At 37.2% G+C, this 115,343-nt stretch carries 100 protein-coding genes and 1 riboswitch (1 of these 101 cut by a window edge); of the genes, 61 read left to right on the top strand and 39 right to left on the bottom strand.

The genetic code is table 11. The features are described 5' to 3' along the window. Window positions 1-95 precede the first annotated feature (95 nt). Window positions 96-734: a YfbR-like 5'-deoxynucleotidase gene (locus tag AC1RFD_RS16910; RefSeq protein WP_081010946.1), complete on the bottom strand. Its 639-nt coding sequence runs from the start codon at window positions 732-734 to the stop codon at window positions 96-98. 172 nt (window positions 735-906) lie between these two features. Between AC1RFD_RS16910 and AC1RFD_RS16905 the strand changes: the two genes are divergently transcribed. Next, window positions 907-1,347, top strand: a complete 441-nt coding sequence (locus AC1RFD_RS16905; RefSeq protein WP_066038415.1) for a hypothetical protein — start codon at window positions 907-909, stop codon at window positions 1,345-1,347. A 418-nt stretch (window positions 1,348-1,765) separates the two neighbouring features. Here AC1RFD_RS16905 and AC1RFD_RS16900 read toward each other — a convergent pair whose 3' ends face one another. From AC1RFD_RS16900 to AC1RFD_RS16880, 5 genes are all read right to left on the bottom strand, one after another. After that, on the bottom strand, window positions 1,766-3,607 hold the full coding sequence (locus AC1RFD_RS16900; RefSeq protein ID WP_492475111.1) for an FtsX-like permease family protein: 1,842 nt from the start codon (window positions 3,605-3,607) through the stop codon (window positions 1,766-1,768). Then, complete coding sequence (locus AC1RFD_RS16895; RefSeq protein ID WP_054549053.1) at window positions 3,597-4,358, bottom strand: ABC transporter ATP-binding protein; 762 nt, start codon at window positions 4,356-4,358, stop codon at window positions 3,597-3,599. Before AC1RFD_RS16895 ends, AC1RFD_RS16900 begins: the two co-directional genes overlap by 11 nt. 103 nt (window positions 4,359-4,461) lie before the next feature. Further along, window positions 4,462-5,448 carry a sensor histidine kinase gene (locus AC1RFD_RS16890; protein ID WP_492475110.1) on the bottom strand — a complete coding sequence of 329 codons (987 nt, stop codon included), beginning with the start codon at window positions 5,446-5,448 and terminating at the stop codon, window positions 4,462-4,464. After that, window positions 5,445-6,134 carry a response regulator transcription factor gene (locus tag AC1RFD_RS16885; protein WP_066038418.1) on the bottom strand — a complete coding sequence of 230 codons (690 nt, stop codon included), beginning with the start codon at window positions 6,132-6,134 and terminating at the stop codon, window positions 5,445-5,447. The genes AC1RFD_RS16890 and AC1RFD_RS16885 overlap by 4 nt, the downstream gene beginning before the upstream one ends. 120 nt (window positions 6,135-6,254) lie before the next feature. Further along, complete coding sequence (locus AC1RFD_RS16880; RefSeq protein ID WP_492475109.1) at window positions 6,255-9,116, bottom strand: hybrid sensor histidine kinase/response regulator; 2,862 nt, start codon at window positions 9,114-9,116, stop codon at window positions 6,255-6,257. 456 nt (window positions 9,117-9,572) lie between these two features. Between AC1RFD_RS16880 and AC1RFD_RS16875 the strand changes: the two genes are divergently transcribed. Next, window positions 9,573-10,589, top strand: coding sequence for a GGDEF domain-containing protein (locus AC1RFD_RS16875; protein WP_492475108.1), 1,017 nt, complete (start codon window positions 9,573-9,575; stop codon window positions 10,587-10,589). Window positions 10,590-10,633: 44 nt separating this feature from the next. Here the strand turns inward: AC1RFD_RS16875 and AC1RFD_RS16870 are convergent, their stop codons facing one another. Together AC1RFD_RS16870 and AC1RFD_RS16865 are read right to left on the bottom strand one after the other, a co-directional pair. Continuing rightward, a complete protein-coding gene (locus tag AC1RFD_RS16870) occupies window positions 10,634-11,803 on the bottom strand; it encodes a response regulator (protein WP_492475107.1) in 1,170 nt (389 codons plus the stop codon). 36 nt (window positions 11,804-11,839) lie between these two features. Next, the gene (locus AC1RFD_RS16865) at window positions 11,840-12,025 is read right to left on the bottom strand and encodes a putative motility protein (protein WP_004229797.1); all 186 of its coding nucleotides are present in this window, start codon (window positions 12,023-12,025) and stop codon (window positions 11,840-11,842) included. A 296-nt stretch (window positions 12,026-12,321) separates the two neighbouring features. Between AC1RFD_RS16865 and AC1RFD_RS16860 the strand changes: the two genes are divergently transcribed. From AC1RFD_RS16860 to nhaC, 8 genes are all read left to right on the top strand, one after another. Beyond that, complete coding sequence (locus tag AC1RFD_RS16860) at window positions 12,322-13,086, top strand: 3D domain-containing protein (protein WP_066038421.1); 765 nt, start codon at window positions 12,322-12,324, stop codon at window positions 13,084-13,086. Between the two features lie 161 nt (window positions 13,087-13,247). Next, a complete protein-coding gene (locus tag AC1RFD_RS16855) occupies window positions 13,248-13,799 on the top strand; it encodes a superoxide dismutase family protein (RefSeq protein WP_054549059.1) in 552 nt (183 codons plus the stop codon). A gap of 290 nt (window positions 13,800-14,089) precedes the next feature. After that, the gene (locus AC1RFD_RS16850) at window positions 14,090-15,079 is read left to right on the top strand and encodes a TAXI family TRAP transporter solute-binding subunit (RefSeq protein ID WP_492475106.1); all 990 of its coding nucleotides are present in this window, start codon (window positions 14,090-14,092) and stop codon (window positions 15,077-15,079) included. A 124-nt stretch (window positions 15,080-15,203) separates the two neighbouring features. Further along, window positions 15,204-15,719, top strand: coding sequence for a DUF1850 domain-containing protein (locus AC1RFD_RS16845; RefSeq protein ID WP_492475105.1), 516 nt, complete (start codon window positions 15,204-15,206; stop codon window positions 15,717-15,719). Next, a complete protein-coding gene (locus tag AC1RFD_RS16840; protein ID WP_281217017.1) occupies window positions 15,716-17,758 on the top strand; it encodes a TRAP transporter permease in 2,043 nt (680 codons plus the stop codon). Before AC1RFD_RS16845 ends, AC1RFD_RS16840 begins: the two co-directional genes overlap by 4 nt. Window positions 17,759-18,006: 248 nt before the next feature. Beyond that, on the top strand, window positions 18,007-18,150 hold the full coding sequence (locus AC1RFD_RS16835; RefSeq protein ID WP_167444843.1) for a hypothetical protein: 144 nt from the start codon (window positions 18,007-18,009) through the stop codon (window positions 18,148-18,150). 205 nt (window positions 18,151-18,355) lie between these two features. Beyond that, the gene (locus AC1RFD_RS16830; protein WP_054549062.1) at window positions 18,356-19,465 is read left to right on the top strand and encodes an amidohydrolase; all 1,110 of its coding nucleotides are present in this window, start codon (window positions 18,356-18,358) and stop codon (window positions 19,463-19,465) included. A gap of 278 nt (window positions 19,466-19,743) precedes the next feature. After that, window positions 19,744-21,192, top strand: coding sequence for a Na+/H+ antiporter NhaC (gene nhaC / locus AC1RFD_RS16825; RefSeq protein ID WP_048393453.1), 1,449 nt, complete (start codon window positions 19,744-19,746; stop codon window positions 21,190-21,192). Between the two features lie 55 nt (window positions 21,193-21,247). Here the strand turns inward: nhaC and AC1RFD_RS16820 are convergent, their stop codons facing one another. Next, complete coding sequence (locus tag AC1RFD_RS16820; RefSeq protein ID WP_326141409.1) at window positions 21,248-22,489, bottom strand: hypothetical protein; 1,242 nt, start codon at window positions 22,487-22,489, stop codon at window positions 21,248-21,250. Between the two features lie 80 nt (window positions 22,490-22,569). Here AC1RFD_RS16820 and AC1RFD_RS16815 point away from each other — a divergent pair, with 80 nt between their 5' ends. Next, window positions 22,570-23,682, top strand: coding sequence for a mandelate racemase/muconate lactonizing enzyme family protein (locus tag AC1RFD_RS16815; protein WP_004229770.1), 1,113 nt, complete (start codon window positions 22,570-22,572; stop codon window positions 23,680-23,682). Window positions 23,683-23,693: 11 nt separating this feature from the next. Further along, window positions 23,694-24,377 (top strand): hypothetical protein, encoded by a 684-nt coding sequence (locus AC1RFD_RS16810; protein ID WP_004229769.1) that lies wholly within the window; start codon window positions 23,694-23,696, stop codon window positions 24,375-24,377. A gap of 63 nt (window positions 24,378-24,440) precedes the next feature. Here AC1RFD_RS16810 and AC1RFD_RS16805 read toward each other — a convergent pair whose 3' ends face one another. Next, window positions 24,441-25,151 carry a Fe-S oxidoreductase gene (locus AC1RFD_RS16805; RefSeq protein ID WP_492475104.1) on the bottom strand — a complete coding sequence of 237 codons (711 nt, stop codon included), beginning with the start codon at window positions 25,149-25,151 and terminating at the stop codon, window positions 24,441-24,443. 119 nt (window positions 25,152-25,270) lie between these two features. Here AC1RFD_RS16805 and AC1RFD_RS16800 point away from each other — a divergent pair, with 119 nt between their 5' ends. Beyond that, entirely contained in the window at window positions 25,271-25,702 is a 432-nt protein-coding gene (locus AC1RFD_RS16800; RefSeq protein ID WP_103117362.1) for a DUF4395 domain-containing protein, read from the top strand. 260 nt (window positions 25,703-25,962) lie between these two features. Here AC1RFD_RS16800 and AC1RFD_RS16795 read toward each other — a convergent pair whose 3' ends face one another. The 3 genes from AC1RFD_RS16795 to AC1RFD_RS16785 all read right to left on the bottom strand — a co-directional run bounded on the left by AC1RFD_RS16795 (window position 25,963) and on the right by AC1RFD_RS16785 (window position 29,072). Further along, the gene (locus tag AC1RFD_RS16795) at window positions 25,963-26,925 is read right to left on the bottom strand and encodes a DMT family transporter (protein WP_103117363.1); all 963 of its coding nucleotides are present in this window, start codon (window positions 26,923-26,925) and stop codon (window positions 25,963-25,965) included. 176 nt (window positions 26,926-27,101) lie between these two features. Beyond that, window positions 27,102-28,331 carry a peptidase T gene (gene pepT, locus AC1RFD_RS16790; protein ID WP_048393267.1) on the bottom strand — a complete coding sequence of 410 codons (1,230 nt, stop codon included), beginning with the start codon at window positions 28,329-28,331 and terminating at the stop codon, window positions 27,102-27,104. 90 nt (window positions 28,332-28,421) lie between these two features. Next, window positions 28,422-29,072 carry a lysoplasmalogenase gene (locus AC1RFD_RS16785; RefSeq protein ID WP_103117364.1) on the bottom strand — a complete coding sequence of 217 codons (651 nt, stop codon included), beginning with the start codon at window positions 29,070-29,072 and terminating at the stop codon, window positions 28,422-28,424. Between the two features lie 132 nt (window positions 29,073-29,204). Here AC1RFD_RS16785 and AC1RFD_RS16780 point away from each other — a divergent pair, with 132 nt between their 5' ends. Next, a complete protein-coding gene (locus tag AC1RFD_RS16780; RefSeq protein WP_492475103.1) occupies window positions 29,205-30,884 on the top strand; it encodes a hypothetical protein in 1,680 nt (559 codons plus the stop codon). Window positions 30,885-30,925: 41 nt separating this feature from the next. Here the strand turns inward: AC1RFD_RS16780 and AC1RFD_RS16775 are convergent, their stop codons facing one another. After that, on the bottom strand, window positions 30,926-31,351 hold the full coding sequence (locus tag AC1RFD_RS16775) for a hypothetical protein (protein ID WP_054549068.1): 426 nt from the start codon (window positions 31,349-31,351) through the stop codon (window positions 30,926-30,928). A 204-nt stretch (window positions 31,352-31,555) separates the two neighbouring features. Continuing rightward, entirely contained in the window at window positions 31,556-32,287 is a 732-nt protein-coding gene (gene chrR, locus AC1RFD_RS16770; RefSeq protein WP_048393273.1) for a class II chromate reductase ChrR, read from the bottom strand. A gap of 368 nt (window positions 32,288-32,655) precedes the next feature. On the opposite strand from chrR, the gene scpC reads away from it, so the two are divergent. Beyond that, entirely contained in the window at window positions 32,656-34,179 is a 1,524-nt protein-coding gene (gene scpC, locus AC1RFD_RS16765) for a succinyl-CoA:acetate CoA-transferase ScpC (protein ID WP_048393275.1), read from the top strand. A gap of 73 nt (window positions 34,180-34,252) precedes the next feature. Here scpC and AC1RFD_RS16760 read toward each other — a convergent pair whose 3' ends face one another. Further along, on the bottom strand, window positions 34,253-35,734 hold the full coding sequence (locus AC1RFD_RS16760) for a DASS family sodium-coupled anion symporter (RefSeq protein WP_492475102.1): 1,482 nt from the start codon (window positions 35,732-35,734) through the stop codon (window positions 34,253-34,255). A 195-nt stretch (window positions 35,735-35,929) separates the two neighbouring features. Then, on the bottom strand, window positions 35,930-36,562 hold the full coding sequence (locus AC1RFD_RS16755; RefSeq protein WP_066038431.1) for a glycerol-3-phosphate acyltransferase: 633 nt from the start codon (window positions 36,560-36,562) through the stop codon (window positions 35,930-35,932). 155 nt (window positions 36,563-36,717) lie between these two features. Beyond that, window positions 36,718-36,831: riboswitch (SAM riboswitch) on the top strand. Window positions 36,832-36,947: 116 nt separating this feature from the next. Between AC1RFD_RS16755 and AC1RFD_RS16750 the strand changes: the two genes are divergently transcribed. The 3 genes from AC1RFD_RS16750 (at window position 36,948) to AC1RFD_RS16740 (ending at window position 40,415) form a co-directional block, all read left to right on the top strand. Beyond that, window positions 36,948-38,249 (top strand): O-acetylhomoserine aminocarboxypropyltransferase/cysteine synthase family protein, encoded by a 1,302-nt coding sequence (locus AC1RFD_RS16750; protein WP_054549070.1) that lies wholly within the window; start codon window positions 36,948-36,950, stop codon window positions 38,247-38,249. Window positions 38,250-38,581: 332 nt separating this feature from the next. After that, window positions 38,582-38,965 carry a hypothetical protein gene (locus AC1RFD_RS16745; RefSeq protein WP_048393282.1) on the top strand — a complete coding sequence of 128 codons (384 nt, stop codon included), beginning with the start codon at window positions 38,582-38,584 and terminating at the stop codon, window positions 38,963-38,965. 463 nt (window positions 38,966-39,428) lie between these two features. Then, the gene (locus AC1RFD_RS16740; protein ID WP_066038433.1) at window positions 39,429-40,415 is read left to right on the top strand and encodes a homoserine dehydrogenase; all 987 of its coding nucleotides are present in this window, start codon (window positions 39,429-39,431) and stop codon (window positions 40,413-40,415) included. A 59-nt stretch (window positions 40,416-40,474) separates the two neighbouring features. Here the strand turns inward: AC1RFD_RS16740 and AC1RFD_RS16735 are convergent, their stop codons facing one another. Beyond that, window positions 40,475-40,705: a MerR family transcriptional regulator gene (locus AC1RFD_RS16735; RefSeq protein ID WP_004229745.1), complete on the bottom strand. Its 231-nt coding sequence runs from the start codon at window positions 40,703-40,705 to the stop codon at window positions 40,475-40,477. Between the two features lie 155 nt (window positions 40,706-40,860). Here AC1RFD_RS16735 and AC1RFD_RS16730 point away from each other — a divergent pair, with 155 nt between their 5' ends. From AC1RFD_RS16730 to AC1RFD_RS16715, 4 genes are all read left to right on the top strand, one after another. Further along, window positions 40,861-41,724, top strand: a complete 864-nt coding sequence (locus tag AC1RFD_RS16730) for a DMT family transporter (RefSeq protein ID WP_066038434.1) — start codon at window positions 40,861-40,863, stop codon at window positions 41,722-41,724. Window positions 41,725-41,800: 76 nt separating this feature from the next. Further along, window positions 41,801-42,493, top strand: a complete 693-nt coding sequence (locus AC1RFD_RS16725) for a response regulator transcription factor (protein ID WP_048393287.1) — start codon at window positions 41,801-41,803, stop codon at window positions 42,491-42,493. Beyond that, window positions 42,471-42,626 (top strand): hypothetical protein, encoded by a 156-nt coding sequence (locus AC1RFD_RS16720; RefSeq protein ID WP_155483369.1) that lies wholly within the window; start codon window positions 42,471-42,473, stop codon window positions 42,624-42,626. Before AC1RFD_RS16725 ends, AC1RFD_RS16720 begins: the two co-directional genes overlap by 23 nt. Window positions 42,627-42,642: 16 nt before the next feature. Beyond that, window positions 42,643-44,853 (top strand): sensor histidine kinase, encoded by a 2,211-nt coding sequence (locus tag AC1RFD_RS16715; RefSeq protein ID WP_054549073.1) that lies wholly within the window; start codon window positions 42,643-42,645, stop codon window positions 44,851-44,853. Window positions 44,854-44,889: 36 nt separating this feature from the next. Here AC1RFD_RS16715 and AC1RFD_RS16710 read toward each other — a convergent pair whose 3' ends face one another. After that, window positions 44,890-46,038, bottom strand: coding sequence for an acyl-CoA dehydrogenase family protein (locus tag AC1RFD_RS16710; protein ID WP_288582871.1), 1,149 nt, complete (start codon window positions 46,036-46,038; stop codon window positions 44,890-44,892). A gap of 309 nt (window positions 46,039-46,347) precedes the next feature. On the opposite strand from AC1RFD_RS16710, the gene AC1RFD_RS16705 reads away from it, so the two are divergent. From AC1RFD_RS16705 to AC1RFD_RS16690, 4 genes are all read left to right on the top strand, one after another. Then, a complete protein-coding gene (locus tag AC1RFD_RS16705) occupies window positions 46,348-47,427 on the top strand; it encodes a metallophosphoesterase (RefSeq protein ID WP_288582869.1) in 1,080 nt (359 codons plus the stop codon). Window positions 47,428-47,531: 104 nt separating this feature from the next. Then, entirely contained in the window at window positions 47,532-48,368 is an 837-nt protein-coding gene (locus AC1RFD_RS16700) for an undecaprenyl-diphosphate phosphatase (RefSeq protein ID WP_175400802.1), read from the top strand. A gap of 294 nt (window positions 48,369-48,662) precedes the next feature. Then, complete coding sequence (locus tag AC1RFD_RS16695) at window positions 48,663-49,955, top strand: globin-coupled sensor protein (RefSeq protein WP_288583048.1); 1,293 nt, start codon at window positions 48,663-48,665, stop codon at window positions 49,953-49,955. 215 nt (window positions 49,956-50,170) lie between these two features. Further along, the gene (locus AC1RFD_RS16690; RefSeq protein WP_004229713.1) at window positions 50,171-51,133 is read left to right on the top strand and encodes a 2-hydroxyacid dehydrogenase; all 963 of its coding nucleotides are present in this window, start codon (window positions 50,171-50,173) and stop codon (window positions 51,131-51,133) included. Between the two features lie 38 nt (window positions 51,134-51,171). Here AC1RFD_RS16690 and AC1RFD_RS16685 read toward each other — a convergent pair whose 3' ends face one another. After that, window positions 51,172-51,972, bottom strand: a complete 801-nt coding sequence (locus AC1RFD_RS16685) for a TIGR00266 family protein (protein ID WP_004229711.1) — start codon at window positions 51,970-51,972, stop codon at window positions 51,172-51,174. A 401-nt stretch (window positions 51,973-52,373) separates the two neighbouring features. Here AC1RFD_RS16685 and AC1RFD_RS16680 point away from each other — a divergent pair, with 401 nt between their 5' ends. The 5 genes from AC1RFD_RS16680 to AC1RFD_RS16660 all read left to right on the top strand — a co-directional run bounded on the left by AC1RFD_RS16680 (window position 52,374) and on the right by AC1RFD_RS16660 (window position 58,659). Continuing rightward, complete coding sequence (locus AC1RFD_RS16680; RefSeq protein WP_288583045.1) at window positions 52,374-52,529, top strand: hypothetical protein; 156 nt, start codon at window positions 52,374-52,376, stop codon at window positions 52,527-52,529. Between the two features lie 22 nt (window positions 52,530-52,551). Further along, a complete protein-coding gene (locus tag AC1RFD_RS16675) occupies window positions 52,552-54,030 on the top strand; it encodes an aldehyde dehydrogenase family protein (protein WP_004229708.1) in 1,479 nt (492 codons plus the stop codon). A gap of 26 nt (window positions 54,031-54,056) precedes the next feature. Next, window positions 54,057-55,229 carry a saccharopine dehydrogenase family protein gene (locus AC1RFD_RS16670; RefSeq protein ID WP_054549077.1) on the top strand — a complete coding sequence of 391 codons (1,173 nt, stop codon included), beginning with the start codon at window positions 54,057-54,059 and terminating at the stop codon, window positions 55,227-55,229. A 9-nt stretch (window positions 55,230-55,238) separates the two neighbouring features. Continuing rightward, the gene (locus AC1RFD_RS16665; protein ID WP_048393298.1) at window positions 55,239-56,432 is read left to right on the top strand and encodes an acyl-CoA dehydrogenase family protein; all 1,194 of its coding nucleotides are present in this window, start codon (window positions 55,239-55,241) and stop codon (window positions 56,430-56,432) included. A 127-nt stretch (window positions 56,433-56,559) separates the two neighbouring features. Continuing rightward, window positions 56,560-58,659: a beta-propeller domain-containing protein gene (locus AC1RFD_RS16660; protein WP_492475101.1), complete on the top strand. Its 2,100-nt coding sequence runs from the start codon at window positions 56,560-56,562 to the stop codon at window positions 58,657-58,659. Window positions 58,660-59,087: 428 nt separating this feature from the next. Here the strand turns inward: AC1RFD_RS16660 and AC1RFD_RS16655 are convergent, their stop codons facing one another. After that, window positions 59,088-60,497, bottom strand: a complete 1,410-nt coding sequence (locus AC1RFD_RS16655) for a polysaccharide deacetylase family protein (RefSeq protein ID WP_048393300.1) — start codon at window positions 60,495-60,497, stop codon at window positions 59,088-59,090. A gap of 338 nt (window positions 60,498-60,835) precedes the next feature. Between AC1RFD_RS16655 and AC1RFD_RS16650 the strand changes: the two genes are divergently transcribed. Then, on the top strand, window positions 60,836-61,588 hold the full coding sequence (locus AC1RFD_RS16650) for a threonine/serine exporter family protein (RefSeq protein ID WP_288583040.1): 753 nt from the start codon (window positions 60,836-60,838) through the stop codon (window positions 61,586-61,588). A gap of 12 nt (window positions 61,589-61,600) precedes the next feature. After that, window positions 61,601-62,077, top strand: coding sequence for a threonine/serine exporter family protein (locus tag AC1RFD_RS16645; protein WP_081010948.1), 477 nt, complete (start codon window positions 61,601-61,603; stop codon window positions 62,075-62,077). Between the two features lie 46 nt (window positions 62,078-62,123). Here the strand turns inward: AC1RFD_RS16645 and AC1RFD_RS16640 are convergent, their stop codons facing one another. Beyond that, window positions 62,124-64,145 carry an EAL domain-containing protein gene (locus AC1RFD_RS16640; RefSeq protein WP_054549078.1) on the bottom strand — a complete coding sequence of 674 codons (2,022 nt, stop codon included), beginning with the start codon at window positions 64,143-64,145 and terminating at the stop codon, window positions 62,124-62,126. A gap of 186 nt (window positions 64,146-64,331) precedes the next feature. Between AC1RFD_RS16640 and AC1RFD_RS16635 the strand changes: the two genes are divergently transcribed. From AC1RFD_RS16635 to AC1RFD_RS16620, 4 genes are all read left to right on the top strand, one after another. Further along, complete coding sequence (locus AC1RFD_RS16635; protein WP_048393305.1) at window positions 64,332-65,228, top strand: DMT family transporter; 897 nt, start codon at window positions 64,332-64,334, stop codon at window positions 65,226-65,228. A 66-nt stretch (window positions 65,229-65,294) separates the two neighbouring features. Further along, window positions 65,295-67,016, top strand: coding sequence for an ABC transporter ATP-binding protein (locus AC1RFD_RS16630; protein ID WP_048393307.1), 1,722 nt, complete (start codon window positions 65,295-65,297; stop codon window positions 67,014-67,016). Next, window positions 67,016-68,848, top strand: coding sequence for an ABC transporter ATP-binding protein (locus tag AC1RFD_RS16625; RefSeq protein ID WP_492475100.1), 1,833 nt, complete (start codon window positions 67,016-67,018; stop codon window positions 68,846-68,848). The genes AC1RFD_RS16630 and AC1RFD_RS16625 overlap by 1 nt, the downstream gene beginning before the upstream one ends. 347 nt (window positions 68,849-69,195) lie before the next feature. After that, the gene (locus AC1RFD_RS16620) at window positions 69,196-70,065 is read left to right on the top strand and encodes a GNAT family N-acetyltransferase (RefSeq protein ID WP_233436290.1); all 870 of its coding nucleotides are present in this window, start codon (window positions 69,196-69,198) and stop codon (window positions 70,063-70,065) included. Between the two features lie 266 nt (window positions 70,066-70,331). Here AC1RFD_RS16620 and helD read toward each other — a convergent pair whose 3' ends face one another. Then, window positions 70,332-72,557 carry an RNA polymerase recycling motor HelD gene (gene helD, locus AC1RFD_RS16615; RefSeq protein WP_492475099.1) on the bottom strand — a complete coding sequence of 742 codons (2,226 nt, stop codon included), beginning with the start codon at window positions 72,555-72,557 and terminating at the stop codon, window positions 70,332-70,334. 157 nt (window positions 72,558-72,714) lie between these two features. Between helD and AC1RFD_RS16610 the strand changes: the two genes are divergently transcribed. After that, window positions 72,715-73,431 carry a glycerophosphodiester phosphodiesterase gene (locus AC1RFD_RS16610; RefSeq protein ID WP_326141418.1) on the top strand — a complete coding sequence of 239 codons (717 nt, stop codon included), beginning with the start codon at window positions 72,715-72,717 and terminating at the stop codon, window positions 73,429-73,431. 91 nt (window positions 73,432-73,522) lie between these two features. On the opposite strand, the gene AC1RFD_RS16605 is transcribed toward AC1RFD_RS16610, so the two are convergent. After that, window positions 73,523-74,545, bottom strand: a complete 1,023-nt coding sequence (locus tag AC1RFD_RS16605; protein WP_054549082.1) for a DUF2804 domain-containing protein — start codon at window positions 74,543-74,545, stop codon at window positions 73,523-73,525. A gap of 182 nt (window positions 74,546-74,727) precedes the next feature. Between AC1RFD_RS16605 and AC1RFD_RS16600 the strand changes: the two genes are divergently transcribed. Together AC1RFD_RS16600 and AC1RFD_RS16595 are read left to right on the top strand one after the other, a co-directional pair. Then, on the top strand, window positions 74,728-75,222 hold the full coding sequence (locus tag AC1RFD_RS16600) for an amidase domain-containing protein (RefSeq protein ID WP_492475098.1): 495 nt from the start codon (window positions 74,728-74,730) through the stop codon (window positions 75,220-75,222). Between the two features lie 97 nt (window positions 75,223-75,319). Next, complete coding sequence (locus tag AC1RFD_RS16595) at window positions 75,320-75,892, top strand: nitroreductase family protein (RefSeq protein ID WP_048393315.1); 573 nt, start codon at window positions 75,320-75,322, stop codon at window positions 75,890-75,892. A 58-nt stretch (window positions 75,893-75,950) separates the two neighbouring features. On the opposite strand, the gene AC1RFD_RS16590 is transcribed toward AC1RFD_RS16595, so the two are convergent. The 3 genes from AC1RFD_RS16590 to AC1RFD_RS16580 form a co-directional block, all read right to left on the bottom strand. Next, complete coding sequence (locus tag AC1RFD_RS16590) at window positions 75,951-77,333, bottom strand: dipeptidase (RefSeq protein WP_054549083.1); 1,383 nt, start codon at window positions 77,331-77,333, stop codon at window positions 75,951-75,953. 277 nt (window positions 77,334-77,610) lie between these two features. After that, window positions 77,611-78,354 carry an SDR family NAD(P)-dependent oxidoreductase gene (locus tag AC1RFD_RS16585; RefSeq protein ID WP_048393318.1) on the bottom strand — a complete coding sequence of 248 codons (744 nt, stop codon included), beginning with the start codon at window positions 78,352-78,354 and terminating at the stop codon, window positions 77,611-77,613. A gap of 18 nt (window positions 78,355-78,372) precedes the next feature. Beyond that, entirely contained in the window at window positions 78,373-79,128 is a 756-nt protein-coding gene (locus AC1RFD_RS16580; RefSeq protein WP_048393320.1) for an SDR family NAD(P)-dependent oxidoreductase, read from the bottom strand. A 192-nt stretch (window positions 79,129-79,320) separates the two neighbouring features. Between AC1RFD_RS16580 and AC1RFD_RS16575 the strand changes: the two genes are divergently transcribed. After that, on the top strand, window positions 79,321-80,451 hold the full coding sequence (locus AC1RFD_RS16575; protein WP_066037049.1) for a LuxR C-terminal-related transcriptional regulator: 1,131 nt from the start codon (window positions 79,321-79,323) through the stop codon (window positions 80,449-80,451). A 303-nt stretch (window positions 80,452-80,754) separates the two neighbouring features. After that, complete coding sequence (locus AC1RFD_RS16570; RefSeq protein ID WP_036078118.1) at window positions 80,755-81,303, top strand: RNA polymerase sigma factor; 549 nt, start codon at window positions 80,755-80,757, stop codon at window positions 81,301-81,303. Window positions 81,304-81,409: 106 nt separating this feature from the next. Here the strand turns inward: AC1RFD_RS16570 and AC1RFD_RS16565 are convergent, their stop codons facing one another. From AC1RFD_RS16565 to AC1RFD_RS16545, 5 genes are all read right to left on the bottom strand, one after another. Further along, complete coding sequence (locus tag AC1RFD_RS16565; RefSeq protein ID WP_009371643.1) at window positions 81,410-81,856, bottom strand: MarR family winged helix-turn-helix transcriptional regulator; 447 nt, start codon at window positions 81,854-81,856, stop codon at window positions 81,410-81,412. A gap of 23 nt (window positions 81,857-81,879) precedes the next feature. After that, window positions 81,880-82,284 (bottom strand): transcriptional regulator Spx, encoded by a 405-nt coding sequence (spx, locus tag AC1RFD_RS16560; RefSeq protein WP_004225558.1) that lies wholly within the window; start codon window positions 82,282-82,284, stop codon window positions 81,880-81,882. A 437-nt stretch (window positions 82,285-82,721) separates the two neighbouring features. Beyond that, entirely contained in the window at window positions 82,722-84,293 is a 1,572-nt protein-coding gene (locus AC1RFD_RS16555) for an ABC-F family ATP-binding cassette domain-containing protein (RefSeq protein WP_054549086.1), read from the bottom strand. Between the two features lie 34 nt (window positions 84,294-84,327). After that, window positions 84,328-84,513 carry an SE1832 family protein gene (locus tag AC1RFD_RS16550; protein ID WP_004225556.1) on the bottom strand — a complete coding sequence of 62 codons (186 nt, stop codon included), beginning with the start codon at window positions 84,511-84,513 and terminating at the stop codon, window positions 84,328-84,330. 192 nt (window positions 84,514-84,705) lie between these two features. Continuing rightward, window positions 84,706-85,752, bottom strand: coding sequence for a PseG/SpsG family protein (locus AC1RFD_RS16545; protein ID WP_259949330.1), 1,047 nt, complete (start codon window positions 85,750-85,752; stop codon window positions 84,706-84,708). Between the two features lie 318 nt (window positions 85,753-86,070). On the opposite strand from AC1RFD_RS16545, the gene AC1RFD_RS16540 reads away from it, so the two are divergent. The 5 genes from AC1RFD_RS16540 to AC1RFD_RS16520 all read left to right on the top strand — a co-directional run bounded on the left by AC1RFD_RS16540 (window position 86,071) and on the right by AC1RFD_RS16520 (window position 93,459). Further along, complete coding sequence (locus tag AC1RFD_RS16540) at window positions 86,071-86,901, top strand: oxidoreductase (protein WP_048393330.1); 831 nt, start codon at window positions 86,071-86,073, stop codon at window positions 86,899-86,901. Window positions 86,902-87,029: 128 nt separating this feature from the next. Further along, window positions 87,030-87,584 carry an NADPH-dependent FMN reductase gene (locus AC1RFD_RS16535; RefSeq protein WP_054549088.1) on the top strand — a complete coding sequence of 185 codons (555 nt, stop codon included), beginning with the start codon at window positions 87,030-87,032 and terminating at the stop codon, window positions 87,582-87,584. Between the two features lie 112 nt (window positions 87,585-87,696). Then, window positions 87,697-91,479 carry a DEAD/DEAH box helicase gene (locus tag AC1RFD_RS16530; RefSeq protein ID WP_492475097.1) on the top strand — a complete coding sequence of 1,261 codons (3,783 nt, stop codon included), beginning with the start codon at window positions 87,697-87,699 and terminating at the stop codon, window positions 91,477-91,479. A 1-nt stretch (window position 91,480) separates the two neighbouring features. Continuing rightward, window positions 91,481-92,233 carry a hypothetical protein gene (locus tag AC1RFD_RS16525; protein ID WP_115674308.1) on the top strand — a complete coding sequence of 251 codons (753 nt, stop codon included), beginning with the start codon at window positions 91,481-91,483 and terminating at the stop codon, window positions 92,231-92,233. 155 nt (window positions 92,234-92,388) lie between these two features. Then, window positions 92,389-93,459, top strand: a complete 1,071-nt coding sequence (locus AC1RFD_RS16520) for a glycosyltransferase family 2 protein (protein ID WP_054549091.1) — start codon at window positions 92,389-92,391, stop codon at window positions 93,457-93,459. A 235-nt stretch (window positions 93,460-93,694) separates the two neighbouring features. On the opposite strand, the gene AC1RFD_RS16515 is transcribed toward AC1RFD_RS16520, so the two are convergent. Next, the gene (locus AC1RFD_RS16515) at window positions 93,695-95,884 is read right to left on the bottom strand and encodes a DNA topoisomerase III (RefSeq protein ID WP_288583016.1); all 2,190 of its coding nucleotides are present in this window, start codon (window positions 95,882-95,884) and stop codon (window positions 93,695-93,697) included. A 374-nt stretch (window positions 95,885-96,258) separates the two neighbouring features. Here AC1RFD_RS16515 and AC1RFD_RS16510 point away from each other — a divergent pair, with 374 nt between their 5' ends. The 14 genes from AC1RFD_RS16510 to AC1RFD_RS16445 all read left to right on the top strand — a co-directional run bounded on the left by AC1RFD_RS16510 (window position 96,259) and on the right by AC1RFD_RS16445 (window position 110,234). After that, on the top strand, window positions 96,259-96,876 hold the full coding sequence (locus AC1RFD_RS16510) for a TetR/AcrR family transcriptional regulator (protein ID WP_036078131.1): 618 nt from the start codon (window positions 96,259-96,261) through the stop codon (window positions 96,874-96,876). A gap of 120 nt (window positions 96,877-96,996) precedes the next feature. Next, window positions 96,997-98,139: an acyl-CoA dehydrogenase gene (locus AC1RFD_RS16505; RefSeq protein WP_036078132.1), complete on the top strand. Its 1,143-nt coding sequence runs from the start codon at window positions 96,997-96,999 to the stop codon at window positions 98,137-98,139. Between the two features lie 43 nt (window positions 98,140-98,182). After that, complete coding sequence (locus tag AC1RFD_RS16500; RefSeq protein WP_048393347.1) at window positions 98,183-99,817, top strand: AMP-binding protein; 1,635 nt, start codon at window positions 98,183-98,185, stop codon at window positions 99,815-99,817. 15 nt (window positions 99,818-99,832) lie between these two features. Further along, a complete protein-coding gene (locus AC1RFD_RS16495) occupies window positions 99,833-101,191 on the top strand; it encodes an acetyl-CoA carboxylase biotin carboxylase subunit (protein ID WP_048393349.1) in 1,359 nt (452 codons plus the stop codon). Between the two features lie 66 nt (window positions 101,192-101,257). After that, window positions 101,258-101,470, top strand: coding sequence for an acetyl-CoA carboxylase biotin carboxyl carrier protein subunit (locus AC1RFD_RS16490; protein WP_004225532.1), 213 nt, complete (start codon window positions 101,258-101,260; stop codon window positions 101,468-101,470). Window positions 101,471-101,484: 14 nt separating this feature from the next. Then, entirely contained in the window at window positions 101,485-102,402 is a 918-nt protein-coding gene (locus AC1RFD_RS16485) for a hydroxymethylglutaryl-CoA lyase (RefSeq protein ID WP_115674314.1), read from the top strand. Beyond that, the gene (locus AC1RFD_RS16480; protein ID WP_048393353.1) at window positions 102,399-103,181 is read left to right on the top strand and encodes an enoyl-CoA hydratase; all 783 of its coding nucleotides are present in this window, start codon (window positions 102,399-102,401) and stop codon (window positions 103,179-103,181) included. Before AC1RFD_RS16485 ends, AC1RFD_RS16480 begins: the two co-directional genes overlap by 4 nt. A gap of 53 nt (window positions 103,182-103,234) precedes the next feature. After that, a complete protein-coding gene (locus tag AC1RFD_RS16475; RefSeq protein ID WP_004225528.1) occupies window positions 103,235-104,773 on the top strand; it encodes an acyl-CoA carboxylase subunit beta in 1,539 nt (512 codons plus the stop codon). A 45-nt stretch (window positions 104,774-104,818) separates the two neighbouring features. Further along, complete coding sequence (locus AC1RFD_RS16470; RefSeq protein WP_492475096.1) at window positions 104,819-105,472, top strand: VanZ family protein; 654 nt, start codon at window positions 104,819-104,821, stop codon at window positions 105,470-105,472. 326 nt (window positions 105,473-105,798) lie between these two features. Continuing rightward, window positions 105,799-106,524, top strand: a complete 726-nt coding sequence (locus tag AC1RFD_RS16465; protein ID WP_492475095.1) for a hypothetical protein — start codon at window positions 105,799-105,801, stop codon at window positions 106,522-106,524. Between the two features lie 24 nt (window positions 106,525-106,548). Then, window positions 106,549-107,043 (top strand): Cys-tRNA(Pro) deacylase, encoded by a 495-nt coding sequence (gene ybaK / locus AC1RFD_RS16460; RefSeq protein ID WP_288583003.1) that lies wholly within the window; start codon window positions 106,549-106,551, stop codon window positions 107,041-107,043. A gap of 119 nt (window positions 107,044-107,162) precedes the next feature. Beyond that, a complete protein-coding gene (locus tag AC1RFD_RS16455; RefSeq protein WP_103117381.1) occupies window positions 107,163-107,798 on the top strand; it encodes a YczE/YyaS/YitT family protein in 636 nt (211 codons plus the stop codon). A 101-nt stretch (window positions 107,799-107,899) separates the two neighbouring features. Continuing rightward, complete coding sequence (locus tag AC1RFD_RS16450; RefSeq protein ID WP_009371628.1) at window positions 107,900-108,976, top strand: hypothetical protein; 1,077 nt, start codon at window positions 107,900-107,902, stop codon at window positions 108,974-108,976. A gap of 58 nt (window positions 108,977-109,034) precedes the next feature. Then, the gene (locus tag AC1RFD_RS16445) at window positions 109,035-110,234 is read left to right on the top strand and encodes a glycine C-acetyltransferase (RefSeq protein WP_016992223.1); all 1,200 of its coding nucleotides are present in this window, start codon (window positions 109,035-109,037) and stop codon (window positions 110,232-110,234) included. 131 nt (window positions 110,235-110,365) lie between these two features. On the opposite strand, the gene AC1RFD_RS16440 is transcribed toward AC1RFD_RS16445, so the two are convergent. The 6 genes from AC1RFD_RS16440 to AC1RFD_RS16415 all read right to left on the bottom strand — a co-directional run. Next, window positions 110,366-111,562, bottom strand: a complete 1,197-nt coding sequence (locus AC1RFD_RS16440) for a CaiB/BaiF CoA transferase family protein (RefSeq protein ID WP_492475094.1) — start codon at window positions 111,560-111,562, stop codon at window positions 110,366-110,368. After that, window positions 111,559-112,719 (bottom strand): alpha-hydroxy acid oxidase, encoded by a 1,161-nt coding sequence (locus AC1RFD_RS16435; RefSeq protein WP_492475093.1) that lies wholly within the window; start codon window positions 112,717-112,719, stop codon window positions 111,559-111,561. Before AC1RFD_RS16435 ends, AC1RFD_RS16440 begins: the two co-directional genes overlap by 4 nt. A 14-nt stretch (window positions 112,720-112,733) precedes the next feature. Next, entirely contained in the window at window positions 112,734-113,513 is a 780-nt protein-coding gene (locus tag AC1RFD_RS16430; protein ID WP_492475092.1) for an enoyl-CoA hydratase/isomerase family protein, read from the bottom strand. 13 nt (window positions 113,514-113,526) lie between these two features. Then, window positions 113,527-114,198 carry a methionine ABC transporter permease gene (locus tag AC1RFD_RS16425; protein WP_048393370.1) on the bottom strand — a complete coding sequence of 224 codons (672 nt, stop codon included), beginning with the start codon at window positions 114,196-114,198 and terminating at the stop codon, window positions 113,527-113,529. Further along, on the bottom strand, window positions 114,191-115,216 hold the full coding sequence (locus AC1RFD_RS16420; RefSeq protein WP_492475091.1) for a methionine ABC transporter ATP-binding protein: 1,026 nt from the start codon (window positions 115,214-115,216) through the stop codon (window positions 114,191-114,193). The genes AC1RFD_RS16425 and AC1RFD_RS16420 overlap by 8 nt, the downstream gene beginning before the upstream one ends. A gap of 107 nt (window positions 115,217-115,323) precedes the next feature. After that, window positions 115,324-115,343 carry the 3' portion of a MetQ/NlpA family ABC transporter substrate-binding protein gene (locus AC1RFD_RS16415; protein ID WP_048393373.1) on the bottom strand. The gene runs 811 nt beyond the window's last position, so 20 of the gene's 831 nt are visible here — the last part of the coding sequence; the start codon falls outside the window, past its right edge; the stop codon is at window positions 115,324-115,326.

Raw genomic sequence — 115,343 nt, 5'->3', positions numbered from 1 at the left:
CTCCATTCAATCTCTCCTCATTATACGACTTTTTGCGGAAAATAAAAAAAGCCTTCCGTGAATTTTTCAATCGGAAAACTTGTACATGCACCCTATTAGTTTGATGTTAATACTTCATTTGTTAATGCTTGAATATCGATATGTGTTTTTTCCTTTACTGCATCCTTTAAAATTTCTGTGCGGAAATAGTGGACGGTCGCTTCAAGTGGAATTGCCAACAGTTTTGAAAGGGCTGATTGATACATATAGACAAATTCTTTGTCAGTATTACCGCGCTTTAATTCTGCGAAAGCCTCATAAAACTGGTCGAGTTTATCCGCAAATTCAAGCAGCCGACCCTCTAAAGTCTGATCCTTTCCTTCTTTCATCCGTTCAAAGAAAATAGCCTGAAATTCTTGAGGGATTTCATTGATAATGAATTTTTCCATCATCTTTTCTTCCACATGTGCGAGCATTTGCTTTAACTCTGGGCTAGCATGTTTTACTGGTGTCTTAATGTCACCAATAAACACTTCCGCAAAGTCATGATTGATTGTCTTTTCATATAAAGATTTCCAATCAACTGTTGCACCGTGCATTTCTTCTAACGTTGCGAAAAACATCGCATATTGGGACACTTTCCAAGAATGGGCTGCCACGTTGTGCTCTTCAAATTTGAAGCGACCAGGGCAACGAATAATACGCTCTAAATCATTAAGGCTTGTAAAAAATTGGTGAATACCTATAAAAATCACTCCTTTTTGTTCTATAAGTGCATGTTACTATAAACAATACCCTCTTTATACGTTTTTCAAACAATTTAACAATGATTCAGGCTGTGTTTACAAAGGATTCACAATTGCTGATAAAGTAAATTCAGCTTGAATGCTATAATGAAGGGGACTGATGAAAAGGGGAGTACACAGTATGTTTTCCATTTATACACTTCTTCTTTATATACATATTTTAAGTGCTATTCTTTCGATTGGGCCTTTGTTCGTTGTGCTAACCATTGTAAAAAAAATGCGCATAGCTTCCATGGATGACATGCCACCATATATAGAAGCCTTTAAGGGGTCCATTACGCTGGTCAAACATTCAGGGCATGTACTAGTAGCCTCTGGTATTTTGTTAATGTGGCATGCGGGCTATCATTTGAATACCTCGTGGATTGTATTAACCTTCCTCGTGATGTTTGCATCGATCGTATTTCTAGCAAGGGCGTTTAAACCGACGTTGCGTACTTTTAACACACCAGCATTTAATCATCTACAATTTGTTTCACTGTTGCATCGTAAAACCTGGATGTATATAGTATTATTGCTTATTATGCTATGGCTGATGGTAGCAAAGCCCGTTCTTTGGTAAAAAAGATAATGTCATCTGCAGAAAAAGACCTTTTCACAAGGCTGAGGTTGATTTGCGTTCCGCCAGTGTCCTTTCCAGGGGGCGTCCGATGAGCCGCTTCACTCACTTACGTTCGCTCCAAGGTCTCATCTGCGACGCTAAATCCCCTAGGAGTGACGCTGGTTCCTCTCCAATCAACCATTCTACAGAAGTGTTTTTTCCTTAGCAGCAGTAGCGATCAAATAGCCCATTATTTGAATTATGGCTTTTATTTTCAATGAGGAGAAGAGATGAGTGACGACACTCCTCACTAAGATGAGTAGTTAACACCTTCACTTTATTTGAAAAACTTTGTTAAAAGCTTTTCATAAAGATTCTATTAATTGGTTTGTTTTTCAACACTATGAAAAAATCGCACCCCTTAAGGAGTGCGATTTTTTTAGCTTACTAAGCGTTTAAAATAACTTTTTCGAATTAATACATAGCTAATGAGGAAAAGCACAAAGAAACAACAAGAGCTAGCTATGGAAACTTGTAAAAATGCTGTAGAAACCATTGTTTGTATAGCAAAAAGTGTAATTAGCAAGAGTGTAATAGCTATGGTGAATGGTACAAAAATAAGAATCGCCAATTCTTTAGTGATAATGGTAGCTAATTCATTTCTAGAAAGTCCTAACTTACGTATACCAATATACTTTTCCTTCTCTTGTTGTAATGTTGTTTGTAAATAGAAGTACAATATACTCATGGCTGCACTTAAGAAAATTAGACTTAACATGGAGCCGATAAAGAACATGACGCTTTTAACAAACATCTCTGTGTTATATAAATCAATTTTGGATGTTACATAACGTTCTCCAGGTAAAGAGGGTAAGTCACTGGTAATAATTTTTGCCAAATCTGTGTGGGCTGTCCAATCTTCCAGTTCATAGATATACGTTTTATAAATAGGGTAGTCAATGGTTTTGTAAATGTCATCAGGTACAATGAAATAACTTTGTTGGAAGCCGGTAGATAGTAGATTTTGCTCATGGGTGCTGGCTAGTTTGAAAGATTTTATATACAGATCGCTGGCATTATTTGTTGTAGGCGCTACATCTCGACTGCCAGCGACGGCAATAAATTCATCTTTACTTAGTTTGTTGTCCTGATGCTGGATCAGGTTATAATCCGATAACGCCATATGGCCAATGCGTTGATCTTCGTTTGATTTAAATTCAATAAAATACTTGTGAGCTTGAACCGTTGATAAAGTATCTTCAAGATAATCAAGATCAGCCTTTACCATGTTGTCATCAGCTTTTGGATCAGCAATATATTGAAAGCTATATGGATAATTTTCTTCACTAGTCTTTTTTACATTGTAATAAGAGCTAAATAAAATACTTGTACATAGAAAGACACCGCTTAATAGGATAGTAATTAGAAACAGCATATTTGCATGTGATTTCATTTTTGCATTTAAATTGGACGCCAAAAGCATATTTGTTTTTTGAAGATAGGCAGGAGACTTTTCATATATTTTTAAAAACAAACGAAATCCTTGTGTAATAACTAAATAAATCGTACTAAGAATGCTAATAAAAAATAACAGATAATAAAGGACACTTAAAGTGTCTACAATGGAATGATCGATTTTTAGCAAGTAAGCTAAAGTGGCAGACATCAAAATACTTAGTATTAATAACCCATAATGAGGCTTAATAGATTTCTCGATAACTGTATCGCTTTTTAAAAGTTGGATAGACGCTTCTTTATTAATGAACCTCGTAACAACTGTCGATATTACAACAAATAAAATCAGAAATAATCCTATGGTTATGCTGATTGCTTGAAGAGGCATGTACATACCGAATGTTTCTGCCTTTAAAATAACTTTTGCACCCATTAAGAAAAGAGGTGTAATAACAAGACCGAGAACGATAGCCGCCAGAATAGCTAAAATGCCAATTAACAGATTTTCACGGAAGACCAGCTTACGAATCTGCTTCATGGAAGCCCCAGTAATCATAAATATTCCTAAGGTCTTGGTCTTCTTACGTAAAAATGCTGTGATTGAATAGGTAATGTAAATAAAAGAGAATAAATAAACGAGCATACTAGCTAGCATTAAAGAAATTCCAAGTGTAGAGTTTGGATCTAGGCTTTTCAGATTTGGATGAAAGACGATAACAGAAAATAGAAAGAAAATAATAATAGAAAACATACTACTCAAGAAGTAAGAAACATACGTCCATTTGTCACGTAAAATATTTTGAATCACAATATGATTAAAGCTCATGCTGTCCACCACCTAGAAAAGCAAGCGTGTCCATAATTTCCTGATAAAAATGCTTGCGGTTGTTGCCTCGATGTATTTCGTTATATAATTTCCCATCTTTAATAAAAATAATGCGATTGGCAAAGCTTGCTACATAAGGATCATGTGTCACCATGAGAATAGCCGTATCAAGCTCTTGATTAATTGAGGAAAATAAGTTCATGACATCATTGACAGCCTTTGAATCCAAGTTTCCTGTAGGCTCGTCTGCTAACAATAAACTTGGCCCATGTATAACGGCACGAGCGATGGCTACTCGTTGTTTTTGTCCACCTGAAATTTCATAAATACGTTTCGACAATAGTTCCTCGATACCAAGAAATTGAGCGACATCCTTTAAACGTTGAAGCATTTTTGAAGCAGGTATGCTATCTAATGTTAATGGCAATAAAATATTTTCTTTCACTGTTAATGTATGCACAAGATTAAAATCCTGAAATACAAAACCTAGTTCAGAGCGTCTAAATTTGGCGAGCTCCTCATCATTTAATGCGTAAGGATTATGATTGTTTATGAAGATATCGCCAGCGGTAGGACGATCAATAGTGGATACACTATTTAAAAATGTTGTTTTCCCACTACCTGAAGGTCCCATGACAGCTACAAATTCCTGTTGTTGTAGCTGAAAATCGATACCGTTTAACGCTTTATAGGTGATCTCACCGATGTATTCCTTGTGCAAATTGGTTACTTGTAGTATTGTGTTACCCAAATTAAAACAACTCCTTTATGCTCATTAGATAACTTTAGTATAGAAAAGGAGCGGCACATAACCTATTTCTCTTGATGACGTGAAGATGACAACTTTGTCATCTTCATTTTTTAAGACTATTTGAAAAATTAATGGAAAAAGTAGTGACATGCTCAGAAGATTGTAAAGTGAAGGGGTGCTCTAGTGTAGTTAAAATCTTTTTCACTAAATATAAGCCTATACCTGTTGCTTCACCACTCGTTCGCCCCTTCATACCTGTATAAAATAAATCAAAGACTCGTGCTATTTCACTAGTAGGGATCGTCTCACCAAGATTTTTTATGTGCAAAGCCGTGTTGTCATAATGGATATGAATGGTGCTTGCCATTTCACTATATTTAATGGCGTTATTTAATACTTGATAAAGTACAATTTTTAACCACTTTCGATCTGAATAAATGATTTGGTCTTCAGCGAACGTCAGCTTTGGAAAAACTTCTCTTATGATAAAGAAATCCTTCAAATCATTGATGACTTCTTGCACGAGTCCTTTTAAAATAATAGGTTCAATTTTTAAATCAGCTACTAAATGAGATGTGCGCTCATACGTTAATAACTGATTGAGGGTAAATGTCAATTTATTGCACTCTTTATTGATGGTATACCATTGCTGCAATTCATCAGTGGTCTTGTTGGGTGTAGCTTGAACGATTAATTGAATAACTGACAAGGGTGTCTTCATTTGGTGTGCAAAATGTGATAAAACTAGTTGCTTCTCATGTGCTTGTTCTTCCAATCTTTGCTGTTGGGTTAAAAATAAATACTGTATTTGCCTTAGCTTTTCACTATAGTATTGCTCAATAGCTGCACGTGGTTCAAATAAATGAAGTTCATCCTGTGTGTTGATATTTTTTTGTAAATGATGATAAAACTTTCTTCTTCGATAATAACGACCAAGTAGCCACAGAATAAATAGAAAGCTGACAAGAAAAACAAAGTAGGCATAGTGTGAGGATAGGTCATCTAATACATAAATTATCCAAGGTAATAGGAGGAAGCTTATGCTATAGAGAATAATGATACTAAGATGATCTCGAAAGAATAGCTTCATTCACTTTCCTCCACCAATTGATATCCAAGACCACGGATCGTTTTAATCTCAAGTTTAGAGTGTACGGCTTCCAATTTTCTACGTAATCGACCAATATTCACAGACAAAGTATTTTCCTCAACAAAGGTTTCATCATCCCAAATAGCACTTAAAAGCTTTTGACGCGGCACTACATTAGGGTAAGCTTCGAATAATAACTTACTAAGCTGCATTTCTTTTAGCGTTAACAGGCTCTCTTTGGCTTTTGTTTGAAGACGAACTGTATCTGGATTTAATGTAGTATTGGCTATAGTTATGGTTGTTGTCTCGGTTAAAGCATATTCACCATAGGTACGCCGAAGTAGTCCATTTACTTTTGCCATGAGGACATCCAATGAAAAGGGCTTTGTGATAAAATCATCGGCACCATTTTCAATTCCATATACTTGATCAATATCATTTACTCTGGCAGAGACAATGATGATGGGACATGTTGAGAGTTGACGGATTTTCCGAGACCAAAAATAGCCATCGTAAGTCGGGAGATTGATATCCATAATGACCAGGTGTGGTTGTATAGTATTAAATTCTTCAATAATGTGTGGAAATTGTTGTACAGTAAAGCATTCAAACTGATACTTAGCTAAATGCTCGACAATCAGTGAAGCTATATTTGCATCGTCTTCTATTATGTATATTTTGTACATACCTATCGATCCTTCCTTTATTCTATATGTATACTGTACCCTCATTTCGAAAAATCTATATGTAATTGGAAACTTGAGAAAAGAGTCACTACAAAAATGGCGTTGTAATGACTCCTGTTTTTAATCTTTAGGTATATGGAAAGTAACATTTGTACCTTGGTTTATAGTACTTTGAATTTGTAATTGTTGGCCATAAATTCTTTTAAGGCGTAGATTTGTATTTCTTATCCCTATACCAGAGCTTGTCCCTTTGTAATCTTCTTGCAATTCCTCTAATAGAGTGGGGCTAATTCCCACACCATCATCTATTACGCTAATGGATACATAAGTTGTGAAATCTTTAATACGAATACAAACAGTACCGCCTTCTTCTTTCTTTAATATACCGTGTCGAATGGCATTTTCAACTAACGTTTGTAAAGAAATTGGAGGAATTTCAATTTGTATCGTTTCATCAATATCCCATTCAATCTGAATTAATTCTCCAAATCGCTGCTGTTTAATGTAAAGATACGAACGAACTAAATCGAGCTCATGCTGTAGTGGTACTACTCTTTGAAGATTTCTGACATCGAAGCTGGCATGTAAATATTCACCAAAGTGATGCATTAAATCGATCATTCTATCTGTATCAATAGTACTAAGTGAGGCAATGGTATTAAGTGTATTAAATAAGAAGTGTGGTTGGATTTGAGATTGCAGCCAAGCACTTTCTAAATGTAGACGTTGTTGAATACTATATTTTAAATCAATTAAAGCTCGACTTCTTACTTTTAGCTCTAATGCATTAATAGGTTTTGTTACATAATCATTAGCACCATAGGCAAAGCCTGTATAAACATCTTCAGGGTGCTTTCTTATCGTCAATAATAAGATAGGTAATTCCAGCAATGAGTATTGTTTTCGTATTTTTTGAATTACAGCATAGCCTGAAATATACGGAAGCATTGCATCAACAATTACTAAATCCCATGATTCTTGCTGAATCAGAGCTAGAGCTTTCTCACTGGTTGTAACAGTAGTAATTTCGTATTCAGAGATCGAAAATATACTTTTCATCGTTGCTAAATTCATAGGGTCATCATCAATCATTAAGATCCTGAAATGCTTATCTGACACCATGGATAACTCTTGTTCATTTGTGGATAGCTGAGTTTTAGCTTGTGCATTAAAGGTTGCGTATTCCTTATTTTGTCTACTTTCATCTGCAAGAGGTAATGTAAAATAAACATTCGATCCTTTGTTAGGAATAGATTGTATATTTAACGTACCTCCATGTAATTCAATCAGTTTTTTTGAAATAAGTAGGCCAATACCAATGCCTTCATCATATTCTTGGCCCTGTTCATAGGGCGAATACAAAAGACTTTGTACAAAATTGTCCATGCCTTGTCCAGTATCACGAATGTGGATAATAGCCATATGCTGTTCTTCACGAGCAATAATTTCTATAGAGCCTTCACCTGTATACTTTAGGGCATTATGCAAAATGTTAAATAGGATTTGAATAAGGCGATTTTCGTCGGCTAATACATTTGGGAAACTTGGAGGTACTAAAGATACCATATGTATTTGTTTACCATTTGCAATAAAGCGGAGGATATCGAAAACTCCATAAACAGCACCTTGAAGATTTACACTTTGTGTATGGAGATGTAAATCTCCTTCTTTTAAACGAGTAAAATCCAGTATGTTGTTTAACGTAAAGGACATACTTCTACCTATATCGATAAGGTGTTTAAGATTTTTTTCATCTTCAGTAACAAGTTTGTTCTGTGGGTTGTCATAAATGGATTGACCTAGGGTAATCATCCTATTCATTGGACTCCAAAGTTTTTCTGCATTACTTGTAAGGAATTCATCTTTTAAAGCATCCTCGTGTTGTAGTTTAGTCACTAATTTTTGAATTTGCTGAGAGTTCTCATGAAAACGTTTGAACCAATAGCTAGAAAAACCAAGCATGATAAATAAATAATCGAATGGATAAACGGGAATATCGAATACGTAAACAGATTTAATGAAACCCCATATAATACCATTTGTGGTGCCGATAGCTGTTAGTGCAATAAAAGCAGAGCTCCTTTTTTGGTTTTCTAAATACTCTCTAAGAGCCAGTACCACTACGTAAAGAAAGGATACTAGATAAAGTACGAAGAAAATATTCTTCGTAGGTATCAGCCATGTCATTGGTAAAACAATCGTGAGTATTGCACTTAAAACATAACAAGCAAAAATCCATTGAAATGTTTTAGTGTTGTGATATTTGACTAAGAGGACTCTCATAAACTGAACAAAGAAAAAGGAGGCTCCTAGAAAAATAATAGAAGAAAGCTTATAGGACCATACATAATTCAGATGCAACCAATCCAGTAGGGAGCGATCAAACGTAATTAATTCATCTGCTAAAGGCAAAAGAAAACCAAATGTGAAAAGTAAAACGATAGATTTTCGATAGATGAACAAATATACAAGTATGCTAAAAAGAGAGAATATGATTAGCATAACTACAATAGTTGAAAGAGATAGCCCTACAATTAATTGATGATGCGTCATCGCTGACGCAGTGCCAAATAAAATCCTTTTATTAATAATAGGACTTGTAGGTGTATCAAAATTAGATACATGAAGTATGAGATTAATTTCAGATTGTGTATTAGTAAAATAAACAGTATAAGGTGCAGCTTGACCTTCATGGTCTTCTGCATTATCTGCTACTTTGCCTGATTTTCCTACTAGCTTTCCATTTATATATAAGGTTGATGCAGTTGAGATAGCAGGTATACGAATGGCATATCGATCATTATCTAAATTGTTTGGTAGCAGAATTTTTAACTGATAAGTGCCATAGGGTTGAGTCGTTCGCTCATTTTTTAACGCAGGAATATTTTGGGTATTATACGTATTGCTATGACTCTCTTTGTTACCCCCCTTATTTTCAGAATTCACAAATTGTCCAGGATAATAGATCCATCCTCCATCCAAGGAAATAACTTCTTCTTCCGATGTAGTCAAATTGTTTATGTGGACCACACCATCTTTGGCACTAGGTTGATGTGTAGAGGGGAGGAAATAGTTTAACCATAATAACCTTAGAAAAGTAAGGACTATAAAAATGGCAATTATAATAAATAGATGTTGGGTAGAAGCTTTTCTCAACACAGCAATTTTTCCCTCCTAATAATCTCTATCTACCATGCCACGAAATTGGAAAAAAGAAAATATAATGGATAATAAAAGAATGCTTTAAGCCTATATAAATAGAACAATTTGGAGTTAGTAGTACTATTGATTTTTTCCTTTTAAATTGAAGGAGGAAAAAATCATTAGTGTTTAAGTTTTCTTTAAGAGGTTTGACGTATGATGATTGAATAAGTATATCAAAATTTAAACATAGATAAGATTAACGAAAAAACATCTCAATGGGAGAAATGATCTATTGTGGGTAAATTCAAGTTAAAGTTATCGTTTCTTATTATTAGTATGACAACTATTGTTGTCCTCATGACATCTAGTATTAGTATTTGGAGTAGCTATCGTAATTTCAATGAAATTTTGAAGGAACATAAAACAAATATACAAGAAACTTATGTAATGGAAGTCTCGACAATTACGGAAAGCTATTTACAAGATGCTAAGACAGATGACCATTCATTAAAGCTGTATACGCAACAAATGGTTGATACTTTACTTGATGAAAGAATAGTGTCCTTCAATTTGTTTTTTAAAAAAGTCCTAGGCCCAATCATAGTAGTTATAGCGACTATAATGGGATTTGCTATTTGGTTTGCTATTAAAATTACACAGCCTCTCATAGAGCTATCGAAAAGAATTGAAGTAGATGAAGGAGCACAAGGGATTGAGGAAATTGCTGATTGGTATGATGAGGTAAATTTATTGAAAAAGAATATTCAAAATATGATGATCTGTTCGGAAAGTAAAATCAATGACTTAACAGAGCAGTTGAACTTAGATTCATTAACAGGGATTCTTAATCGCAGAAGAATGGATCAAATTTTACACAAATTAATTATTGATAAGGTTCCTCATGCCATTATCTTAATAGATCTAGATGATTTTAAAAGTATAAATGATACATATGGTCATACTGTAGGAGATGAAGTTTTAAAAGCCTTTGCGATTACTATGCAGAGCAGTGTCGGGGAGCAGGGGTTATGCTTTAGATTTGGCGGCGAAGAATTTATGGTCATCTTACCTTCGATGAATATAGAGGATGCAGTCCAATTAGCGGAAAGTCTCCGAATCAAACAAGCTTTACAAGAAACTGTGTGTGGAAGACCTGTGACAATGTCTGCTGGAATTACGGCTTTTACACCAAATGTCCAAAGTCCCAATCAACTGATAGAAATTGCAGATCATGCTTTGTATAAGGCTAAAAAATCTGGAAGAAACTGTTTATGTGTTGTAAGTAATATGAGACAAATGATTGTTAAATAATTAAACTATATAAGCATGCTAGCACTGGACGCTAGCATGTTTTTTCATGTCCTTAGGGGTAAACGCTTGTTTTCATGCTCTTTTTCATGTGCATGTAAGACGTTTTGAAAAAGTTCTGTGGTTTCCTGAGATGGTGACACATTTAATTCTGTTAATAGAAGGCTATTAAAAGAATGGTATATTTTTATAGCTTCTGCGCGATTTCCAATTTCAGTATAATGTTGAATTAATTGTTGCACGATTTTGTCGGAATACGGATTAAACTCTAAAGCAAATAACAATGAACGCTCTCTGTTTTTATGGTTCTGATTTTTAGAGTAATAAAGTATCAATTCATCAAGTAGTTGACTAAATTGTTTATTCATCAAATTTGCTTTACTAGTAGTCCATGCATAGTCCATTGTTGCCATAAATTCACCATGGTAATTTTGGATGAGTTCCTCAGCTTTTTCAATATTTAATCGTCCTGTTTCAGCTTTGGTATTTAAGATATCCTCCAAATCAAAGGCATCACATTGAAAATCGTTTAGTTTCAAAATATAGCAGCCATTTGCATATTCAATGACATCCGTGTAGCCATAAGATGAAAGTGTTGTACGTAAGTAGGAGACAGTAGTATGCAATTGTACTCTGGCTTTTTTTACATCCGTATCACTCCAAAGTGAATCTAAAATGTTATCACGAGGTACGGGCATATGAAGCTGTAAAAATAGAAAGGCAAACAATTCTTTGCTTTTAATTGTTCTCCAATGAATTACTTTTTCATCAAAAGAAACGACAAACTCTCCAAAGCATCTGATTTGAAGCATAGGCTTTTGATGCGTTCGAGTTTTCTCCGATGATAGATTTTTTTGGAATAGCTTTTGTATTCTGTTAATGGTTATCTCTAAACGAGATTTTGAAACTGGCTTTAATAAATAATCAAGTGATTGTACATCAAATGCCTGAACAGCATAGTCTCGATAGGCAGTTACAAAAATGATACAGATATTTTTATCCCATGTTTTTAACAGTTGTGCTACTTCTAATCCGCTCATACCTGGCATTTCAACGTCTAAAAATGCTACTTGAAAGTCTAAGGTAGGTCCTTCTTTCAATACCTCCTTTGCAGTAGTAAAAGTTCGAATGACCTCTATGTTATCAAATTCATTTAAATGTTTTTTCATACTCACCAGAGCTAATGGCTCATCGTCCACGATAATTACCCGAATCACATAAGGAACCTCCTTTCGATAAATATGGCTGTATGATCAGATTGAGATATCTATTATGGATCCTTTATATGGGTGAGTAGGAGCTGTTTGTTGCTGAGGTAGTTCTTTCAGTAATTCAATTGCAGTAGTTGTGTTTAAATTAAGAGCATTTTGCATGACACTCATCTGTACTGTTTGTTGGAGTTCCATCAGCTGGGATGACATAAGTGAATTAACTTCCATTTTTATTCCCTCCTTTTCTTTTTTTATCGGCTAAATATAGCAAATATCTAATATAAAAAAGTCCTAAACAGACCTACTAAATTATAGTTTATACGCAATAAATTGATTAAATTACTAAAAAATTAATTGAAATTGTATATTTTTCCGTTTTTATAGTAATAATTCCTAATATCAGGCAGCTAGTCCTGAGTTATTAATTTGCAAACTTATGGTTGCTTACATAATAGAGCTTTTAACTCTAGTGTGCTAGCAACAGATTTGCAACAAATAATAAAATGATGGAGGTATTACTAAACATGAAGAAAAGAGCATTAGCTTTAGCGGTAGTATTGACATTTGGTGTGAGTCTCTATGCTAGTCCTTCCTTTGCTAAGGACAAATCGCCAGGCAATATACTATGGGCACTCCCGCAAATTTATAATTTAACAGTAGGTGAGTTCCAGCAATTAAATGAAAAGGATTCATTATGGTTTTACCCAGAGCAAGACTTAGTGAAAGACACGTCAAAAGCAGAAGAACCATCGGGGGATGAATATGTCATCAAAGGTGGGGATACTTTATTTTCAATAGCTCGTATTAATAATGTAACTGTAGATGATTTGAAGAAATGGAATCACCTTGCGTCAGATTTGATTTTAGCTGGTGAATCGATAGCTATTAAAGCTTCAGCTGCAAAACCAAAACCAAAAACTTCCGAGGGGATTGCAACAGCTACTAAGCCTGCTGTACCAGCCAAAACAAAACCAGCAAGTGCTCCAGCAACTGTCTCTGGTAAAACATTAACAATGCGTGCTACTGCCTATACAGCCTATTGTGAAGGCTGTTCAGGAATTACAGCAAATGGAACAGATATAAGGTCGAATCCTAATTTAAAGGTAATCGCTGTAGATCCACGGGTTATTCCACTCGGTACGAAGGTTTGGGTGGAAGGTTATGGTGAAGCAATTGCTGCTGATACAGGGGGAGCTATTAAAGGAAATAAAATCGATGTATTTATTCCTACTGAAGGACAAGCACTTCAGTGGGGTGTCAAAACAGTAACGGTAAAAATCTTAAATTAATTATTGAAGGGGTTTCTCGAACTTTGAGAAATCCCTTTTATTTTGGTTGAGTTTCCTAGTCAAGCTCAAATGAAATAGGAGCCATTATAGAATCGTAAATGATTAATTGTGCATAAGTACTGAAGAAATTGGAAATCATCAGAAAGAGAGGAGGTATTTTTATGAAAAAAATAAGCTTAATGAGTCTTTCTTTACTAATTTTTGTTGCGGGTTGCAGTTTTTTTGATAAGAAAGAGGAGAAAGTAGCTGTCAATGCATCTACCCCTTTAACAGCTACTGCAAAAGTAATTGGTGCAAATAATGAAAGCTATGGCAATGCATATCTTCAAGAGGAAGATAATGGGGTTATGATGACGCTCGCATTAACAGGCTTACCACCAGGCACACATGGTATCCATATTCATGAAGTAGGAAAGTGTGAACCACCTAAATTTGAATCAGCTGGTGCCCACTTTAATCCAACAAACAAGGAACATGGTAAATTAAATCCTAATGGCTATCATTTAGGGGACTTACCAAATTTGGAAATTGGTGAAGATGGCAATGTGGATCTTAACTTTTTAGCTGAGGGGTTAACTTTACAAAAAGATCAACCAAATTCGCTATTAGACAGTGATGGAAGTGCTATTGTCATTCATGAATCAGCGGATGATTATAAAACAGATCCTGCTGGTAATTCAGGAGCTAGAATAGCTTGTGGAGCCATTCAATAGAATAAAATGCATGACTGTATCTGTTTATTTCAGATGCAGTTTTTTTATATTCTATTCATTATTTATACAGTTAGAATAGTTATTTTATTTTATTAAAAAAAGAAAATATGAGTTTATTATAGATATAAAGGGGGTAATTAAATAAAGCTATAGCTCTGTAAATTAATGGGTGGTAAGTAGTTTTGTATAATTATAAAAGTCTGAATTTACTATAAATTAATTGACATTATTATACTAAGTTTGATAATTTTAAATAGATTCTTAAAAATAACCAAAGGGGGAAGGTTACTATGAGGAAGAAACAATTTAATTTATTAATGCTATTAAGTATCCTTGCGCTTATGATTTTAGCTGCATGTGGATCAGATAGTGGAAGTGGTTCGAAGGACACTGGAGATGACTCCGAATCAACTGAAAAACCTAAGTTTTTAAGTTTACTAACAGGTGGCACACAAGGTACTTACTATGCTCTTGGAGGTACATTCGCTGATTTAATAACTACTGATACAGGCATTAAAACAACTGCTGAAGTATCTCAGGCATCTGCTGCCAATATGACTGCTTTACAAGAAGGAAAAGGTGAAATTGCATTTGTTCAAACAGATATTGCTTATTATGCTACTGAAGGTAAGCTGATGTTTGATGGCAATAAAATTGATACAATTTCAGCTTTAGGTGCGCTTTATCCAGAAACGGTTCAACTCGTTACAACTGAAGCTTCGGGTATTAAAACGTATGCAGATTTAAAAGGTAAAAAAGTATCAGTGGGTGCTCCAGGCTCGGGTACTTACGCAAATGCTGAACAATTACTTGAAATAAATGGCTTAACGATGGATGATATCAAGGCACAAAACCTTGATTTTGGTGAATCAACAGATGGTCTTCAATCAGGTCAAATTGATGCAGCATTTATTACAGCAGGTACGCCAACAGGTGCTGTTGAAGCATTAAATGCTACAACGAAAGTGAATATTATCGGTTTAGATGCGGGTAAAGCAGATGAAATAATTGCTAAATACCCTTACTATGCAAAAGACACAGTAAAAGCTGGTACTTATGGTATTGCAAACGATGTGGATACAGTTTCAGTTCTAGCTATGCTAGCGGTGAAAAAGGATCTTCCGGAAGATGTTGTTTATTCAATGACAAAAGCTATTTATGATAATACAAATAAAATTTCTCACGATAAAGGAAGATTTATTAAGGCAGAAACAGGTTTAGATGGTATTAGTATTGACATTCATCCAGGTGCACAAAAATACTTTAATGAAAAGAAATAGTATGAATAGTGCTTGAAACTTTCTAAAAAATACGAAGGGGCTCGTTGCATAAAGCTTCGAGTCTCTTTCTTACTGTAGGATATAGGTTTAGGCGAATAGCTTTTAAAGTGGGGGAATAGGTCGAATGCAACAGAGAAAATTCATCATAACAGTTCTTTTAAGTATCTGTATATGTATTGTCATATTTCTTCCTCTTCAAAAGGTGTTCACCTTTACAGAGACGCGTATAGCCAATCCTAAAGTGCACTACATACCCATTTCAGTTGAGCAAACCTTTCAAGTAAGATACACCCACTCCATACATAAGTCAGATGTATTGGAATCCTATCAATATATAAAAGGTAATCGTATTGAAATGCTTGAAATGGAATATGAAGACTTAGCTATTGGCATGCCAAGCTATGCAGAGGAACATCAAACACTTATTCAACGGAACGGTAAATATGTTCTCCAATTTAACAATAGTGCCATACTTGATCATTTTACGATCTATATAGGTGATTTAGATTTAGATCTGGTATTCAATTATGCAGATGAAGAATATGATTTAAAAAAAGATTTACAGAGGGGTAAATCCTATTTATTTGAAATTAAGCGATTGTCACTTTACGAACAGTGGAAAGGAGTAAGGATGAAATGACAACACAGGAAAAATCAAGGAAAGAAGAAAAAGTAGAAGAATTTGAGCAAATCTCTGCTGAAGAGCAACAAGCCATACTTGAAAAATATGATATAGAATCCAATGTAAGAACAATCTCAGGTGTAATGAAGCATGTTATTTTCTTTGGCCTTTTAGCATTTTCGCTATTCCAACTTTACACAGCTATTTTTGGGCAATTTCCTGCTCAAATTCAACGTACCATCCACTTAGGCTTTGGTTTGACATTAATTTTCTTATTATTCCCAGCAAGAAAAAAAGCACCTAAGCATAAAATAGCCTGGTTTGATTATATTTTAGCATTACTCGCTATTGCAGTAGGTTCATATTGGTCTATGAACTATACAGAACTTGTGAATCGCAATGGCTCCATTACGCAGGTAGACTTTATTGTTGGGCTAATAGCTATTGTACTAGTACTTGAGGCTGCTCGACGTGCTGTAGGGTTGCCTATTACAATTATTGCAATCGCTTTCTTGATTTACGCTTACTATGGCCCGTATTTCCCGGCATTTATGGCACATAGAGGACAGGATTTGGAGAGTATCGTCAACCTCATGTACTTTACAACTGATGGGATATTCGGCACGCCAATTAGTGTATCAGCCACATTTATTTTTGTATTTTTACTATTCGGGGCATTTCTTGTGAAAACAGGGGTTGGCCAGTATTTTAACGATCTAGCAGTTGCACTAGCTGGAAAATTAATTGGCGGTCCTGCGAAGGTAGCTGTATTCTCAAGTGCACTTCAAGGTACAATTTCTGGAAGCTCTGTAGCTAACGTAGTAACGTCCGGCTCTTATACAATTCCAATGATGAAAAAACTAGGCTATCGAAAAGAGTTTGCTGGTGCAGTGGAAGCAGCTGCATCGACAGGTGGTCAACTTATGCCACCGATTATGGGTGCTGCTGCCTTCCTAATGGTTGAATTTATTGGTCGAGGGATTACGTATTGGGATATAGCAAAAGCGGCAGCTATTCCGGCTCTTTTATATTTTACAGGTATTTGGATTATGACACATTTCGAAGCAAAAAGAGTTGGTCTAAAAGGTCTGCGAGACGATCAAATGCCAAATCGTCAAGAGGTATTTAAGAAGATTTACCTTCTCTTACCGATTGTGGCGATTATCATATTAATGCTAACGGGTACACCAGTTATGCATGCGGCATTATATGGAATTATTATATCAATTGGTGTGGCTATGTTTAATAAAGAAACGCGTCTTAAACCAAAAGATGTGATTGATGCATTGGTGGAAGGTGCTCGAACTGCATTAGGTGTAGTTGCAGCTACTGCTTGTGCTGGGATTATTGTGGGTGTCGTTGTAAAAACAGGATTAGGTTTAAGTTTAGCAAATAGCTTAGTAGCTTTAGCTGGTGGTAGTATTATTTTGACACTTATTTTTGTTATGATAGCTTCGCTTATTCTTGGAATGGGTGCACCGACAACAGCAAACTATGTGATAACATCGACAATTGCTGCACCAGCAATTGTGGCTTTATTATCTCCAAATACACCACAAGAATTAGTGCCAGTAGTTGTATTACTATCTGCTCATTTCTTTGTGTTCTATTTCGGTATTATTGCTGATATTACACCACCTGTAGCACTGGCGGCGTTTGCGGCATCAGGTATTTCTGGTGGTGACCCTATCAAAACGGGTGTGAATTCAGCGAAACTTGCGATTGCGGCATTTATTATACCGTATATGATTGTTTTCTCTCCAGCATTATTAATGATTGATACAACCATTCCGCAAATTATTTGGGTAGTATTCACTGCTATCACTGGAATGGTGGCAATTGGTGCTGGTGTGATCGGCTACTGGTATCGTAAACTTTTCTGGTATGAAAGAATTATTATGATTGCTGCGGGGCTATTACTTATCTATCCTGAAAAATTCTCGGATTGGACTGGTTTAGGAATATTTATTGTGATGTTTGTGATCCAATTTTTGTCCCATAAAAAAGGAAATCATCACGATAATACGAAGGACAAAATGGGAGCTTCAGTATCTTAAATACTTGACTTGCATATAAATCTGCTCAATTAATAACTGGCTAAATATTAGTACAGATGTTAATGAGCAGCTTTTTGTTTTTTAAAGGTAAAATTTTTTAGTAATCATAAGAATCAATGGTATTTTTAATCTGATTTTGAGATAGGTTTTATAGTTATAATGCATAATGTATATAATTTATTGCAATTTACTAAAAATCTATTGTATAATCCTTTTATCAGAAAATTCAATTAATAAGGAGTGATACAATGGGGAAGTTGTTAAATTCAAAGTTTGAAACGTATTTAATGGATCAAGAATTCGATTTACGTGAAGAAGAAGAGAAAAATGAGGAGCAAATGGTGAATATACAGTATGAAGAGTATCCAGAAGGGTTTTTTACAAGTTTATAATGAAAATTTGATGGGCTATGTTGAAAGTATACTAACTTTTAGCATAGCCCATTGTATATTATACCTCTATTGATAAATGGCTTTTCCAGTGCATATGAATGTAATATATTATTAAAATAAGTGTATTAGGTCTAATGACATATGTACTTTTCTGAAAAAGATTCATGTATAATGGGAAACAAAAATGCGTATAGAGGGTGTAGTTATGTCTAAAGCTTTAACAGTAGAAGAAACGATTTATCAATGGTTTGATCATTTTCATCAATATCCCGAAGTAAGTTGGAAAGAGTTTGAGACTACTAAAAAAATTGCTTCCATACTAGATGAATTGCATGTTAGTTATCGTTTATTAGGTGATATACCAGGATTAATAGCTGAAATTGGGACTGGTAATGAAATTGTTGCAGTACGTGCTGATATTGATGCCTTATGGCAGGAAGTTGATGGGAAGTGGCAAGCAAATCATTCGTGTGGACATGATGCGAATATCTCCATGGTGCTTGGTGCATTATTACTACTGAAAGATCGCACCTTACAACATCGTATTCGTTTCATCTTCCAACCTGCTGAAGAACTAGGAAATGGCGCATGTGCAACGTTTGATAGAGGCGCGGTTGATGGAGTATCACATTTATTTGGTGTTCATTTAAGACCAATAGAAGAATTACCACTTGGCAAAGTTTCGCCTGCGATTCATCATGGCGCTGCTTATTTTTTAGAGGGATCTATTCAAGGAATAGATGCACATGGTGCTAGACCACATCAAGGTAAAAATGCCATTGATGTTATTATGGCCGTGCAACAAATGCTACACAGCATTCATTTATCACCATTTGAACCACATTCTGCTAAGTTAACAAAAATCATTGCGGATGGTGGTAGTACAAATATTATTCCAGGTAATGCTAGTTTCTCAATGGATGTTCGCGCACAGCATAATCAACAACTTGAATTGCTGCGCAGTAAAATTGAATCTGGCCTGAAATCAATACAGCAACAATTTGAAATTGATATGAGTTGGAAGTGGATAGATTTCACACCAGGTGCTGAAGTTTCCCCAACTGCTGCGAACATGGCAAAGAATGCCATCATTGAGGCTTTGGGAGAAGGGCATTTAGCAGATGAAATAACTACACCAGGTAGTGACGATTTCCATTTCTATACAGTTAAAAAGCCGGAATTAAAAGCGGCAATGATTGGAATTGGTGCAAATTTAACACCAGGATTACACCACCCTAAAATGACATTTGATCGTAGTGCCTTAATTGATGCTGCGAAAGTACTTGCATGTGTATTAGAAAAAAAGCCTGAATAAAAAAATATTAAAAGCTATATGAAAAAATGTAACTTTTTTTTCATATAGCTTTTTTGCATGAACATTTTTAATGATGCATGGATATTCAAGGGTTTGCATTGTTTTTTATTGCTACTTGAAAGCGTTTTATTACGCTAAAATAAAGGGATTTGCTAGGGAAGCATAAATTTTTTGCGTTGACTTTTAATTTTTTGAATATTAAGCTAAAAAACGTAAAAAATTATTTGCGTCTTGAAAAAACCGAAAAGGGATTTGGTGCAAAAAAAGGGGATGGAAAAATGAAAAAGGATATTAATGCGGGCTGGGCACTACTAACTTTTGCAATTATGATTATTACTATGTTGATTACAGTAGTTGTTTTAGAGCAAAGTCCTCACGTACCTCTTCTTGTTGGCACAACTGTAGCAGCAATTGTTGCCAAAATGCATGGATATAAATGGGCAGAAATTGAAGAGATGATGTATAAAGGGATACGTCTGGCATTACCTGCCATTGTTATTATTATTTTAGTAGGTTTGACAATTGGGGCATGGATTGGCGGCGGTGTCGTAGCAACAATGATTTTCTACGGTCTAAAGTTAATTTCTCCAGCGTGGTTCCTTGTGACAATCATGTTGTTATGTTCAATTGTGTCATTAGCTATTGGTAGTTCATGGTCTACAATGGCTACAATTGGTGTCGCGGGTATGGGTATTGGTTTAAGTATGGGTATTCCAGCGGCTATGATTGCTGGTGCTGTTATTTCGGGTTCATACTTTGGAGATAAGATGTCACCATTATCAGATACAACAAATCTAGCAGCAGGATTAACTGGTACAGATCTGTTTGCACATATTAAGCATATGCTTTATACAACGATTCCAGCGTTGATTATTTCACTTGTTGTTTTTGGATTCATGGGTAGAAAATTTGCAGAAGTTTCAATGCAATCTGAAGAAATATTAACAACTTTAAAAGTGATGGAAGAAAGCTTCGTTATTTCTCCTTTACTATTACTTGTTCCTGTGGGGGTTATTGTATTAGTAGCTAAGAAAGTACCAGCAATTCCAGCTTTAATTATAGGGATTGTTTCAGGTTTCTTACTACAGATTTTTGTACAAGGTGGTTCAGCTGCAAGTGCTGTACAAGCATTACAGGCAGGCTTTGAAATCTCAACAGGTAATCACATGGTGGATGATTTATTTAACCGTGGTGGTCTAGACTCGATGATGAATACGGTTTCAATGACGATTGTAGCGATGACATTTGGTGGTATTTTAGAGTATTCAGGAATGTTAAAGGCATTGATGAATGTAATTGTGAAGTTTGCTAAATCTACAGGAAGTCTTATTGCTTCAACGATTGCAGCTTGTGTAACAACCAATGCAACATGTTCTGAGCAATATATCTCAATTGTTGTTCCTTCACGTATGTTCGCGGGTGTCTATCAACAACGTGGTTTACATTCTAAAAACCTCTCTCGTGCATTAGAGGATGGGGGAACATTAACATCTGTTTTCTTCCCTTGGAATACTTGTGGTGTGTTTATTTTAGCTACTTTAGGTGTAAGTGCAATGGAATATGCACCATATGCAATTCTTAACTTTACTGTACCAATTATTTCTATTATCTATGGATATATTGGATTTGCTATTGTTAAATTAACGCCAGAAGAAATAGCAGAAGCTGAGAAGCGTAAAAAGGCGCAAGAAGCTGAAAATACGGATAATTTGGTAATGGTTGACTAAAATAAAAATTCTCGTAGATTCATGTGTATCTACGAGAATTCTTTTATGAGGCAGTTTAGTAAGTTGCAAAATTCAATTGATAAATTTTACGAGGACGTCCTTGTTGATGGGTCATTTCTTCACCAACAATATTTACATAGCCATTATCAACTAATTTTTTAATAATACGCTCTGTAGTACGTCGTGTTACTTGGAGGTATTCAGAAAGATTTTGAGATGTAAATTGAGTTGACTGTCGTTCGTTACTGAAATTGATTATTTTAGAAATATTTAATGGACTTAAACTTGTAAGCTTAGCCATTTGTAAAACATAAGGATCATCGGTTTTTAAAGAAATTTTACCTTCTGTATTAGGGAAAGGCCCTAATAAGTTTTTATGTTCATCAAGAATATAAATCTCAAAAGGTTTAGTAAACGTTAAAGCATGCTGAGCATTTTGTGTGGCCTCCAAAATGGAATAGCCATAGCCAAATGCTAGCTTAAAAGGTTGTTCAACTTGCTGTATGAGCTGCTCTAAGTTTTCCTTTTCGAGAGCATTTTGAAGATGTCCAGCAGTTGTGTATAGCTCAAAGGAATGCGTTGAAATTTGCTTAAAAGTTGAAAAGGTAGCTTTCGCAATTTGACTTAAAACAGCTGATTCAATGGAAGTATTTTTAGGGATTTCTAAGAGACCCACTACAGCCTTGAAAGCTTCTGACTTGGTTAATAGTGATTTTGATTTTGTTTCTTCAAGGCATTGAATAATAGATTTGGTAGCATCTAACATACGCATTGACGGTATTTGAAGTGCTTGTAATTCATCAAATACACTATGAATACTGGTAATGACAAAATCAATACTTTTTGAATTCCACAGGGCGATATGGCGTTTTAAAATATTCTCAGTTGGTTCAGTAATCGAAATATGCTGAACATGTGGCTTTTGACCATGAAATTCTATTTCTGCTAAAACATTATCAACGAATGCAGGATTCATTACATCAATGGATATCCTGTCGATAGCTACAGCATGTTTGGCTACTAATGATAATAATGTTGTAGAAATGGTTGTTTCATCTTGCTTAATATAATTCCAAGGTATTGGAACTTCTGAAAGTAATGATTGAGTGTGTAGATAAGGTAACGTTCCTCCGAATAATATTGCATCACACGGTTTTATTTGCTTCATTAAAGTAGGCGCTTCAGAGGGGTGGCTGTAAAGATAAAATTCTAATTGAATATCGGTTATGTTTTGTGCGATACTAATAATACGTTTCATAAATGCTTTTGAACATATAATCGCTATTTTGGTAGACATGGACATCACTCCTTTTCTATTTTTTTAAACATTTAGCGACGTATTAGCGACAACTTTAACGACAGAGGAGACTGATTACGATGAAAATTAAACAAGTAGAAATTTTTGCTATACATTTACCGCTAATTGATCCATTCATCATTAGTTATGCTACATATGATACAATGCCTTCCATTATTTTAAAAGTAACTACCGATACAGGTGTGGTAGGGTATGGTGAAGCTGTTCCTGATGAACATGTAACAGGTGAATCATGGGAAAGTACATATGCTGTACTAAAACATCAGCTTGTCCCAGCTATTATTGGGGAAAGTCCAATGGCCTTTGAAAAACTACACGATAAAATGAATAAAGTTGTGAAAGATGTACCAGCAGCAAAAGCAGCGATCGATATTGCTTGTTTCGATATTGCTGGAAAAGCCTTAGGGGTGCCTGTATACCAACTTTTAGGTGGACGTTATCATGAAAAATTCCCAATCACACATGTACTAAGCATTGGAACACCTGAAGCAATGGCAGAAGAGGCAGCTAATCGAGTAGAAATGGGCTATCGCTCTTTTAAAATGAAGGTAGGTACAGAGGTACTTCGTGATGTAGCCCGTATAAAAGCGGTACGTGAGCGAGTAGGCGAAGACATTGCTATTCGAGTGGATGTAAATCAAGGTTGGGGTAATGCAGCCACTACTTTACAAGGTTTACGTGCTATGAAAGATTTAAATATCGATTGGCTAGAGCAACCTGTCGATAGCGAAGACATTGATGGAATGGTAGAAATTAAATCAAAGTCTGATGTGACATTAATGATTGATGAAGGACTACGAGGCGTCCGTGAAATGCGTGAAATTATTGCCAAGCGTGCAGCAGATAAAGTAAATATTAAATTAATGAAGTGTGGTGGCATCTATCCTGCTATGAAGCTTGCTGTTATGGCGGAAATGGCAGGAATTGAATGTCAAGTTGGTTCCATGGTAGAGTCGTCAGTTGGTTCTGCTGCAGGCTTCCATGTAGCATTTTCTAAGAAGATTATGACGAGTGTAGAACTAACGGGTCCATTAAAATTCTCAAAGGATGTTGGGAACTTACATTATGATGTACCATTTATTTGCTTAAATGAAAAACCCGGATTAGGGGTAGATGTAGATGAAGCTGTCATCCAGGAATTATGTAAGTTTTCAACTGTTGTCACAGCCTAAGGAGGCGTAATATGGAAATTATCTATGATGGTATGCTTGGTGAGACACCGTTTTTTGTTATAAAATTAACACTCCAACATTTACAACAAATTGAAGAGCTACAAGTTGAGGTTTATGAAGCTTTAGCAGACCAAAGTATCCTACAACCCTTAAGCACAGAGGAATTTGAGTATATTTTAAATGGTCATGGAATGATGATAGGTGCTTATGTAGGGGAAGAATTAATCGCCTTTCGTGCACTGTTAAACCCGCCAATTGATGAAGAACACCTTGGCTATGATTGTGGGATTGCAGAAAACGAATTTCAACGTGTTTTATATCAGGAAATATCGAATGTTTCACCAAAATATCGAGGTTACGGATTACAGAAGACATTAGCTACAGTAGTGATGGAAAATATCGATTTAGAAAAATACGATTATGTTTGCTCCACTGTAAAGCCATATAATATTCCGAGCTTAAAGGATAAATTCTCGCAAGACCTCGTTATTAAAGGATTAAAAATTAAATATGTAGATAAGCTTCGTTATATTTTTTATAAAGACTTACGACAAGAGATGTCCCCGAACTTTACTGAAAAACAAGTGATATCGATGGGAGACACAACTGCGCAACAGCAACTTTTAAAACAAGGTTTCCTTGGCACGTCTATGTTTGAAGAAAACAACGATTGGTTTGTAGTATACGAAAAATAAAGCACAAAGCCTTACCTTTCACATGAATTTGTGGAGGGTAAGGCTTTTTTTAAAAAGGCTCTATTATTTTTTCATTGGGCAAAAACCACAAGCCATTAAACCTGGGATATCTTTAGAAAAACAGCATGATTTTCTTACAGGAACGTTGACTAAATTAGTCGGGCTAAGGCCACCTGTATATTGTGCCCACCAAGATTTATTGGAGAAGCATACCCATGTTTTTGGGTCCTCTAAAGCCTCAATATCCTCCATGGCTTGATCGGCTAAGCCAGGATTAGATAATAATATATGATAATGCCATAGCAAATAGCCGAAGAAGTTTTCCCAAATGGTAAGGGGGGAGATGGAGGTCACTTTACGAAGCTGTTGGACAATGACATGGCCATCGTAAAGAATTTTCTCAATCACAGATTGGCGTTCATCTTCCTCAACGTAGCGCCAATCATTTGGATTGGCAAACATGGCAACAGTAAAGCTATTAAATTCCTTTGCAGCATCAAAACGCAATTCAAGTGGCTTACCATCCCATACTTCGTCATAAGCGGCAAGCATATAAAATTGCATAGCAAAAAACATTCCATAGCGGCGTGCAAAGTGAGAAATAGCAGCTGTTTCTGTTGCTGCATCTGTTATACCCATCATAAGGTTTAAAAAATCAGGATGGTAAAAGTCTTTATGTATATCAGCTAAAGTAAATAAAGTCCGCTTAGGTTCAGTTGTATAAATACTGTAAGAGTTTAATTGTTGAACTTGATCCATTGTTAAAGCTGGCATAGTTATCCTCTTTTCCTTTGAACATCTGTTAACTTCATTATAAAGTAATCATTTTTGCTTCACAAATGGAATATCATGTAGTAAAATACATTAAACATATCAGAAAGGTGGGTTTTAGGGTGTCGCAACTTCTTACAATTCCAAGACCACTTGTTAGACTGAACCAGTGGACTATTCTTCTGAGTGTCATTTTATCATGGTTAACAGGAATTACCTGGATATTAGTAATTCCACTAGCTGCAAATTTACTAGGTATTTTATGCAACTTTAACCCGATACTTCGTGTAGGGAAGCTCTTTTTAACAAAGGCTCCATCTACATATATACCAGAGGATGCTCAGCAGCAAAAATTTAATTCAAGTATTGCTAGCCTTTGTTTAGCAGCTGGTTTATTAGGTTATCTGTTACATTGGCAGGTTGTTGGTCATATCTTTACTGGCCTGGTTGCAATTGCATCGGCCATCGCAATAGCAGGCTTTTGTATAGGCTGTTTTTTACATTTTCAGTTGAAGCAATGGCAGTACCGACGCTCATTAAAAAAATCTTTTTGAAAAAGTAAAAAAATTATAAGATTATGATTGACATTTTAATTGATAATGATTATCATTATCGTATAAAGATTATTCCTCGTCTACAATACAGTGTAGAGAGGATGAACTTTAGCTACTTTTCTCCAGAAGTTTGCTAGTTCATGATTACGCTCCTAAAACCCCCCTCATTTTTTGGGAACGTGAAAATCTCAGACGACTTATTCTAAATTTAGAATAGAGTCGTCTTTTTTTTGTAAAAAAACAGCCCATAAAATGGACTGTTAAGAAGTTGGGTTTTGTTGCACAGCATTCTTTTTCCCGATAATCATTGTATAGTAACTATGTAATAGCATACCAACAATGATAACTCCGAGACCTGCAAGTGCAATAGGGCTAGGGAAGGCAATTCCTAATAGTAATACCTCACCTATAATAACGAAAAGAATTTCTGTTGATTGAGTTGCTTCCACAGCAGCTAGCTTGCCTTGATGGTCTCTTACGCGATCTGTTGCTATGAAAAATAAAACTGTTGCTATAACGCCTGAGCTAATTCCAACAAGCAATGATTGAAACATTTGACTTGCTGAGGGAAGTCCTACTGTAAGAACGGCATAAATAGCTATGATGATCCATGCTGGCATTGAAGCAATGGTCATTCCTAACACCCGCTGAAAAGTATCGATTCGGCCCCCACAAACTTCCATCATTTTACGATTGCCGAGAGGATAAGCAAAAGCTGCAACGATGACAGGTAAAATACCAAGCATTAAACTTCTAAACGATACTGATTGTGCATGAGGTATTTGTATAAGCAAAATACCTACTAAAATGACGCATGAAATAAGCAAGGATATGAAAGGTATTTTTTGTCGCACTGTTTTACCAGCAATGATCGATACAAAAAGAGGAGCTAATAATACACCAGCAACGATTGTAAACTGCCATGTACCTGAAACCAACCAACCTGGACCAAAAGCAGCAGCAAATGTTAATGGCGCGTAAAATAAAACAAATCCAACAAAGCTCCAAAGTAGCCATGCTATAGGCTGTGCTTTTATTTCACCAGAAAGCTGTGAAAAGCCCTTACGATAAAAGACAATGATAAGCAAGAAAGGGAGCATAAAAAAATAGCGTAATGATGCACTCCATAGCCAACTACCACCTTGCATTTCCATTGCGTGATTTAAAATAAATGTCACGGCAAAGAAAAGGGAAGCTAAAATACCTAATGCAATTTCTTTCATAAACATCACCTCAATTTGAGTTTATAACCTCAAACCCTTTATGTAATTTGAAAATTCAGTAATTATGGCTGAAAAAATTACGAAGAGAGGAAAAACCCCTCTTCGTAGCTATGAAAATTTTTCATGATTCCTTAGGTAAATGCGTATAGAAATAAGCTCACTCAAAATTAAAACTATTATTTTGCTTGCTGTTCAAAAAGCTGAACGATTTCTATGATAACTTGAGTTGCTTTTTCCATTGTTTCAGCGGATACATATTCGAATTTGCCATGCATGTTTTCGCCACCAGCGAAAATATTTGGTGTCGGTAGGCCCATATAAGATAATTGTGAGCCATCTGTACCGCCACGAATTGGCAGGGTATTCGGTGTAATATCTAATTTTTCCATTGCAGTACGTGCAATGTCAACAATTTCTTTTACAGGCTCAATTTTTTCACCCATATTGTAGTATTGATCTTCAATGGTAATACTCAGTGCATGCTCACCAAATTGTGCTTGAATTTTAGCTGCAGCATCACGCATTAATTGTTTTTTCTCTTCAAACTTTTGGCGATCATGGTCACGCACGATATAAGATAGCTCAGAATGCTCAAGAGCCCCTTTAAAGCTCATTAAATGAATGAAACCTTCATAACCTTCTGTCTTTTCAGGAACTGCGTCAGCAGGCATTTCATTTTGGAAGGCAATAGCCATTGTAATAGCATTCACCATTTTATTTTTTGCTGAACCAGGATGGACGCTAGTGCCTTTTGTAATTACTTTTACGCCAGCGGCATTGAAGCTCTCGAATTGTAGTTCGCCAAGTGGTCCACCATCCATAGTATAGGCATAGTCTGCACCGAAAGCGGCGACATCAAATTTATGTGGTCCACGACCGATTTCTTCATCTGGCGTGAAGGCTACACGGATTTTACCATGCTTAATAGTAGGATTTTTAATGAGGTACTCCATTGCCGTCATAATTTCAGCAATCCCTGCCTTATCATCAGCGCCTAATAAAGTAGTACCATCTGTTGTAATAAGTGTTTGGCCTACATAGTTTTTAAGCTCTGGGAAGTCAGTCGGAGACATAACTAAGTTTTCGTTTAACTGAATATCTCCACCATCATAATTATCTACACGCTGTGGCTTCACATTTGTGCCTGTATAGTCAGTAGCTGTATCAACATGGGCTAAAAAGCCGATAGTTGGTACTTCTTTTTCTGTATTAGCTTCTAATGAGGCAAATAAATAGCCATTTTCATCTAATGTAATGTCTGTTAAACCAATTTCGGCAAGTTCGTCTTTTAAAACATGTAATAAGTCAAATTGCTTTTGTGTAGAAGGAGTTGTTTCGCTTGTGAAGTCTGATTGTGTATCAATTTTTGCATAGCGTATTAATCGCTCAATTACTTGTTCTTTCATAAGTATGGCCTCCTAATGTATATATGTTAAAATTCTTTGTGCTTTTACAAAGCCGATTCCAGGCGCAATTATGTCTTGGCATAATCGATATTATTGTAACACTTTACTTCGGATTTCGGAATATTGAAGGATACTTAAAGCAATAAGTAATTGGGCGCTATAATAAGTCAGCATGATAATTTCATGAGAAAATGCTAGTGGCATGACAAATTTGTTAATAGCTAAATAAGAATCAGATGCAATAAATAATATTGCACCACTTGTTGCCAGAGTAGATCCAGTTTTAATAGCTGTCCATCCCATTGTGAGTATCACAGAAATGTAGGCGATTACTGCAATACCAAGTATGGTTTCACCTGTTTTAAAGACAGATCCCGCAATCCATATAGCCATACTTGCTCCATAGAGTAATAATAGTATTTTAGCCCAAGTTGGTACATGCCGCTCATTTGCAGTAGTGAAAGCAAAAATATAAAAGATATGCCCGATAAGAAAGCTAGTTAGACCGATTAAAAACCACTGCAATGTATAGTCTCCAATCATGCAGAATACAAGCCCAGCAATAATCAAAAGTTGGTATTTTTTAATATGTAATGGCTTCTGAATCGCAGCTAAAATAATGATGAGCAACATAGGAATCACTTTAAAGATGAGTTTTAAACTTTCAGCAATATGGGAAAAGAGAAAAATATAATAAAGACCCAATAAAATAATGACACTGATTAATAATTTTTTTAACAAATTTTTCAGCTCCTTTCCTTTTGAAATTCAATATTTATGGTAGAATTCCTTTCTGTACAACGTATGTATGAAACTTTTTTAGTATGTAACCGTAAAGTAAGTAGTGAGAAAGAAGAAGAGAGGATGAACCAAATGACTAAGCTACTGATAGCTTCAGCAGTCATTGCATTGATCGCAAGTGTGCTAGTGACACCGCTTATTACGAAGAAGCGAGAAGATGGACAATCGAAAAAGGTAATAGGATACTTTTTTATTGGAGTCTTTGTACTAGGGTTTTTAGCCACAGGGATTACGTTATATGTAACAAAAATTGATGTAAATTGGCTTGTTTTTTGGCCTGCTATTATTTTATTAACGTTAGTGGGTGCTCTGCTAGCAAGTGGTATCGAAAGGAAAATAAAAGGTGTTTTATTTTTAGCAAGTCTAGGTGTAGCTGTGTATGTTTTATCAGCACCTTTATGGAATGCTAATGAAAAATTTAAGTCATCCGAAATGAAGGAAGAAGTTGAAATAAAACCATTCGATGAGACACAAACACCTGCAAGTGTACCACCGAAATTTGCTCGCAATAAAATGAAAAAGGCTTTCGGTCAAGTGCCAAATACGAGCTACTATGAATTAGGACGCTTACAAATTCAAAAAGTGAAGGGCGAATATGTTTATATCGCACCAGTTGAATTTTCTGGATTCTTTAAATGGATGAACGGTGGTACAACACCTGGTTACTTCATAATGAGTGCTACAGATTCTGCGGATAATCCTAAATTTATAAAAGAGGAAATGAAATATGTACCTTCCGCATATTTAAATGCTAATTTAGAACGTCATATTCGTTTACAACACCCATTCCTTATTTTTTATGGTGACGTACAGCTGGAAGTAGATGATGAAGGAAAGCCATACTATATTCGCTCATATGGGGAATTTATTTCTGCGCGTAATGGCTTTGATGTAAAAGGAATTGTCTTGGTTGATGCGCTGACGGGGAAATCAGAGGTCATTAAACTCGATCAAATACCTGAATTTATTGATGGTGCTGTATCACCAGAGACAGTAAGTTTACAAAACAGTTATTTCGGTAATTATGTACATGGTTTTTGGAATAGTATGTTTGGTAAAAAGGATGTAAAGATTCCTTCTGATGAAGGAACAGAATCGAATGTTAGCCCGATTTTCGATGAGAAGGGTGATATGTATTACTTTACAGATTTTACAAGTCCTAAAGAAGGTGTAGATTCAATGTTAGGCTATTCACTAACAAACGCACGAACAGGGGATGCAACATATTATACAGGGAATCAAGACTCAAGTTATATGGATTCACAAGGTAATTTACAAATAATAGAGAAGAAATTTATTGAGAAAAAGTGGAATGGCGAAATGCCAGTGTTGTATAACTTTTATGGAGAAGCGAGCTGGCTGACAGCGGTGCTAGATTCCAATGGTTTCTTACAAAACTATTTTATTGTTTCTGCAGCCAATCCTGAAATTTCCGTTTACGCTACTACTCCTAAGGAGGCGTTGAAATTATATAAAACAGCCTTAAGTCGAGGAGGAAATACTGTAGATGGTAGCTCAAGTGCTGAGGAAAAACAAATAAGTGGTAAGGTATTACGTGTTTATAAAGAACGTCTAGGCGATTTTACAACTATATCTTTCTTATTAAACAATGGTGAAAATTATTTAGTGAGTGCCGAAACAGAACCTTTAGCAATTTATTTACAGGAGGGTGATGAGGTAATACTCACTTATGGAGATACAGGAGAGCAGTTCCTACCAGTTCGCTCTCTTATAATTAGAGGACTACAATAAAAGAACAAAAGACGATCTTGTTATTACGAAGATCGTCTTTTTTATGTAGCTTGCCCTTGAACATAGGTAAGCATCTTTTCTCTATGGTTCATAAATAGTCTTTTTGCATGATCATTTAGTGTAAAGATTTCTTGTATATACCCCTGTAACAATTTATCTTCATATTCAAAAGCATGGCTTTGAGTGTTTTCTAAAATATAGGATAATAAAAGAGCATGCAAGACAACTACTTCTAAATTCTGTGTATTCGTAACGAATTTTAAATTGAGTATAGTAGTGTGAGAAACGAACTGATTGACATAATCAATGGGTTTTTTATATACATTCAAATCAATATGTGGCTCGAGTCTTTTTCTTAATTGGGTGCATTCATTATTTAAGTCTTCAATTTTTAAGAATAAACCTCTTACACTTCTCTTATGCTGTTGTTCTAAGGTGCGAGCAAGATGTTTATTGATATTGGACATTGATTCTATAACTCCTTTCTTTAATAGGTATCATTTATTAATATGAATGGAATAGCTGGAAAAGGAAAGAGTCTTTTCGTTTAATTTAAGGTTAGATTTATAGAAGTAATTGTGGCAATATCCCTAGATTGAATATATATAGGTAATATTTTTATATAAAAAATGGAATTATTATCATGCGATAGTAACTCCATTTTCATTAATTTATTTCCAATTAAACCCTTTAGTTGCTAAAAACTCTTTGATATGCGGACGTCGTTGTTCAATTAAAAAATCAGCCATCTGTTTTGTCCAGTTATCAATTTTTCTGTTAGACGAACGGCTGTTATAATATATTTCCATTTCCTCGTTGTAGGCTGGTAAAAGTTCTTCATATTTTTCAACATTGTATTCATTTTCATGTAATACAGCAGATACAGGTAAACGAGGTTTTACCTCATTGCGACGTGCAGGAACGCCGATTGTTAGCCCGAATAATGGGAAAACATGGTCAGGCAGATTAAATAATTCACTGATTTCAGAAGGTTTATTGCGTACACCTCCAATATAGCAAATGCCATAACCCATTGACTCTGCGGCAATAACAAAATTCTGTGCAAACAATGATACATCTGCTACCCCGACAAGGACATTTTCAGCTGAATCAGCTACAATATCCACTCCTTCTAGTTTCCCAGCCATTTGAAGTCGCTTGAAATCTACGCAAAAAACAAATGCCCCACCTGAAGTTTCATATTGACGTGGATTACCAGAGAGTAAGCCTAATTTTTCCTTTTTATCTGCATCTGTTACCCATATTACACTATAGGCTTGCACAAAATGTGATGTTGCAGCCATTTGTGCTGTTCCAATTAAATCTTCAATGATTTCTTTTGAAATCGGTTCTCCATCATAGATGCGTACCGAGGAATGGCTACGTAATAGTTCTTTAACCATTAAAAACTCTCTCCTTTGTGTCTGTTCTATACCTTGAGCATAGCACGCTTTTCTAGCAAAATCGAATAATGAGGAACAAAAAGTTATTTATAAATAATTTATAAATGACGAAATTATCTCGTAAAGTAAAATATTTCATTTGATATAGATTAAATATTCTAAATAGTATAAAATTATAGAAGCGACTGTTTATTTGGTTGTGCTACCAAAAAATTACATGATCTTTATTCACAAATGTTTAGACAGCATTAGCTATTAGGTAATGAAATCCTCCTGGAATAAAGATACATTCTCTGACGGATGTCACAGATTTACTGGAACCAAATATGCAAGTTGAACAAAAATAAAGTGGAATGGAGGAATAGGGAATGGAAGAAAAGTTAGCGAAAAAGCTTCGTCATGAACAATTACGAAGCAAGGTTGTAACAGCAGAAGAAGCAGCTTCTTGGATTAAGGATGGCATGGTATTAGGGATGAGTGGATTCACACGTGCTGGTGATGTAAAGGTTGTACCTCTTGCACTTGTAGAGAAAGCAAAAAAAGAGGATTTTCAAGTAGATGTCTTTACGGGTGCATCACTTGGACCTGAGGTAGACCAATATTTAGCAGAAGCAGGGGTCATACGTAAGCGCGGTCCTTTCCAAGCAGATGCTGGCATTCGTAATAAAATCAATAGCGGTGATATCACATTTGTCGATGCCCATCTTTCCCATAATGCTGAGCTTGTTCGTCAAGGCATTATTGGACCAATTGATTTTGCGATCATTGAAGCGGCTGCTATTACAGAAGAAGGCTTATTAATTCCTACAACTTCAGTTGGTAACTCTCCCATTTTTGTGCAAGAAGCAGACCAAGTCATCATTGAATTAAACGTAGCACAGCTTGATGCATTAGAAGGTATACATGATATTTATGTACCTGCACAACAAGGAAAACGTGATCCAATTCCTTTACAGAATGTCTCTGATCGTCTTGGTATAATTGGAATTCCACTAGATTTAGATAAAGTAAAAGGCATCGTCATTTCGGATATATTAGATGCGCCATCAACGATTGTCCCTGCAGATGAAGAGACAGATGTTATGGCTAATCACTTATTAAATTTCCTACGTGAAGAGATTAAAGTAGGTCGCTTAACAACAAGTTTGCGTCCGATTCAATCTGGGGTAGGTTCAGTAGCAAATGCTGTATTGCTAGGCTTTAAAGACTCTGAGTTTGAGAACTTAGAAGTTTATTCAGAAGTTCTCCAAGATGCAGTATTTGAATTAATGGATGCAGGGAAAGTGAATTTTGCATCTGCTACTTCTATTACCCTTTCTGAGCAAGTAGGAAACCGTGTTTATGGGAATTTTGAAAAATATGCTGATAAATTAGTGTTGCGCCCTCAAGAAATTTCAAATCAGCCTGAAATTATTCGTCGACTCGGATTAATTTCAGTGAATACGGCATTGGAATTAGATATTTACGGCAATGTGAATTCCACACATGTTTCTGGTACAAAGATGATGAATGGTATCGGAGGGTCTGGTGACTTTGCTCGTAATGCACGTTTAGGAATTTTTGTAACAAAGTCTTATGCTAAGGGTGGAGATATTTCGAGTATTGTCCCAATGGTCTCACATGTGGATCATACGGAGCATGATGTTGATGTCATTGTAACTGAACAGGGCGTAGCAGATTTACGAGGACTTGCTCCAAAAGAACGAGTGGGACTTATCATTGATAATTGTGCACATCCTGATTATAGGGAGCAGCTGTGGCAGTACTTTAATGATGCCAATGAGGCAACGGGTGGACATCACACACCACATGACCTAGAAAAAGCACTATCATGGCACGTTAACTATGCGAAAAACGGTACGATGAAGGACCCTGCTTTTACGAAACAATAGTCTTATCTTAAAAGCCTTGAAGGACAGATAGTCTGTTTCTTCAAGGCTTTTACGTTTTAATTTAATGAAAGTTCTATAATAATCCAATCCATTTCCAATAAGTTGCAGAGAACAAAAGTACGAGAAGGAAACCGATAATGGTTAAGGGAATTCCAGATTTCAAGAAATCCTTTGTTGTAAAGGAGCCTGTACCATAGGCAAGCATGTTTTGTGGTGCACTAATTGGTAACAGGAAGCCAAAGCTTATGACGAATTGTTGCACAATAACAAAACCAACTTGATCAACATTAGCCGTTAATGTGGAGGCTAAAACGATAAACACAGGTATAAGTGCTGAGGCTAAGCTAGTTGCGCTTGCAAAACCTAAATGAATCAAAATGTTAAATAAAGTTACGAGTGCGATGGTTGCTAGTAAAGGCATAGTATCTAGCCCAAGTGAACCAAAAACTTTATCTGATAACCATGCAGCACCTTGCGTATTTAGTAAAATGGTTCCTAACATAATGCCTACCGCAAAGACGATAATTGTCCCCCATGGAATATGAGGCTCAACTTCCTTCCATGAATACACACCGATTTTAGGCATTAATAGAATCGCGATAGCAATAATTGTGACTGTTGTCGTATCAAATGGATGTAGCTTCCCTTCAGTTGCCCAGAAAAATAGTAAAACTACGGATGTAATGATTAAACGAATTTCAGGAGCCTTTAATGGGCCAAGCTCTGCAAGCTGTTTTTTGATGACCTCTTTACCACCTTCGATATTGCTAGTCTCAGGTTTAATTAAAGCAATCATAATGAAAAATAAAAAGATCGACATAATAATTGAGAAGGGGGCTGCATAAAGTAGCCAAGCACCCCATGAAATATCCACCTTAAATTGCTCTTGGATAAAGTTTAAAGCCACCATATTTTGAGCTGCTGCAGTTTTAATACCAATATTCCAAATGGAAACGGCTTGTACCGAAGTAATAACTAATAAGGCAGCAAGCCGACTATCACGTGGTAAACCAAATGCTGCCACCATTCCAAGCAATATCGGTACTACCGCGCCAGCTCGTGCTGTAGCAGAAGGTACAAAAAATGCGAGGACGATAGACACTAAAATAGCGCCAAATACGATAGCTTTTGTTTTCGTTCCTACCAGTGAAAGAATCCAAAGTGCAAGTCGTTTATGTAGATTAGTAATTTGCATTGCTGCCGCTAGAAAAAGAGCTGCTGCTACTAAAGCAACGGCAGAATTACTAAAGCCACTTAAAGATAATTTTAATGCGCTAGCTGTTCCTAGCTCTGTAGTTGGATTATCCATTGACGGAGCGAGTCCTAGTAAAACAGTTACTAGTGCAATGATCATGGCCGAGCTCACAGGATATGAAACGGCCTCTGTAACCCAAAGGATGACTGCAAAAGCTAAAATGGCTAAAGCTCGTTGCCCAGCTATAGGTAAATCACCATTGTTAGGTAAGAAGGTAATAATGATTAGTAACGCGAATGCCAAGCCAATCCATAGTGGCTTTAAATTAAGTTTTGTAGCTGCTTGCTTTGGTGAAGACATATTTTCTCATCCTTTCTACGATAAAAATGACGATTATTATCCATAACATCGGCCTGTATAATGTTTTATTGAGATAAGAATATGTCTATTTTATTGTAGAAAAAAATCTATGTGAAAATGGTGTTTTTTACAGCAATATGAGTAGATAAAGAGAAAAAATACGGTCACAAAAAATACAAAAATATCCATTAAATATTATTTCTTTTTCTTAAAGGCAGATGTTACTTTAGGCTCTGTTCCATTGACTAATCGTTTAATATTTTCGAGGTGCAGGATGATGGCTATGCCAAAAAGAAGAAGAGCTATAATGGTTGGGCCAATGCCAGGAATCCATAAATAAGTTACTGTACAAAACACGAGATAAAATTCTAGAACACCTACAATTAAATAATTTGTTGCAAAGGATAAAATAACAAATAAAATAAGTGCAAATAAACCAATCTTCCAATCAACAGCAAGTAAAATACCAATGATGGAGGCCGTTCCTTTCCCGCCGTTGAAGCCCATGTAGAAGGGGAAATTATGACCTAAAATAACCCCAGCAGCCATAATATAAGTAAGCAGCCAAATTTGTTCTTCTGTTAAATGAATGGCGTCCCCTAGATAAAAATGCGCACCTATAATAGCGACAACGCCTTTGCCTATATCGATGAGGGCTACTAAAACGCCATACTTCCAGCCAAGGGAAAGAGTAGCATTAGAGGCACCAGCATTACCGTGGCCAGCCTTTTTTAAATCAACCCCCGATAAAAATTGAGCCACTTTAGAGCCGTGAATACAGCCTATTAAATAGCCAATCATAAGAAAAATGATCACGGCCTTTACCATAAAAATACTCCTCTCAAAATTTTTTCTAAAATAGTGTATGCGTTCATATTACGTATAAGAGCAGACAGAAGTTTCGGAAAAAATAAAATTTACTTGTTGACAGAAAAAAACTCTATGTTTATACTGTGTAACAACGATGGAAATTGAATCTCATACTCTTATCAAGAGCGGCGGAGGGATAGGCCCTATGATGCCCGGCAACCAGTAAGCAATGAGCTTACTAAGGTGCTAATTCCTACAGATTCTTACTTGGATCTGGCAGATAAGGGGAGGAAAACTTGCAACCGCAACCCTCTTCTTAGCTGAAGAGGGTTTTTGTTTTCTACAGAAAAATCCTCCTCATCTCCGGTACCATCGTAAAAAAATAACCATTTGGAGGTACACAATGACAAATTTTAAACCAGAAACATTGCTGTTGCATGGTGGTCAAGAGCCAGACCCAGTGACGGGTTCTCGCACAGTTCCAGTCTATCGCTCAACTGCTTTCGTATTTAAAGACACTGCTCATGCGCAACGTCTTTTTGCCTTAGAGGAAGCAGGGAACATTTACACACGAATTACCAACCCAACAGTTGATGTGTTTGAAAAACGTGTGGCTTTATTGGAAGGTGGAACAGCAGCAGTAGCACTTTCATCTGGTGCAGCAGCTATCGCATTTTCCATTTTAAATCTAGCTGGAGCTGGTGATGAGATAGTAGCAGCTAGTTCTTTATATGGTGGTACGTATAATTTATTTGCTAACACATTGCCAAACTATGGTATTAAAACAATTTTTGTAGATGAAACAAACCCAGAGAATTTCAAAGCAGCGATTACTGATAAAACAAAAGCTGTCTTTGCAGAGGTTTATGGTAATCCAAGTTTAAAGGTTTTAGATATTGAGGCAGTAGCTAAAATTGCACATGATAATGGTCTACCATTAATTATTGACAGCACGTTCGCTTCTCCTTACGGTTCTACACCTATTGAATACGGCGCAGATGTTGTAGTTCATTCAGCAACTAAATGGATAGGAGGTCATGGTACAACTTTAGGGGGCGTTGTTGTAGACGCTGGTAAGTTTGATTGGACTAGCGGTCGATTCCCTGGTTTTACTGAACCAGATGCCTCTTACCATGGTCTACGTTATGGAATTGATACAGCTTCTGCTGCCTTTGCTACAAAGCTACGTGTACAATTATTACGTGATTTTGGTCCAACATTAAGTGCTGATGCTGCTTTTAATTTATTGCAAGGGTTAGAAACGCTTCATCTGCGTATCCCTAAACACAATGAAAATGCATTGGCAGTGGCTGAGTATTTACAAAACCACCCATCTGTGGAGTATGTAAATTATAATGGCCTAGAAGATTTTCCGACACATGAGTTAGCAAAAAAATATTTAAGAAATGGCTTCGGTTCAGTGCTTACATTTGGCATAAAGGGTGGACGAGAAGCTGGGCGAAAGCTTATTGATAGCGTGAAATTATTTTCACATGTAGCAAATGTAGGTGATGCAAAGTCATTAATTATTCATCCAGCTTCCACTACTCATCAGCAACTATCAGCAGACGAATTAGTTCAAGCTGGTGTAACCGAGTCGCTCATTCGCTTATCCATCGGTTTAGAGGCAGTAGAGGATATTATTGCTGATTTAGATCAAGCCATTACACAGGCTACAACAACTGAACAAACAGTAGAAGCTTAAAGTTTAAAGAAAATGGTAAGATGTTGTGACGTTAACGTATTTTCTCATTCGATTAGCCTCATTTGGTAATGCGTTAAACGTTGCTACATCAATCTATTACTGCACCCGTTAATTATCAGAACCTTATAAAAAATAATACCAAGTAATTTTATATGTATTATTGACTTTATTAAATCCATGTTATATACTAGGAAATAAGTTAACAGTACGAAAATTTTTTTAAAAAAGGTAAATGTTTTCATAAGTGCTCCCCCACTTTTGAATATATAGAAGAGTAGTTGCCTAGCCAGTGATTACTCTTCCCAAAAACTGATGATAAAGGAGTGTTTAAAATGGGTAACATCTATAGTGCGCAAAACATTGTATCCTATCTAATATATGAGCTAAATGAAGGGCATGTATTTGTCAACAATAAATCCATTCAACACCTTCTTACATCAGTCGAAAGAAAATGGCAGGAAGTATTTGGTCATACAGCATTTCAAGAACATGTTTTTACTGAAAAGGACTTTACTGTAAAGGAAGTATTTGAGGCATATGAACAGTACGGTGTGAGCCATATCTCACTTCCTGCAACAGAGTTTTACTTGAAGTATGGTACATTTCAATTAGTGGAACGTACGTATGCAATACCAAATTTTACAGAAGAAGAGATTAGTCTTGTTCAACAAGCTTTAGCACAATATCGTTATCAATTGCTTTCAAAAGCAAGTTAAAACCCCCTCATATTTTTAAGCTCATTCTCTGCTGCTACAGGGAATGAGTTTTTTCTTTAAAGGGATTGTTATGAGTGTCTGAGCATACATATATATAATAGAAGAAAGACATTCATATATTGAAATGTAAATAGTCAATATTTGTTCAAATCTTATAGATTGATTAATAAAACGTATAATAAAGGGAATGAAACCGATTTCTTTTGCACATCTAGAGAAAACAAATGTCCTTCCTAGAAAGATTTTTCTTGTGCAAAGCGTGTATTTGCGTTACAATTTTCTTTAAGTTAAATTTTGAATTATTTGAATTTGTGTGTGTCCTAACACATATAGAAATAGCGAAACTCATACAAAGAGAGTTGTTGGCTAAAGACTGCGGTGGGTGTCAAATTGTCATGACACAACCCCATGGAAAATTAGCTTTAATGAAACTGCGGAATGTAAGTTGGAGGGAATAACAAGAATGGCAACTATAAAGGCAGCGATTTTAGGATTTGGAACGGTAGGTCAGGGGATTTACCATATTTTAAATGAAAAACGAGAAGAGCTAAAAAATAAATTAGGTATTGAATTAGAGGTAGCGAAGATTTTAGTGACAGATGCTAGTCGTGAACGTGTCCCAGGCACAGCACATTTAATGACAACAAGTATGGATGAAGTCTTAGCAGAGCCAGGTATGCAGGTAGTGTTTGAAGCAATTGTGAACGAAGAACCTGCATACAGTTATTTAAAGCGAGCGGTGGAACATAAATGTCATGTTATTACTGCCAATAAAGTGATGTTTGCCAAACGAGGCTTGGAGTTGCAGGATCTTGCAAAAGCTAATGGCGTTTTTGTAGGCTATGAGGCTACTACCGCTGGTGGCGTACCTGTTATAAAAACAATGAAAAATATCTTACTTGTAAATGATGTAAGTCGTATACAAGGTGTCTTAAATGGCACATGTAATTATATTTTAACAAAAATGCGTGCACAGGGCTGGTCGTTCGAAACAGCTTTAAAAGAGGCACAAGGCTTAGGTTATGCCGAAGCAGATCCATATAATGATATATCTGGGCAGGATGCATTTAAAAAATTAATGATATTAAGTGCCTTAGCTTTTGGTGAGCAGCCTGACTGGTCAGATGTAGAGGTAATTGGGATCGATAGTATCTCTGCTGAACAGGTTCATGAAGCATGTGAAAAGGGTCTTCGTTACCGCCATGTTGCTGAGGTGGAAAAACTAGCTGACGGTAAGATTATTGCAAAAGTAGGTCCTCAACTAGTTGATAAAGAGCATCCACTTTATCCAGTCGATGATGTGTTCAATGCGGTGGCATTAGAGACTAACTATATTGGTACATTAACTTTAATCGGTCCTGGAGCAGGGATGTATCCAACAGCGAGTGTCATGGTAGAAGATTATGCTGAAATCATTGGGAAAAGAGCAGGATTTGTTGTGACAATCTAATAAAAACTTTAAAAAAGGCCCGCCATTCAACAATGTTCAATTGTATGAATGGTGGGCTTTTAGTCTTCATCTTTGACGTCTATGTCCTCTGGAATAGGAGTAGCACGCCAAATTTCAATTTCCTCTTTTATACGTTCCAATTGTTTAAAATAAGTGCTGAATTGTCCACTATTGATTAAAATTTGTTGGCCATCGTAAACAGAACGGATGCGTCCTTCGTAAATTAGACGCATTACTTGATCCTCAGGCATACCAAGATCAATAGCTGTCTCTTCAATTGATTTGTACATACGATTCGCTCCTTTTACTGTTTTTATTATAACGTCCATTCATGAGAAAACATACTATTGGAATTAAAAGAAAAGTAAAAATGATAATTGTTTGATTTTGGATAAATATGTATGATTAGTATGGAGAAAGATGTGAAGCGGGGATGAGCTGAAAAATGTTAAATTCATTGTTTGTATTACTAGCAGCTATTCTATGGGGAATGACAGGTACTGCCCAGACATATTTGGATGAAGGGGTATCTCCAATAGCTGTAGCCACGATTCGTTCAGCGATTGGTGGCAGTTTATTATTAGCTATTACGATTATAATGAGGAAAATTAATTTTTTAAGATGGTCATGGAAATGGACAATTTTAGCTGCGGCTAGTATTGCGTTTTTCCAAGGTCTTTTCTTCTCATCCATTCGTCTAACAGGTATAGCCATTGGAACTGTTGCTACTATTGGTAGTGCACCAGTGTTTTCTGGTGTATTAGAGTGGCTAGTATGGAAAACACGTCCCACAGCAGTATGGGGACTTGCTACATTGATGGCCATTATCGGATGTCTTTTATTGTTTATGAATAATGGAGAGGAGTCTGTTCACGTTGGCGGATTCACATTAGCGCTTTGTGCAGGTTTGTCCTTTGCATTTTACACAAACATAAGTAAAAAATTAATGGCACAAGAAGAAGCATTACCCGCAGTTGCTATGACATTCTCCATTTGCGCTTTGTTTTTACTGCCGTTTTCTATACAAGATGGATTTTCCTGGTTAGTAGATGTGCACAACTTATGGACAATGTTATTTATGGGGATTATGTGTACAAGCGTAGCGTATTTCCTGTTTTTAAGTGGACTACAAAAAATTAGTTCATCCTCAGCTGTAACACTTTCATTAGCAGAACCATTGACTGCTGCAATTCTTGGTGTGTTTTTAATTGGAGAACACTTAAGTATAGTTTCCTGGCTTGGAGTAGCGATGCTTTTAGGTGGCATTGTTGTTTTAACATTGGGTGGGAGAAAAAAGCTAAAACCTTAAGAAATTCTTCATTTTTATAATAGCTGGTTTTTAAGATTTAAAAGATACACTTATATTTGAGAGCGAGGTGTATATCATGACGAAATTAACAGTTCTTGTTACAGATGACGATCAAGATATTCGTGATGGTATTGAAATCTATTTAAAAAATGAAGGCTATCATGTCATTAAAGCAGCAGATGGCTTAGATGCATTAAAAAAGCTAGAGAACAATGAAGTACATTTAATAATTTTAGATATCATGATGCCAAATATGGATGGAATTACAGCAACCTTTAAAATTAGGGAAGAGCGCAATATTCCCATTATCATGCTGAGTGCAAAGGCGGAGGATGGCGATAAGATTCATGGATTATCGGTTGGAGCAGATGATTATGTAACAAAGCCATTTCATCCATTAGAGCTGTTGGCACGTGTAAAATCTCAGCTGCGCCGTTATGTTCAGCTAGGAACGTATAGTGAGGGAGCTACAAAAGTGGAAATAGACGGACTTATTCTTGATGAAGAGGCAAAAGAGGTTGTACTAGAAGGAGAACCAGTTCGACTAACCCCGATAGAATATAAAATTACAGAACTATTAATGAAAAATGCAGGGCGTGTGTTTTCGATTCGTGAAATTTATGAACGTGTTTGGAATGAGGAAGCTTATAATGCTGAAAATATTGTAGCTGTTCACATTCGGAAAATACGTGAGAAAATTGAAGCTGATCCGAAAAATCCACGCTATCTAAAGGTGGTATGGGGCGTTGGCTATAAAATGGAAAAATAAATTAGAGAAGTATATGACTATTGCTGGATTTATTGCAGGTGTTATTGGGCTTATCTATTTTGGAATTTATGCCTATCAAATCGTCGATTCTCGCTCCTCAGAGGTTTTACAATTGTTAGAAAGAATTTTTTAGAGGAGTGTAAAAAGGGATGATAAAAAAATGGAAATCTCTTCTCGTATTAATGTGTTTAATCTGGACAATTTTCGGAGTCTTTACTTTTTATAATGTGGGCTATCAGTATATTGGTAAATCATATTTTGATTCGGAAAATTTCCAACATGAAATCGATAATTTCACGGCAGAACTAGGACCGTTAGTAATTAATGTACCAAATGCAGAAGAATTGAAAAATAAAATTGAGATTACTCAAACTGAAATAGAAGATCATCGTAATTATTATGGTACATTAGGACAGCAAATCGATAATATTAAGGCACAATACGAACAACGTATTCAGGAAGCTATAGATGCCAATGCAACAGAATTAAAGACAAAGCTAGTGTCTGAACGTGATAATAAAATTAAAGATATTACAGCAAATTTTGAAGATGATGAGCATGTAAGAAAAAAGATTCTTGCTGAAAAGGAAGCCCTCATTGATAAATATATTAAAGCAGCAAAAGGTGAATCCAAAAACTTTGGAAAAAACTATGACTATTGGTCTTATGAGTTGACCAATACAGAAACTGGTAAAACGTACCGTGCAGGTGATGTTACCGAAAGTAGTGCCTATAAAATTAAGTATACTGATCGAAAACCGCTATATGCATGGAATATCAGTGAGAATTTAAGAGATATTTTTTACAATACCGAAACATACGTGAATGTAGATGATCTTTACGAAACAGCTGAATATACAGGTGTAATAGCTATTTCAAAAAAAGCAGCTATGTCAGAAGATGTTATACAGGGAGGGTATCAACAATTTCAACAGTTTCAACGCAATCAATATACTCACTACTTTATTTGGCTCACAAGTATTTTAATGGCCGTCTTTGTATGGAGGGGGCGTAAAGACTTATTACAGATAGTTACGAGTATGAAGGAAAAAGATCTTTTAACAAAGTATAAAATCGATGTACAAATTATTCTTTTGTTAATAACGAGCCTTATGTATTTCATTTCAGCCCAGGTTGTTTTTGAATCTATTGAATATAATTCTGTTTATAATTATAATTATGTCCGTTTTATACTCGATATTGGCTTTAAAATACTTGTTTTAATGGTAATTGGTAGTGCTTTCTTCGTGCAATTAATTTGGTTGTATACAAGAGTAAATACTTTGAATAAGCTAGAGGAAAATGTGAAATCGAGCTATTTATGGTCACTTGGGGATTCGTTGACTGACTTATTTATTAATCGTTCGATCGCATTACATTCAATTGTAATGCTAGCCGCAGCCTTCTTTGGAGGTGGTAGCCTTGTTGCTACCATGATAGGAGGCGGAGCTTTTCCAGTCCTTGTACTTGGCATTTGTATGTTTATAGGATTTCCTGCTATGATTGTTTTCCTATCAAGAATGGGTTATTTAAACCGTATTATGAAAGATACGAAGGATATGGCTGAAGGACGTTTAAATCGTGATGTAAAGGTAAAAGGTAAATCTCCGCTTTCAGGTCATGCAGAAAACCTCAATCATTTACGAGAAGGTGTGCGTACGTCCATGCATGAGCAGGCGAAAAGTGAGCGGTTAAAAACAGAGCTGATTACAAATGTGAGTCATGATTTACGTACTCCTTTAACCTCTATAATTACGTATACCGATTTACTGAAGAAGCCAAATATTACAGAGGAAGAACGGAAACAATACATCCATATACTGGATAAAAAGTCTGAACGTTTAAAAGTGCTGATTGAAGACCTTTTTGAAGTATCGAAAATGGCTAGTGGTAATATTGAACTTCACCGCAGTCGAGTAGATTTAACACAGCTTATCCAACAAGCTGTAGGGGAGCATAAAGAGGATTTAACACAGTCACAACTAGATTTACGAATGACCATGCCTCATGATCCAATCTTTGCATATGTGGATGGTCAAAAATGGTGGAGACTTATTGATAATTTAATTGTCAATGTTTTGAAGTATGCGCTAGAGGGAACGCGTGTTTATGTGACATTTAAGCGTACGGCAGATGGCGATGCTGAATTTACGGTGAAAAATGTAGCAAAATATGAAATTAGTGAAGATGCTGAGGAATTATTTGAACGCTTTAAACGTGCAGATGCCTCACGTCATACAGAGGGCTCAGGGCTTGGATTAGCCATTGCACAATCCATTGTCGATTTACATGGAGCAAGAATGAGCATTGATGTAGATGGCGATTTATTTAAAGTAATCGTTCGAATTCCAGCAGTTTAATGGTAAAAAGGCGGCAAACTTCTGCCGCCTTTTTTATTATAGGCCTAAATTTTTGGCGATAATAACCTTCATGACTTCATTAGTACCAGCATAGATCGACATAACAGGTATATCTCTATATCTTCTAGCAATCTTATATTCCTCCATATAGCCATAGCCACCATGCAATTGCATACATTGCGTAGCAAGGTCACGTGCATTTTCGGTAATCCAGTATTTTGCCATAGAAACTTTTGTCACAACATCATTGCCTGCAATATGCTCTTCAATCAATGATTCTAAAAAGGATTTACCAAGCTCGATTTTAGTAGCCATTTCAGCTATTTTAAATTGTGTATTTTGGAAGTCACCAATTGTTTTGCCAAAAGCCTGACGTGATTTCACATAGTCCAGCGTTAGTGTAAGCATATCCTCAGCGGCTGTTTGTGCGGCAATCGCTACTGCTAATCGCTCTTGCTGCAGTTTTTCCATCATATAATGAAAGCCCTTGCCTTCTTCGCCAAGTAGATTTTGAACAGGCACTCGACAATCTTCAAAATAGAGTTCAGCTGTATCTTGGGCATGCATACCAACTTTTTCGAGCTGTCTTCCTTTTGTAAAGCCAGGTGTGCCCTCGTCAATAACAAGTAGGCTAATGCCACGATGTTTTTTCTCAGCCTGAGGATTTGTTTTTACTGCGACAACCGCTAAGTTTGTATGGATGCCATTTGTTATAAAGGTTTTTTGACCATTTACAATATAATGGTCCCCATCGCGAATGGCTGACGTTTTGATATTAGCCAAGTCTGATCCTGTACCTGGCTCCGTCATTGCAATAGCTGTTATATAGTCGCCTGTAACACATTTTGGCAGCCAACGAGATTTTTGTTCGTGTGTCCCATATGCTTCGATATATGGGACAACAATATCATTATGCAGGCCAACCCCGATAAGACTTGAGCCTATACGTTCAAGTTCTTCTTGTATGATGACGCCAAAGCTGAAATCCAAGCCCAGCCCGCCATATTGTTCTTCTACTTGTGGACAAAGATAGCCCATATCGCCAAGCTTACGCCAAAAAGAAAGCGGAATAAGATGATCCTTTTCCCACTGTGCATAATGCGGTTCAGCTTCTTCAGCTAAAAACTTACGAAAGGTTTTGCGAAATAATTCATGCTCCGTTGTTTCAAATTTATAACGTGTCATTTGAAATAGCACCCCTTTTTCTTCGTAAATACGCGAATTTGCTCGTTCATCTACTATGTTACTGGAAGGAATGTGAAAATAAAAGTAGCGTTTAGTATGTAAATGACGAAAATGTCATCTATATACAGTGAAATGTCATGTAAAACGAGAGTAACGAATGAAATGAAAAGGTAAACTTAAATTTGTCATAGAATAAAGGGACAAGTTCCTACTTTCTTTAGAAGATTATTCAAGTGCTTTAAGCAATATGATTGATAAGTATAATGGTATAATCAATTAAATTATAGAAAGAAAGTAGAGGACTTGGTTATGCCAAAAGTAATCGGCGCTGTTCTTTTAATTAGTATTTATAGTGCTTTGACTTTCTATTTAGGGTGGGGAGTAAAGCAGTGGCTTGTAGCAATGGGGTGGTTTCGTTTTCCAGTATTATTTTGGATCGTGCTATATATGGTTGCTTTTAGTATTATAATCGGAAGATTACACGAGTCATTACGAGTGTTTTCTGTAATCGGTAATTATTGGATGTTTATCTTTGAATATGGCTTATTGCTATGTCTAGTTGCACAATGCATTATTTGGCTTACACCTTTTAAAAACGTGCAAATAATAGGTAGTATAGCAGTAGCAATCCTATTCTTGTTAAGTATCATTGGCTCCTATTTAGCCTACTCTCCAGTTGTTCGTCATTTAGAAATAACTGTTGATAAACAAGATAGTGACTTAAACACACTAAGAGCAGTTGTAGCATCTGATTTTCACTTAGGTGTTTTATCACATAAACGACATTTACAACGTTTTGTCAGCTTAGCTAATGAAGCACAACCAGATATTGTGTTGTTAGCTGGGGATATTGTGGACGATGACCCTAAATGGTTTGTTCAAGAGGGTATGGCAGATGTCATGAAACAATTAACATCTACATATGGAACATATGGTATATTAGGTAACCATGAATATTATGGCAAAAAAATTCCTGAATTTATTAAGGAAATGGAAAATGCCAATGTGAAAATGCTCCTAGATGAAACAATTCTTGTAGAAGATGCGTTTATATTAACAGGGCAAGAGGACAGAACGAATAAAGAAAGAAAACCACTTAAGGTGCTAAAGCCTTCTGCTAATTTACCATGGCTTGTAATGAATCATACACCTGACGATTTAAACACGCCTTCCCAAATGGGCGTTGATTTACATATGTCTGGTCATACACACAAGGGACAGCTGTGGCCGAATCAGTATATAACAGCTCGTGTATTTGAACTGGATTATGGTTATAAGTTGAAGGAACAGATGCATACACTTGTTTCATCAGGCTATGGCTTCTGGGGCCCACCGATGCGAATTGGCAGTAGATCAGAGCTTTGGGTAGTAGATATAACATTTAAATAGTATGTGATAATCTAACAATCGGCTTCTTAGGTGAAAAGGCAGTAGTATATAAAAACGTAGTATTTTATAATAAGTGGGTATTTGATTAAAAAAGGTAAGGTGACATGGTGGAAATTATAGAGTTATTAAAAGCATTAATATTAGGCTTTGTCGAGGGTATGACAGAATTTGCACCAGTATCTTCTACGGGACATATGATTATCGTGGATGATATGTGGTTAAAGACTGAGGAGTTTTTAGGGAAATATCCTGCCAACACATTTAAAATTGTTGTACAACTTGGTTCCATATTAGCGGTTATCGTAGTTATGTGGAAACGTATGCTAAGCTTAGTTGGTTTATATAAAATTGAAGGTCAAGCTAAGTCCATAAATGGCCGCTTTAACTTATTGCATGTTATTGTTGGTATGCTACCAGCAGTTGTCTTAGGTTTTGCATTCAAGGATTTTATTGACGATCATCTTTTTAAAGTAGAGCATGTTGTTTATGCACTAGTGGCAGGAGCAATTCTGATGATTGCTGCAGATAAGTTGGCACCGAGAAAACCAAAAGTTGATTCTTTAGATAAGATTTCTTATGGTTTAGCATTTAAGGTAGGACTTGTACAATGCCTATCACTATGGCCAGGTTTTTCTCGTTCAGGTGCAACGATTTCGGGTGGGGTACTATTTGGTATGAGTCACCGTGTTGCAGCCGATTTTACATTCATTATGGCTGTGCCAATCATGGCAGGAGCTAGCCTCGTATCCGTTTTGAAAAACTGGGATACTTTATCAATGGACTATTTTGGCTTTTATGCTGTAGGATTCATTAGTTCGTTCGTCTTTGCATTATTGTCCATTAAGTTTTTCTTAGCGCTTATTTCAAAGGTAAAATTAATGCCTTTTGCCATTTATCGTTTAGTTTTAGCCGCAGTTCTTTGCGTTATCATTTTCATGTAAACAATAAGTCACGCTTCTTCTTCAAGAAGCAGTGGCTTTTTTTGCGTTAAGATTATTGAATCATATATCCATTTTTTCGATAAATTGAGAGAAAATGAGTATAAAGAATCATGATAAAGCATAAATTAATAGCGGATTATAATAATATTAGACAACATTTACCTACATATTGTTCATTTAGATGTTTTGAGATTATAATTGATACATAAAGTGTCTAATTATTTGTTGTTTTTTTATAAAAAGTAGGAATATAGACTTATTAAGATATATGATTAAATATATGAGGTGGAGAAAATGTTTCAACTTATCAATAGATCTAAGAAAAATACAATTGAAATAAGCAATGAAACAACAATCGGTATTTTTATAGAAGATCCAGACCGTTTACTACAATTAAATCTTGTAGGGTTAAGTGTGCATGATCTTCAGCTGATTAATAGTTTAAAACCATATGTAGAAAGAAATGTAGTAGAAGTTGTAGCGGCATTTTATCATGCAATAGAAAGTGTTCCTGCCTTACAAAAGGTCATTCAATCACATAGCTCCAGCGAACGTTTACGTCAGACATTACGTCACCATATTATTGAAATGTTTGAGGGACGAATAGATGAAGCCTTTTTAGAGAAGCGAAGACGTGTGGCAAAAATGCATGTAAAGATTAATTTATATCCGAAATGGTATTTAGCTGCATTTCAAATACTTGAGAAATCACTTCGCAAAATAGTCTATGAACTACGATTACCAAAGGGCGAAGAAGAGAAGTTTTGTGATGCTATCAGTAAAATATGTAATTTTGAACAACAAATCGTTTTAGAAGAATATGATAGCTATGCAAGTATACTAATTGAAACACAACGTAATAATGTTAGGGACCATGTAAAGGATGTTATAGGCGGAATTTCTACACAATTAGAGGTTCAATCACAAACTACAACTGAAACAGTAACAGAACTTGTATATAGCGCAAAGCGTGTCAACGCTTCTTTGAAGGAAAGTATGTATGAAGCAGAATCAATGCAAAAAGTGTCTAATGAAGGCTATACTAAAATAATATCTATTAATGAACAAACAGGGAAGATTCATCATAAGACCGTTGAAATGGCAAATATGGTGGAGCAATTAGATGCATCCTCTTCGAAAATAAATGCCGTTGTAGAAATTGTGAAAAGTATTTCTGGGCAAACAAATTTACTTGCGTTAAACTCTGCAATTGAGGCGGCACGTGCCGGTGAGCATGGTAAAGGCTTTGCAGTTGTTGCAAACGAAGTACGCAAGCTTGCGGATCAAACGAAAAGCTCTGTTGAACAGATTGCTGAGTTAATCATGACGTCAAATGGTATCACAACACAAGTTGTACAAGCAATTCAGAACATACAGGAACTTGTAAATAGTAGTATCGAACGTAATGCTGAATCTCTAAAAGCTTTTGATGCGATTTCGGGTTCTGTAGAAGTTTCGATCTCAAATTTCCAAAAAGTCGATAATCAAGTATCTGAATTAGCTACTATTATTGAATCGATTGGTGAATCTTCGGAAGAATTAGCGAAGGTGGCTAATCGCTTAAATACAACAATAAGAGAGTTTTAAAAGAAATATAGCTATGCATACTATCTATGCATAGTTTTTTAGTATGTGAATTAGGATAAAAGGTCTTATTTTATGGATAAATCAACTAAGAGGCTGCTAAATTAGCTAATAGCAAATTTTATAGAAAGAGGAAGATTACAAAACCCTAGAAAATGCTTGTTTTAAGTGTTACGCTATAGGCGAATTAGGGAATTGAGTAGAGGGGTGTTTGGAGCATGAAAAAGAAATTATTTATAACACGTAAGTTTCCTACACATATTGTTGAACTGCTACAGGAGTTTTATGAAATCTCACAATGGGATGAGGAAGAAATTGTGATTCCACGTGAAAAATTGCTCGCAGCTGTCGCTGACTGTGAGGTACTGTGGGTAACGATAGCTGACCAAGTAGATGAAGAATTACTTTCGCATGCACCCAACTTAAAATTAGTTACGAATTTAGCAGTTGGATATAATAATATTGATGTGAAGGCTTTAAAAAAACGAGGCATTATGGCGACAAATACGCCTGGAGTTTTAACTAATACAACTGCGGATTTAGTATTTGGCTTACTGCTTGCAACTGCTCGTAGAATTCCAGAAAGTGAAAGATATTTACGTGAGGGCAAATGGAAAAGCTGGTATCCAATGCAACTGGTTGGCAAGGATGTTTCAGGAGCCACAATTGGCATTATTGGCATGGGGAGAATTGGCCAAGCTGTTGCTAGAAGAGCAAAAGGGTTTGATATGAAAATCTTGTATAATAATCGCAGACGTCGTCATGAAGCAGAAGAAATGTATGGCTTCCAGTATGTTTCGCTGGAGGATCTATTAAAGCAATCTGATTTTGTTGTGATTATGACACCTTATAATAGTGATACGGAAGGACTCATTGGTGCAAAGGAACTTGCTTTGATGAAAGAAGATGCGGTATTAATTAATGCCTCACGTGGTGGAATTATTGATGAGGATGCGCTATACGATGTTCTTAAAAATGGGAAGCTTTGGGCTGCAGGACTAGATGTGTTTGAACAAGAGCCGATTGCGATGGATCATCCCTTATTAACACTTCCAAATGTAGTAGCTCTGCCACATATCGGTAGCGCGTCATTAGAAACGAGAACGGCTATGCTAATGTTAAATGTAAAAGCTTTGACTGCTTATGGACAAGGCAAGGCAATATCCAATCGAATTGATTAAAAAGAGGAGCATATCGGTGAAAGATATGCTCCATTTTTTTATCTATTGAATAAATCGAATAAGCCGCCGATACCGCCTTCACCTTTAGATTGACCGCCTCCACCTTGCGAAATAGGGGCAGCTGCAAAGACACGACTGGCTAAACGGCTAAATGGTAATGATTGTACCCACACTGTTCCAGGACCACGTAATGTAGCAAAGAAGATTCCTTCGCCTCCAAACAGGGCTGTTTTTACGCCTCCAACCATTTCAATATCGTAATCCACATTGGATGTCATTGCTACAAGACATCCTGTATCCACACGTAAAACTTCACCCGGTTGTAATGTTTTTTCATGAATGGCTCCTCCTGCATGAACAAATGCCATGCCGTCACCTTCTAGCTTTTGCATAATGAAGCCCTCACCACCGAAGAAGCCTACTCCAATTTTTTTCTGAAATTCAACGCCTACAGAGACCCCTTTAGCAGCAGCTAAGAATGCATCTTTTTGACAGATAATTTTACCGTTTAATTGGCTTAAATCCATCGGAATAATCTTCCCTGGGTATGGTGATGCGAAATAAACATGCTTCTTACCTGAGCCAACGTTTGTGAATGTTGTCATGAATAAACTCTCACCTGTTATTAGGCGTTTTCCGGCACCTAATAATTTACCCATTAGACCACTTTGTGAGCCACCTCGTGAGCCGTCACCAAAAATAGTTTCCATATGGATCGAATCATCCATCATCATTAACGCTCCTGCTTCTGCAACAACTGTTTCCTGAGGGTCAAGCTCAACTTGCACATATTGCATGTCGTCACCAAATAACTTGTAGTCAATTTCATGATTATTCATAAAGGGATTCCTCCAAAAATAAATTTAATGATATTGTATACGATTATAAGTTACATTGGTTTCAATAGAAAATTAAATATTTTAGAAAAAAAGGGAATTAGTTAGAAAATGTCGAATATAAAAAACTAGAATGTGTATTATTTATTTTCATTTAACTAAGGGTATTGTGAATATACATAACCTTAAGAGGCTTCTAAATTTAGAAGTCATCCTCTATATTGAGGTAAGGAAGTTAAGTGGAAATAAAGCCTCTGGCAGTTGTCACCGATTATTATTGAAATGCTAGTATTACAAGGTGTGGTGTATATTGAAAATTCGGAATTTTGACATATTTTATCTCCGCTCACTCCAAGATTCCTAATGAGACATTTTTTCTTTTGGTGGGGAGCAACTATTGATGTATGGAGATAAAGCCACTGGTAGCTGTCACGAATAGTGAAACGTGTAAGCACATTGCACTGCTCGGACGCAATTATTCCAAGGCGAAGTGGATTCTGGTTAAATTCATAGACTTATACCTATGGAATACGACTGGTACAACAGCTGAGGCATCATAGAGTATTTCAGGGGGTGTATGTAGTGGAGATTAAAAACTATATCGGTGGTAAATGGATCACACATTCACATTTACAAAGTATAGCAGTGACGAACCCTGCAAACGGTGAGCAGCTTGCTACCATTCCACGCTCTACTTCGAATGAGGTAGGCGAGGCTGTAGCTGTTGCTAAACAAGCACAAAAGAGCTGGGCACTTATACCAGCACCAAAACGTGCAGATTATTTATATGCCATCGGTCAAAAAATGAAAGAGAAAAAAGAACATTTGGCGACCGTTTTAACAAAAGAAATGGGCAAGGTCATTGAAGAGGCTAGAGGAGAAGTCCAAGAAGGAATTGATATGGCATACTATATGGCTGGTGAAGGACGTAGATTGTTTGGTGAAACAACACCGTCTGAGCTTGCCAATAAATTTGCTATGAGTGTAAGGGCACCTATAGGCGTTGTAGCACTCATTACACCTTGGAATTTCCCTGTTGCTATCGCCACATGGAAGTCATTTCCTGCCATTGTTGCAGGGAATACATTCATTTGGAAACCGTCTAATGAGACTCCAATGATGGCCTATGAAATGGGTAAAATCTTTGAGGAAGTAGGCTTACCAGATGGTGTCGCTAATATCGTATTTGGTACAGGACCTACAGTAGGCACAGCATTAATTGAACATCCTGACGTCAAGGTTATTTCTTTTACAGGTTCTACAACAACGGGCAGTAAAGTAGCTGAGCTTGGCGGGAAGCATTTGAAAAAGGTTTCTTTAGAGATGGGTGGCAAAAATGCTGTTATTGTCATGAATGATGCTGATTTACAGCTAGCTACAGAAGGGATTTTATGGAGCGCATTTGGTACTGCTGGGCAAAGGTGTACAGCATGTAGTCGAGTCATTGTGCATAAAGATGTAAAAGAACAATTAGAGAAACGTCTCTTAGATGAAATGCAAAAGCTCACAATTGGGGATGGTCTAGATGAGGGAGTAAAAATCGGGCCAGTGATTAATAAAGCAGCATTGGAAAAAATTAATCACTATGTACAAATAGGTAAACAAGAGGGTGCTACATTATTAGCAGGTGGCAGGATACTAAATGAACCACCTTATGATAAAGGGTTCTATTATGAGCCAACATTGTTTACAAATGTGAAGCCTGACATGATTATTGCTCAAGAAGAAATCTTTGGTCCAGTCGTATCTCTAATTGAAGTGGCAAGTTTGGAAGAAGCAATTGAAGTAAATAATGGTGTGAAATTTGGCTTATCTAGCTCAATATTCTCCCAAGATGTCAATACAATTTTCCGCGCACAACGTGATTTAGATACAGGTATTGTTTATGTAAATGCTGGCACAACAGGTGCTGAAATCCATTTGCCATTCGGAGGTACTAAAGGGACAGGAAATGGACACCGTGATTCAGGTGTAGCAGCCCTAGATGTATACACAGAGTGGAAGAGTATTTATGTAGACTACAGCGGTAAATTACAAAGAGCACAAATCGATACAGAGTAACAGATCAACGAAAGGGGATGTTCTTGATGAAAGTTGTTGTATTAGGTGCAGGTTTAATGGGGAAAGAGGTAGCTCGTGATTTAATAAAAAACGATAAAGTGGAGCGTGTGTATTTAGGTGATATCGATGTAAAAGTTGCACAGGACTTTGTAGATACGCTAGATACAAATAAGGTAGAAGTGGTAGAGCTACACGCAGAACGTGACGATTCATTAATGAGTGTTATTTCGAAGGGGGATGTTGCCGTCAATGCATTGTTTTATTCGTTCAATGAACGAGTAGCAAGAGCAGCTATTGAGGCAGGCGTCCATTCCGTTGATTTAGGTGGTCATATCGGTGGCGTTACAGAGAAGATATTAGATTTACATGAGGAAGCAAAGGCAAAAGGTGTTACAATCATTCCTGACCTAGGTGTTGCTCCCGGTATGATCAATATTCTAGCGGGCTATGGTGCTTCAAAATTAGACGAAGTAGAATCTATTAAACTATTTGTTGGTGGTATTCCAACTGAGCCAAAGCCTCCGCTTCATTATACACGCGTGTTTTCTTTAGATGGCGTTTTCGATCATTATACTGAGCCTTCAAAAACGATTCAGAAGGGCAAGCTTCAAGAAGTTCCATCCCTATCAGGCGTTGAACCTATTTATTTTGATGATTTCGGTGTGCTTGAGGCATTTTATACATCTGGTGGTATCTCCACATTGTATAAGACATTCCCGAATGTCCGCACATTAGAATATAAAACCATCCGTTATAAAGGCCATGCTGAGAAATTTAAACTTTTAGCAGACTTAGGCTTCCTTGATTCTGCGAATAAGGTAGAAGTGGATAATCAAGAAGTGCCTGTTCGTGCAGTCGTACGAGAGGCACTCAAAAAGAAGCTTGAATTGGGCTCAAAACCTGATGCTGTATTGTTACGTGTTATTGTAGCAGGTGAAAAGGCCCAACAGCAGGTGACATATGAATATGAAATGGTTGTACGTAAAGATATGACAATTAATGAAACAGCTATGGCCCGTGCTACGGCAAATACGATTTCAGTTGTTGCTCAGATGATTGGTGCCGGTGTTATTACAGAGCATGGTGTATTCCCGCCTGAAGCAATTGTGCCAGGTGATACGTATATTGAAGAGATGGCTAAACGAGGTGTGGTCATTAAAGAGACATCACATAAGTCTGCTATGATTGTGAAATGGTAGGTGCTGACCATGAACTTTGAAATGTCCACTGAGCAGGAAATGCTAAGAAAAACAGTAAGACAGTTTGTTGATGAGGAAATCATTCCCTATATTGCAAAATGGGATGCTGAAGGTGGCTTTGATGCTAAAATTTGGTCCAGACTTGCTGAGCTTGGCTTAATGGGTGTTTGTGTTCCTGAACAATACGGAGGTAGTGGCATGGATTATAATGCACTTGCTATCGTATGTGAGGAGCTTGAACGGGGAGATACGGCATTTCGCACAGCCGTATCTGTTCATACAGGTTTAAATAGCATGACCTTAATGCAGTGGGGGACTGAAGAGCAAAAGCAGCGATACCTTGTTCCGCAAGCTAAAGGTGTACGGATTGGAGCTTTTGGTCTCACAGAACCAGGGGCTGGGTCTGATGTAGCTGCCATGTCAACAACTGCCGTCCGTGATGGAGATCATTATATCCTCAATGGGCAAAAAACGTGGATCTCTTTATGTGATATTGCAGACCACTTTATCGTATTTGCCTATACAGACAAATCGAAAAAACATCATGGAATTAGTGCGTTTATTGTAGAACGTTCCATGGCTGGCTTTACATCTAAAGCGATAAAAGGAAAATATGGTATTCGTGCTGGTAATACAGGTGAGCTCTTTTTTGAAGATTTACGCGTGCCAATTGAAAACCGACTTGGTGAAGAGGGCGAGGGTTTCAAAATTGCCATGTCTGCGCTAGATAATGGTCGATTTACAGTAGCAGCAGGTGCTGTTGGTTTGATCCAAGCTTGCATAGAGGCTAGTGTGAAATACTGTCATGAACGAGAGACATTTGGTAAACCTATTGGTGAGCATCAGCTTGTCGGACGAATGATTGCTAATATGGAAGCAGGCTATCAAATGAGTCGTCTCCTTGTCTATCGTGTTGGAGAATTGAAAAATAAAGGTGTTCGAAATACTCGAGAGACATCATTGGCAAAATGGCAGTCTTGTGATTTTGCGAATAAGGCTGCGGATGATGCGGTCCAAATTCATGGAGCCTATGGCTATTCAGACGAGTATCCAGTTGCCCGTTATTTAAGAAACTCCAAAGCACCAGTCATTTATGAAGGGACTCGCGAAATTCATACTATTATGCAGGCAGATTATGTATTGGGAAGACGACAAGATAAGCCATTAAAAAATATGTTACCTAAATGGCCATTTGAAGAATAGACGAGAGGGAAGTGTTTCCCTCTCGTTTTTTATTGTGCCTCAACTTACTTAGAAAATTTCAGAAAAATGTAACTTTCCTCTTTTTTACTAGTCTAATTAATAAACAAGTATATGAAGGAGAGGAAAAATGATGAAAAGTAAATGGTTCGCAATTATGCTGATTATCGTTCTAGCTATCGTGCCTGGAATTTTTACATTGATAGTGAATACAGATGTGACGGCAAAGGCGGCTAGCGCAAGTATGGCAACACAAAACTGGCAAGCATCTTTTTCAGTTGCTTTAAAGAAAAACAAAATAACTGAGGAATATGTCTATATCACTACGGAAAAAGGAAGCAAAGTACCTGCAACAATTGAATTGTTGGAAGATCAAAAAACGATAGTGGTGAAAAAGTTAGCACCAGGTAATTATCAATTGCATGTAAAAAAGGAGGCCTTTGCACAAGGCGGACTGAATGTAGCTTCACAGACAATTCCATTTACAATTATCGAGACATTAACAGCCGTTAAATCGGAGAAAGAGTTACAGCAGTATTTTAAAAAGTTGTTAACAACTCAAAGAGTAGAAATTAGAGAAGAAGAGAGCTTACAAAGTACAGCAAGTGAAGATAAAGCAACAGCTAATAATGAGTCTACAACTAATAATCAAGTAGAGGGGGTAGAAGAGGGTGACATTGTAGTGGTAAAAGATGACTTTATTTACACTGCAAAAGATCAGAGCATTACAGTGGTGAATGCTAAAGATCCTAAGAATTTAAAGATGGCTACAAGTATCAAATTAAAACATTCCCAATATATTTCTAAGCTTGCCCTATATGACAATCTATTAATTGCCATTGGGGATCAATATATTGAAAAAGCAGGCACAGCTATGGTAACAGCCTCAATTTATGATATTTCAAATCCAAGCAATCCAAAGCATGTACGTGATGTTGGGCAAGAAGGCTTCTTGCAGGATATTCGCATAACGAATGACACATTATATTTAATCGGTAATATGTATCCAAATTACTGGATGCTACAAGAAGACAATAAAACCGATTTAAAGCCTAAAACATTTGATAGTATGGCAGGAACAGAGTACCAAAGTCTGCCTTTAGAAAAAATCTCAATCTTACCAAATACGATGGATGGTACCTATAGTTTAATTACAGCTGTCGATTTAAAAAATGGAGCTAAGACAACTGCCAATACGAAAGGGTACTTAGGTGGAAGTAGTGGTCTTTATATGTCAGAGAATGCCCTGTATTTAACGACACCAATGTATGAAAGTAGTATTGATGTTTCATCAGAAAAGCGCGTTATGGATATGATTTGGTTACCGAGGTCAGCCGACACTCAAATTTTCAAGTGGGATGTAGATGGAACGACTTTGAACTTTGTCGGAAGTACGGAAGTAAAGGGAACTGTGTTAAATCAGTATTCAATGGATGAATATAAGGGGAACTTCCGGATCTTTACAACAGAAGGTAATACGTGGAATGAGAAAAGTACTTCCTATAACCATCTCTTTATTTTGGATGAACATTTAAAACCGCTTGGTGCAGTAAAAGATATGGCGCCTGGAGAAAAGATATATTCAGCTAGATTTATGGGAGAAAAAGCATATGTGGTGACATTTAAACAAGTGGATCCACTATTTGTCATTGATGTAGCGAATCCGAAAAAGCCTGCTGTACTAGGGGAATTGAAGATTCCTGGCTTCAGTAATTACCTACATCCATTAGATGATACGCATTTAATTGGTATTGGTTATGATACGGAGCAACGCTATGATTCGTATACGAAACGTAATTTTACTGTGACAACCAATATGAAGATGTCCCTATTCGATGTATCAGACTTCCGAAATCCGAAAGAACAATCAACCGTAAAAATTGGTGGGAAAGGTTCTTCCTCTGAAGTGCAATACAATCCTAAAGCGCTATTCCGCAATAAGGAATACAACTATTTTGGCTTCCCTGTAGTACTGTATGAGGCAGGTAAGGGAGACGAAGTTGTCTATCAAGGTCAAGGTGCTCAAATTTATGAAATTACTGCAGAGAAAGGGATAGTATTGAAAGGAAATATAATCAATCGTAATAATAATGAGTCCTATGAAAATTGGGAGCAAGTTGTACAACGTGTTGTCTATATAGATGATACGCTGTATACAATAGCGCGTAACGAGATAAAAAGCTATCAGTTAAATGACTTCAAGCCTTTAGATACATTAACAATAAAATAATAAGAAAAACAAAACAGTCAATTGAAAGGTATCAAGTAGCCTTCTACTCCAATCCTGTATCTTTAGCAACGGTTTTCAAATATAGTGAAGGTGTTCATTATTCTTTATGAAGAGGTGTTGTCACCCATCATCCTCTGATAATGGGCTATTTGATCGCTATGCTACTATGAAAAAGTAAAGACAATTTGCAGAATGGTTGATTGGAGTGGAGCCAGCGTCACTCCTAGGGGATTTAGCGTCACAGATGAGACCCTGGATGAACGTAGGTGAGTGAAGCGGCTCATCGGACGCTCTGGAAAGGACGCTGGCGGAACAGAAGTCAACCTCTCGCCTTGCAAAGTTGATTTTTCTGGCGTTGACATCATCTTTTTCAACCAAAAAGAAAGTCCAATGAATATGGAGAAATTCATTGGACTTTTTGTTTATTACTATTGTCGATATGGCAGTATCTCGGAAACAGTCACAAATTCATAGCCCTGCTCTTGTAAATAGGCAAGAACAGCGTCAAGTCCGTCTGCAGTGGATTGATGAATATCATGCATTAAGACAATGGCATTATTGTGTAAATTATTTTTTACGTGTGGCAATAGCTGCTGTGCATTTCGATGTTTCCAATCCAATGTATCAATTGTCCATAGCACAACAGGGATAGGAATCTCGGCATTAATTGTGTCATTAGTTGCACCGTATGGTGGTCTAAAAACTGTGGCACCTTGATTGATTGCCTTCTCAATTTCAGTGGCAGTCGTGTTATATTCTTTCATCACTTGTTCCTGCGTAAGCTTTGTTAAGACAGGGTGGTTCCACGAATGGTTTCCAATTTCATGACCGCGTGCAAGAACATCTTTTACGATGTCAGGATAGTATTGTACACGACTACCGAGCATGAAGAAAGTAGCCTTTGCGTGATACTTATCAAGAATATTTAAAATTTGCTCCGTCACTTTTGGATGTGGACCATCATCAAATGTTAAAGCAATACGTTTTTTATTCGGATCGCCAGTTGGTGGTGGATTAATTGGTTTTACATTTTCCATTGCGATTTGAAATTCGGAGGCTAACAAAGGGTTAATAAGCGAAAGGGGTAGTTTCACTATTGGGGTACCTGCTGCTCCACTAGCAATCTCATATTCATCGAAATAGATTTGTAATGAATCATCAACAATAGCAAAGCGATTGAAGTTAGACCATTTTGGTTCGGTAGCTTTTAATAGTTCATCGTTGAAAAGCTCATCCTTTAATTGGAGGTTTTTTTGCAAATCTTTTCGGACGTTTACAGCCAACGTAGATAAGTTATTCTCATCATTTTGTAAGAGCGTTTGGATTGTAATTTGTTCGCCCGTTTCGTTGTTAATGAAGAATGTTTTTGTGGAGACTTCGTGATTGGCTCCACCTACATATAGCATTTTTGTTAGCACAAAGGAATAGTAATGCTCTCGGTACGGAAAAGTTTCTAGACTAATATTTAATTCACCCATAGCATCTGTATCTTTATTTTTCTTCATCGATGTTAGATAGTTTTCTTTTGAATCCGATATGTATTGTAATACGGCATCATTAAAAACCTCGTTATCTGTTTGTGGGTAATGTATAGCAAATGGTGTTCGTTTGTCATTTGAAACGTCTGTAACAATACGTATGCCTGGAAACGCAGAACTTTCGGTCGATAAATGACTATTCACCGATTCCGTCTCGGATTCTTTTGAAGCACTAATCTTTTGAAACTTAAAGTCATCCTTTGAAAGGATAATAAAAAGTATAATAGTTGTTAAGGTCACAATAAGGCTAAGTAATAAGAAATCAATTATTGGACCGCGTCTTTTTCTGCGTTCCTGCATGGTTTTGGATACGCTCCCCTCTTTTTTTATTTTCTATACAATCAGACGTGCCAGTCATTAAAAAAGTTATACAAATCTAGAATCTTTTTATGTAATTATGTGGAAATTTATTAAGATCGCTTTTTCTTCAAGAATTAGCGAATTAATTGTAGTTGTACTTCTATTTAAGAGGTTGTAAAATACCTACTAAAATAGAAAAAACACATGCGTAATATTAGTGTAACTGTAAAAATAAATTGAAAGATAATCCATTGCTTAAGAAAAAATTTTCAGTTGAGTTTTTATTGGCAGTTCGTTAATATTGGCAAGGAACCTTTTGAAGGAGGCAGATAGCTGCAATGGTCTTACAAGATGCGGATAATGAACTTACGATTGACTGTTTATTGCTTGCAGGACGCATTATGATTGAAAGTGGTGCAGAAACATACCGCGTCGAGGATACGATGCTGCGTATGGCACATTCTCAAAATATGCCTAATGCTCAATGTTATGCCACGCCAACGGGCATCATTTTTTCGTTAGGCAAGACACAGCCAACAAGAATTACATCAATTCCCAGTAGGGTTACAGATTTGCAAAAAATCGCCTTGGTAAATTCAGTATCTCGTAGACTCACATCTCAAATCATAACATTAGAAGAAGCTTATGACGAGCTAAAGTCGATACAAAAAACAAATTATTTTTTACCAACTTATTTACAAGTTTTAGCAGCTGCGCTTGCTAGTGGGTGTTTCCTTATTATGTTTAAGGGTGGATGGTCGGATTTTCCGATTGCTTTTTTGGCAGGCGGGCTCGGTTTCCTAGTACTTGTATTCATTAATCATTTAACAAGGGTAAAGTTTTTTTCTGAATTTACTGCATCACTCGTCCTCGGCTTTGTTGCCTTCTTTGCAGTAAAGTATGGTTATGGTACTGAACTTGATAAAATTATTATTAGTTCCGTCATGCCACTAGTACCAGGTATTTTGATTACAAATGCTGTTCGTGATTTAATGGCAGGTCATTTTATGTCAGGGATGGCAAAGGGAGCAGAGGCCTTTTTAACAGCCTTTGCTATTGGTGCAGCAATCGCCGTCACACTAGGATTTTAGGAGGCGGATAATATGCAGATGATGGACATTATTATACAATTAATAGTTAGTTTTTTTGCGACAGCTGGGATTGCCATTATTTTTAATGTTCCTAGAAAAACACTACTTCATTGCGGACTCGTTGGGGTAATTGGCTGGATTATATACTATGTTCTAACAGAGCAAGGCATGGATGTTGTCAAAGCTTCTTTCTTTGGCTCATTTGTCATTGCCATCGTTGCTCATTTATATGCCCGACGCTTTAAAATACCCATGATTATTTTTATTGTTGGGGGAATTATACCATTAGTACCAGGGGGCATGGCTTATAATGCAATGAGAAATGTGGTAGAAGATGATTACTTACAAGGCTTGCAATATGGCTTAAAGGCATTTTTAATTACAGGTGCTATTGTTATTGGACTAGTTTTTGCAGAAGTAATTATCCAACTCATATTCCGCTCAGTTCGTTCCAGTAAAGTAAAATTACAAAAGGTTTATAAAAAATAGAAGGAGACTGCGTGCTAAATAAACGCAGCCTCCTTCTTCATTATTGTTATTTTGTCAGTAATAGTTCAATCTCTTCAGGTGTAACAGGTTTACTAATATAATAGCCCTGAATGGCATCGCAGCCGTAAGTGATTAATAGATCTGCTTGTTCAGCTGTTTCTACACCTTCAGCGACCACTTTCAATTCCATGGATTTACCTAGTTGTACCATACCATTCATAAGCTTTTGGCTCTTTTCGGATTTTAAGAGTGAATTTGTAAACGTTTGATCGATTTTTAATGTACTTATTGGTAAAATTTGCATATATCTAAATGAGCCGTAGCCAGTACCGAAATCATCTAATACAAAAGAAATGCCTTCGTTTTCAAGCTTACGCATTTGCTGTGCAATAGACGTTGCGGCTTCAGCTTCTAAAGCAAATTTTTCAGTAATCTCAATTTGTAATAGGTTCGCTGGACAACCTGTTTTTGTAATCATTTCAAGTATAGATTTTGCCATATTCTTATCACGGAATTCGCGTACAGAAGAGTTGATAGATACTTTTAAATCATAGCCAGCCTTTTTCCAAAGTAATGCTTGTTCACAAGCCTTTTCCAGCATGAAGGACCCAATATTATTAATTAGGCCTGTTTCTTCAGCGATAGGAATTAACTCATCAGGCGTTACGACACCTATTACCTCATCTTCCCAACGTACAAGTGCTTCAACAGCAGTAACTTTTCCAGAATACACATCGATTTGTGGCTGATAGAGTACCTTCAAGTTCTTTTGGTCAAGTGCTTGGAGTAAGCGCTTTTCAATTAATGCTTTACGATTTAAAGCTTTATGTGTTGCTGTTGATAAAGAAACAATTTTATCTCCGCCAGCCTCACGGACTGTAGAAATAGTAGCAATGGATGCCTTCATAAGCTGAGAGAATGTTGATTGATCCTCAGGATATCTAGTTATGCCACCACTAATAGAAATTGGTACAGCAATATTGCCGCTATAAATCGGATGTTGTTGTAAGTAAGATAAAAAGCCTTGAATAAACCATTCACTTAAAGGCGTAATGACAACAAAATCATTTTCATTTATACGAGCCATCGTGCTATCTTGGAAATACATTTTTATACGATTTGTAAATTCAACAATAAGGCTTTGATCGATTTGTTGATCATGTAATTCTTTAAGTGTATAAAATTTATCAATACTTAGATAAACAAATGAAAAGTGTCTCTCATCGTCAATCATATTGGTGATTACTTTTTCAAGTCGATGTGCATTCATCAAACCTGTTTCTGTATCGATGTAAGCAATTTTTTCAAGCTGGTGTTGAATCGTTTTTGATTTAGTTACATCCTTTTCAATTAGGATAAACTGTTGTTCATTTGTTTCAAGATTAACGAGGGGGATAGCCGTTAGTAGCACCCAATAGGATTGCCCCGTTTTTGTAATTTTTTCAACTTCTCCTTGCCATGTATGACCATTATTTAAATTACGCCAGATCGTATGTGTTATTTTTTCACTCATTTCATTATCAGGGAACAGTTGCCAAAAGGTTTTGCCGATAACACGCTTTGGTGTCCATTGGCTTGTTTTTAGAAATTCATTATTACATTCCAAGATAAATCCATCGTGATCGAGTGTAACAGTCATAAAGGTTGCATCTAAACCTTGCTTAAGGTTTACAAAGGTATTGCATTGAGAGATAGCCTGCGTCATTAATTCTGGGAGCATAAAAATCAATAGAATAAAACGTTCTCCCTCATCTGTAAAAGGTTTAGCTAGCAGAGCTGTTGTTATTTCTGCATTTGAAGTTGTGTGTACTTGAATTTTTTCTAGATACGTACTGTCCTCATTTTGTAAAATAGATTGAAGTGTTTCGACAGGAAGCTGACGCAGTAGATTTTCGTGTATAGATGGAGTAGTATTTCCTTTAATATCATTAGCTGATAAGCCAATCAGATGTTCAGCACTCTTTCCCCAGACTGTTGCTTGTCCATCTTGATTAATGATAATTGCAGGAAAAGGAAGTGAATTTAAATAATGTTCATCAATCGTAAATGATTTATGCATATGACTCATGATTATTCGATCTCCTTGGGTAATCAATATATACTAATATTATAGATAATAATCGGGAATTAGTCATTATGAATATATTTGTAAATATTTGATAGTAAAAATTAATAGGACTTTTCTAGTGAAATATAAGAAATGATTTGAAGAAAAGTAACAATTTTTAGTACGTATATAGGAAGCAGGATTGGTATGAAACGTTTAAAAGGAATAATATTTATCGTCTCGGGTGCTATGTTATGGGGAGCAACTGGCCCTTTAATGGAGTGGTTGCTTAATCATACACCTTTGACTGTATCCTTTATGTTAACAATCCGTTTATCGGTTGCAGGTATATTACTACTTACATATTTATTGTTAACAGGAAAAAATATTTTTGGAATTTGGCAGCACAAGCTATGGGGGAGACAACTCATAGTTTTTGGTATTGCAGGTATGCTTGGTGTCCAATTTACATTTGTTGCTGCAATTAATGAAAGTAATGCTGTGCTTGCTACCTTACTACAGTTTTTAGCGCCAATATTTGTTGTCGCGTATGTCTCTCTTAGTTTAAAGAAATGGCCACCAAAATATCAAGTGTTAGGTATTATTGGTACCCTTATAGGGTTGTTTCTGTTACTAACGAATGCATCATTTGAAAGTTTACTTATTAGTCCAAAAGCCTTGTTATGGGGAATAGGAGTAGGCTTAACATTTGCATTTTACACCTTGTATCCTGCACGCTTAATGAAGGAGTGGAGTGTGCTTTTAGTAGTGGGCTGGGGGATGCTGGTGGGTGGCTTCACTTTGGGCTTAGTAAGCCGTGTTTGGCAGCAGTCCACTCAATGGGTTGTTCTAGTAGATTTTAAAATTTTAATGTTATTAGTTGCTTTAATATTTTTTGGAACAGTAGCTTTTATATTGTTTTTAAGTAGTATGAAATACATTACGGCAGTTGAAACGAGCATTCTTTCTAGTATTGAACCATTAACAGCAATGGTGATCTCTGTTATTATTTTCGGTACTTCTTTAGGTTTTTGGCAATTAATAGGAGTATTCGTTATGCTTGTTTGTGTAACCTGGCTTTCTATAGCAGGAGAAAAAGCATAAATATACTATAGTGTTAGTAGTTTTTAACTATCATTAAATTTTATCTACCAACAAGGGGGAAAGAATATGAAAGAAGTTTTTTCCTATGTAAAGCCATATAAATGGACAGCTATTTTTGCTTTATGTTTAATGCTTTTAGAGTTATTTGTAGAGCTTGTGCAGCCACTCATTATGGCAAAAATAATCGACGAGGGAGTAAGGGCACAAAATCAAGGAATGGTTTTGCAATGGGGGGCTGTTTTACTTGGGCTATCTTTTGTTGCCTTTCTGGCGGGCGTTATCAATTCTTATTTTTCTTCACATACAGCTCAAAGCTTTTCATATGATCTTCGAAATGCCCTGTTTGATAGGATTCAATCCTTTACGCTAGCAACCTATCAAAAATTCTCCACTGCATCGCTTATTACTCGATTAACAAATGATGTTACACAGGTACAAACGGTGCTGTTTATGAGCTTACGTATTATGCTTCGAGCGCCACTTGCTGTGATAGGAAGCATTATTATGGCTTTTGTCGTAAATCCGAAATTAGCTTTATTTTTAGTTATTGGTGCACCGATCATTTTTATTTTTCTTCTTTTTATGGTGGCAAAAGGTGTGACTTATTTTGGGCGTGTACAAAAGAGGGTCGATCGTTTAAACAGAGTTTTACAGGAGAATTTACAGGCGATACGATTAGTAAAGGCTTACTTAAGAGGGGCATATGAGGCTACACGCTTTGATGAAGTTGCATCACGGTTAAAGGTTGATACTGTGAAGGCCTTACGCATAATGGAATATATTATGCCGGTTCTTTTGTTCATTATGAATATGAGCCTGCTCGCAGTTTTATGGTTTGGTACAAAACAAATTGCTACAGGAACAACGCCACTTGGTGATATTGTGGCTATTGTGAATTATGCAATGCGTATGACAGGCTCATTTTCAATGTTCGCTTTTATTATTATCTTCTACGCACGTGCAAAGGCATCTGCAGAACGTATGGCAGAAATCCTTTCCGTTGAAAATGAGGTTGAAGATACATCTCTTTTAGAAGAAGTAGGTCATGCCACACAATATGGAGAATTAACCTTTGACCATGTTAGTTTTACTTATCCAGGAGGAGATGTTCCTGTTCTGTCAGATGTGAGCTTTCAAGTTAAGTCTGGCGAGAAACTAGCGATCATGGGGGCAACTGGTGCAGGAAAATCAACATTATTACAGCTCATTCCTCGGTTCTATGAAGTAACGCAAGGCAGAATACTTGTGGAAGGTCAGGATGTGCAACATTGGGATTTACAAGAGTTGCGGGAAGTGATTGGCTATGTCCCCCAGCAGTCATTGTTATTTACAGGAAGTATTGCAGATAATGTGCGTTGGGGAGATACACAGGCTGAAATGGATGCTGTATTACAGGCTACAATGCAGGCGCAAATTCATGCATCTGTTGAAGATTTTCCAAATGGTTATGATACCAAGGTTGGGCAAAAAGGTGTCAATTTATCGGGGGGGCAAAAACAGAGGTTATCTATAGCTAGAGCTCTATTGAGAAAGGGACATATTTTAATGCTTGATGATAGTACTAGTGCTTTAGATGTGAAAACTGAACAGTCTTTGTGGGCGGCACTGAGTGAAGAAAAAGCAACGATGCTTGTTGTTACGCAAAAAATACGTACAGCTAAAGGTGCAGATCGCATTTTACTGATTGATGCTGGAAAAGTAGTTGCTTATGGCACACATGAAGAGCTTTTAGAGACTTCCTCGCTTTATAAAAAAATAGCTATCTCTCAACAGGAGGTGGAGGATTAATGGGATTTTTCCAGAAACCTTTTGGCTATGAACCGCTTTTGACAAAAGATGATCTGAAACAGGGTGTGAAGAAAAAGAAGGGGCCACGTGCAGCTGATTGGAGAAGTACATTGCTGCGGTTATGGAAAATTGTCGACGAACAACGCGCACTGCTTATTGTGGTGCTCTTATTAGTGATGATTAGCTCCATATTAGCTTTAGTTGGTCCTTATGTAATCGGTCAAATGATTGATCACTATGTTATGCATGGCGAGCTTTCAGGCTTAGGTAAGGGGATTGGCTTATTAATTGGTATTTATGTGTTATTAGCCGTTTCTCTTTTCCTGCAAAACTATTGGATGATTGGCATCGCACAGCAAACGATCTATAGATTAAGGACAAGTGTATTCACTCATTTTCAAAGACTGCCAGTGGCATTCTTTGATCGTCGTCAGCATGGAGAATTAATGAGTAGAATGACGAATGATATTGAAGCTGTCAGCTCAACATTGAACAGTTCCTTTATTCAGGTATTTTCAAGTGTACTTACGCTTGGTGGAACCGTCATTATTATGCTCAGTTTAAGCCCATTGCTGACAGTTCTGACGATGATCATTATTCCACTGATGTTTTGGGCGATGCGATGGATTACACGTCGTACAGCACCACTGTTTAAAGAACAACAGGTAGCTATTGGCGCCTTAAATGGGATGATCGAAGAAACAATTTCAGGACAGCGGATTGTGAAGGCATTTTCACAAGAGGAGCGAATGAAAGCAGAATTTCGTGAAAAAAGTTTGCGCTTAAAAAGAACTGGTTTTTGGGCACAGACATACTCAGGTTATATTCCTAAAGTTATGAACTTCTTAAATAATATGAGCTTTACCATTGTAGCAGGTGTAGGAGGAGTTCTTGCGTTATATGGACATGTATCGATAGGGGTAATTGTTATATTCACTGAATATGCACGACAATTTACACGTCCTTTAAATGATTTAGCAAACCAGTTTAATACAGTACTGTCAGCCATTGCTGGTGCAGAACGTGTATTTTCCTTGCTTGATGAACAACCAGAGGCAGAAAATGTGTCAGCACAAAAGCATCAGCTATTGGGACATGTAACGTTTAAGCAGGTGTACTTCAAATATGAACTAGAAGAAGAGGGGTACACACTAAAAAATGTAGATTTTAAAGTGGAACCTGGTCAAACGGTAGCCCTTGTTGGTGCAACGGGGGCTGGTAAAACGACAATCCTTCAACTTATTGCAAGATTTTATGACGTCTCAAAGGGAGAGGTATTATTTGATGGTATAAATGTACAGCAAATTGATCGACAATCCCTTCGTTCACAAATGGCCTTTGTCTTACAGGATCCATTTTTGTTTGAGGCTTCTGTTCGCGAGAATATCCGATATGGTAGACTGGATGCGAGTGATGCAGAGATTGAGGAAGCGGCCAAGCAAGCTAATGCACATGAATTCATTATGAAACTAAAGGATGGGTATGATACTATTCTTGCAGCGGATGGACGCGAGATTTCCCAAGGCCAAAAGCAATTACTTTCTATAGCAAGGGCACTTATAGCTGATCCGAAAATTTTACTATTGGATGAAGCGACAAGCAGTATCGATACTGTGACAGAACTGGCGATACAAGAGGCACTCGATACGTTAATGCAAGGGCGCACGAGCTTTGTGATCGCACATCGTTTAAATACTGTCCATAATGCCGATATGGTCTTAGTGATGCATAAAGGGGAATTAGTGGAGGCTGGACCTCAGCAAAAGCTCATCGAATCAGGTGGTCTTTATGCACAAATGCTGCATTCATCCTCATACCATCTTGAGGAATAGATGGAAAAAGAGCAATTTCATTTGAAGTTGCTCTTTTTTATTGAATTAAAAATGTTATTAATTTGAATAAATGGTATAATTATTATATAACATTATTAAAATATGAAGCAGTAGATAGTTTAAAAGTAATGGGTTGAGAAAGAATAAATATCTCTATTTTAGAAAAATTAGTATATTATTTCTAGTAAATTTCAGTCATTTTACTGAATTTTTATAGTATAAATCCTTTTATTTTTCTAATATTTGAAGTAAAATTCTGATTAATAGCGGGTATTAATATATTTTGTTGCCAGCTTATTTTCATTCTTGCTACAATAGGGCAATAGTCTGTTACAGGAACGGAGTAAATGATGAATATTTCAGTGATGACAGTGTCTTTTCCATTAGATGGAGAAACATTGAAAGAAGTAAAGTTATTATGTGAAGAAGCAACAGTTCAAGATTATCGAGTCTATGAAACCATTATGAATGTACCAATGGCTAGCTCTTTCGAGAATAAAGGCTTCATGGTACTAGCGTATGAGGATGATAAGGATTTACTAGTTGGTGCTGCTAGTGCTATCGACTTAATGGGACTTCATACATATGAGTGGTCATTAGTGGTGACACCTGCATATCGACAAAAGGGTATTGGAACTGCGTTAGTTGAGGGTATACAAGTAGGGCTAAAAGAAAGAGGGGCAGAGGGGCAATTAGCTGTAGTAATTGATGGTTCCCCTTATGGGCACACATTTATTGAAAACAAAGGGTTTACCTATAGTTTTTCAGAAACGACCCTAGAAACAAAAGCAGAGCCTGTTACATTACGAAGTGATATAAATATTCAAGCCTATAACGGAGAGCAAGCTGAACTGATTACTATTTATTGTGAGGCTTTTGGAGATCTACCCGAAGAATCAGAAGAGCTTATTGCTTTTAATACATCAACAAATGGAAGAGAGCTTTGGGTTGCTTACAGAGATGGTGCAGTTGTTGGCACAGTGACTACAGCTAAGGAAAATGAAATCCAGTGGGTAACAGCACTTGCTGTACATCCAAATTGTGAAGGACAAGGTATTGGGACAGCCCTTCTTTCCTTTTCAAAGGATTATGCGAGTAAGGTTGGTGCAGCGTTTGTCATGCTAGATGTAGAAGTAGACAATAAAAAAGCACTTTCTGTCTATGAAAAAGCAGGCTTTATGAAAGCACAGCAAATTGATTATTATGTAAAACAATAGAAAAAAGGGCGATGAGAGGTATTTAATATCAACTCATCGCCCTTTTTTATCATAATCACGTACTATCTTCATATAATATTAATAAGCTTTAAGAAAGGAGTCGTGATCATGCGCATGCCAGCATTGCCAAAGAAGAAGTCTCCTCCGAAGGAAGCCCCTAATTCATGGTGGAAAGTTGTGAAAGCTTATTTATCCAAAGGGAAGTTTTATAAATTACCCCCAAGAAATTAATGATGCAAAGAAAAAAGTCGCCTTTTAGCGACTTTTTAATTTTCTAATAAAAATGTCTTTTTGGATGGACCGATTAAGTATAGCTCGTGCATGGCTCGTGTAAGAGCTACATAAAGTAGCTTTCGGTCAATGGGTGTATCGTAAAATGGTGTATCGTAGGCAGCTACAATGACAGCATCAAATTCAAGTCCCTTAGCTAAGTGACTTGGCACAACAAGTAACATTTCTTGATTAATAGATTCATTTTCCGTTAGTAGTTGTGAAGCAATATCATTGTCTTTTAATGCCTGTTGCATAGTAATGGCTTCTGCAGTAGTTTTGCAAATTAAAGCGATGGATCGATGGCCATTTTGACGAATAGCTTCAAAAATCTCTTTAACTTTGAAGGCATCGAATTGCTCTGCTTGAATAAAACTTGGTACTTTACCGTGACGCACAACGGGTTCTACTAAAGGTAGCTGTTCATTCATTTGCGCTAGAATTTGATTCGCGACTTCCATAATTTCAATTGTTGTTCGATAGCTTTTTTGCAAAGTGCGGAAGCTTGCACGAGGAAATAAGCTTTGGACAGGTTCCCAGGCTGTTAATGAGCGATAGCTATGGATACCTTGTGCTAAATCACCGACCATAGTAAACATATCTGTATCAAGACCTGCTTTTAAAGCAGCAAGCTGAAATAAACTGTAATCTTGGACCTCATCGATAAAGACAACACGCATCTTCCATTCATCTGCAATGCCTTTTAAACGTGCTTGTAAATAGTATAGTGCAGCTAAATCTTCGAGTGCCCATTGTTCTTTACGATGTGCCTGCAAAAATTGTTGCTGTTCAAGGTAATGCCATTCAGGGGCGAGTTCTGCTAATAATTCTGCATCGGTGAGAAGGGTACGATAGAGTGTTTTAATATTATGTTTGGGAAAGCGACGCATATAAGCTGATGCCGTTGTCTTCGTTTCTTTTTCAATGGCAGGAATTCGTTCATCACGCTCATCAATGAATTTTGTGACAACACGTCGCCGTTTTTCATCATCTCGAATTCCATTTAAGGCTTTACCCAATGCTTCATCATACTTTTTATGGAGTGTAGCTAAAACAGCCTGTTTTTTTTGACGTACATGGCTTGCTAAGACCTTTTTAATATGTTCAAGTCGCTTTTCGATAGGCATATATGAGAATTCATATAAAAACAGCTTCTTCAGGTGGGAAGCACGCATGATACAGTATTTTTCAATATAGACATCTTCGAATTGCTCTGCGAGCTTTTGTTCCAGCTTTTGTACGTAGCGTTCGATGACATCACGATAGTAAAGTGAGCCTTTCATTTCAGCAATCCAGGCAGTAGGCTGACTTCCTCCAGCAACGAGCAATTCTAATTGTTCATTTGGATTTTGAAGCTTAAGCTTTAATTTAGTGGCAGAAAGAACGTAGTCTGTAAAAGTAGTTTGGCATATTTTATCGACGCCAAGCTCTGGTAAAACATCGCCTATATAATCAATAAATAACTTATTCGGTGCTAAAATCATGAGCTGCTCAGGATTAAAATGTTCACCCATTGTATAAAGGAAATAGGATATTCTGTGTAGAGCAATGGTTGTTTTTCCACTACCAGCAGCACCTTGCACAATAATTGGTTGACGAAGATGTGCTCGAATAATTTCATTTTGTTCCTTTTGAATGGTTGAAACAATTTCAGTTAGACGGACATCAGCTTTTCCAGCTAATGCTTCTTGTAGTAGTTCATCATTTGTTGTTAGATCAATATCTCGTATATCGAGTAATTCGCCATTTTCGATCTTGTATTGCCTTTTAGCAAAGAGATGTCCTTTATGAACTTCACCACGGACATCGTACTCCATGTCACCAAGACGTCCATCATAATAAACATTAGCTACGGGTGAGCGCCAGTCAACAATAATGGGCTCATGGGTTTCACGATGAAATAGTGATGTTTTCCCAATATAAAGGAATTCTTCTGGGTCACCGGTTTTTTGGAAATGGATTCTAGCGAAATAGGGCTTCTTGCGAACGGCCTCTAGACCTTCTTTTTGATTACGTGCCATTTCAAAAAATCTGGCATTTGTTAAGATATTTAAATAACTTAAACTCGAATCTAAGTAATCAAGATCGGCCATAGATTTGCGGATATTTTCTTGAGCAGATTTTAAATCTCGTTGTGATTCGTCTAATATTTGTTGCATATAGCCTTGGGTATACGCTAACCGCTCTACTTCAGCCTGAAAATCTGGATGTTGTACAGTCATTTTTTAGCACCTCCTAGGTACTTACAATTTCAAAGTAGATTATCATACTACTATATATAATATTTACCAGCAAGTGAAAGCTAAAATGTTAAGTATGCTACTATTACATGGGGCTGGAAGGTTTTTCTTTGAATAATAATAGAGGAGGTTATTGAATTTGGACATATTTGCACATAGAGGTGTTTCGATAAACTATCCAGAAAATACGATGGCTGCCTTTCAAGCAGCATCAAAGCTTCCTATAGCAGGGATAGAGCTAGACGTTCATTTAACCGCAGATAAAGAGGTAGTGGTGATTCATGATGAGACCATTGATCGTACCTCCAATGGCTCAGGCTATGTAAAAGATTTTACATTACAACAATTACGTACATTTGATTTTGGCTCGTGGTTTTCACGGGAGTTCGGAGATGAAGTAATTCCTACCTTAGGGGAAGTGTTGGAGTTATTTGCAGGTACCAATCACCGTATCAATATTGAACTGAAAACAGACATTATTGCATATGAAGGAATCGAAGCGCTCGTGCTCAAAGAAGTAGCAGCACAGCAAATGACAGAGCGGGTGATCATTTCATCTTTCAATCATGAATCATTGCAAACAATATCAAAAATAGCGCCTTATATAGAAAGTGCAGCATTGTTTGCAGAGGTGCTGGTGGATTTCCCAACTTACATTGCTCTTATACCAGCTAAGGCGTTACATGTAAGTTTGCCAACTTCCTTACGTAAATCAGTTAAACTAGCTCTCGCTGAAGGTGCAACTGTACGTGTGTATACCGTCAATGAACAACGCGATGCTCGAAGTTTACAACAGCTCGGTGTACAGGCGATATTTACAGATGATCCAGAAAAGATATTAAGAGCCCTTAGTTAGAGCAAAAGTGGACAGTTAGGAGACAAAAGCTTCCGTGGAATCATTTGCATTTTCAAAATACCCACGGAAAGCAACGTCTTCTAGAGGGTTTTTACCATTTTGCACGATGTTCCTCAATACATCCGAGCATTTGTTGAATAACCAGTGTTTCACCATTGTCGAGTAAAATAGAACCGTCGTAATAGCCAAATAGTTGATGTACCTCTGATTTAACTAGTTTGGCATTCGTTTGGGCTATACGCTCAAAAAAGGGTGAAAAGGTTAAGGAGACCTGATTAGAAAATTTTGTTTTCACTTTCCAACGCTGCATATAATCTTCAGAATCATATTGAAATAATAAATCCTCATGTATTTTTGTCATTTTACCATCAACAAAAACAGCATTTTCAGTCATGCCTGTGCCATCTGTCCATTTACCTCCTAAATTAAGTCCGATGCGTCGTCCACGTACTCGTTGAGAGGCCATTCCCCAATTCCATAATGCTTCACGTGGCCATACACCTCGTCCATAATCCAACACAGCAAAATTCTCCTCAGCTGAGAAATTAAAACGCCGAGTACCAATTGTGACAACACCTGATGTTGGCAATATGTGATGCTTGCCTGTGAACTGAAATGTTTTACGATTCCAAGGAATGACTACATTTAAGGTTTCGTCCGCTGGTGGGTGCTGAATGATAAGCTTTGCGCGTAAAACATCTCCGTCAAAGTTTGGTATAGAAACAGATAGATGTGTTTCATTTTGTATATATAATAAATCAATCATCATTTCACTATTTTTAAATGAAACAGATTCTAAAACCTGTGTAGGCATTTTTAGTTTACCACCAAAGGGGATTGTGATCGTTTTTTCAAAATAGCGCTGTGTTTCATATTCAAGGAAATAAACGAAGCAGACTGCTGCGTAATCTAGATGACTAATCGTAGCTGAAAACAAGATTTCATCACCGTAGACACACCAATAGTTCCATTTCTTTTTGCGCATGAGATGGCCGCTTAAATTGCTATTAATAAGTGGTTTGCGTGCAAATCCGATGGCTGCTGGATTTAAATTACCTTTTTTATCGCATAAAAGAGTTGGCTGTAAAATCTCTTTTTCAGCATGCTGCCTCACATTCAACATCCCTTCTGGTCATAAAATAAAATTGAGATATCTTTAATCCTTATTGTAGCAAAAATGTTCTTGAAATTGGAAAGGAACATGCTGAATATAATGGATTTCAATAAGAATTATGAGGAAGGACCTAACTAATAGAAATGCTTAAATAGACATATGATGGCATGAGGAGGTTATGTATGGCAAAAATGTATAATAGGCAAGCTGCAGTTCAATATGCTAATTTGTGGTGGAACAGACGCAATCCTGCTTTTCCAAATTTTGATGTAGATTGCACGAACTATATATCTCAGTGTTTACTTGCAGGAGGGGCACCGATGCGAGGTGCACCAAGTAGAGAGAACGGCTGGTGGATTCAGCAAGGGAATTGGAGCTTTAGCTGGTCTGTTGCCCATTCATTACGATGGTATTTAGAAGGATCTACAACAGGATTGAAGGGTAGACGTGTTCAATATGCAGAGGAACTAGAGCTTGGAGATGTCATTTTTTATGATTTTCAAGGGAATGGTAGAATTGACCACTCCGTTATTGTTACAAGTATTCAAAATGGTATTCCTTATGTGAATGCCCACACCTCAGATAGTATTAATCGACCTTATTTTTACGAGGATTCCACCGCCTATACGCCAAGCATGACCTACTTTTTCTATCATATAGATGACAGCTTTGCTTAGGAACAGGTAGTTTTAAAGCATACAAATATATGATAATGTGAAAGATAGAAGAGATAAACTCTAATATGTTGTCTTATGGTAGAAGGAGAATTGATATATGAGCGAACAAATTTTATCTGTTAGAGATGCAATTATTCAACGTCGTTCCATTAAAAAGTTTAATGGCCAGCCTGTAGAGCGTGAGGATTTAATGGCTATTATTGACGATGCAGTATGGGCTCCCAATCATGGTAATCGTGAGCCGTGGCGATTAGTTGTTGCCTGTGGAAAGGAATTAACAAATCTTCATCAGCTATTACGTGACTTAACAATTCCTAAATGGCAGGAGCTTTCAAGCGAAGATTTAGCGAAGCAGATGTTGAAATTTACATTACCAGGTGGCTATGCCTTTGTTATCGTTCCAGAGGATGCGCGTCAAAAAGAACGTTTAGAAGATTATGCAGCAGCAAGTACATTTATTCAAAACATGCAGTTACTGGCATGGGATAGAGGCATAGGCTCTTGCTGGAAAACACCAGGCTTCCTAGATAATCCAAAATTCCGTGAAGCTTTAAAGGTACAGCCAGGTGAGCGTGTCATTGCTATGCTACAAGTTGGTTATTTTGATGAAGTGCCAAAAGGTAAAGAGCGCAAACAAGCAGCTGATATCGTTACGATTTTTGGTGAGTAATCAAAGTAAAAAAATCCCTTCACTTTGACAGTGAGGGGATTTTTTAATTAATCGATATTTATTTTTGTAATCCTGAAACCTCATATAAATAATCACTAAGAACACGTAAGCCTTTATCAAAGTTTTCTAAATGGAAGTGTTCATTTGGTGCATGGAAGTTTTCACTTGATAGACCGAAGCCCATTAGCACTACAGGTAAATCTAAAATTTCATCAAACGCAGCGACGATAGGGATGGATCCACCGCCACGTGTGTATGCTGTTGGTACATTATACACTTTTTCATAGGAGCGTCCAGCAGCCTGGATAAATGGATGATCGAAAGGCGTTAGGAATGGACGGCCTTTATCGAATTCAGAAATGTTGATTTCCACACCAGCAGGTTTGTGCTTTTCAACATGTGCTTTTAAAAGTGCTACAATTTCATCGGGCTCTTGATTTGGTACAAGACGACATGTGATTTTAGCGCCAGCTTCAGCGGGCAGCACTGTTTTGATACCTTCACCTGAGAAACCACCAAATACACCGTTAACCTCTAGGGTTGGGCGGGCCCAAGTACGTTCTAAATAAGAATACCCTTGTTCACCGAATAATTCTTTTACGCCAACTTCCTGTTTAACAGACTCTTCATCGAAGCCAAGCGCAAGATAAGCCTCACGTTCCTCTTCTGTTAATGGCAACACTTTGTCGTAGAAACCTTCAACTTGAATCGTACCATGCTCATCACGGAAGGATGCTAAAATTTCAGCTAATGCGTGAATAGCATTTTGTACGCCACCACCATAAAGACCGGAGTGTAAATCTCCCTTAGCTCCACGCACATCAATTTGAATGCCCGTTAAGCCCCGTAAACCATAGCATACCGCAGGCTTCCCAGGACCATAAAGACCTGTATCGGAAATTAAAATTAAATCTGCCGCTAGTTTTTCTTTATATTGTTCAACATAGGCAGGTAGATGTGGACTACCAATTTCTTCTTCACCTTCATAAATGAACTTAACATTGACAGGTAATGTCCCTGTTGTAGCAAACAATGCCTCAATCATTTTTAAGTGCATAAAGACTTGTCCTTTATCATCACTCGCACCACGAGCAAATAATTTATTGTCTCGAATTGTAGGATTAAAAGGCTCACTGTCCCATAAATTTAATGGATCAACAGGTTGAACATCATAATGACCATAAAATAAAATAGTTGGTTTACCCTCTGCATGTAGCCAGTCTGCATAAACAACAGGGTGCCCAGCTGTTTGTGTAATGGAGATATTTTCAAGATTTAGTTTTTCAAACGCACTGGCTAGCCATTCAGCTGCATGTTGAATATCCTCTTTATGCTCGGATAAAGAACTGATACTTGGAATTCGTAAAAATTCATTCAATTCATTTAAATGTGCCTCACGGTGTTCTGCAAAATAAGCATCAATTTGCTGTAAATTAGTCATTAAGCATCCCTCTTTCTAATATTTCGATAATAGAAATAGTATAGCACAATTTACTTTTAGGAATCTTAAATTGTCTTGAAAGATTACACATAGCACCTACAAAATAAACCACAAGAGCTAAATAGCAATTGTGGTTGAGTCTTTCTTGAGTGGATTATAAATTCTTCATTTTTCTGTGAAGGGTTCAGATACAACAGCCAGATCGCTTCGCACTTTTAACGGCTAGAATGGCATCATTAAATGCCCTAGCTTTCAGGCGAGTCTATTCAAAGCCTCATTAGTGAGCAGTATAACCACCATCAACAAGAAGCGTTGTACCATTAACAAAGCTTGCGTCATCGCTTGCTAAAAAGAGAACGGCTTTAGCGATTTCTTCTGGTTTACCAAGTCGACCTTGTGGGTGAAGGGATGCTAAATATTCTTTCTTCTGAGCATCGACCTCAGCTAATAGAGGAGTGTCGATATAGCCAGGACACACCGCATTTACACGAATACCCTGTTTAGCGTAAGCAGTACATAGGTTTTGTGTTAATAATTTAACGCCACCTTTTGCAGATGAGTAGGCTGTAGGGTTTGGTAAGGCAACGAAGCTATGAATTGAACCAGCGTTAACAATGACGCCACCTGTTCCTTGGGCAAGGAATTGCTCAATGGCATATTTATCCGATAGAAATACACCTGATAAATTAATATCAATTGTTCTTTTCCATTTTTCAAAAGAAAGCTCGTGTGCTGGTGCATCGTCAGCTACGCCTGCATTTGCATACATAATATCAAGTTTACCGTATTTAGTAACGGTTTCCTTTATCATGTTTTGAATGTCCGCTTCATTTGTTACGTCTGTTTTTACGAAAAGTGTATCAAAACCATTGTTATTTAATTCTTCAGAAACACTTTGTCCACGATCAGAAAAATCGGCAATAACGACTTTAGCGCCTTCTTCTACAAAGAGACGAACTGTGGCTTCACCGATACCACTAGCCCCACCTGTAACAATTGCTACTTTATCTTTTAGTTTCATATAAATGACCACCTTTAATTATTTTGCTGTTGCTCCGCCATCAATAACGAATTCTGCACCTGTTGAAAAGGAAGATTCATCAGAAGCTAAAAACAATACAGTTTGCGCTACTTCCTTTACAGAGCCTAAACGTCCTAATGGGAATAAGTTTTTGCCTAATTCATCTTTTGAGCTTCCTGTTGTTGCTGATGCATAGTCTGCCATACCTGTATCAATGTAGCCAGGATGAATGGAGTTGACACGTACGCCGTATGGAGCATACTCCATAGCAGCATCTTTTGTCATAATGCGAACAGCCCCTTTACTAGCGCCATATAATACGTGACCAGCAGCACCTGTTAAGCCTGCAATAGAGGAAGCATTAATAACAGAACCATTATGTTGTTTAGCCATAAGCGGCATAATATGTTTCATGCCTAAGAACACACCTGTCACATTGATGGACATTAAGCGGTTCCAGTCAGAAAGCTCGATTTCTGCAAGGGGTTTTATGATATAGATACCTGCATTATTGAAAAGAATATCCACTTTCTTAAATGTTTTTATTGATTCATCTGCAACCTTTTTCCAGTCTTCTTCATTACTAACATCGTGGCGGATAAATACTGCCTCACCGCCGATAGTTTGAATATCACGGACTGTATCGTTCCCAGATTGTTCATTTATATCAGTAATAACTATTTTTGCTCCCTCTTTAGCAAATAATAGTGCAGTTTCTTTCCCGATTCCTGTACCTCCACCTGTAATAATGGCCACTTTGTTTTCTAATCTCATTTCAAGCACGCACCTTTCATTATTTCTGGTTATATGGTTGCCTTAGGATTCAAAAGTATTCGCATTGTTTAGCGATACCTTCATCTTACTCCTTTCAATTTGAAATACTATCCTATAAGATGCTGTATAATATAGTGAGTGAATATCCTCCATTTATAGGGGTATTTTTAGTGTGAAGGAGAAGAATTTCCTATGACGCATCCATTTCAATCAATTGAAGAAGTAACACTTCAAGAGTTTGTGTTGTTTATTAAAATCCATCATCAGCAAATTGAAGAGAATACAATTATTTACCTTAATCTAGAACCTTCTATAACTGGGGCAGATCGAAAAAGAACAGCAATGCTATTAGATTCATTTTTGCGTTTAATGACACATGCAAATATCGATGAATTAAATAATGATGAGAAGTATTTTTTCAACACATGGCTTCAATCACAGTTGTCCATTATTGATAGGAAGAGCTTTAATTTATTTCAATTAATATTTGAGAAATCGTTGATTACTTTTATGATTCAACAGAAGAGTAGTCGAACGAACGCCATCTTCATGTATGTATTATCGACATTTACGTTACTTGTAGAGCTTTATTATGACTGTGAGGGAGATAACCAAACTAGTAACATAGCTAGCGAAAATCAGAAAATTAGGCACTTACAATTATTAGATAGGCTTGATAAATTGCTTATTAGTTCCTCAGGTTATCAGGATTTAGCGCTGATTTTAAAAAAATGTGAAGAGTATTTTAGTTATAAAAGATGTGTATTTTACGCATATGTCCCATGGTCCAATCAATTTTATGGAGTTATTGGCGCAGAGCTGCCTAAGGTACAAAGCATGAAAGGGGAGTTGACTGGGGAAAACACGATACTTAGTTCAAGAAAGCCCATTTATTTAAAAAATCCTAAAAATTATGTGAAAGAAGAGCATATCCAATTATTTAATTTATCCTCGATTATTTTTATTCCCATTTTGCGTCAAGAGCAATTATTTGGATGGCTAACATTTGATCAGCTAGGGGAGGAGTTTGATTGTACAAAGGAAGAATTAACACTCCTTGAGGAAGTAGGGAAGCGTTTAGGTTTATTTTTATCTCGTAAGGGGGAGAAGGTAGAGAAGAATACAGTGCTTCATTTAACTGAAAGGGAATCGATGATACTTGGCCTGCTTGCCGAAGGATATGATAATAAAAAAATTGCTGGTTTATTATTTTTAAGTGAGCATACTGTCAGGGATTATGTAAGCAGTCTTATGACAAAGCTCAAAGCAAAGAATCGAACACAGGTCGTTGCCTCAGCCTTTCGTCTAGGGCTGCTAAGCTAACACACCAATGCACTTCTATTAGGAGTGCATTTTGTGTTTCTTCAAATGACAATAAATTACTAATTAATATTCTGATAATAAATACTATTAAAAATATAGTTTAAATAATAGGTAACTATTGTCATCAAAAGCTTTTTTGGAGGGAAAGCAGTATAGTAGTAAAACAATTTTTACGAATATTACAAGTGAAAGCGATTAAGCTTACACGATTGTAATGAAATTGAAAGCCAATGCGATAGAGTGTAATACATTATTTTGCGAGAATGTGTATAGAAGCAAGAACAAGAAGCGGAGGCATACACAATGAATGAAAAATTAGAAGGCGTATACGAGGAATACAATCGTTATATATATCATTTATGTTTAAAACTAACTCGCAATAATATAGAAGCTGAAGATTTAATGCAAGAAGTTTGGGTTAAGGTTGTACGCTATGAAGATAGCGTGGCTGAAGTAGAGCATATTAAAGCTTGGCTGACAACTATTACAATGAATACATTTAGAGATCGCTATCGTAAAAAAGTACGACGTAGCAAATATATGATGAATCAACCTGAAACATTAGACGTGCCGATTCTAGATTTGGTTCCCAATAACGATATTTCTACAGAAGAAAAAATTGAAAAGGACATTGTAACAAAACTAGTCCAGGATAAAATGGAGCAATTAGATGCTATTTATAGAAAGACTTTATGGTATTTCTACATAGACCAATACTCACTTGCAGAAATCTCTACAATTATGAAAGTTTCCATTGGTACTGTGAAATCTCGTTTATTCCGTGCAAAGGCTCGATTAAAAGAAATGCTCATGTCAGATACAGCTATTGTGGAATCTGTGCTACCAGCGTAATAAAGCAGATTGGTCGCACATCACAGTACTTAGACGGAAGTATTTGGTCGACTAATCAAAAAAGATGCATTCGCAAACAGTTGCAAATGCATCTTTTTATTGTGCTTTAATCTGGTCGATTTGTCTCCACATCCAATAAACATTTAGAGAAAATAGTTCGTAAGGTTTGCAGTTCCTCCGCTGTTAGCATACCAAACATATTATTAATGATTTCGCTCACTTGTTGACGAGATTCTTTTAATATGTTTTCACCGTCAGCCGTAATGACTAGTTGAGAAGCACGGCGGTCTGTGGCATGCTGTGTTTTTTCAATAAAGCCACCATTTATCAGCTTGGTTGTTAAAACAGTGACACCACCAGTAGTTACTTTTAACCGCTCAGCAATAGCAGAAGGGCGTTTTGGGCCCTCCTGCGATAAGTAGTCTAAAATTAAAATATGGGATTTTGAAAAGCCGAGTACATTATGATTATTCCACTCGTTTGCCCACTTACGCTCAATAGATGAAACGACTTCAAACAACGAGGTAATGGCTTTTTGTTTTTCTTGGTCCATAGAAGGTCATCTCCAAAACTGTTTTAACTTTCTTGTGCCAATCTTGTCATCGCATTTAATTCGTAAGCACGTACTTTACGTGGGATAAAACGACGGATGTCCATCTCATTGTAACCAACTTGAATACGTTTTTCATCTATTATAATAGGGCTACGCAACATTCTAGGGTGTGCCTGAATGATAGCAAATAGCTCTTGAATAGAAAGTTGGTCGATGTCGATATTTAAGTTTTTAAAGTCATTTGAGTTTGTTGCAATGATTTCATCTGTGCCATCTTCAGTCATACTTAGAATTTCTTTGAATTCTGCAAGTGTAAGTGGGTGAGATGTAATACGTTTTTCTTTATATTCTATGTTGTGATCTTTTAACCATTTAAGTGCTTTTCTGGATGAAGAACAGCTCGCTTGTGAGTAAATTGTAACTGTCATTCTTCATTCCTCGCTTTCTTTTTTAGATTATATTTTACAAATAGCTTATTAGTAAGTTAATAGTTTATATATATATCTTACTAGTAAGCTATATATAAATCAATAGTTAATTGAAAAAATTTCTCAATCGAATTATTATTTTTTCAGTTATATTAAAATATACGAAGATAAGCGTAAAAAGTTTCGTTTATTCAGCTTACAATGATGTAAGTTATGTTAACTCTATAGAAAATGTCTTTTTAAGCTATAAAATCCATGTTGAATTAATAGGAACTACTAGAATTCTAAGTTGTCTCGTAGGAGAGAGTTAGTTGGAAGTAGGGGTAAAATTGTTAGTCCACTGATTATAGTATGTTTAAATGAGGCTATTTATACATAGAAGTTAAAAAAATTTAAAAGAGCAGCCCCATAACATGTTGGAGCTGCCCTTGAAATAATTAGTCTTGGCCTTGTTGTCCAGAAGTAAACCAATCTTGAACATTCCAGACTTTTGTTACGAGTCCTTCATAGAAATCAGGTTCGTGACTTACTAGCACAATGGTACCTTTAAATTCTTTCATGGCACGTTTTAATTCATTTTTTGCATCTACATCTAAATGGTTTGTCGGTTCATCGAAGAGAAGCCAGTTAGCTTCCTCCATCATTAATTTACATAAACGCACTTTAGCTTGCTCGCCACCAGATAAAGAATTAAGCGGACGTGTAATATGGTCAGTTTTTAGGCCAGCTCTTGCTAAAGCTGCACGTACTTGGGCTTGTTCCATAGAAGGGAATGCATTCCAAACATCATCAATTGGCGTGATTTTCTCAGCTTTTACTTCCTGTTCAAAATAGGAAGGATATAGGTAGTCACCACGGACTACTTTCCCACCAAGCGCATTAATTTTACCTAACATTGTTTTTAATAATGTGGATTTACCAACACCATTCATACCGACTAAAGCAATTTTTTCTCCTCGTTCAATCGCAAAAGAAAGTGGAGGAAGTAATGGCTTGTCTTTATCGTAACCAATCACTAAGTTCTCAGCCTCTACAACATAGCGGCTAGATGAACGGGCTTCTTTAAAACCGAATTCTGGTTTTACAGCTGTTTCTGGGCGATCAATTCGCTCTAAACGATCAAGTTGCTTAGCGCGTGATTTTGCACGACCAGTAGTGGAGTAACGAGCCTTGTTTTTGGCTATAAAATCTTCTTGCTTCTTGATGAACTCCTGTTGCTTTTCATAGGCTTCAATATGCTGACGTTTATTGATTTCAGCAAGTTCAAGGAATTTTTCGTATGTTGCAGTATAACGAGTTAATTTAGAAAATTCCAATTGGAAGATGACATCCACTGTTTCGTTCATAAATTCTGTATCATGTGAGATTAGAAGGAAAGCATATGGATAGTTCTTTAAATAAATTTTCAACCAAGTAATATGTTCCTCATCAAGATAGTTCGTCGGCTCATCTAATAAAAGTACTTTTGGCTTTTCTAATAAAAGCTTAGCGAGTAGTACTTTTGTGCGTTGTCCACCAGAAAGAGCAGCTACATCACGTTCTAAGCCAATGGCATCCAAGCCAAGTCCACGTGCCACCTCTTCAATTTTCATATCTAATGAATAAAAATCTCCTGCATCTAATGCATCCTGCACTTCTGCCATTTGTTCTAAAAGTACTTCTAATTCTTCAGGCGTTGCGTCTGCCATCTTGCCTGTAATTTCATTCAGTTCTTCTTCTTTTTTATATAATGGTAAAAAGGCATCGCGTAACACTTCACGCATTGTTCTACCAGCCGTTAGTACGGTATGTTGGTCTAGATAACCATAGTGTGTACCAGGCAGCCACTCAACTTTTCCTGTATCGTGGATCGTTTGACCTGTAATGATGCCCATTAATGTAGACTTACCGACACCATTAGCCCCTACGAGTCCAATATGATCACCCTCCACTAAGCGAAACGATACATCTTTAAAGAGTGTACGATCACCGAAAGAATGACCTAAATTTTCTACTGTTAATATTGCCATATCTGTTCCTCCAACTATCTTTCTTGTTTACATTTTATAGTTCTGCAAGCTGCTTGTTAAGTTCTGCTAATTGAGCTTCCATATTCGCAAGACGTTGCTCTGCCTTAGCTACCTGATCGTTGTGTCCAGTAGACTCCAACTTTTCTATATCACCTTGTAAATTCATATAGTCCATTTTTAACTCTCTAATTTGGTATTCAATATCACTTTTTGTTGGCATGATGACTACTCCTTTTGAGAATATTTTTATAGTGAATGCGTGTAAAAGCGATGGAGGTTTTACTAATCCCCCACCGCTTATTCTTTAAAATCAATCGGGTACTTGTTGAATTTACTTATGTCCCAACTACTGTAAGAGCTGTTGGAGTGAAAAATTCTTATATATTGTATCATAATCATCTTCGAAGTAGCACTAAGTAGAAGCGATATTATGACGATCGTAAGCAAAATCTAAGAGTAATGCTTGGAGTGTTTCATTATTACCAGCAAGATTGAGCTGTCGCTGTTTTCTCACTGCTCGTTCACTGCGGGCTTCGTGTAAAAGAAATTCCATGACAGCATTTTGTATTTGCGATTGCTTCATTTTACGACCAAGTCCTAGATGGATAAAGCCATTATGCTCACGAGGAAAAGCATGTAAAAGCTCAGCTTCAGTTTGCGCAAGTGTAATGCATGGTACACCATAAGAGGCAATTTTATAAGGTGTATAGTTAGCATTACAAATAATGACATCTGCTTTAGGTAGTAGTTTGAGGAGTGCATTTTTATCTCGAAGAATGGCAGTATTTCGACGACTAAGTACCATCATTTGCAAGTCATCCGTTGCATGGCGATAGCTGTCGTCAATCATAACTGTAATTTGTAGTGGTATTTGTAGTTGAGTTAGGTGTCGAAGTGTTCGATATGTTAAATTATGCTCGTCCCCATCCTCAAAAGCGACAACGATATGAGGCGGATTTTCAGGTGTTTTACTATCAGGTATATTATCGAAATGTTGATAGGCATCTGGAAGAGCAAAAACAAAGCTTCCACCAATATAATGCGCTGGTAAATAATCTTTCACTTCTTGATAGAGTGCTAGTAATACACAATCACAGGCTTGGCCACCTTCACCAAAATCATCAAAATGAATAATTGTTTTGCAGAAAGGTCGTAATTCCTCTACTTGCCAGCCTTCAGAATTTCGCCCATCTCTAACAATTAAATCAGGTTGAAGTCCTTTGATTTGCTTAGGTAATTCGTTAAAGTGATCAAATAGAATAGGCGTAACTCCTTCATTCATTAAAATTTGGATTCCGTCATTTGAAGGAGTCTTTACAAAGATAAAAACCTTCTCATTCGAAAGTAGTTTAGCTAATGTTGAAACCCGCTCAAAAGGATACAGCCCTTTATCAATACAGCTTTCAATAATGAAAACAATCGTTTTTTTTGGTTCAATTGCGTGTGTTTCGTTTTGCAAATGTATCCCATCCTTTCCTCTGTCTCTTTAAATTATGGCGAAGAAAGAGCAAGTATGTGTAAAATTTAGGATTTGATCATGAATGTCTCTAGCGGTATCTTCTAAAATAGCTATCTTTAATCAGTTTTAATCATCAAAAAAATGGTCGATATATATAGAAAGGCGAATTGTAGGAATATACATAACAATTGGAAGGTCTTTATCTTGGTTCGAAAAATCCCTCTACAAATGGAGAAGATGGGATGTTTTGTTTAACTCCGATGTGTCAAGATAAGCGTAATTGATATACTATCAATAAGTAGAAGGACGGGAGAAAAAATGAGTATGCGTGCAGCGATTGTTGTAGGGGCGACTGGTTTAACCGGCTCCGCTCTAGTTGAACAATTATGTGAACATGATGAGTATATTTCAGTAACAGTTATTGCACGAAGAAAGCTAACTTATACGCATCCAAAGTTAGAAGTGAAAATTCGTGATTTTGATAGAATAGAAGAAAACGATATAGGATTTGCTCATGAATTGTATTGTTGCTTAGGTACAACCATTAAAAAGGCAGGCTCTCGTGAAATGTTTGAAAAGGTAGATTTTGAATACCCGTTAGCAATTGCCTCTTTAGCAAAAAAACGGGGAATCCCTCATTTTCTTGTGATTACTGCAATGGGAGCTAATGAAAATTCTCCATTTTACTATAATCGAGTTAAAGGCAAACTTGAGCGTGATTTAGAGGAACTAGGCTTACAAAGGCTTTCCATTATTCGCCCATCACTCTTAGTAGGGAACCGTGATGAATTTCGATTAGGAGAAAAGGCAGGAGAAAAATTATTAAAGCTTGCACAGCCTTTATTAATTGGACCTTTAAAACGTTCTAGAGCAATTGAAGCCACACAAGTGGCAAAGGCTATGATTATCATTGCCCTATATGGTAAACAACAGCCAGTCACTATTTATCCATCAGATGAGTTAGCAACATTAGAGTATCCGGAAGTACCAGAAGAGGACATTTCAAGAGAGATATTATTTAATTGGGATAAGCTGAATGAAGGCGAGAAAGTTAATCGTGAGGTTGTCATTAATCGAGATAAATATAAGCTTGAGGAAACGGTCATTGATAAGGAAGTCCATTTCCGACAACGTGATCAGGATAATTAATTTAGGGATTAAATTTGTCGTTCCGTCTAAAGACTGAATTTATATCAATTGTCATGACAATCCTTTCCGAGCCACTTTTCATTTGTTACAATATTATTGTAGAAGATGAATGTGGAGGCAAAGTAAAGATGAAAATTTTACTCGTAGATGGCACGATGTTTGGTCGTAAAACTGGTGCTATTTTAGAGCAAGTAGAGCAATATATTAAAGAATTAGATGCTAGTTTCGAGTTAGAAATGATGCATTTTAGTCAATATAAGCATCAAATTGTGGATGGTTCTCCATTAAATGATGATATGAAAAAAATGATTCAACAATTTGAGGAGGCAGACGCTTACATTATTGCAACGCCTATTTTCCAAGCGTCTATTCCAGGCGTTTTGAAAAATGCCTTTGACTTCTTACACCCTAAAACAATGCGCTATAAGCCCGTATCCATTGTTGCAAATGGAGGCACATATCAGCATCACCTTGTAGTCGAAAATCAGCTAAAACCTATTTTAGACTACTTCCGAGCGCTTGTTACGCCAAATTATGTGTATACACATACATCACATTTCGATGCAAATAATACTATTGTAGATGCAGACGTTCATAGTCGTTTACGTGAATTAGCTCGTGTATTTGTTCAATACTGTGAAATGAGCAAGAACTTGCCCAAAGAAACAATTGACCAACATTAAGATAGCCCTTGTACGGTGGTAAGAAATCACTGTGCAGGGGATTTTTCTTTGTAAGTATTGTTTTAGTATGTGATAAAATAAAACTTTAGTGACTCAGGAAGGAGGGCTGCTCATGCAGGACATCGCTTTACTAGAAAAACAACGCTGTAATCTTATTTTGACCAATAAGGCGAAGGAAGCGGTAGAGGAATGCTCAGCAAACGAGCATGCCTTTTTTGCGTTACAAAGATCTTTTACTGTCTATATTGAAAAACGAAAAGCAAAAACAGTTGGTGAAACCTTTTTATCCATCTATTTTAATGCGGAGGACAATGAAAAATTAATCGATATTCTTACTGAGAAAACGGTTATTATGGATTGTGTGCTAAAGGTGGAAGGATTGCTGGCAACCAATATTCGATTTGTCCATATGCGTGGACCTATTAACACAAATCGTCGCTTAGCAGCCGCATTACAATTTGTGACGAAGCCTAATAATGGAGCAGGTATTCCACTTGAGCTTCACACCAAAATAAGACAGCTACCGATTGCAGAGGAACGTACAGAGTATGTAAAAAAACGTATAGCCAGCTGGGAAGGCTATTTAAAAATACAAGAACGAGATGCAACCATTGATGATATTCATACAGAATTTAAACAAAGCTATTTCAATGAAGACTTTACACGCTTAACCATTGTATGTCCCTACATAAAGAGTAAAGAATGGAAAAAGCTAGAGGGGTTAAGTGTTAGCATTCAAGGAATTCGAGGCGAGATAGGACAGGTTATTAAGGCTAATGCAGGAAAGCAAACGGTAGAAATTGATGTAAAGCCTTTTATACAGGATTTGGCTCGCAAGGACCAGATGAATCTTCGTTCCAAACAAGCGAGCTTTAGTAATTTTGCAACATTAAGCCAAATTCGACGACTACGTAATGGTTTTACAAAGCTAGAAAAGGGTGAGGCAGTAAACCCTAATTTAGAAACCATACTGTTTGAGCGGCGTCCTGTAGTTCGGGCATCTAAGCTACGCGAAGATATTGAGTTTCATAATAATTTAAATGAATATCAACGACGAGCCGTTTTAGGTGCACTATCTGTTGAGGATTTGTATGTCATTCAGGGTCCACCTGGTACGGGGAAAACAACTGTCATTTCAGAGATTTGTCAGCAAAATGTTAAAGCAGGCTTAAAAACACTTGTTGCCTCACAGTCTAATTTAGCTGTAGATAATGCATTAGGACGCTTACTGTCCAATCAAGAAATTCGAATTTTACGCTATGGTAGAACGGAAAGTATTGAGGAAGAGGGTAAAAAATTCATAGAGGAAAATGTTGCGCTTCAATGGCGTGAGCAGACACTTGCTGCGATTGAAGAAGCAATTACAATATTTCCAGAACGTCAGCAAGAGCTAGAAGCAAACCTTGTAAAAGCAAAAGATGAGCTAGAGAAATTAGAGCAATGGCTAGAGCAATTAACACAGGAAATTGCTGCAAAAGAGCAGGCAGCTATGGAAGAACCCATTTTACAGCAAGAGATTCAAGCATTAAAAAAAGAATTGAAGGCTGCTAAAACAGAGCAACAAACATGTGAGACTCAAAAAGAGCATTATGAAAAACAGCTCGCACAAATTGAGCCAATTGTACAGCAGCTTGAACAGACACTTGCTGATTACCCTTCAGTCGAGCAACTACAGCGTACGATTGAGGAAACTACTGAAAAAGTGAAACATCTAGAGGCTGCTGCTCAATATAAAGAACTACAAGAACAAAAGCACCAGTTAACACAGCAATTTGAAGAGATACAGCAGAAATATGAAATCGAAAGTAATCGTCTAGTAATCATGAAGGAAGCGCAAAAATATATATACACCTTAACCTCATTTGAGCTTATTCAGCGTTTTTTACAACATTATCAAATTCGCCCTTCTCATGTACTTTCGCAACAAATAGGTCGCTTGCAGCATTTAGAGGATGCGAAAGATTTAGAGGCATGGTCAACGATTAATGCTCGTTTACAAAAAGCAATTGTGAAGCTAGAGGCTTTGGTTACGAATGAAGTCAAGGAGCGTGCCCTTGCTAAAAGTAGACTACAACCAGTACAATCGTTTTCTTTGCAAAACCTTACTGGTGTATTTGCACAATTAAACACGGCTTTTCAAGATGGTCAAGCACCAGCAAGTGATGTTATTGAAAGTTATTTGCTCGGGCTATATATGCGTCGTGATTTTGTTTGGCAAAAGGGAATAGCACTAAAGCAACAGCAAGAGCATAAAGATCAGGAATACGAAACTTTTCGTAAAAATCTAGTAACTTTAATTCATCAGGAGTGTGCAATAACTAGCTTCGATGTGCAAAGTTACCAGCGGCAGCTCCAACCATTTATACAGCATACAGAGCGGTTACAACAATTAGCAAACGCCTTTCAAATTACTGAAGAACCAGAAGAATCTGTAGAATATTTAAAAATTCTTGCCTCACAAGCTAGAGAGTCTCTTCTACAAGCAAAGCAGCAACTGGAGGCAGTGGAACAGGCTAAAGTACAACTCATTCCTAAACAAGCCTCTTTACAGACTGTCCAAACAAACTTGCAGGAAGTAGAACAGCAGCTAACGCTTATAGAAGAACAAATAAAAGATATTAATATAGCAGGATTGAAGAAAGAAAAGCAACTAGCTACCTATACAAAGCTCTTACAATCTATGCCAGAACGAACGGCTGAAGAGGTGAAGGAAGCTATTCAAACTGCAAAGCAAGCAATCGAAGCATTCCAACGTCAGGAAAAACAGCTGCCTCTTCACAAAAAACTACAAGAACAATGGCGTGAAAAATTACAAAACGCAACAGAGTATGATTTAGATGAAATTCGAAAATTGTATGTGCGTCATGCGAACGTTATTGGTACAACATGCGTAGCTTCTGCCAGTAAGGAGTTTATGGAAAATTATCCGACCTTTGATGTGGTTATTATTGATGAAGTTTCAAAGGCAACACCACCAGAATTGCTCTTACCAATGCTAAAGGGGAAGAAAGTTATTTTAGTAGGTGATCATCATCAGCTACCACCATTACTTGGGGATGATACGCTGGAGGAAACATTAAAGGCAATGCTAGAAGAAAATCCAAACTTTGAAGGCGCACAGGAATTAAAAAATCTGTTGCGTGAATCATTATTTGAGCGTTTATTTAATAATTTGCCACCAACACATAAGCAAATGCTAGCATTGCAATACCGCATGCATGAGAAAATCATGCAAAGTATCACACCGTTTTATGCGGAAGAAGAAAATGGCTTGCAATGTGGCTTACCAGATTCGGATGCAGCAAGAGATCATGGCTTAGAAGGGCAGTTTATAAAACGTGATGACCATTTACTGTGGATTGATATTCCAACAGAAAAACCTTATTTAGAGGAGCAAGTAAAAGGGGGAACGAGTCGTTTTAATGAAGGAGAATTGCTCACAATTAGACGTATTTTACTAGATCTCAATGAAGCTGTGAAGGCAGCAAAAGAAGCAGGCCGTATGCCGCAGGATGCTCAAAAAAGCGTTGGTGTCATCAGTTTCTATGGTGAGCAGGTAAAGAAAATTAATCGCCTTCTTCAGCAAGAATTACAGCTACCACATCTGCAATTTAGAACAGGGACTGTTGATAAATTCCAAGGGATGGAAATGGATGTCATTTTAGTGAGCATGGTTCGTAATACACCTAAAGGCGGGGATATTGGCTTTGCCAGAGATTATCGTCGATTAAATGTCGCGCTATCTCGTGCCCGTGAGTTACTACTGCTTGTTGGAAGTGCAGAAATGTTTGCAAAACGTGCAAAACATCAAGAGACAAGAGAGATGTATGCGAATTTGTTAAAAACAGTAAAATCCTACGATGGCTTACGTAATCATGAAGGATTGGTGATATAGATTGTCAAAATTACAACAACGACTAATGCGTGAGCTTCAGCAGAATCGTAATATTAAGATTGTCAAAACGGCTGAATGGTGTATTCCCATTCGAACAGTTGATGTGACCTATGAGCCTGTTCGTCGTTCAACAATGGATGTCTTAATGACAATGCTTCTGCTTAGTATTCAAGAGGCGGATTTTAGCAACGCACAGGAATTGAGCGAGTTATTGCTTGTAGACCCGTTATTTATTGAAGACTTGGTTTCTTTAATGATTCGAGTAAACCTTGTGAGGAATGAAGATGATTTCTATAGGCTAACTGAAAAAGGACAGAGGCAGCTAGAAAGAGGTATTTTTGAAGAAGAACTAGAGGAAGAAACCTCCACGCTTTACTTTAGTCCTTGCCATCAATCGTTTCTCACTATCGATACGAGGAATGATGAATATGATGAATTGCCAGAGCTTTATCGTTATATTGACAAAGAGGCAGAACAACAGGAACAATTTGAGGAGTCCATGGTGATTGCAGCTTTGCAGAAAGCGGATGAAGAAGAGGAAGGTAGCTCTCAGAAAGTCATCGCAAAAATTGTTCAAACAGAAGCTCAACAAATTAATGATAGCCCATGTTTAGAGTTTGTTCTTTATGATAAGGAACAGGATATAGTATTTGTACGAGTATGGAATACATTACTCAATCAATGGGATCATCATTTAGAGCAACAGCTTACAGACAAAGAACAATTAACATGGCGTGAGCAATATTTATCTTGATTCAATAGGATTTCAATTGCTAGAAAAAACGAACGTAAATCGCGTTCGTTTTTTTGTTTTACATTATAAATTTACAGAGTTAGGTGATAATCGAAAAATTTTTTCGATAAAATACTACATTAGCATAAATTAAACCATTGCTAAGGAGGGGACAGATGTTAACGATTAGTTTATGTATGATTGTTAGAAATGCACAATGTACGATTGAAAGATGCTTAGATTCGGTTCAGCACCTCGTGGATGAGATTAATATTATTGATACTGGTTCAACTGATCGTACAAAAGAGATTGTTCAAAATTTTACCTCTCGAATTTATGACTTTTCCTGGTGTAATCATTTTGCCAAAGCACGAAATTTTTCCTTTCAGCAGGCAACAAAAGACTATATTTTATGGCTTGATGCTGATGATATTATGACAAAGGAAAATCAGCACAAGTTCAGCCAACTAAAGCAAACATTATTTCCTTCTATTGATGCTGTAACAATGGATTATTATTTGACGCTTGATTGTGATGGGGAAGTGGAGTGTAGTGAACGAAAGTTTCGTCTAGTAAAAAGGGCGAATCATTTTCAATGGGAGGGTGCTGTTCATGAGAATTTAAAGGTGTCAGGGCAGCTCTTTCATAGTGATATAGCTGTCACACATTTACCGTTAACGAAAGATATTCATCGCAATATAAATATTTATGAGGGATTAATAAAGAATGGACATTCTCTTTCAGCAATTGAGAAATTTCATTATGCCAATGAACTAAAATTGCATCACCGTTACCTAGAAGCTATTAATCAATACAACCTATTTTTGGATAGCAACTTAGGCACTACAGATAATCGCATTGAGGCTTGTTTACATGTAGGGGAATGCTATCGACGTTTACATGATGATCAACAAGCACAGCAAGCTGTTTTGCAATCTTTCTTATATGATCGACCAAAGCCAGAAGCATGTTGCCGAATGGGCCAATTTTTTATGGAGCAATTAAAACATAAAGAGGCTATTTACTGGTACTCTCAAGCCTTGCAACAAGCTCCTGCCGATACAATGACTATCCAAAAGCGTGCTTATTCAACATGGATTCCTCATTTACAATTAAGCCTTTTATACAGGGAGTTACGGTTATTTGAAAATGCCTATCAGCATAATCTAGAGGCACAAAAATGGAAACCGAATCATCAGGAAATAATCAATAATGGGAAATATTTACTTAGTCAATTAAAGATATAAATCTTTCTTATGGAAAAGGTACATCAATAAACAAGACATAAATAGCTTGGCCAATTAACACAGAGACACCTACAACAACCGTCATAAAAATTACATTACGTGGCCTAAAATTTTTTGCTTCCATTAAAAACCTCCCTCGATATAGAATATTCAGTCAATTCAAGATATGTTTAGATGGGGTGAGTATGCATAATAAAAGAGCAAATTCACATTTAGAGTGAATTTGCCCTTTTAATTAATCCAACTTTAACCCCTTCAATGCTTCAGCAAGTGCATTGTTCACAGGCTCCTCGTTGTTTTGCTGCTTTAAGTACTTTTGTACGGAGCGCTTGTCGACCTTGCCTCCGCCTTCTTTTTTGCGTCTTGCTTCAAAGGCAGATAATTTTTCACGATAGCCACATTTACAAACGAAAATTTGACCATCACCTTCTCCGCGAAGCTCTAATTTTTTATGACATTGTGGACAACGTGCATTTGTGGTACGTGAGACATTTTTACGATGACCACATTCGCGATCTTGGCAGACAAGCATTTTTCCTTTCTTGCCATTCACTTCAAGCATTGGTTTACCGCAATCAGGACATGATTTGGTAGAGATATTATCATGCTTATACTTTTTGTCACTACCCTTAATCTCTGTAACAATTTCCTGTGTGTAATTTTTCATCTCGCTAATAAATACATCTTTTTTTAGCTTGCCCTTTGCAATAAGCTCAAGCTTTTGCTCCCAATCTGCTGTCAGGGCAGGGGATTTTAATTCCTCAGGCACTAGGTCGAGTAGTTGACGACCTTTAGAGGTAATATAAATATCTTTGCCACCACGCTTTTCTATTAAGAATGAATTGAAAAGCTTTTCAATAATATCTGCACGTGTAGCGACTGTGCCAAGACCACCCGTAGATTTTAATGTGTCGGCTAATTTTTTATCATTCGTTACCATATATTTTGTTGGGTTTTCCATGGCTGATAAAAGAGTAGCTTCATTAAATCGAGCAGGTGGCTTTGTTTGACCAGAAGTTTGGGCAATAAGCTTTACTTTTAACATATCGCCCTTATCAATGCGTGGTAGTATTTGTTCCTTTACGTCATCTGCTGTGTCCTCATCATCAAAGCGATGCTCATAAACTTCCTTCCAGCCAGATGATAAAATCGTTTTTCCACGAGCAATAAAGCTTTCATCGCCAATTTTTGCACGCAGTGTTAGTTGTTCATATTCAAAAGCAGGCAGTAGAACAGCTAGGAAACGCTTTACAACAAGATCATAAATTTTACGTTCCTTATCTGTGAAAGCTGAATAATTTACATAGCCCTCTGTTGGAATAATCGCATGATGATCTGATACTTTACTATCATCGACAAAGGCCTTTGTTGGCTTGATTGGTTTAGTAAGCAGTTTATTGGCGATGGAGCGATATTCACCAATACCACAGGCCTTTAAGCGTTCTGGTAGTGTAGCAACGATATCCTGTGAAATAAAGCGAGAATCCGTACGTGGATAAGTTAACACTTTATGTTGCTCATAGAGTTTTTGCATGATATTCAATGTTTCTTTCGCTGAGTAGCCGAAGATTTTATTGGCATCTCGCTGCAATTCAGTTAAATCATAAAGACCAGGTGCAAATGATTTTTTAGGTTTCTTTTCAATGTCCGCAACGATGGCATTGTTATTTCCTATTTTTTTCACCAGTGTATTGATTTTATCTTTATCAAAGCTACGACTATTACCATTTTGGTCTTGCCATGTAAGCTTTAAGTTATCAGTTGTTTGCGCTTCAATACCATAATAAGTTTGTGCCTTAAAGTTTTTAATTTCATCTTCACGTGCAGCAATTATTGCTACTGTTGGTGTTTGTACACGTCCGCAATTCAACTGTGCGTTAAAGCGGGTAGTTAAAGCACGAGTAGCATTAAGCCCGATATACCAATCTGCCTCTGAGCGAGCTACAGCAGAGGCATAGAGATTATCATATGCATTGCCTGGCTTTAGATTGGCAAACCCATCTTTTATTGCCTTATCTGTAACAGAGGAAATCCATAAGCGTTTCAAAGGCTTTTTAATTTTCACTTTATCAAGTATCCAGCGTGCTACTAATTCACCTTCACGTCCAGCATCTGTAGCAATGATGATTTCATTAACATCATTACGTGTAAGCTGACTTTTGACCGCATTAAATTGCTTTCCAGTTTGCTTTATAACCGTTAATTTTAAGCGTTCAGGTAACATGGGGAGATCTTCAAGATTCCATGTTTTATATTTCACATCATAGCTTTCTGGGTCAGCCAGTGTTACAAGATGTCCAAGCGCCCAAGTCACAATATATTTATCTCCTTCAAGGAAGCCATTTCCTTTTTTATTACACTTCAGCACACGTGCAATATCACGTGCTACAGAAGGTTTTTCAGCAATTACTATGCTCTTTGCCATTGTTAACACCCTTTCATAGTTCCATGGTTTTAAATATAGCATAGGTTGAGTGGGTTCGCAGTTTAACTGCAATGTAAAATGCATTTAGTAGGCAAAGAAAAGAAAGGGAAGAAAATTTGTCATGAAAAGCAAAAAAACTTCATAAGGTGTATATGTGATTTTAGCTTTTTAATTTCTGTTCTATGTAAAATTTTTGCTCGTAATTTTGCGAAAAATCTATTTTGTTGCTAGACACCAAATTTTGAGAATGCTATATTTATGTTGTCATAGTATTTTTATAATTAGGAAAAAATAGAATACTTTATGGGTTTAATGGTTTTTCCTGATTATAAGGAGTGATGAAGTATAGAGCTAGATGAAGGATGATAGGGCCTATGGTAAAGAAAACGTTAAAACAAAGAATTGTAGACGCTTCAGTTGAATTGTTTCAACAAGATGGTTATCACAATGTAACCGTGGATCGTATTGTGGAATATATTGGGGCATCAAAGGGTGGATTTTATCATAATTTTAAATCAAAAGATGAACTGTTGTATGAAATTCATGATGTCTTTATTTCATATGTCATTCAACAATCGCAAGCTGCATATGACAAATTCGATACACCCATCACACGTTTGTGTGCCATGCTGCAAACACTGACACAAGTATTTGATATGTATCAAGCACATATTACGATTTTTTATGAAGAAAGTCGTTCACTCTCAGATGAATATAGTGACATCATCCATAAAAAGCGAGATCACTATCGTGATATTTTACAAAGAGTGATAGCAGAGGGTCAGGAAGCAAAGGTTTTTCGTACCGAATTACCTTGTACAATTGTAACAATGGCAATTGTTGGGATGATTAACTGGACGTACAAATGGTTTAAGCAATCAGGACCATTAACGATGGAGCAAATCACAGATGTTTTTACCGATATGGTATTACGGGCAATTGTGACAGAACAAGCCATGGGAGAAGCGAAGCAATTTATAATAAAGGGGTAGCCAGTAGGAAACACTGGTTTTATTATTTGTTTTTACAAACCGACTAGTCGGTATTTCACTGTAAGCAATTGTTCTTGAGCTACATCTACTATGGCAAATTCAACAATAGGGGGATTAGGGATGAATTTTGAATTAACAAAAGAGCAAGAAATGATTCGAGACATGGTGCGTGATTTTGCTGAGAAGGAGATTAAACCGTATGCTCGTGAGGTTGATGAGACATCAACAATGAGAATAGAGAGCTTTAAGAAAATGGCAGAACTAGGTTTATTGGGTATCCCGTTTCCTGAGGAATATGGTGGATCAGGTGGTGATACGGTGTCCTACGCTTTAGCTGTAGAGGAGATTGGTCGAGCATGTGGGGGCACAGGGTTAAGCTATGCAGCTGCTGTTAGCTTAGGAGCCTCACCAATTTACAACTTCGGCACAGAGGAGCAAAAGCAAGAGTGGCTAGTTCCATTAGCTAAGGGTGAGACATTAGGATCATTCGGTTTAACAGAGCCAAATGCAGGTTCAGATGCAGGGGGCACACGTACTACAGCTGTTATTGATGGTGATGACTACATTATTAATGGAGAGAAATGCTGGATCACTAATGCAGGATATGCTCGACAAATTATTGTAACGGCGGTAACAGGTAAACGTGAGGATGGTAAAAAGATTATTTCTTCTATTATTGTGCCAACAAACACACCAGGCGTAACAATCAACTGTAATTATGACAAAATGGGTGTACGTGGCTCCAATACATGTGAAATTGTGTTAGAAAATGTCCGTGTCCCAAGAACAAATCTATTAGGGGATGAAAAACGTGGCTTTAGCCAGTTTTTAAATACATTGGATGGTGGTCGTATTTCCATCGCTGCTCTTTCTGTTGGAATTGCCCAGGCTGCTTATGAAAAGGCACTAAAATTCGCGAAGGAACGTGAGCAATTTGGTGCACCTATTTCGAAGCTACAAGCGATCCAATTTAAATTAGCGGATATGGCGATGGAAATAGAGCTTGCTCGTACGTTAGTACATAAAGCGGCATGGTTAAAAGATCAAAAGAAGCCATTTGGCAAAGAAGCTGCAATGGCTAAACTATTTGCTTCTGAAATGGGCTTCCGTACATGTAATCAAGCAATCCAAATTCATGGTGGTTCTGGATATATGAAAGAATATGATGTAGAACGTCATTTACGTGACATTAAATTAATGGAAATCGGTGAAGGAACATCTGAAATTCAACGTCTTGTTATTTCTCGTCTAATTGGCTGTTAATCATCATCAGTTAAGTTAAATAGCATAAATAAGGGGGATCTTCATGGCAGAACTTGTGTATCAAACAATTGGTCAATTGCTAGATGAACAATCAAAAAAGTACCCGCAAAATGAAGCATTAGTCTATGCTGACAGAAATTTACGCATGACTTATGAACAGCTAAATCGTCAAGCACGATACGTAGCGAGAGGTTTAATGGCTCTAGGAATTGAAAAGGGAGACCATATCGCAGTATGGACGACGAATGTTCCTGAGTGGGTACAGCTTCAATTTGGTACAGGGAAGATGGGTGCTCCAATTGTAACGGTAAATACGAATTACCGTGCGAGTGAGTTGGAGTATTTATTGAAGCAATCTGATGCTAAAACGATTTTTTTAATTGAAAATTATCGAGACCATTCTTTTATCAATACACTGCAAGAGTTATGTCCAGAGCTTGAACATTGTGAACCAGGTAATTTGCAATCAAAGCGACTACCTTTATTAAAAAATGTTATTTTAATCGGTGAAACCAAATACCCCGGCGTACTTAATTGGTCAGACGTTTTAACTGCTGCCGAGCAAGTAACCGAGGAACAGTTAGATCAGAGAGAGCAGTCTCTTCATTATGATGATGTCATTAATATTCAATATACTTCTGGTACAACAGGCTTTCCTAAGGGAGTCATGCTAACGCATTTTAACTTAGTCAATAATGCTGTTAACATTGCAGAATGTATGCGTTTAACGGCAGAGGATCGCCTATGTATCCCAGTCCCATTCTTCCATTGCTTTGGTTGTGTCATAGGAACATTAGCCATTACAACAAGTGGTGGAACAATGGTACCAGTACAGGAGTTCTCACCTGAAGAGGTACTAAGAACCGTTCAACAAGAGAAATGCACTGCATTACATGGCGTGCCAACGATGTTCATTAGTGAACTGAATTTATCGAATTTTGCATCTTTCGATCTTTCAACTTTACGTACAGGAGTCATGGCAGGATCAAACTGTCCAATTGAGGTTATGAAAGCGGTCATTGAGAAGATGGGCATGAAAGATATAACAATATGCTACGGTCAAACAGAATCATCACCTGTTATTACACAGACAAGAACGGATGACCCGCTAGTGTTAAAGGTGGAGACGGTTGGCCGCGCTTTACCTAACCTAGAAGTAAAGATTGTTGTTCCTGGAACTACCGAGGAAGCTCCGACAAATGAACAGGGAGAGCTGTGTACAAGGGGCTATCATGTGATGAAGGGCTATTATAAAAACCAGGAGGAAACAGATCTGGCGATTGACGAGGATGGTTGGTTGCATACAGGTGATTTAGCAACGATGGATGAAGCAGGTTATGTTCGTGTAACAGGTCGTTTAAAGGATATGATTATCCGTGGTGGCGAAAACCTATATCCTCGTGAAATTGAGGAGTTCCTTTATACACATCCGAAAATTTCAGATGTTCAGGTTGCAGGTGTCCCTGATCCTGTTTATGGCGAGGAGGCGGCAGCTTGGATTGTTTTAAAAGAAGGAGAGCAGGCCACAACGGAAGAAATCCGAGATTATTGTCGGGATAAAATTTCAAGACATAAAATTCCACGACATATTTTCTTTATTGATAACTATCCAATGACTGCATCTGGAAAAGTTCAAAAATATAAATTACGAGAAGATTTCGTTATGACCGTAAAGTAAGGAGGGGCAGTGAATATGTTCAACAAGGTATTAATTGCAAATCGTGGGGAGATTGCTAGACGTGTGATCAGAACATGCAAACGCCTAAATATTCATACGGTTGCTATCTATTCAGAGGCAGATGCTGAAAGCTTACATGTGAAAGATGCAGATGAGGCTTTCTGTGTAGGGAAGTCACCTGTTGCACAGAGCTATTTAAACATCGACCGCATTCTTGAAATTGCACTAGAAAGTGGGGCAGAGGCTATTCATCCTGGCTATGGTTTACTATCAGAGAATGCAAATTTTGCGAAACGTTGTACAGAGGCAGGTTTAGTGTTTATCGGGCCAAGTGCTGATGTGATCGCTTCAATGGGCAGTAAATTAGAGGCTCGTAAAACAATGAAAGCTGCTAGTGTACCGATTGTAGAGGGTGTAGAAGCGCCAGTGAAGGATGTAGAAGAAGCCACTGCCATAGCGGAGCGTTTAGGCTATCCAATTATGTTAAAGGCATCGGCAGGCGGAGGCGGTATCGGTATGCAGCTAGTTGAAAATGCTGAGGAACTAGCCAAAGCTTTCGAGGGCAATCAAAAGCGTGCACAATCATTCTTTGGTGATGGCACGATGTATATGGAGCGATTCATTGCTAACCCTCACCATGTCGAAGTGCAAATTATTGCTGATCATCAAGGTAATGTCGTTCCATTATTTGAACGAGAATGCTCTATTCAACGAAGAAATCAAAAAGTAGTAGAAGAAGCACCATCACCGTTTATCTCACAAGAGACAAGAGAAAAAATGCTAGAAGCGTCAGTTAAGGCGGCGAAGCATATTGGTTATGTCAATGCTGGAACAATCGAATACTTGGTTGATGAAGATCAAAACTTTTATTTTTTAGAAATGAATACAAGACTACAGGTAGAGCATCCCGTTACGGAGGAAATTACGAAGCTTGATTTAGTAGAAGAGCAATTAAAAATTGCGGCAAAACAACCTCTTACGTTTACTAGAGAAAGTATTACTAAAGAAGGGCACGCAATTGAAGTACGCATATACGCTGAAAATCCTTCGACATTTTTCCCGTCTCCAGGTACCATTACGACTCTTGAATTACCGACAGGTGAAGGCATTCGACATGAGTGTGGTGTAGAGTCTGGTTCAGTGGTAACACCATTCTATGATCCAATGATTAGTAAATTGGTGGTGTGGGGGGAAACAAGAGAAATTGCCTGTGAAAGATTAGCACAAGCGCTAAAGGCGTATAAAGTGGAGGGGATTCAAACGAATATCCCGATGCTGTTAAAAACCGTCACACATGAGCAATTTTTAAAAGGCTATACGACGACAAAATTTGTAGAGCAATATTATTTACCGCAATTAGCAGAAACAAAATAACAATTATCATGTATTCGTGCTTCTATAGAGGGACGAATACATGATAAAAAATAGGAGTGAATGATTATGGCAACAGTAAAAGCAAGCATGGCAGGGACAGTATGGAAAATCGTCGTAACAGAGGGCGAGAAAGTGACAGCAGGTCAAGATGTAGCTATTTTAGAATCGATGAAAATGGAAATTCCAATTGCAGCAGAAGAGGATGGCGTAGTGACGAAAATCATTGCCAATGAGGGAGACTTCATTAACGTTGATGATGATATTTTAGAAATTGAATAAGAGGAGGCTTGTTTATGCAGCTACCTAAGCAAGTCACAATCAAAGAAGTTGGTCCCCGTGATGGCTTACAAAATGAAAAAACGCATATTTCAACAGCTGATAAAGTACAATTAGTAAATTTATTAGGTCAAACAGGATTAAATTATATTGAAGTGACATCTTTTGTGCATCCCAAATGGATTCCTCAATTGGCAGATGCAGTCGAGGTTCTGCAAGCCATTAAAAGACATAAGGATATTACCTATGCGGCACTTGTACCCAATATGAGGGGCTTAGAACGCGCATTACAGGCTGAAGTAGATGAAGTAAGTATTTTTATGTCTGCTAGTGAAAGCCATAACCAAAGTAATATTAATAAAACCATAGAAGATACATTTCCCATATTAGAGGAAGTTGTAGTAGGAGCTCAGGCTGCAAAAAAACATGTTCGAGGTTATATCTCAACGGTTATTGGTTGTCCCTATGAGGGGTATATACACCCTGACAAGGTATTAAGAGTAACGGAAAAATTATTGGAGATGGGTGTGACTGAAATATCGCTTGGTGACACAATTGGTGTTGGTGTACCGACGCAGGTTGAGTTTCTTTTAGAGGAATTGCTAAAAAGGTATCCTGCTGAAAAATTTGCCATGCATTTTCATGATACACGTGGGACAGCATTAGCCAATATTATGAAATCCTTAGAGATGGGTATTACCAAGTTTGATAGTGCGCTTGGTGGGCTAGGGGGCTGCCCATATGCGAAAGGTGCCTCAGGTAATGTAGCCACAGAAGATTTATTGTATTTATTCGATGAGATGGGCATTGAAACAGGCGTAGATCGACAAAAGGTGCTAGAGGCAGCACTCTTTATTGAAGAGAAGTTAGGCAAAGCGGTTGCCTCAAAGCAAATGGCTATTGTCCGCAATGAAAGGAGTGCAAATCAAGGATGACACAACTCGTTCGATTTGAATTACTAGAGGGTAGTATTGGACTTATTACTCTTTCAAGACCAGAAGCTGCTAACGCTATGTCGGTTCAATTACTGCATGAGCTGTCTGCCACACTTGATCAAATCAATGGTGATCCAGCAGTGCGTGTAGTCCTTCTAACAGGTGCAGGCGAAAAGGCATTTTGTGCAGGTGCTGATTTAAAGGAACGTAAAGGAATGTCTGATCGACAAGTGAAGCAGATCGTGCAACTGATTGGTGCCACTGTGGCAAAAGTTGAAACGCTTGCACAGCCTGTCATTGCTGTCTTAAATGGTGTTGCCTTTGGTGGAGGCTTGGAGTTGGCACTAGCTTGTGATTTACGAATTGCGGCTACACATGTAAAGCTTGGCTTAACAGAAACATCACTCGGTATTATTCCAGGAGCTGGGGGAACACAGCGACTTCCACGTCTAATTGGTCTTGGTAAAGCAAAGGAATTAATTTATACAGCACGTAGGCTCAGTGCTAAAGAAGCTGAAAATTATGGCATTATCGAGTATGTTTATGAAGGACATGAGGTATTAGATAAGGCACAACAGCTTGCACTGGAAATGGCAAAAAATGCACCACTCTCTCTAGTGCAAGCCAAAGTTGCGATCAATCAAGGTGTTGAGGTAGATTTAGCTACCGGTTTAAAAATTGAATCACTTGCATATAGTGCACTGATCCCAACAGAAGACCGATTAGAGGGCTTACTTGCCTTCCAAGAGAAGCGAGCGCCACAATATTCAGGGAAATAAAACGCCAAGAAATAATTTTGGTGTAATCGATTGGGCAAAGGGAGGAAATAAACATGAGCAATATCTCGACAGAAAATACACCACCTACAATGAAAGATAAAATTTTAGCAGGTGGATTACCAAAATATCATGACAAAAATGCACAACAAGGCAAGCTATTTGTACGTGAGCGTCTTGAACTATTACTGGATGATGGTCTTCAATCAGAGGATGGACTCTATGCGAACTGTTTAGCAGGGGATTTACCAGCAGATGGCGTTATCACTGGTATTGGTAAAATCCATGGTCGCACAGTTTGTGTGCTAGCGAACGATTCAACGATTAAAGCTGGTTCTTGGGGAAAACGCACGGTTGAAAAAATGATTCGCATTCAAGAAACCGCTGAAAAGTTGAATTGTCCATTACTTTATTTAGTAGATTCTGCGGGTGCGCGTATTACAGATCAGCTTGAAATGTTCCCGGGACGCCGAGGTGCAGGACGCATTTTCTACAATCAAGTCAAACTGTCAGGAAAAGTCCCGCAAATTTGCTTATTATTTGGTCCTTCCGCAGCGGGTGGCGCCTATATTCCTGCATTTTGCGATATCGTGGTGATGGTAGAAGGGAATGCTTCTATGTATTTAGGATCTCCTCGAATGGCCGAAATGGTTATCGGTGAAAAAGTAGATTTAGAAACAATGGGTGGCGCAAAAATGCACTGTTCCGTTTCTGGTTGTGGAGATGTGCTTGTTAAATCCGAACAGGAGGCTATTACTTATGCGCGCAAATATTTAGGATATTTCCCGAATAACTATGCAGAGCGTAGCAAGGTAGAGGCTCCTAAACCACCAGCTTCATTTGATAAATCTATTGAAGAATTAATTCCTCAAAATCAAAATGTACCATTTGATATGTATAAGCTAATTGATCGTATTATTGATGAAGATTCGTTTTGTGAGGTTAAGAAATTATTTGCACCAGAATTAATTACAGGCCTTGCACGAATTAATGGACAATCCGTTGGGATCATCGCTAACCAACCACGTGTTAAGGGAGGCGTGCTATTCCACGATTCTGCTGATAAAGCGGCGAAATTTATTTCACTTTGTGATGCATTCAATATCCCACTGTTATTCCTAGCAGACGTTCCAGGCTTTATGATTGGTACTCAGGTAGAAAAAGCAGGAATCATTCGTCATGGTGCTAAAATGATTTTTGCCATGAGTGAGGCAACTGTTCCTAAGCTAACGGTCATTGTGCGTAAAGCGTATGGTGCAGGATTATATGCAATGGCTGGCCCTGCGTTTGAACCAGACTGCTGTATTGCCTTATCAAATGCACAAATTGCCGTAATGGGACCAGAAGCTGCTGTCAATGCCGTCTATGCCAATAAAATTGCAGAACTTCCAAAAGAAGAGCAAGCAAGCTTCATTGCCGAGAAACGTAAAGAATATCAAGAGGAAATTGATGTGTATCGCTTAGCTTCAGAGCTTATCATTGATGATGTGATTGAGCCTAATGAGCTGCGTAAGGTACTAGAAAATCGCTTAGAACTTTATATGTCAAAATACTTATTATTCTCACAACGTAAGCATGGGGTAAACCCAGTTTAAACATACTTATTATAAGGCTGTCTCTGCTGGTAGGAGACAGCCTTTTTGGATGATAATTTTTTCAGCTACTTGCAAGCTATAGTTGAGCATATTAAAATATGGGAAGGAATAAAAGGGAAGTGGGTGTTAAGCTTGTCTAAAAACAACATAGCGGATGTTCAAAATAATGCCAAGCTCCCATTACCATATCGGGATGTCATTGATACATATCATTTGCCGCTAAAGATCGCAGGTTGGATTTTATTTAGTATCTATTCATTTATGGCTTTTTATAAATTGGTTATTGATCGCTTAGTAGATGTAGTCGTCATTTTATTAAGGGGAGATTATTCTATAGGTGACTTAGGATTGTTTGATTATAGTAGCTGGCGATTAACTACTAATTTTATTCCCTTCGAGACGATTCTCCGTTATATAAACTACTCTCAATATTTTAATTGGGAAATTATAATCGTTAACTTACTTGGCAACTTATTAATTTTTACTCCCATGGGCTTTTTACTGCCATTGCTATCGAAGAAATTCCGAAAAGCGTGGGTTATTATTTGTTTAGGCTTTATTTCTAGTCTTGCTGTCGAAACCGTTCAATTTATTTTTACCGTTGGTTCTGCGGATGTTGATGATTTAATTTTGAATACAATTGGTGCATGGCTTGGTTACTTAGCCTATAAAGGGATATTGATTAGACCCAAAAAATAAGAAAAGCAGTCCAGTATGAAGGGCTGTTTTTTTACGTTGATTAACACTATTTGTGTAGTGTATATGGTAATAAATTTTATTGAAAAGGGTATGGAGCTAATAAATGAATATGAAAACATTAATTAGATGAGATTCTTTATACCTATTTTTGAAAATAATTAGTATCTCTTTAGGAGGTTAGTAGTAATTAGTGCTTGAATTTAATAGTGAAAATTCCGATAATGAGTGTACAGAAACTTATAAAATGGTATAGATAGAGTGTGAGGAAGAATGTTCATATCTATTAACTTATTAGCATATGTAGATAGAAGGGCGAGGTGAAAACTATGAAAATATCAAATTTAATGGAACAAGAAAGAATTTCATCCCAGCAAAATCGTAAAAAAATACTTCAGCGTAAAGAGGCAGGAGATGCCTATAGAAAAAATGCGATGTATTTTCAGCCAAAGAAAAACCCATTATTGATTGAACTTGAAAATTTATTATTAGGACGTACTGACCAAGATTTGTATGACCAGCAGCAAGAAGAGTCAAAAGAAGTAACTCCTCAGCAGAAAGCCATTATGGAAGATTTACAGCAAACAGAAAAGAGTGTACGGGCACATGAGCAAACCTATAAAGTAGGAATGAATGATAACGCTGATCCCTCGAATATATCCGATTCAGAACTAGGTGACACACTGCACATTTTAGAGCAGGTACGTAATGCAGCATTGTCATCAGCAGAGCCTTCTCCTCAAGATTTACGTGTGGCGCAAAGCGTTGATGCTCAAATACAGCATATGTTAAATAATTCAAATGTTGACGAGGTTGCCACAAATGAAAGCGAACCATCTTTTGTACGTGACATCATTGAAGTGAAGGTTCCTGAACGTTACTCGAAGGAATTGAAATTGGACCCATTTGCAGATACAATTTTCGGTAAGAACTATGAGACTGCATTCAAGTTAAGAGCATTTAAACAGGCATCGGAAAGATATGCGGCTCACGTTCAAATGACGAAAAATGGCTATCGTCCAGACAAGGATTCTATGTTCTCTTTGATAGCCTGATGCTGTAGATAGGAGATTGTTGACATGGCAAAGGCAAAGCATGCGAAAACGAATGCGATTCGTTTATTAGAACAACAAAAAATTCATTTTGATGTGATGGAATATGAAACAGGGGACGGTCAAGTTGATGGTGTTTCTGTAGCTGAGAAAATAGGACAGCCTGTTGCTCGGGTATTTAAAACATTAGTAGCAAAAGCAAGTGCACAAAGGTTATTTGTATTTGTTATTCCAGTGGCTGAAGAGCTGGACTTAAAAGCAGCCGCGAAGGTAGTTGGGGAAAAGAAAATTGAAATGTTAGCGGTAAAAGATCTACTTAGCCATACTGGTTATGTTCGTGGTGGATGTTCACCAGTAGGGATGAAGAAGTTATATCCAACGGTCATCGATGTATCTGCTCAAGAACAAGGTAGTATAATCGTTAGTGCTGGGAAAATTGGTATGCAAATTCATGTACAAATAGAAGATTTGAAGAATATAACAAAGGCACAACTTGCCTCAATTACAACTACCCATGAGTGAGAGAATGGGTAGTTTTTTATGTGGTAAGATAAACGGTTTAGTTTAAGCACTATAGCTTAATTTTGGTTGAAAGTATGATACAGTAATAGCAATATTATTCATAGAGAGAAGGATAAGGAATGCGTAGAATAATGGGGTGGCGTTGGACCTTTTTTATTGGTGGCTTAATGGTGATGTCACTTGGCATCACGATGTCGATAAAGGGGAAAATTGTTGGCACAAGCCCATGGGATGTTTTACATATAGGTCTATTTCAAAATTTTGGGTTAAGTATTGGCACATGGTCTATTGTAACAGGACTCTTTATAGTTGGTTCAACATCCATTGTATTGCGTCAATGGCCAAAGTTAGGTACTTGGCTCAATATGCTGTTAATTGGCTCGTTTATTGATGTATTTAATTGGATGTTGCCCTCAACGGATGTATATGGCTTACAAATTACATATTTTATTATTGGCTTATTTGTTTTGAGCTTTGGCTGTGGGATGTATATTGCACCGAATATGGGCGCAGGACCAAGGGATACCTTAATGATGATACTTGTCGAAAAGTTTGGTGGATCTATTAAAACAGCAAGAATGGGAATTGAAGTACTTGTAACCATTGTTGGCTGGCTTCTAGGAGGACCAGTTGGAGTAGGGACGGTATTGATCGCCTTAACTTCAGGCTATATTGTGCAATATTCATTACCGTATTGTCGTAAAATCTTGATGAAATGTATTGGAAATATGGAGGGCATGAAGCCATTCTATTAAACCAAGAAGCTACTTATATCTGTAAAGGATAGAAGTAGCTTTTCATTTTTTTTAGCGTTCTTTCATATAATGCAGGGCACAAGCTAAAGGAGGAACGACATTTGAACGGAAATGTAACGTATTATTTTGGACACGCATTGACTGGCCAAGGTGTGAAGCATTTATATAAAGAAATGATGGAAGAGGCGTCTCTCGTTTATTTTTTGCAAGGGCCTGCCACATTTAAAGGTTCAGAGCTGTTAAAAGAACTAGGATACTTCTATGTGAAACAGGGCTTTGCTGTCGAGTGGTTTAAGCATGCTTTATTAGAGGAGGTTGTTGAGGCCGTTTATATAAAAGGCTGTAACAGACTTTTTGTATGGGCATCTGAGTGGAATATCGAGCCAACTTTACTCGGTACAAAGCATCGTGTCATGTCTTTCTATGAATGCTTAGAAGACATACAGCTTAAAAAGGTTGGAGAACAGCTTGCAGAGGCGATGCAGGAGCGTGCAACATGGCGTGAAAAATGCATAGCGAAACTGGATCAAGCAATCAAGCTACATGATGACTGGGAGGTTATCACACAAAGCTGTATGAACTGGCAGGCATTAAATGAACAGGTGGAAAATTTAAAGTCGGAAGTGTTCCAATCTATTATTCTGAATAAAACAGGTATGCGGACACATCGTTTACTGGGAACGCTAACTCCTAGAGGTGCGGAAAATACAGTGGATAGTATCACCAAAAGTATCACGACTCGCTTCATGATTAAAGGTAAGCCAGGTACAGGCAAATCTTCACTAATGAAAAGCTTAGCCGATGAAGCAAATGCAAGAGGGCTTGATGCACAAATTGTTTGGTGTGGCTTAGATGCGGGATCTGTAGATATGGTCATTATCCCAGAGCTTAATTTCTGTATTTTTGATAGCACAGAGCCTCATATCTTTGATCCAGAGGATGGTAGGTTAGGGGATAAGATATTTGATATTGGTCAACATTGTGCGCTGTCAGAGGAAGCAGAAACTGCGATCGAGGCAGTGCGAGCACAATACAAAGAAGCTATACAGGATGCGATGGGCCATTCCAAACGATATGCAGAAGCTGAATATACCGTTCGTCGTTTATTAGATAATTGTCTATCGGCTTCTTTATGGCGCGAAAAAACAGCGCCACTATTCGAAAGATTAACAAAGTAATGTAGCTAATGGCTTGCATGTGCTAAACTAGGAGCGAGAACAGTTTTCCTAGGAAAGGATGATACGCTTGTCAAAAGTATTGAATGCATTTTTAGATGAAAACCTACAAGCCTTACATGAACAGGGCTTATACAATGAAATCGATCCAGTAGAGGGAGCAAATGGCCCAATTATTCAGGTCCGTGGCAAAAATCTTGTTAACTTATCCTCTAACAACTATCTTGGTTTAGCAACAAATGAAGAATTAAAGCGTATTGCCAAAGAGACAATTGATAAATACGGTGTTGGAGCAGGTGCTGTTCGTACAATCAACGGGACACTTGACTTGCACGTAAAATTAGAAGAAAAGCTTGCTGAATTTAAAGGAACAGAAGCGGCTATTTCTTATCAATCTGGATTTAATTGTAATATGGCAGCTATTTCGGCTGTAATGGATAAAAATGATGCCATTCTATCTGATCAATTAAACCATGCCTCTATTATTGATGGATGTCGCTTATCAAAGGCAAAAATCATCGCGTTCAATCACTCTGATATGGAGGATTTACGTGCAAAGGCAAAGGCAGCAAAGGAATCAGGTTTATACAATAAAATCATGGTTATCACAGATGGTGTCTTCTCAATGGATGGTGATATTGCTAAATTACCTGAAATTGTGGAAATAGCTAAAGAGTTTGATTTAATCACGTATGTGGATGATGCACATGGTTCGGGTGTAACAGGTAAAGGAAAAGGAACTGTGAAGCATTTTGGATTAGAAAAAGAAATTGATTTCCAAATTGGTACATTATCAAAAGCCATTGGTGTAGTAGGTGGCTATGTAGCAGGTAAGAAAAATTTAATTGATTGGCTAAAAGTTCGCTCACGCCCATTCCTATTCTCAACAGCATTACCACCAGGTGATGTAGCCGCTATTACAGCAGCCGTGCAAATGCTGATTGATTCAACAGAGCTACACGATAAGCTGTGGGATAATGGTAATTATTTAAAAGCGGGGCTTGAGAAGCTTGGCTTTAATATTGGTGCGTCTGAGACACCAATTACACCATGCATCATTGGGGATGAAAAATTAACACAGGAATTTTCAAAACGTTTATTTGAAGAAGGCGTTTATGCAAAATCAATTGTCTTCCCAACAGTTCCAAAAGGTACAGGTCGCGTTCGGAATATGCCAACAGCGGCACATACAAAAGAAATGCTTGATGATGCAATTGCGATTTACGAGAAGGTTGGTCGTGAATTAGGCGTTATTCAATAAGAAAAAGGCTTCCTCATGAATGGGGAAGCCTTTTTTGCATGATAGAAAAGAAAAAGTGAAGGATAGAATCAAAAAAGTGACCGATAGAAGCTTAAATCTAATTGATAGCGATCTAAAAATAGACAATTTCTTTATTTTGCCCCAATTATTTTGCCTGCCTTGAGCTGTTGAATAGCTTGATCAGAAATATTTAATGCCTGTAAAATTTCTTCATTATGTTGTCCTAAAGTGGGTGCTGCACTTGTTAGCTGTCCAGGTGTTTGTGAAAACTTAGCTGGGAAGCCCAATGTTCTCATTGGTCCAGCAGTCGGATGCTCATAGGACAGTACCATGCCACGCTCTAGTATATGAGGGTCATTCAATGTTTGGTCATAAGAATAGATTGGACTAGATGGTACACCATGCTTATCTAATAGTTCGAGCCAGTAGATAGCCTTATGCTTAATTAGCTCGCTTTCAATTTCTGCTTCCAGCTCCCTCACATGTTGGGCACGTGAATAGTTGGTAGCAAAGAGAGGATTGTCTAACCAATCAGGTCGATTGACAACCTTTGCCGCAAAAATCTCCCATAGCTTTTGATTGCCAGCACCTACTAGAATATAGTCATCCTGTGTTTTGAAACCTTGATAGGGCGCAGACACACGATGGGCGGTTCCTGTTCGCTCAGGTAACTCACCCTTTCCGAAGTAAGCAGCGGCCTCCCAAACAGTCCACGCAAGACCTGACTCCACTAAGGACACATCAATATATTGACCTTCACCACTACGAAGCTTATAAATATAGGCCATTAAAATCGATTGTAAGGCTGTTTGTGCAGCAGCAATATCATTCACCGCAAAGCCAACCTTTACAGGTCGTCCATCTGCTTCACCTGTCATATGCATTAAACCACTCAGACCCTGAGCCATAATATCATAGCCACCCTTTTGACTATAAGGACCTGTTTGACCATAACCGGAAATAGAGCAGTAAATTAGGCCAGGATTGATGGCTTTTAATGTGTCATAATCAATACCCAGCTTTTTCGTGACACCTGGTCGATAATTTTCCACAAGTACATCAACAGATTGAATCAATTCTTTAAATAAAGTCAGTCCTTCAGTCGTTTTTAAATTGATGCAGACACCTTTTTTATTACGATTAACCATCATATACATATGACTTTCTTCATTAACGAATGGACCCATTGTACGGGTATCGTCTCCATTTGGGTATTTTTCAATTTTGATAACTTCTGCACCCATATCTGCTAATACCATGGTGCAATAGGGACCTGCTAAGACTTGTGATAAATCGATAACCTTTAATCCTTGTAATGCTTGTTTCATTTACCCTCAGTCCCATCCTGTTTGACTAATGTGATGTTGCGTAATCCTTTGACAGAGGTAGCACCGGCTAATGCGATAGAAACCTTTAATTCATCATAAAGATTGGTCATCACCTTTTGGACACCTTGTTGTCCCTCAAGGGCTAGTCCATAGACGAAAGGACGTCCAATTGCAACTGCATTCGCTCCTAAAGCAAGTGCTTTTAAGGCATCCATGCCACGATATACACCACTATCTAATATAATAGGAATTTGTCCATTCACAACTTTCACAATAGCAGGAAGGGCATCAAGTGAACCAATCACACCATCTAATTGACGGCCACCATGGTTTGATACAATAATGCCATCAATACCATTGTCGATAGCATGTTTTGCATCTTCAGGATGTAAAATTCCCTTCAATAATATAGGAAGGTTGGTACGTTTTTTTAGCTCTCGAACATGTTCCCAATTAAGTGTTGGGTGGAAGACATTTTGCAAGACACCTTGTACGTAGGACTCGAATGAATCATCAGGTAAAGTGGCTGTAAAAACGGGATCATTCATATAATTTCCTCTTGCATAGCCTAGCTTCAATGGTGAAAATTGATTGCGTACATCTTCTTCACGCCAGCCTAGCATTACGGTGTCGACAGTTAAAACGATCGCTTCAAATCCAGCTCCCTCCGCACGTGCAGCCATGCTAAAAGCAATTTCTTCATTAGTAGACCAATATAATTGAAACCATTTTGTTGCAGAAGGCGCAGCTTGAGCAACTTCTTCAAGAGCAAAAGTGGACACAGTGCTTTGTATATAAGGGATATTTAAAAACTGGGCGGCACGTGCAACGGCAAGCTCACCTTCATCGTGAACCATTCCGTTCATGCCCACAGGAGCAAAAAGCAAAGGAGTTGGATATGTTTTACCAAACAAATGAACCGATGTATCAACGTTTGACACATCATTTAAAAATCGGGGAACAATGGAATACTTCTCAAAAGCTGCACGATTATTGCGCAGTGTTTGTTCACCGCCAGCACCTGAACGGATGTAGCCAAAAGGGCCAGCTTCGATTTTTTCCGCTACGGCCTTTTCTAAATCTGCAAAGCAAATGGGGAAGGGGACTTGTGCAGTTATATTTTTTAAGAGTAGATCGCCATCAGTTATGTTTGTCATCGTTACTACCTCACTTATTTATTGAAAATAGGCTTTCTTTTATTTAAAAAGGCTTGAATACCTTCGTTATAATCGTCTGAACTAAATGAATCCAAAACTAACTGTGCCAGCTCATCGTTTTCTTCAATTTCACCATCAACAATTGCTTGGATAATTTTTTTGATGCCTGCGTTTGCAATGGATGATTTACTTAATAAATGTTCAGCGAATTGCAATGTCGCCTCATCAATTTCCTCTGGTTCGTGTAGGGCCGTGATTAAACCAATGTTTTTTCCTTCTTCAGCTGTAAAAATAGTAGCTGTGTACAAAATTTCCCTTGCCTTAGCGACACCAACAATATTGATGAGACGTTTCGTGCTTTCTAAATTATAGACAATACCTATGTTTGCAGCGGTAATGCCTAGCTTACTCTTAGGCGTTGCTATTCTAAAATCACAAGCATTTGCTAACTCTAAGCCACCACCAATTGCTAAGCCCTGAATCATAGCAATTGTCGGGTGTGGAAATTTATAGAGAGCATCGATCGCCTTTAGAGCCAATTCATTATAGGCTTTGGCATTGTCTGTAGCATAACGAACATCTAAAAACTCGCTAATATCTGCACCAGAAGAAAAGGCTACTTCATTGACACCGCGAACAATTAAAAGTTTGATGGAAGAATCTATACGGAGCAGCTCTAGTTGGTCTACTAAGGCTTGAAACATTGCCCTTGATAAAGAATTCCGTTTATCCGGGCGGTTTAATACTAACGTTGCAATATAGCCATTTTTCTCTACATAAATTTCGTTTGTCATCTTCATTCTCCTCTTAATCTTTTTTCAACTTCGCGGCGAAGCGGTTACCAATGGATTGAATGCTCTGCACAAGGATGATTAAGATAAAGACAGTTGCATACATCACATCAACCTCATAGCGCAAATGACCATAACGATAGGCAAGGTCACCTAAACCGCCAGCACCAACCATTCCTGCCATTGCTGTTGCACCAATTAATCCTATTGTGGCAATTGTTAAGCCTAAAATAATAGATGGTCGCGCTTCACGTAATAGGACATGCCAAATGATATGGCGACGTTTAATACCCATGGCTGTGTAGGCTTCTACTACTCCGGAATCCACTTCTAAAAGCGCAGACTCCATCAGTCGTGCAATATAAGGAGCTGTGTAAACAACTAGTGGAACGATTACACCTTTAACACCAATTGTTGTACCTACAATTAACTTGGTAAAAGGTAAGATGAAGAATAGTAAAATGATAAATGGAACAGAGCGAACAATATTGATAAATAGATTAAAAAACTGATAGAAAAATTTATTTTCAAAGGATTGTCCTGGTCGTGTTAAAACGATTAATAGCCCTAATGGAATGCCAATCAGAATGGAGAAAAATAATGAAATTCCGACCATTTGAAATGTTTCGATAATTGCTTTGCCAATAACATCTGACCAATCTGTAAAGAAGCTTTGGATACTACTCATTGAACGCACCTCCTAATTCTTCCACTGCCACGCCATTTTCTGAAAAATACGTTAACGCCTTTTGGACAATCTGCGTTTCGCCATGTAAATGCACCACAATATTGCCGACAATACCGTTTTTTAATTCAATAATATTAGCTGTTAAAATATTTGGTTGCACATCATATACCTTAGTGACTTCTGCTAATAATGGCTTACCAGTACTTTCACCAAGGAATGTTAAACGGATTACACTTCCTGAAACATTTAATTGCTCAATAAGAGAAGGGGATAAATTACGTTGTGAAATTGTATTCAAAAACTTTCGCGTTGTAGGGTGATTCGGTTTCGCAAAAAGTTCAATCGCTGTGCCAAATTCCACAACTTTCCCTGATTCTAGAACAGAAACCTCATCGCAAATTTTTTGAATTACATTCATTTCATGTGTGATGAGCAGAATCGTAATGCCTAATTCACGATTAATTTTTAACAACAATTCAAGAATGGCTTCCGTTGTCTCAGGATCAAGTGCACTTGTTGCTTCGTCACTAAGTAAAATCTCTGGTTCCTGTGCTAAGGCACGTGCAATAGCCACACGCTGTTTTTGACCACCTGAAAGTTGATTTGGGTAACTATCTAGTTTATCTGTTAAACCGACAATTTCAGCATACTTAGCTACTCGGTTTTTTACTTCCGCCTCTTTATAGCCTAGTAGCTTTAAGGGAACTGCAATATTATTGTAAACTGTTGCTGTTTTTAAGAGATTAAAGTGCTGGAAGATCATCCCGATTTTTTGGCGTGTTTGACGTAATTTGTGAAGAGAAAGGGTCGTAATGTCTACATTGTCTATCACTACTTTTCCTGCTGTAGGACGTTCTAGTAGATTAACGCAACGAATGAGTGTACTTTTACCAGCACCACTATAGCCGATTACACCATGAATTTGTCCCTTTTTTACGTGAAGGTTGATGCCATCCACAGCTTTTATGATGCCTTTTTTCGATTTAAATTCTTTTGAGATATTTTGTAATTGAATCATGCGATTGTTTGCTCCTTTCTCAACCTTCTAAAAAGCAAGAATCTGCTCGTCTTCCCATTGGGGAATTTCAGCAGATTCTTCGGCTTTATAGAAGCTTTCTGAACATATTACCAGCTAGGGATTACAG

The organism is Lysinibacillus sp. GW823-FHT02G10 (assembly GCF_058797135.1).
This window is presented reverse-complemented; position numbering and strand designations above follow the sequence as displayed.

Excerpts from the sequence above, each read along its gene's own strand:
- AC1RFD_RS16725 (WP_048393287.1), top strand. The coding sequence starts at position 41,801 with ATGACGAAATTAACAGTTCTTGTTACAGATGACGATCAAGATATTCGT.
- AC1RFD_RS16655 (WP_048393300.1), bottom strand. The coding sequence starts at position 60,497 with ATGCAGGAACGCAGAAAAAGACGCGGTCCAATAATTGATTTCTTATTA.
- AC1RFD_RS16425 (WP_048393370.1), bottom strand. The coding sequence starts at position 114,198 with ATGAGTAGTATCCAAAGCTTCTTTACAGATTGGTCAGATGTTATTGGC.
- AC1RFD_RS16530 (WP_492475097.1), top strand. The coding sequence starts at position 87,697 with ATGCAGGACATCGCTTTACTAGAAAAACAACGCTGTAATCTTATTTTG.
- AC1RFD_RS16570 (WP_036078118.1), top strand. The coding sequence starts at position 80,755 with ATGAATGAAAAATTAGAAGGCGTATACGAGGAATACAATCGTTATATA.
- AC1RFD_RS16830 (WP_054549062.1), top strand. The coding sequence starts at position 18,356 with ATGTCTAAAGCTTTAACAGTAGAAGAAACGATTTATCAATGGTTTGAT.
- AC1RFD_RS16730 (WP_066038434.1), top strand. The coding sequence starts at position 40,861 with ATGTTAAATTCATTGTTTGTATTACTAGCAGCTATTCTATGGGGAATG.
- AC1RFD_RS16565 (WP_009371643.1), bottom strand. The coding sequence starts at position 81,856 with ATGGACCAAGAAAAACAAAAAGCCATTACCTCGTTGTTTGAAGTCGTT.
- AC1RFD_RS16835 (WP_167444843.1), top strand. The coding sequence starts at position 18,007 with ATGGGGAAGTTGTTAAATTCAAAGTTTGAAACGTATTTAATGGATCAA.
- AC1RFD_RS16510 (WP_036078131.1), top strand. The coding sequence starts at position 96,259 with ATGGTAAAGAAAACGTTAAAACAAAGAATTGTAGACGCTTCAGTTGAA.
- AC1RFD_RS16905 (WP_066038415.1), top strand. The coding sequence starts at position 907 with ATGTTTTCCATTTATACACTTCTTCTTTATATACATATTTTAAGTGCT.
- pepT (WP_048393267.1), bottom strand. The coding sequence starts at position 28,331 with ATGAAAGAACAAGTAATTGAGCGATTAATACGCTATGCAAAAATTGAT.
- AC1RFD_RS16705 (WP_288582869.1), top strand. The coding sequence starts at position 46,348 with ATGCCAAAAGTAATCGGCGCTGTTCTTTTAATTAGTATTTATAGTGCT.
- AC1RFD_RS16670 (WP_054549077.1), top strand. The coding sequence starts at position 54,057 with ATGAAAGTTGTTGTATTAGGTGCAGGTTTAATGGGGAAAGAGGTAGCT.
- AC1RFD_RS16490 (WP_004225532.1), top strand. The coding sequence starts at position 101,258 with ATGGCAACAGTAAAAGCAAGCATGGCAGGGACAGTATGGAAAATCGTC.
- AC1RFD_RS16600 (WP_492475098.1), top strand. The coding sequence starts at position 74,728 with ATGGCAAAAATGTATAATAGGCAAGCTGCAGTTCAATATGCTAATTTG.
- AC1RFD_RS16760 (WP_492475102.1), bottom strand. The coding sequence starts at position 35,734 with ATGTCTTCACCAAAGCAAGCAGCTACAAAACTTAATTTAAAGCCACTA.
- AC1RFD_RS16645 (WP_081010948.1), top strand. The coding sequence starts at position 61,601 with ATGCAGATGATGGACATTATTATACAATTAATAGTTAGTTTTTTTGCG.
- AC1RFD_RS16710 (WP_288582871.1), bottom strand. The coding sequence starts at position 46,038 with ATGACACGTTATAAATTTGAAACAACGGAGCATGAATTATTTCGCAAA.
- AC1RFD_RS16620 (WP_233436290.1), top strand. The coding sequence starts at position 69,196 with ATGATGAATATTTCAGTGATGACAGTGTCTTTTCCATTAGATGGAGAA.
- spx (WP_004225558.1), bottom strand. The coding sequence starts at position 82,284 with ATGACAGTTACAATTTACTCACAAGCGAGCTGTTCTTCATCCAGAAAA.
- chrR (WP_048393273.1), bottom strand. The coding sequence starts at position 32,287 with ATGGTTAAAGAACTATTACGTAGCCATTCCTCGGTACGCATCTATGAT.
- ybaK (WP_288583003.1), top strand. The coding sequence starts at position 106,549 with ATGGCAAAGGCAAAGCATGCGAAAACGAATGCGATTCGTTTATTAGAA.
- AC1RFD_RS16885 (WP_066038418.1), bottom strand. The coding sequence starts at position 6,134 with ATGTACAAAATATACATAATAGAAGACGATGCAAATATAGCTTCACTG.
- AC1RFD_RS16495 (WP_048393349.1), top strand. The coding sequence starts at position 99,833 with ATGTTCAACAAGGTATTAATTGCAAATCGTGGGGAGATTGCTAGACGT.
- AC1RFD_RS16680 (WP_288583045.1), top strand. The coding sequence starts at position 52,374 with ATGGAGATAAAGCCACTGGTAGCTGTCACGAATAGTGAAACGTGTAAG.
- AC1RFD_RS16475 (WP_004225528.1), top strand. The coding sequence starts at position 103,235 with ATGAGCAATATCTCGACAGAAAATACACCACCTACAATGAAAGATAAA.
- AC1RFD_RS16820 (WP_326141409.1), bottom strand. The coding sequence starts at position 22,489 with ATGTCTACCAAAATAGCGATTATATGTTCAAAAGCATTTATGAAACGT.
- AC1RFD_RS16440 (WP_492475094.1), bottom strand. The coding sequence starts at position 111,562 with ATGAAACAAGCATTACAAGGATTAAAGGTTATCGATTTATCACAAGTC.
- AC1RFD_RS16815 (WP_004229770.1), top strand. The coding sequence starts at position 22,570 with ATGAAAATTAAACAAGTAGAAATTTTTGCTATACATTTACCGCTAATT.
- AC1RFD_RS16810 (WP_004229769.1), top strand. The coding sequence starts at position 23,694 with ATGGAAATTATCTATGATGGTATGCTTGGTGAGACACCGTTTTTTGTT.
- AC1RFD_RS16635 (WP_048393305.1), top strand. The coding sequence starts at position 64,332 with ATGAAACGTTTAAAAGGAATAATATTTATCGTCTCGGGTGCTATGTTA.
- AC1RFD_RS16900 (WP_492475111.1), bottom strand. The coding sequence starts at position 3,607 with ATGAGCTTTAATCATATTGTGATTCAAAATATTTTACGTGACAAATGG.
- AC1RFD_RS16650 (WP_288583040.1), top strand. The coding sequence starts at position 60,836 with ATGGTCTTACAAGATGCGGATAATGAACTTACGATTGACTGTTTATTG.
- AC1RFD_RS16520 (WP_054549091.1), top strand. The coding sequence starts at position 92,389 with ATGTTAACGATTAGTTTATGTATGATTGTTAGAAATGCACAATGTACG.
- AC1RFD_RS16715 (WP_054549073.1), top strand. The coding sequence starts at position 42,643 with ATGATAAAAAAATGGAAATCTCTTCTCGTATTAATGTGTTTAATCTGG.
- AC1RFD_RS16695 (WP_288583048.1), top strand. The coding sequence starts at position 48,663 with ATGTTTCAACTTATCAATAGATCTAAGAAAAATACAATTGAAATAAGC.
- AC1RFD_RS16805 (WP_492475104.1), bottom strand. The coding sequence starts at position 25,151 with ATGCCAGCTTTAACAATGGATCAAGTTCAACAATTAAACTCTTACAGT.
- AC1RFD_RS16595 (WP_048393315.1), top strand. The coding sequence starts at position 75,320 with ATGAGCGAACAAATTTTATCTGTTAGAGATGCAATTATTCAACGTCGT.
- AC1RFD_RS16575 (WP_066037049.1), top strand. The coding sequence starts at position 79,321 with ATGACGCATCCATTTCAATCAATTGAAGAAGTAACACTTCAAGAGTTT.
- AC1RFD_RS16515 (WP_288583016.1), bottom strand. The coding sequence starts at position 95,884 with ATGGCAAAGAGCATAGTAATTGCTGAAAAACCTTCTGTAGCACGTGAT.
- AC1RFD_RS16485 (WP_115674314.1), top strand. The coding sequence starts at position 101,485 with ATGCAGCTACCTAAGCAAGTCACAATCAAAGAAGTTGGTCCCCGTGAT.
- AC1RFD_RS16840 (WP_281217017.1), top strand. The coding sequence starts at position 15,716 with ATGACAACACAGGAAAAATCAAGGAAAGAAGAAAAAGTAGAAGAATTT.
- AC1RFD_RS16625 (WP_492475100.1), top strand. The coding sequence starts at position 67,016 with ATGGGATTTTTCCAGAAACCTTTTGGCTATGAACCGCTTTTGACAAAA.
- AC1RFD_RS16445 (WP_016992223.1), top strand. The coding sequence starts at position 109,035 with ATGATACGCTTGTCAAAAGTATTGAATGCATTTTTAGATGAAAACCTA.
- AC1RFD_RS16535 (WP_054549088.1), top strand. The coding sequence starts at position 87,030 with ATGAAAATTTTACTCGTAGATGGCACGATGTTTGGTCGTAAAACTGGT.
- AC1RFD_RS16795 (WP_103117363.1), bottom strand. The coding sequence starts at position 26,925 with ATGAAAGAAATTGCATTAGGTATTTTAGCTTCCCTTTTCTTTGCCGTG.
- AC1RFD_RS16685 (WP_004229711.1), bottom strand. The coding sequence starts at position 51,972 with ATGAATAATCATGAAATTGACTACAAGTTATTTGGTGACGACATGCAA.
- AC1RFD_RS16435 (WP_492475093.1), bottom strand. The coding sequence starts at position 112,719 with ATGACAAACATAACTGATGGCGATCTACTCTTAAAAAATATAACTGCA.
- AC1RFD_RS16500 (WP_048393347.1), top strand. The coding sequence starts at position 98,183 with ATGGCAGAACTTGTGTATCAAACAATTGGTCAATTGCTAGATGAACAA.
- AC1RFD_RS16430 (WP_492475092.1), bottom strand. The coding sequence starts at position 113,513 with ATGACAAACGAAATTTATGTAGAGAAAAATGGCTATATTGCAACGTTA.
- AC1RFD_RS16660 (WP_492475101.1), top strand. The coding sequence starts at position 56,560 with ATGATGAAAAGTAAATGGTTCGCAATTATGCTGATTATCGTTCTAGCT.
- AC1RFD_RS16540 (WP_048393330.1), top strand. The coding sequence starts at position 86,071 with ATGAGTATGCGTGCAGCGATTGTTGTAGGGGCGACTGGTTTAACCGGC.
- AC1RFD_RS16420 (WP_492475091.1), bottom strand. The coding sequence starts at position 115,216 with ATGATTCAATTACAAAATATCTCAAAAGAATTTAAATCGAAAAAAGGC.
- AC1RFD_RS16480 (WP_048393353.1), top strand. The coding sequence starts at position 102,399 with ATGACACAACTCGTTCGATTTGAATTACTAGAGGGTAGTATTGGACTT.
- scpC (WP_048393275.1), top strand. The coding sequence starts at position 32,656 with ATGGAAGAAAAGTTAGCGAAAAAGCTTCGTCATGAACAATTACGAAGC.
- AC1RFD_RS16735 (WP_004229745.1), bottom strand. The coding sequence starts at position 40,705 with ATGTACAAATCAATTGAAGAGACAGCTATTGATCTTGGTATGCCTGAG.
- AC1RFD_RS16505 (WP_036078132.1), top strand. The coding sequence starts at position 96,997 with ATGAATTTTGAATTAACAAAAGAGCAAGAAATGATTCGAGACATGGTG.
- AC1RFD_RS16750 (WP_054549070.1), top strand. The coding sequence starts at position 36,948 with ATGACAAATTTTAAACCAGAAACATTGCTGTTGCATGGTGGTCAAGAG.
- AC1RFD_RS16580 (WP_048393320.1), bottom strand. The coding sequence starts at position 79,128 with ATGAGATTAGAAAACAAAGTGGCCATTATTACAGGTGGAGGTACAGGA.
- AC1RFD_RS16780 (WP_492475103.1), top strand. The coding sequence starts at position 29,205 with ATGACTAAGCTACTGATAGCTTCAGCAGTCATTGCATTGATCGCAAGT.
- AC1RFD_RS16550 (WP_004225556.1), bottom strand. The coding sequence starts at position 84,513 with ATGCCAACAAAAAGTGATATTGAATACCAAATTAGAGAGTTAAAAATG.
- AC1RFD_RS16640 (WP_054549078.1), bottom strand. The coding sequence starts at position 64,145 with ATGAGTCATATGCATAAATCATTTACGATTGATGAACATTATTTAAAT.
- AC1RFD_RS16690 (WP_004229713.1), top strand. The coding sequence starts at position 50,171 with ATGAAAAAGAAATTATTTATAACACGTAAGTTTCCTACACATATTGTT.
- AC1RFD_RS16755 (WP_066038431.1), bottom strand. The coding sequence starts at position 36,562 with ATGGTAAAGGCCGTGATCATTTTTCTTATGATTGGCTATTTAATAGGC.
- AC1RFD_RS16860 (WP_066038421.1), top strand. The coding sequence starts at position 12,322 with ATGAAGAAAAGAGCATTAGCTTTAGCGGTAGTATTGACATTTGGTGTG.
- AC1RFD_RS16740 (WP_066038433.1), top strand. The coding sequence starts at position 39,429 with ATGGCAACTATAAAGGCAGCGATTTTAGGATTTGGAACGGTAGGTCAG.
- AC1RFD_RS16585 (WP_048393318.1), bottom strand. The coding sequence starts at position 78,354 with ATGAAACTAAAAGATAAAGTAGCAATTGTTACAGGTGGGGCTAGTGGT.
- AC1RFD_RS16455 (WP_103117381.1), top strand. The coding sequence starts at position 107,163 with ATGCGTAGAATAATGGGGTGGCGTTGGACCTTTTTTATTGGTGGCTTA.
- AC1RFD_RS16700 (WP_175400802.1), top strand. The coding sequence starts at position 47,532 with ATGGTGGAAATTATAGAGTTATTAAAAGCATTAATATTAGGCTTTGTC.
- AC1RFD_RS16590 (WP_054549083.1), bottom strand. The coding sequence starts at position 77,333 with ATGACTAATTTACAGCAAATTGATGCTTATTTTGCAGAACACCGTGAG.
- AC1RFD_RS16665 (WP_048393298.1), top strand. The coding sequence starts at position 55,239 with ATGAACTTTGAAATGTCCACTGAGCAGGAAATGCTAAGAAAAACAGTA.
- AC1RFD_RS16775 (WP_054549068.1), bottom strand. The coding sequence starts at position 31,351 with ATGTCCAATATCAATAAACATCTTGCTCGCACCTTAGAACAACAGCAT.
- AC1RFD_RS16850 (WP_492475106.1), top strand. The coding sequence starts at position 14,090 with ATGAGGAAGAAACAATTTAATTTATTAATGCTATTAAGTATCCTTGCG.
- nhaC (WP_048393453.1), top strand. The coding sequence starts at position 19,744 with ATGAAAAAGGATATTAATGCGGGCTGGGCACTACTAACTTTTGCAATT.
- AC1RFD_RS16745 (WP_048393282.1), top strand. The coding sequence starts at position 38,582 with ATGGGTAACATCTATAGTGCGCAAAACATTGTATCCTATCTAATATAT.
- AC1RFD_RS16465 (WP_492475095.1), top strand. The coding sequence starts at position 105,799 with ATGAAAATATCAAATTTAATGGAACAAGAAAGAATTTCATCCCAGCAA.
- AC1RFD_RS16630 (WP_048393307.1), top strand. The coding sequence starts at position 65,295 with ATGAAAGAAGTTTTTTCCTATGTAAAGCCATATAAATGGACAGCTATT.
- AC1RFD_RS16890 (WP_492475110.1), bottom strand. The coding sequence starts at position 5,448 with ATGAAGCTATTCTTTCGAGATCATCTTAGTATCATTATTCTCTATAGC.
- helD (WP_492475099.1), bottom strand. The coding sequence starts at position 72,557 with ATGACTGTACAACATCCAGATTTTCAGGCTGAAGTAGAGCGGTTAGCG.
- AC1RFD_RS16855 (WP_054549059.1), top strand. The coding sequence starts at position 13,248 with ATGAAAAAAATAAGCTTAATGAGTCTTTCTTTACTAATTTTTGTTGCG.
- AC1RFD_RS16845 (WP_492475105.1), top strand. The coding sequence starts at position 15,204 with ATGCAACAGAGAAAATTCATCATAACAGTTCTTTTAAGTATCTGTATA.
- AC1RFD_RS16555 (WP_054549086.1), bottom strand. The coding sequence starts at position 84,293 with ATGGCAATATTAACAGTAGAAAATTTAGGTCATTCTTTCGGTGATCGT.
- AC1RFD_RS16865 (WP_004229797.1), bottom strand. The coding sequence starts at position 12,025 with ATGGAAGTTAATTCACTTATGTCATCCCAGCTGATGGAACTCCAACAA.